The 97,160-nt window shown below is 51.5% G+C and carries 79 protein-coding genes and 1 pseudogene (1 of these 80 running past the window's edge); 30 read left to right on the plus strand and 50 right to left on the minus strand.

Going from position 1 to position 97,160, the window contains the following annotated elements:
* Together B3K78_RS14505 and B3K78_RS14510 are read right to left on the minus strand one after the other, a co-directional pair.
* A protein-coding gene (locus B3K78_RS14505; RefSeq protein ID WP_286695998.1) for a nuclear transport factor 2 family protein crosses the window boundary here: on the minus strand, positions 1–155 show its start. Its footprint begins 286 nt before the window's first position; 155 of the gene's 441 nt are visible here — the first part of the coding sequence; its start codon is at positions 153–155; its stop codon lies beyond the left edge, outside the window.
* Positions 156–249: 94 nt separating this feature from the next.
* The gene (locus B3K78_RS14510) at positions 250–1,263 is read right to left on the minus strand and encodes an AraC family transcriptional regulator (RefSeq protein ID WP_204996773.1); all 1,014 of its coding nucleotides are present in this window, start codon (positions 1,261–1,263) and stop codon (positions 250–252) included.
* A gap of 205 nt (positions 1,264–1,468) precedes the next feature.
* Between B3K78_RS14510 and B3K78_RS14515 the strand changes: the two genes are divergently transcribed.
* Together B3K78_RS14515 and B3K78_RS14520 are read left to right on the plus strand one after the other, a co-directional pair.
* Positions 1,469–2,527 (plus strand): helix-turn-helix domain-containing protein, encoded by a 1,059-nt coding sequence (locus B3K78_RS14515; protein WP_204996772.1) that lies wholly within the window; start codon positions 1,469–1,471, stop codon positions 2,525–2,527.
* A gap of 108 nt (positions 2,528–2,635) precedes the next feature.
* Positions 2,636–4,168: a TLP1 C-terminal extension domain-containing protein gene (locus B3K78_RS14520; RefSeq protein ID WP_286695999.1), complete on the plus strand. Its 1,533-nt coding sequence runs from the start codon at positions 2,636–2,638 to the stop codon at positions 4,166–4,168.
* 98 nt (positions 4,169–4,266) lie between these two features.
* On the opposite strand, the gene B3K78_RS14525 is transcribed toward B3K78_RS14520, so the two are convergent.
* The 6 genes from B3K78_RS14525 to B3K78_RS14550 form a co-directional block, all read right to left on the minus strand.
* On the minus strand, positions 4,267–5,499 hold the full coding sequence (locus tag B3K78_RS14525; protein ID WP_286696000.1) for an iron-containing alcohol dehydrogenase: 1,233 nt from the start codon (positions 5,497–5,499) through the stop codon (positions 4,267–4,269).
* An 82-nt stretch (positions 5,500–5,581) separates the two neighbouring features.
* Positions 5,582–7,135: a long-chain-fatty-acid--CoA ligase gene (locus B3K78_RS14530; protein WP_286696001.1), complete on the minus strand. Its 1,554-nt coding sequence runs from the start codon at positions 7,133–7,135 to the stop codon at positions 5,582–5,584.
* A 42-nt stretch (positions 7,136–7,177) separates the two neighbouring features.
* Positions 7,178–8,308: an acyl-CoA dehydrogenase family protein gene (locus B3K78_RS14535; protein WP_286696002.1), complete on the minus strand. Its 1,131-nt coding sequence runs from the start codon at positions 8,306–8,308 to the stop codon at positions 7,178–7,180.
* 9 nt (positions 8,309–8,317) lie between these two features.
* The gene (locus B3K78_RS14540) at positions 8,318–9,496 is read right to left on the minus strand and encodes an acyl-CoA dehydrogenase family protein (RefSeq protein WP_204996768.1); all 1,179 of its coding nucleotides are present in this window, start codon (positions 9,494–9,496) and stop codon (positions 8,318–8,320) included.
* 122 nt (positions 9,497–9,618) lie between these two features.
* Positions 9,619–10,392 carry a 3-hydroxyacyl-CoA dehydrogenase gene (locus tag B3K78_RS14545; protein WP_286696003.1) on the minus strand — a complete coding sequence of 258 codons (774 nt, stop codon included), beginning with the start codon at positions 10,390–10,392 and terminating at the stop codon, positions 9,619–9,621.
* 35 nt (positions 10,393–10,427) lie between these two features.
* Positions 10,428–11,600: an acyl-CoA dehydrogenase family protein gene (locus tag B3K78_RS14550; RefSeq protein WP_286696004.1), complete on the minus strand. Its 1,173-nt coding sequence runs from the start codon at positions 11,598–11,600 to the stop codon at positions 10,428–10,430.
* A gap of 288 nt (positions 11,601–11,888) precedes the next feature.
* Here B3K78_RS14550 and B3K78_RS14555 point away from each other — a divergent pair, with 288 nt between their 5' ends.
* Positions 11,889–13,247: a cytochrome P450 gene (locus B3K78_RS14555; RefSeq protein WP_286696005.1), complete on the plus strand. Its 1,359-nt coding sequence runs from the start codon at positions 11,889–11,891 to the stop codon at positions 13,245–13,247.
* A 206-nt stretch (positions 13,248–13,453) separates the two neighbouring features.
* Positions 13,454–13,891 (plus strand): PaaI family thioesterase, encoded by a 438-nt coding sequence (locus B3K78_RS14560; RefSeq protein WP_286696006.1) that lies wholly within the window; start codon positions 13,454–13,456, stop codon positions 13,889–13,891.
* Between the two features lie 55 nt (positions 13,892–13,946).
* On the opposite strand, the gene B3K78_RS14565 is transcribed toward B3K78_RS14560, so the two are convergent.
* Positions 13,947–14,192 carry a TIGR02450 family Trp-rich protein gene (locus tag B3K78_RS14565; protein ID WP_286696007.1) on the minus strand — a complete coding sequence of 82 codons (246 nt, stop codon included), beginning with the start codon at positions 14,190–14,192 and terminating at the stop codon, positions 13,947–13,949.
* Between the two features lie 212 nt (positions 14,193–14,404).
* Between B3K78_RS14565 and B3K78_RS14570 the strand changes: the two genes are divergently transcribed.
* Both B3K78_RS14570 and B3K78_RS14575 read left to right on the plus strand, forming a co-directional pair.
* On the plus strand, positions 14,405–14,647 hold the full coding sequence (locus B3K78_RS14570; RefSeq protein ID WP_286696008.1) for a type II toxin-antitoxin system CcdA family antitoxin: 243 nt from the start codon (positions 14,405–14,407) through the stop codon (positions 14,645–14,647).
* Positions 14,647–14,961, plus strand: a complete 315-nt coding sequence (locus tag B3K78_RS14575; RefSeq protein WP_286696009.1) for a CcdB family protein — start codon at positions 14,647–14,649, stop codon at positions 14,959–14,961. Before B3K78_RS14570 ends, B3K78_RS14575 begins: the two co-directional genes overlap by 1 nt.
* Positions 14,962–15,190: 229 nt before the next feature.
* Here B3K78_RS14575 and B3K78_RS14580 read toward each other — a convergent pair whose 3' ends face one another.
* The 8 genes from B3K78_RS14580 to B3K78_RS14615 all read right to left on the minus strand — a co-directional run bounded on the left by B3K78_RS14580 (position 15,191) and on the right by B3K78_RS14615 (position 28,288).
* On the minus strand, positions 15,191–15,397 hold the full coding sequence (locus B3K78_RS14580; RefSeq protein WP_286696010.1) for a hypothetical protein: 207 nt from the start codon (positions 15,395–15,397) through the stop codon (positions 15,191–15,193).
* A 77-nt stretch (positions 15,398–15,474) separates the two neighbouring features.
* The gene (locus B3K78_RS14585; RefSeq protein ID WP_286696011.1) at positions 15,475–18,330 is read right to left on the minus strand and encodes a TIR domain-containing protein; all 2,856 of its coding nucleotides are present in this window, start codon (positions 18,328–18,330) and stop codon (positions 15,475–15,477) included.
* Positions 18,331–18,472: 142 nt separating this feature from the next.
* Positions 18,473–18,976 (minus strand): type II toxin-antitoxin system VapC family toxin, encoded by a 504-nt coding sequence (locus B3K78_RS14590; protein WP_286696012.1) that lies wholly within the window; start codon positions 18,974–18,976, stop codon positions 18,473–18,475.
* A complete protein-coding gene (locus B3K78_RS14595; protein WP_286696013.1) occupies positions 18,976–19,749 on the minus strand; it encodes a hypothetical protein in 774 nt (257 codons plus the stop codon). Before B3K78_RS14595 ends, B3K78_RS14590 begins: the two co-directional genes overlap by 1 nt.
* Before the next feature lie 422 nt (positions 19,750–20,171).
* Complete coding sequence (locus B3K78_RS14600) at positions 20,172–22,535, minus strand: TonB-dependent receptor (protein WP_286696014.1); 2,364 nt, start codon at positions 22,533–22,535, stop codon at positions 20,172–20,174.
* Between the two features lie 181 nt (positions 22,536–22,716).
* Positions 22,717–25,089, minus strand: coding sequence for a TonB-dependent receptor (locus B3K78_RS14605; protein WP_286696015.1), 2,373 nt, complete (start codon positions 25,087–25,089; stop codon positions 22,717–22,719).
* 112 nt (positions 25,090–25,201) lie between these two features.
* Positions 25,202–27,091 (minus strand): CocE/NonD family hydrolase, encoded by a 1,890-nt coding sequence (locus B3K78_RS14610; RefSeq protein ID WP_286696016.1) that lies wholly within the window; start codon positions 27,089–27,091, stop codon positions 25,202–25,204.
* 321 nt (positions 27,092–27,412) lie between these two features.
* Entirely contained in the window at positions 27,413–28,288 is an 876-nt protein-coding gene (locus B3K78_RS14615; RefSeq protein ID WP_286696017.1) for a lysophospholipid acyltransferase family protein, read from the minus strand.
* Positions 28,289–28,748: 460 nt separating this feature from the next.
* On the opposite strand from B3K78_RS14615, the gene B3K78_RS14620 reads away from it, so the two are divergent.
* Together B3K78_RS14620 and B3K78_RS14625 are read left to right on the plus strand one after the other, a co-directional pair.
* Entirely contained in the window at positions 28,749–33,842 is a 5,094-nt protein-coding gene (locus B3K78_RS14620) for a hypothetical protein (RefSeq protein WP_286696018.1), read from the plus strand.
* Positions 33,843–34,047: 205 nt separating this feature from the next.
* The gene (locus tag B3K78_RS14625) at positions 34,048–34,839 is read left to right on the plus strand and encodes a hypothetical protein (protein WP_286696019.1); all 792 of its coding nucleotides are present in this window, start codon (positions 34,048–34,050) and stop codon (positions 34,837–34,839) included.
* Between the two features lie 868 nt (positions 34,840–35,707).
* On the opposite strand, the gene pta is transcribed toward B3K78_RS14625, so the two are convergent.
* The 3 genes from pta to B3K78_RS14640 form a co-directional block, all read right to left on the minus strand.
* Positions 35,708–36,670 carry a phosphate acetyltransferase gene (gene pta, locus B3K78_RS14630; RefSeq protein WP_286696020.1) on the minus strand — a complete coding sequence of 321 codons (963 nt, stop codon included), beginning with the start codon at positions 36,668–36,670 and terminating at the stop codon, positions 35,708–35,710.
* A gap of 133 nt (positions 36,671–36,803) precedes the next feature.
* Positions 36,804–37,226 (minus strand): hotdog fold thioesterase, encoded by a 423-nt coding sequence (locus B3K78_RS14635; protein WP_286696021.1) that lies wholly within the window; start codon positions 37,224–37,226, stop codon positions 36,804–36,806.
* Positions 37,227–37,296: 70 nt separating this feature from the next.
* Positions 37,297–38,409, minus strand: a complete 1,113-nt coding sequence (locus tag B3K78_RS14640; protein WP_286696022.1) for an alkane 1-monooxygenase — start codon at positions 38,407–38,409, stop codon at positions 37,297–37,299.
* Positions 38,410–38,614: 205 nt separating this feature from the next.
* On the opposite strand from B3K78_RS14640, the gene B3K78_RS14645 reads away from it, so the two are divergent.
* Positions 38,615–39,664: an AraC family transcriptional regulator gene (locus B3K78_RS14645; protein ID WP_286696023.1), complete on the plus strand. Its 1,050-nt coding sequence runs from the start codon at positions 38,615–38,617 to the stop codon at positions 39,662–39,664.
* Positions 39,665–39,688: 24 nt separating this feature from the next.
* On the opposite strand, the gene B3K78_RS14650 is transcribed toward B3K78_RS14645, so the two are convergent.
* Positions 39,689–40,540: a MaoC/PaaZ C-terminal domain-containing protein gene (locus B3K78_RS14650; RefSeq protein ID WP_286696024.1), complete on the minus strand. Its 852-nt coding sequence runs from the start codon at positions 40,538–40,540 to the stop codon at positions 39,689–39,691.
* Between the two features lie 283 nt (positions 40,541–40,823).
* On the opposite strand from B3K78_RS14650, the gene B3K78_RS14655 reads away from it, so the two are divergent.
* The 3 genes from B3K78_RS14655 (at position 40,824) to B3K78_RS14665 (ending at position 44,358) form a co-directional block, all read left to right on the plus strand.
* Complete coding sequence (locus B3K78_RS14655; protein ID WP_286696025.1) at positions 40,824–41,735, plus strand: SDR family oxidoreductase; 912 nt, start codon at positions 40,824–40,826, stop codon at positions 41,733–41,735.
* A gap of 202 nt (positions 41,736–41,937) precedes the next feature.
* Positions 41,938–43,185, plus strand: a complete 1,248-nt coding sequence (locus B3K78_RS14660) for an acetyl-CoA hydrolase/transferase family protein (RefSeq protein ID WP_286696026.1) — start codon at positions 41,938–41,940, stop codon at positions 43,183–43,185.
* 6 nt (positions 43,186–43,191) lie between these two features.
* A complete protein-coding gene (locus B3K78_RS14665) occupies positions 43,192–44,358 on the plus strand; it encodes an acyl-CoA dehydrogenase family protein (protein WP_286696027.1) in 1,167 nt (388 codons plus the stop codon).
* Positions 44,359–44,699: 341 nt separating this feature from the next.
* Here B3K78_RS14665 and B3K78_RS14670 read toward each other — a convergent pair whose 3' ends face one another.
* Both B3K78_RS14670 and B3K78_RS14675 read right to left on the minus strand, forming a co-directional pair.
* A complete protein-coding gene (locus B3K78_RS14670) occupies positions 44,700–45,884 on the minus strand; it encodes a thiolase family protein (RefSeq protein WP_286696028.1) in 1,185 nt (394 codons plus the stop codon).
* Between the two features lie 119 nt (positions 45,885–46,003).
* Complete coding sequence (locus B3K78_RS14675; protein ID WP_286696029.1) at positions 46,004–47,011, minus strand: NAD(P)H-dependent glycerol-3-phosphate dehydrogenase; 1,008 nt, start codon at positions 47,009–47,011, stop codon at positions 46,004–46,006.
* 247 nt (positions 47,012–47,258) lie between these two features.
* On the opposite strand from B3K78_RS14675, the gene B3K78_RS14680 reads away from it, so the two are divergent.
* Positions 47,259–47,975, plus strand: a complete 717-nt coding sequence (locus B3K78_RS14680) for a TonB-dependent receptor plug domain-containing protein (protein WP_286696030.1) — start codon at positions 47,259–47,261, stop codon at positions 47,973–47,975.
* A gap of 84 nt (positions 47,976–48,059) precedes the next feature.
* On the plus strand, positions 48,060–49,529 hold the full coding sequence (locus B3K78_RS14685; RefSeq protein WP_286696031.1) for a TonB-dependent receptor domain-containing protein: 1,470 nt from the start codon (positions 48,060–48,062) through the stop codon (positions 49,527–49,529).
* A gap of 188 nt (positions 49,530–49,717) precedes the next feature.
* Here the strand turns inward: B3K78_RS14685 and B3K78_RS14690 are convergent, their stop codons facing one another.
* The 3 genes from B3K78_RS14690 to B3K78_RS14700 are packed head-to-tail and all read right to left on the minus strand — an operon-like array spanning position 49,718 to position 52,265.
* Positions 49,718–50,050: an AtuA-related protein gene (locus tag B3K78_RS14690; protein WP_286696032.1), complete on the minus strand. Its 333-nt coding sequence runs from the start codon at positions 50,048–50,050 to the stop codon at positions 49,718–49,720.
* Position 50,051: 1 nt separating this feature from the next.
* Positions 50,052–51,422, minus strand: coding sequence for an acyclic terpene utilization AtuA family protein (locus B3K78_RS14695; RefSeq protein ID WP_286696033.1), 1,371 nt, complete (start codon positions 51,420–51,422; stop codon positions 50,052–50,054).
* Between the two features lie 54 nt (positions 51,423–51,476).
* A complete protein-coding gene (locus B3K78_RS14700; RefSeq protein WP_286696034.1) occupies positions 51,477–52,265 on the minus strand; it encodes an enoyl-CoA hydratase/isomerase family protein in 789 nt (262 codons plus the stop codon).
* A gap of 143 nt (positions 52,266–52,408) precedes the next feature.
* Here B3K78_RS14700 and B3K78_RS14705 point away from each other — a divergent pair, with 143 nt between their 5' ends.
* Positions 52,409–53,554 carry a phosphotransferase gene (locus B3K78_RS14705; RefSeq protein WP_286696035.1) on the plus strand — a complete coding sequence of 382 codons (1,146 nt, stop codon included), beginning with the start codon at positions 52,409–52,411 and terminating at the stop codon, positions 53,552–53,554.
* An 82-nt stretch (positions 53,555–53,636) separates the two neighbouring features.
* Here B3K78_RS14705 and B3K78_RS14710 read toward each other — a convergent pair whose 3' ends face one another.
* The 4 genes from B3K78_RS14710 to B3K78_RS14725 form a co-directional block, all read right to left on the minus strand.
* Positions 53,637–54,383, minus strand: a complete 747-nt coding sequence (locus B3K78_RS14710; protein ID WP_286696036.1) for a helix-turn-helix transcriptional regulator — start codon at positions 54,381–54,383, stop codon at positions 53,637–53,639.
* A gap of 54 nt (positions 54,384–54,437) precedes the next feature.
* The gene (locus B3K78_RS14715) at positions 54,438–56,558 is read right to left on the minus strand and encodes a TonB-dependent receptor (RefSeq protein ID WP_286696037.1); all 2,121 of its coding nucleotides are present in this window, start codon (positions 56,556–56,558) and stop codon (positions 54,438–54,440) included.
* A 216-nt stretch (positions 56,559–56,774) separates the two neighbouring features.
* Positions 56,775–57,566 (minus strand): enoyl-CoA hydratase-related protein, encoded by a 792-nt coding sequence (locus B3K78_RS14720; RefSeq protein ID WP_286696038.1) that lies wholly within the window; start codon positions 57,564–57,566, stop codon positions 56,775–56,777.
* Between the two features lie 32 nt (positions 57,567–57,598).
* Entirely contained in the window at positions 57,599–58,363 is a 765-nt protein-coding gene (locus B3K78_RS14725) for an SDR family NAD(P)-dependent oxidoreductase (protein WP_286696039.1), read from the minus strand.
* A gap of 203 nt (positions 58,364–58,566) precedes the next feature.
* Between B3K78_RS14725 and B3K78_RS14730 the strand changes: the two genes are divergently transcribed.
* From B3K78_RS14730 to B3K78_RS14750, 5 genes are read left to right on the plus strand one after another with little or no spacing between them, the layout of a single operon-like run.
* Entirely contained in the window at positions 58,567–60,063 is a 1,497-nt protein-coding gene (locus B3K78_RS14730; RefSeq protein ID WP_286696040.1) for an HAD-IB family hydrolase, read from the plus strand.
* Complete coding sequence (locus B3K78_RS14735; protein ID WP_286696041.1) at positions 60,060–61,457, plus strand: wax ester/triacylglycerol synthase family O-acyltransferase; 1,398 nt, start codon at positions 60,060–60,062, stop codon at positions 61,455–61,457. Before B3K78_RS14730 ends, B3K78_RS14735 begins: the two co-directional genes overlap by 4 nt.
* Positions 61,444–62,931 carry a DUF3336 domain-containing protein gene (locus B3K78_RS14740; RefSeq protein WP_286696042.1) on the plus strand — a complete coding sequence of 496 codons (1,488 nt, stop codon included), beginning with the start codon at positions 61,444–61,446 and terminating at the stop codon, positions 62,929–62,931. The genes B3K78_RS14735 and B3K78_RS14740 overlap by 14 nt, the downstream gene beginning before the upstream one ends.
* Positions 62,921–63,754, plus strand: coding sequence for an alpha/beta hydrolase (locus B3K78_RS14745; RefSeq protein ID WP_286696043.1), 834 nt, complete (start codon positions 62,921–62,923; stop codon positions 63,752–63,754). Before B3K78_RS14740 ends, B3K78_RS14745 begins: the two co-directional genes overlap by 11 nt.
* Positions 63,755–63,811: 57 nt before the next feature.
* On the plus strand, positions 63,812–66,166 hold the full coding sequence (locus tag B3K78_RS14750; protein WP_286696044.1) for a 1-acyl-sn-glycerol-3-phosphate acyltransferase: 2,355 nt from the start codon (positions 63,812–63,814) through the stop codon (positions 66,164–66,166).
* Positions 66,167–66,272: 106 nt separating this feature from the next.
* Here B3K78_RS14750 and B3K78_RS14755 read toward each other — a convergent pair whose 3' ends face one another.
* Together B3K78_RS14755 and B3K78_RS14760 are read right to left on the minus strand one after the other, a co-directional pair.
* Positions 66,273–67,424: an acyl-CoA dehydrogenase family protein gene (locus B3K78_RS14755; protein WP_286696045.1), complete on the minus strand. Its 1,152-nt coding sequence runs from the start codon at positions 67,422–67,424 to the stop codon at positions 66,273–66,275.
* Positions 67,425–67,516: 92 nt separating this feature from the next.
* Positions 67,517–69,247 carry an enoyl-CoA hydratase-related protein gene (locus B3K78_RS14760; RefSeq protein ID WP_286696046.1) on the minus strand — a complete coding sequence of 577 codons (1,731 nt, stop codon included), beginning with the start codon at positions 69,245–69,247 and terminating at the stop codon, positions 67,517–67,519.
* A 252-nt stretch (positions 69,248–69,499) separates the two neighbouring features.
* Here B3K78_RS14760 and B3K78_RS14765 point away from each other — a divergent pair, with 252 nt between their 5' ends.
* The 5 genes from B3K78_RS14765 (at position 69,500) to B3K78_RS14785 (ending at position 74,485) form a co-directional block, all read left to right on the plus strand.
* Positions 69,500–70,636, plus strand: coding sequence for an acyl-CoA dehydrogenase family protein (locus B3K78_RS14765; protein ID WP_286696047.1), 1,137 nt, complete (start codon positions 69,500–69,502; stop codon positions 70,634–70,636).
* Positions 70,637–70,680: 44 nt separating this feature from the next.
* On the plus strand, positions 70,681–71,583 hold the full coding sequence (locus B3K78_RS14770) for an SDR family oxidoreductase (RefSeq protein WP_286696048.1): 903 nt from the start codon (positions 70,681–70,683) through the stop codon (positions 71,581–71,583).
* A gap of 97 nt (positions 71,584–71,680) precedes the next feature.
* Positions 71,681–72,043 (plus strand): DUF2834 domain-containing protein, encoded by a 363-nt coding sequence (locus B3K78_RS14775; RefSeq protein WP_286696049.1) that lies wholly within the window; start codon positions 71,681–71,683, stop codon positions 72,041–72,043.
* 174 nt (positions 72,044–72,217) lie between these two features.
* Positions 72,218–73,624, plus strand: coding sequence for a phytoene desaturase family protein (locus B3K78_RS14780; protein WP_286696050.1), 1,407 nt, complete (start codon positions 72,218–72,220; stop codon positions 73,622–73,624).
* A gap of 117 nt (positions 73,625–73,741) precedes the next feature.
* The gene (locus tag B3K78_RS14785; RefSeq protein ID WP_286696051.1) at positions 73,742–74,485 is read left to right on the plus strand and encodes a GntR family transcriptional regulator; all 744 of its coding nucleotides are present in this window, start codon (positions 73,742–73,744) and stop codon (positions 74,483–74,485) included.
* 186 nt (positions 74,486–74,671) lie between these two features.
* Here the strand turns inward: B3K78_RS14785 and B3K78_RS14790 are convergent, their stop codons facing one another.
* From B3K78_RS14790 to B3K78_RS14810, 5 genes are all read right to left on the minus strand, one after another.
* Positions 74,672–75,064 (minus strand): hypothetical protein, encoded by a 393-nt coding sequence (locus B3K78_RS14790; protein ID WP_286696052.1) that lies wholly within the window; start codon positions 75,062–75,064, stop codon positions 74,672–74,674.
* A gap of 162 nt (positions 75,065–75,226) precedes the next feature.
* Complete coding sequence (locus B3K78_RS14795) at positions 75,227–77,674, minus strand: TonB-dependent receptor (protein WP_286696053.1); 2,448 nt, start codon at positions 77,672–77,674, stop codon at positions 75,227–75,229.
* 164 nt (positions 77,675–77,838) lie between these two features.
* Positions 77,839–78,945, minus strand: coding sequence for an NAD(P)-dependent alcohol dehydrogenase (locus B3K78_RS14800; RefSeq protein ID WP_286696054.1), 1,107 nt, complete (start codon positions 78,943–78,945; stop codon positions 77,839–77,841).
* A 63-nt stretch (positions 78,946–79,008) separates the two neighbouring features.
* On the minus strand, positions 79,009–80,481 hold the full coding sequence (locus tag B3K78_RS14805; protein WP_286696055.1) for an aldehyde dehydrogenase family protein: 1,473 nt from the start codon (positions 80,479–80,481) through the stop codon (positions 79,009–79,011).
* Positions 80,482–80,532: 51 nt separating this feature from the next.
* A complete protein-coding gene (locus B3K78_RS14810; RefSeq protein ID WP_286696056.1) occupies positions 80,533–81,603 on the minus strand; it encodes an NADH:ubiquinone reductase (Na(+)-transporting) subunit F in 1,071 nt (356 codons plus the stop codon).
* 418 nt (positions 81,604–82,021) lie between these two features.
* Between B3K78_RS14810 and B3K78_RS14815 the strand changes: the two genes are divergently transcribed.
* The 4 genes from B3K78_RS14815 to B3K78_RS14830 are packed head-to-tail and all read left to right on the plus strand — an operon-like array spanning position 82,022 to position 86,579.
* Positions 82,022–82,903, plus strand: a complete 882-nt coding sequence (locus B3K78_RS14815) for an SDR family oxidoreductase (RefSeq protein WP_286696057.1) — start codon at positions 82,022–82,024, stop codon at positions 82,901–82,903.
* 36 nt (positions 82,904–82,939) lie between these two features.
* Entirely contained in the window at positions 82,940–83,731 is a 792-nt protein-coding gene (locus tag B3K78_RS14820) for an enoyl-CoA hydratase/isomerase family protein (protein WP_286696058.1), read from the plus strand.
* Between the two features lie 17 nt (positions 83,732–83,748).
* Entirely contained in the window at positions 83,749–85,323 is a 1,575-nt protein-coding gene (locus tag B3K78_RS14825; protein ID WP_286696059.1) for a long-chain-fatty-acid--CoA ligase, read from the plus strand.
* Between the two features lie 23 nt (positions 85,324–85,346).
* The gene (locus B3K78_RS14830) at positions 85,347–86,579 is read left to right on the plus strand and encodes a thiolase family protein (RefSeq protein WP_286696060.1); all 1,233 of its coding nucleotides are present in this window, start codon (positions 85,347–85,349) and stop codon (positions 86,577–86,579) included.
* Positions 86,580–86,692: 113 nt separating this feature from the next.
* Here the strand turns inward: B3K78_RS14830 and B3K78_RS14835 are convergent, their stop codons facing one another.
* The 13 genes and pseudogenes from B3K78_RS14835 to B3K78_RS14895 all read right to left on the minus strand — a co-directional run bounded on the left by B3K78_RS14835 (position 86,693) and on the right by B3K78_RS14895 (position 96,596).
* Entirely contained in the window at positions 86,693–87,178 is a 486-nt protein-coding gene (locus B3K78_RS14835) for a hypothetical protein (protein WP_286696061.1), read from the minus strand.
* Positions 87,175–88,335, minus strand: a complete 1,161-nt coding sequence (locus B3K78_RS14840; protein WP_286696062.1) for a phosphotransferase family protein — start codon at positions 88,333–88,335, stop codon at positions 87,175–87,177. Before B3K78_RS14840 ends, B3K78_RS14835 begins: the two co-directional genes overlap by 4 nt.
* Positions 88,332–89,276, minus strand: a complete 945-nt coding sequence (locus B3K78_RS14845; protein WP_286696063.1) for a DUF7064 domain-containing protein — start codon at positions 89,274–89,276, stop codon at positions 88,332–88,334. The genes B3K78_RS14840 and B3K78_RS14845 overlap by 4 nt, the downstream gene beginning before the upstream one ends.
* Before the next feature lie 100 nt (positions 89,277–89,376).
* Positions 89,377–90,108, minus strand: a complete 732-nt coding sequence (locus B3K78_RS14850) for a helix-turn-helix transcriptional regulator (RefSeq protein ID WP_286696064.1) — start codon at positions 90,106–90,108, stop codon at positions 89,377–89,379.
* A 67-nt stretch (positions 90,109–90,175) separates the two neighbouring features.
* Positions 90,176–90,691 carry a MarR family winged helix-turn-helix transcriptional regulator gene (locus B3K78_RS14855; RefSeq protein ID WP_286696065.1) on the minus strand — a complete coding sequence of 172 codons (516 nt, stop codon included), beginning with the start codon at positions 90,689–90,691 and terminating at the stop codon, positions 90,176–90,178.
* A gap of 555 nt (positions 90,692–91,246) precedes the next feature.
* Complete coding sequence (locus tag B3K78_RS14860; protein WP_286696066.1) at positions 91,247–92,158, minus strand: 3'-5' exoribonuclease YhaM family protein; 912 nt, start codon at positions 92,156–92,158, stop codon at positions 91,247–91,249.
* Positions 92,155–92,523, minus strand: a pseudogene (locus B3K78_RS14865) (site-specific integrase); the annotation flags it as partial. The gene B3K78_RS14860 and the pseudogene B3K78_RS14865, both read right to left, overlap by 4 nt.
* A gap of 319 nt (positions 92,524–92,842) precedes the next feature.
* On the minus strand, positions 92,843–93,439 hold the full coding sequence (locus B3K78_RS14870) for a hypothetical protein (RefSeq protein WP_286696067.1): 597 nt from the start codon (positions 93,437–93,439) through the stop codon (positions 92,843–92,845).
* A gap of 42 nt (positions 93,440–93,481) precedes the next feature.
* Complete coding sequence (locus tag B3K78_RS14875; protein ID WP_286696068.1) at positions 93,482–94,069, minus strand: hypothetical protein; 588 nt, start codon at positions 94,067–94,069, stop codon at positions 93,482–93,484.
* Between the two features lie 17 nt (positions 94,070–94,086).
* A complete protein-coding gene (locus tag B3K78_RS14880; protein WP_286696069.1) occupies positions 94,087–94,596 on the minus strand; it encodes a 5' nucleotidase, NT5C type in 510 nt (169 codons plus the stop codon).
* On the minus strand, positions 94,589–94,981 hold the full coding sequence (locus B3K78_RS14885) for a hypothetical protein (RefSeq protein ID WP_286696070.1): 393 nt from the start codon (positions 94,979–94,981) through the stop codon (positions 94,589–94,591). The genes B3K78_RS14880 and B3K78_RS14885 overlap by 8 nt, the downstream gene beginning before the upstream one ends.
* A 72-nt stretch (positions 94,982–95,053) precedes the next feature.
* Positions 95,054–96,367, minus strand: coding sequence for an Arm DNA-binding domain-containing protein (locus B3K78_RS14890; RefSeq protein ID WP_286696071.1), 1,314 nt, complete (start codon positions 96,365–96,367; stop codon positions 95,054–95,056).
* Positions 96,360–96,596 carry a hypothetical protein gene (locus B3K78_RS14895; protein WP_286696072.1) on the minus strand — a complete coding sequence of 79 codons (237 nt, stop codon included), beginning with the start codon at positions 96,594–96,596 and terminating at the stop codon, positions 96,360–96,362. Before B3K78_RS14895 ends, B3K78_RS14890 begins: the two co-directional genes overlap by 8 nt.
* A gap of 148 nt (positions 96,597–96,744) precedes the next feature.
* On the opposite strand from B3K78_RS14895, the gene B3K78_RS16880 reads away from it, so the two are divergent.
* On the plus strand, positions 96,745–96,960 hold the full coding sequence (locus B3K78_RS16880) for a helix-turn-helix domain-containing protein (protein ID WP_414711289.1): 216 nt from the start codon (positions 96,745–96,747) through the stop codon (positions 96,958–96,960).
* Positions 96,961–97,160: the final 200 nt, after the last annotated feature.

The raw sequence follows: 97,160 nt of genomic DNA on the forward strand, positions 1-97,160 counted from the left end.
GCCAGCACGGCCTCCTCGCCACTCACCACGCCGTTGTGCGCTGGCGCGACAATATCGGCGTCGCGAAATAAGGCCGCGACGCCGGCAAAGTCACCGGCATCAATTTTTTCAGCGTAGAGATACAGTAAGTTTTCAATCTGGCGCGCGTCGTCCACGGCGACCTCACTCGAGCATTAGCGAGGGAATACTACACGCAATTTTGCTGCACCGGTCAAGCCGCCCACCACGGCGCAGCGATTGCGCCAGGCGTTACGCAGATTGCAGCATCATCCGATAGCGGCCGGGCGCCTGACCATACCAGCGCTTAAACGCTTTTTGGAAAGCACTTTGGTCGCTAAAGCCAAGCTCTGCCGAAATCTCCAACAAACCAAGTTCACGGCGCGATATCAGCCCCAATGAGCGCTCCTTGCGGGCATCGTCCACCAAGCTTTTGTAACTGGTTTCGGTGTTGTTTAACCGCCGCTGTAAGGTGCGCGGCGCAATGCCAAGCTGCGCTGAAATATCCTCCAACCGGGGCACACCGTCGGCCAGCTGACTCACGATGCAGTCGCGCACATCTTTGATCAAACGGTCTTCAAATTGCAGGTTCGACAACTCAATCAGCGCCGCCTGCTCCAGCGATTTGTGAATACCGGGATGAGGGTAAAGCGTTGGCTGGTCGAGCAGTTCACGACCGAAGTGCACCGCATTTAATTTTTTACCGAAGGACACCGGCGCTTCAAACAAGGCTTCCATTTCCGCCTCACGCCCCTGCGCACCATGAGCGAAATGAACTTCTCGGCGCGTGGCACCGCGGTCCAGCATCGGCTTGTTGACGCGATACCAATTGGCAAAGAAAAATTCGACAACGTGCACTGACGCCTGCTGCCGGGGCGGTTGTTGCCAGCTCAGGCAAGCCGTGCTGCTATTTACCTCGCTTAGCACCATATCGCCGTGGTCGATCAACAGGCGTGAAAAGCGCTGCATCGCATCCACCGCCTCGCGGGTATTGGAAGCGCTCATCCCCAGATAATTCACCATTCCCCAGGGCGTGCGTGAACAATGCGTGCCCGCTTTTGCGCCAAGGCAGGGGTCACCCAGCAAGTTCGCACCGGCGTCCAAGGTCATTTCAAACAAGCGCAGGGGAACGCGCCCTTGCTCACTAATGTGAGAAAGGGGATTCAAACGCAATACCGATTGCAGCTGCCGGCTGCTGAGCCCCTGGCCCTCAAGGTACTCTAGAAGGTTGTCGAGATATTCTTTGCAGACTGTTGGTGTTCGCATTTCACCCTCCCTACAAAACGCCCAGACAATGCACTGCGGGCGAATCTGTCACTGTTATTGTTGTGGGCGGCACGCCGCCGGTATGACCTAAACTGCGTAACAGACTAGCAATTTCGCAGCGAGACTTGTCCCCCTCCGCCACTAAAAGTATTATCATTAGTGACCGTCAATTTGTATCATTTATGGCCATAGTCGATTATTCATTGTGCAATTAATAGAAATGGAGCAGCTGGGTGCCCGTTTACTGCGGGTACTTTGGCGCCTACTGCAACAACACTATCCCGACATAGACTGCGCGGCGCTCGGTCGGCGCTGCGAGCTGGGCGAGACCTGGTGGCAGGCAACCGGCAACGATACGCTGGTAAATGTAATGGTGTTGTTAAACGCCCTGCGCGACGATGGCGCGCCTGCCATTGCACTTGAACTGGGCGACCTTGCGCAATTGAGCGACCTCGGCCTGCTCGGCTATGCCATGCTTACCGCCGCCAACTGTGAGCAAGCCACGAATATCAGTTGTCACGCCTTCAGCGAAGCGAGCTTTTTAGTGCGGGTACACCTTGAGCGCGGCGAGCAACACGCGCTCATTCGCTTTGAACTTACCGACAACGCCCTGCCCATCGAGCAGCTGTTAATGGAGCTGTGCAGCGTCGCTGCCTGGCGCTATGTGCAAGGGATACTGCCCGAGGGCCGCGCCGCCGTGCCCGACTATGTAGAACTGACCAGCAGTCCACCTGACCACGCCGAGCGCTACCGCGAATTGCTGGGCTGCGAGGTGGTGTTCGACGCCCCGCGCAACACCATCGCCCTGCCCCTGCACTGGCTGAGCCGACCTATCCCCAGCGGCAATGAACAGGCGCTGATCGCCTGCTCTCACCACGTGCAGCAAATCGTCAGCGAGAGCTATCGCACAGCCGGCATTGCCCCGCAGGTTAAACGCCTGTTGATGTCGCGCCCCCAAGACTGCGAATTCAATTTGGCAAAAACGGCAAAGCTACTGCGTTTAAGCCCGCGCAGCCTGCGCCGACATTTGGAACAGAGCGGTCACAGTTTTCGCCAAATTTGTCTGAGCGTGCGCATGGAATTAGCGCGGGAGTACCTGTTTAATACGCACATGAGTTTGAAGGAGGTGGCCTACCAACTCGGTTATAAACACCCGAGCAACTTCAACCGCGCCTTCAGCGATTACTATGGTCAGTCCCCGCAGACGATGCGACGGCAGCACTACCAAGCCTTTCAGCGCGCAGAGCCGCCTGGCGCAGGCTGACAACTCTGGCGTCGAAAACCCTACTGATGTAGAGCCACTGGCCCCACAATAGCGGGCTAGCTGGCAACCGCCATACTTTAACTTGCTAAGAAGAAAAAAGGTTTACCTATGATTGCAGCCGACAACACCCCGATTCTGGTCGGAGTCAGCCAGCAGACCTACCGCGACACCGGCAACCCCGAGCGCACCCCTACCGATGCGCTGCAGGAAGCCCTGCAAGGCGCCCTGGACAACACCGGCAAAGGCGATGCACTGCGCGGCGCCATTGACGCCCTGTGTACCGAGCCCAGCCTGTTGGAAGTCTCAGAAGAACTGGCCGCATTACTTAACCGCTTCCCCGGGCCGGAATTAGCCAAGCGTTTGGGCTTTGATAATGCCCAGTGCCTGAAAGCCCCCGACGGCGGCAACGGCCCGCAAATGTTGATCAACCACTTCGCCGATGAGCTCAACCGCGGCAAGCGTCGCGCCGTGGCGATCTGCGGCGGCGAACTGACCGCGAGCTTTCGCACTCTGCTCGGCGGTGGCGGTGATATCGGCCACTGGCAGCAAGGCGCCAGTGGCGACACCGAACAGCCTTGGGCAGAACGCGACGGCGCCCACGCCCAGGAACACAAACACAATTTGTGGTTGCCCACCCATATGTACGCGCTGTTTGAAAATGCGCTGCGCCACCGCTATGGCCACAGCCTTGAACAACACCAGCAGCATATCGGCAAGATCATGCAGGGTTTGAGCGACACCGCTGCCGCTAACCCCGACGCCTGGTCCTACCAACGGCCACGCAGCGCCGAGCAACTCACCGGCTTTAACGAGCGCAGCCCTTGCCTCGCGCTGCCCTATAACAAATACCTGTGCGCCCAGATGAATATCGACATGGCCGCCGCAGTGATTATGACCACCGTCGGTACCGCACGCGAACTCGGCATTGACGAAGACCGCTGGGTCTACCTCAATGGTTGCGCCGAAGTGAATGATGTGTGGTTTGTTGGCGAGCGCGCTGACCTTTCCCGCTCCAACGCCGTCGCCCTGGCTGGTAAAACGGCACTGGCGCGCGCCAATTGCGAGATTGACGACATCGCCCTGATGGATATTTACAGCTGCTTCCCCTGTGCGGTGGAACTGGCCTGCGATGCGCTGGGTATCGACCCCTTCGGTGAGCGGGCACTGAGCCTCACCGGCGGCCTGCCCTACTTCGGTGGCCCCGGCCACGGCTACAGCCTGCACGCTGTCGTCACTATGGCTGAGAAACTGCGCCAGCAACCCGGCGCCAATGGCATGATTACCGCCAACGGCTGGTATATGACCAAGCAGGCCATTGGTATTTACAGCACGCGCCCTGCTCACCAAGACTGGCAGCGCGGCGACGATGCGCCCCTGCAACAGCAGATCGACAGCCAAGACCACCCCCGCATTGACGACGCCCCGGAAGGCCCCGGTGTTGTGGACAGCTTCACCGTTGTCTGCGACGGCGACGGTCCGCAGCAGGGCATTATCGTTGGTAGCCTGGACAATGGTCGACGCTTCATCGCCCACACCGAAAAAGACGACGCCTTGCTCGCACAAATGATGCATGAGGATATGATCGGACGGCGCGGCGTGGTGTCCACCGGCGAGGAGCACAACCTGTTTAGGTTCGACTAAGCCCTTCCGCACGCGCGGCGGCTAAAAACGCCGCCCATAAAAAAACCGGCAAATGCCGGTTTTTTTATGGCTTATCACCAGTGTGTGGCACGTGTTACTTAGGCCATCGCGCGCGCATCACCGGTTTGCTTTAACAGAGTACGCAAAATCGCCTGACACTCTTTGCGGCTCATCAGCACCGGCACCGGATAGCCTGCCCCTTCCTTCACCGCATCCGCGGCAATGGCAGCAATATCCTCTTCACGCAGCGTATCCAACACATCAGGTACACCCAGGCGCGTATTCAAATCCGCCACCGCATCGATAAACTTCTCTGCCGCTTGGGCATCACCAGTGCTGGTATCGGCCACACCAATCAAGCGCCCCAACTCAGCCAGCGGTTTTTCGGATGCCTTGGCCATAAAGCGCAATACCTCTGGCATCACCAATGCGTTTGCCAAGCCGTGTGGCGTGCCGTAGTGGCGCCCTAACTGGTGAGCGATCGCGTGAACATTACCCACCCCGGCGTCGTTAATTGCCATGCCAGCGTAGTAGGCCGCTAACGCCATTTGCTCGCGCGCCTCGGCGTCGTTGCCGTCGCGGTAGGCGCGTGGCAGGTAGTCGAAAATCATTTTTACCGCCGCATAGCCGTAGCCATTGCTGCTTTCAGTGCCCCACAGGCTGATGTAGGTTTCCACCGCGTGGGTCAGCGCATCCATTCCCGTGGCGGCGGTAATCGGTGCGGGCATTCCCAGCAGCAGGTCAGCATCCAACGCCACCGCTTTGGGCAGCATTTTCGGGTCGGCCAAAAAGCACTTTTCATGACTCGCCGGGTCGGAAACCACCGCAGCAATCGTCGCCTCTGAACCGGTGCCCGAGGTGGTGGGCAATGCAAACAGGGGCAGCGGCATGGTCTTCACTTTGAAGTAGCCTTCCAGCTTGCGACCGTCGCGGCCATTGGTCGCCGCCGAGGCAATGGTCTTGGCGCAATCAATTGACGAGCCGCCACCAATCGCCAACACCGCATCGCATTTGTGCTGCTGTTGCAGTGCCAGGCCTTCATCAACCATTGCAAAAGTGGGGTCGGGAAGAATGCCATCATAAATTACGCACTCGACACCCTCTTCCTTCAATACATCAACGGCCTTACCGACAATGCCCAGCTCCACCAAAATTTTATCGCTGACAATTAACACGCGCTGCGCGCCTTGGCGGGCGATATGTCGACACAGCTGCGCCGTGCTTCCTTGACCATTGAAGGCCATATACGCGAGCGACGGCATCAACTTGAAGGGAATGGCGATCAACGCCAGATACGTGCGCTGTAGCAGGGTTCTAAAAAATTTACTCATCCTTAACTCCATAGCAGGACAGTGATTCTGTAATAGCCAGTTCGGTATACGTAGTGGCTACCGACCAGTGGATCATGCCTTATCAGGCAGTTTCGCCCTGATACTTAGGCACGATACTCGCGCGCAGTTCTTTTTTCAGTATTTTGCCGCTGGGGTTGCGTGGCAGCGCCGCCACATATTCGATCAGCTTCGGCGTTTTAAACCCGGCCAGTGAACTGCGACAGTGTTCAACCATCTCATCGACGGTGATCTCACCGTCTTCACCTGCCACCAGCACGGCCAGGGGAACCTCGCCCCATTTTTCGTCCGGCACACCAATCACCGCTGCATCGGCAATTTTCGGGTGAGACATCAATACATTTTCAACTTCCGCGGGGTAAATGTTTTCGCCCCCGGAAATAATCAAATCCTTCACACGGTCTTTAATAAACAGATAACCGTCTTCGTCCAGATACCCGGCGTCGCCGGTGTGCAGCCAGCCGTCCACCACGGTTTTTGCGGTGGCCTCTTCGCGCTTCCAATAGCCCTTCATCACCTGCGGGCCACGGCCGAGAATTTCGCCCACCTCGCCGGTAGGCAGCGTATTGCCCTTGTCATCGACAATACGCAACTCGGTGCCAAACACCGCGCGACCGCAGGAGCGCAGCAATTCAGGCTTGCCCTGCAGAGCACGCATGTGATCGTCGTTGGTGAGGAAGGTCAGTGCGGTGGTCGACTCCGTCTGGCCATAGCCCTGATAAAACTCGCAGTCGAAGACTTCCAAACAGCGCTTTAACAGATCCACCGAAATCGGCGACGCGCCGTAGTTAATCCAGCGCAGATTCGGGAATTCGTATTTCTCGATATCGGGAATGCAGGCCAAAGAGAACTGCAGCATCACCGGCACCACAGAAACATAGGTGATGTTCTCATTGGCCATGGTCTCGATCATGCCAATGGGGTCGTAGTCGCGGTGCAACACCAACTCGCAGCCGTAATACACCGCCATCAAGGCACCCACCAAACCCAGGGCATGGAAGGTAGGCGCGATAATTAAGGCGCGGTCACCGGCGCGCGGCGCGCGGCCAGTGGTCAGCGGCGCTTGAATGCTGTTACAGATCAAATTGCGGTGGGTCAGCAAAGTGCCCTTAGGTAAACCAGTGGTGCCGCTGGTGTACATTTGAAACAGCACATCATCGCCGCTCAGCGTCACCGCGTCCGGCGTCAGTGGTTCGCCCAGCCACTCGTTTAAGGGCACTGCGCCATCGACGTCACCCACAATAGAAACCTGCTCAACACCGGCCAGGTAGGAGCCGATCAATGGCGCAAATTCGCCGTCGACAAACAGCATGCGTACGTCGGCGTCTTCAGCAATAAAGCCAACCTCATCGGCGGTAAGGCGGTAGTTAATGCCAACCGGCACCACACCAGCTCGCGCGCAACCAAGAAAAACCAGGAAGTTGTCCAGGGAGTTTTTGCTGAGAATGGCCACTCGGTCACCCTTGGTGATGCCGCGCGCCTGCAAGCGCGCCGCGACGTGACCCATTTTCTGCCAGGCCTCGGCGTAGCTTAAATGGCTGTCCGCATCATTGCCGAAGGGCGCCTCGGGGCGCATTTTTGCCTGAAAAGCCAGGTACTCAACAAAACTATCAAACATGGATGTCTTCCTTATCGTTTTTATCAGAGGGCGCGCGCCCCGCTACGCAGCCTGCGGCCCGTAGCGCAGCGCCGCAAACCGCCGACGTTGCCAATCACTGTCACCGAACAGGGTGTCGATAACCATTAGTCGCTTTAAGTAGTCGCCAATGCTCAGCTCTTCCGTCACGCCCATACCGCCGTGAAGCTGCACCGCTTCCTCGGCGACTGCGCGGCCGTGTTTGCCGACCATGGCTTTCAGCGCCGCCGTATCACTGGCTGCCTGCGCTTCGCCACCACTGTGCGAACACAGCGCACGCACCAGTAGCGAACGGCATTGCTCAGTGGCCGTGTACATATCCACCATACGGTGTTGTAAAGCCTGGAATTTGCCGATGGGCTGGCCAAACTGCTTGCGGGTATTGCTGTATTCCACCGTTTCCTTCAGCAGCTTTTCCATCGCGCCAACCGCTTGAGCCGACACCGCGATAGTCGCTTCGGCAATCACCGTTTCGACCATCGCCAGGGCGGCATCGCCATCGCAGATCACGCTGTCGCTGGTGAGCTCCACCGCATCGAATTGAATATTTGCGACGCGCTGGCCGTCCATCAATTTGAAGGCATCGCGCTGTACGCCATTGCTTGTCGCGGGCACCGCAAACAGTGTGTAGGCGTCATCCAGCCACGCGGCCACAACCAGCACATCGGCGGCCGCGCCGTTGAGCACCAGCGTTTTACTGCCGCTCAGGCGATACCCGTCAGCACTGCGCTCAGCGCGGCAGTCCATGGCATCGAGCTGGTGGCGGCTACGACGCTCCTGATAGGCAAACGCGGCGTGGCAGCTGCCCGCCATAATTTCTTCCAGATAGCGGCCTTTTACTGCCGCGTTATTGCCGCGCGCAATCAACTGAGCGCCCAGCAGAATCGAACCCAGATAGGGCTCAACGGCAACGCTGCGGCCCATGGCTTCCATTAGCACAGAGGTATCCACCACCGAACCGCCAAAACCGCCTTCCGCTTCAGGCAGGGGCACGGTCAGCCAACCCAGCTCGGCGTAGTCCTGCCACACCTTGCCGGAAAAACCTGTCTCTTCAGCCAGGTACTGCCTGCGTTGGTCGGCGTCGTAACGCTCGGCCATGTATTTATCGATACTGTCTTTGAGCAGTTGCTGCTCAGCATTGAGTGAAAAATCCATAACGCCCTCCTACAGCCCCAGCCCAAATTTCGCGATGATATTTTTTTGTACTTCGTTACTGCCGCCGTAAATGGTGCAGGCCCGACCGTACATGTACTCCCGTCGCGCTTGGTCGCCGTAGTCATGGCCCAGCGATGACAAATCGGCATCGGCCGGCAGCACGCTGCCGTACAGCCCCGCCACATCAAAGAACAAATTCTGCACAGCCTGTTGCAGCTCCGTACCTTTGAGCTTGAGCAGGGACGACTCCATGCCCGGTGCGCCGCCATTGGCCACGGTGGCCAGCACGCGCAGTTCGGTGTATTCCAGCGCCATCAACTCCATTTCAATGTCGGCCATGCGCGCCTGAAACGTGGGGTTATTCAACAGCGGCTGGCCGTCGTCGTTCTCATCGGCCGCCAGCTTGCGCACGTTGTTCAGCACTTGTTTGCAGTAAGCGATACCAGACAGCGCGGTGCGCTCGTGGCTGAGCAGCGCCTTGGCATAGGTCCAGCCCTGATTCTCTTCACCGATGCGGTTTACCACTGGCACCCGCACGTTTTCAAAGCTGACTTCGTTTAAGTGATGCTCACCATCAATGGCAATAATCGGCGACACGGTGATGCCAGGCGTGCGCATATCAATCAGCAAGAAGCTGATGCCCTGCTGCGGCTTGCCGCTGTTGTCGGTGCGTACCAGCGCAAACATCCAATCGGCATACTGGGCGTAAGTGGTCCAGATTTTGGTGCCGTTGATCACATAGTCGTCGCCATCGCGTTCGGCGCGGGTTTGCAAACCGGCCAGGTCACTGCCCGCGCCCGGCTCGGAGTAGCCCTGACACCACCAGGTGTCGCCGTTGAGAATGCCGGGCAAGAATTGCTGCTTTTGCTCCTCGGTGCCAAAGGTGTAAATCACCGGCCCGACCATCTTCAAACCGAAGGGCGGCACATCCGGCGCGCCGGCTTCAGCCAGGGCGCTGTCGAAAATATATTTCTGGGTGTCGCTCCAACCACAGCCGCCGTGCTCAACCGGCCAGCCCGGCGCCACCCAACCCTTGTCGAAACGCTTTTTCTGCCACTCAATGGTCGCGGCTTTAAAGGTTTTGGGGTCGCGAATTCGCGCGGCCATATCGTCGTTAAAGTTGTCGCGCAAAAACGCCCGAACTTCCTCTTGGAAGGCGAGCTCTTCTGCAGAAAATGTCGCGTGCATAGCTTTCTCTCTATTATTGGCAGGCCACGCTGCATCCTGAATCTAGGCTATCAGCAGCGTACAGAAAGGGGTTAGTCCCCGGGCGCCGTTTGTTGGCAGCGGCCGACCCGGGGCAATCAGACTTACCGCGGCTGCATGCGAATGCCGCCGTCCATACGGATCACTTCAGCATTGAGGTAGTCGTTGTCGATAATGTGCATCGCTAAGCTGGCAATTTCCTCGGGCTGACCGAGGCGCTTGGGGTTAAGTACCGACTGCGCCAACGACTGGCGCGCTTCTTCAGGCAAAGACGCCAACAGCGGTGTGTCGATCAAGCCCGGAGCAATGGTGTTAACACGAATGCCATAGCTCGCCAGGTCGCGAGCGATCGGCAGGGTCATGCCAACAACACCGCCTTTACTGGCGCTGTAGGCAGCCTGACCAATTTGGCCGTCGAAGGCGGCAACCGATGCGGTGTTGATAATCACACCGCGGCCACCAAATTCATCAATGGGGTCTTGCTTGGCCATGGCCTCAGCCGCCAAACGCAGCACATTGAACGAGCCCACCAGGTTAATGTCGATCACACGCTTAAACTGATCCAGCGGGAAGGCGCCCTGCTTGCCCACTGTTTTAATGGCGTTGCCAATACCGGCGAAATTGCAGCAGATGTGAATCGCGCCGAAGGCCTCCAAACAGGCCTTCACCGCCGCTTCCACAGAGGCTTCGTCCGCCACATTGGTGGCAACAAACAGCGCTTTGTCACTACCCAGCTGCTCAGCCAGGGCCTGACCGAGGGCTTCGTTCATATCCAGAATGGCGACCTTGCCGCCCGCTGCCACAATCGACTCTACCGTTGCTTTACCCAAACCCGATGCACCGCCGGTGACCAGGGCAACTTTTCCGTTTACATCCATCTTTCTACTCCTAAACGTTATGAGTGAAACCGCGCCTAGGCGCGGTCAACAAAGGGAACGAAGCTGTCGGCGAATACATCGCGGGCAATAATCAGCTTCATAATTTCTGAGGTACCGGCAAAAATGCGGGTAATACGCGCGTCGCAGTACATACGGGAGATCGGATACTCGTCCATGTAACCCGCACCACCATGCAGCTGCACGCCCTCATCAACCATGCGGCACAGCAACTCACTGGTATACAGCTTGGCTTTGGCGGCATCTTCTGCGGTTAACCGGCCACGGTTATGTACGGCAACACACTGGTCGACATAGGCCTGAGCCACGTCCAACTCGGTGCGCAGTTCGGCCATTTTGAACTGGGTGTTCTGCATTTTTGACAGCGGCTTACCAAACACCTTGCGCTGCTCACAGAATTCACGCGTCACTTCAAACGCCTTCTGCGCTGAAGACAAAAAGCCGCAGGCGCCAATCAAACGCTCTTCAGCCAGACCTTCCATCAGGTAAATAAAGCCCATGGTTGGGTCGCCCAGTACGTTCTCTTTGGGAATACGCACTTCATTGAAGAACAGTTCGGCAGTGTCCTGCGCCTTCATGCCCATCTTCTTCAAATTGCGGCCGCGCTCGAAGCCTTCCATGCCGCGCTCCACCAAAAACAGGCCCATCGCGTGGGGGTTGTTTTCCGGATCGGTCTTGGCCGCTACGATCACCACGTCGGAATTAATCCCGTTAGTGATATACGTTTTGTTACCACTCAGCAGCCAGTGGTCGCCCATGTCTTTAGCCACGGCGCGCATACCCGCAAGGTCGGAACCGGCGTCGGGCTCGGTCATCGCCACTGCCAGAATCAATTCGCCACTCACACAGCGCGGCAAAAAGCGCGCCTTTTGTTCTTCACTGCCAAAGCGGTCGATATAGGGGCCAACCAAACGGCTGTGTAGGGTATTCGCCCAGTCACCGGCGTAAACGTTGGCGGTTTCTTCAATAATGATCTGCTCAAAACGGAAGTCGCGGTCGCCCATGCCGCCGTACTGCTCGTCGGGCCAAACCATCAAAAAGCCCTGTTCACCGGCCTTTTTAAATACCTCCCGGTCAACAATGCCCTGCTCGCGCCAGGCATCCACATTCGGGGCCACTTCCTGTTCCAGGAATTTGCGGTAGGCCGAACGAAACATTTGCTGCTCTTCTGTAAAATCTCTGGGAAGCATGGTTCTTCTCTCGTTATTCAAACGGCGCGCTCGCGCCGAGGTTTGTTTTTCCTGCCAGAGCCGAGGCTCGGCACTGCGTGTCGACGCACAGCATCGCCTCGCCGCCCCCAAAGCGGCAATGATTGACCGTGACAACCACTTGACATTTTCTTACAAAAAACGGGAATCCCCCGCCCACTGGCGCGCATCGACCACCGCCGTCGCCTGCCGACTAGACCCTAAAAAACGCCTGCCCTACTGTGTCTGCCAAGATGTGCCGCACTGCGGCTAGCCACAACGAGGAACACCATGAACAGCACCAGCGTTGACTACCAAGACTACCCGCGCCAACCCAATCGCAAGCTGACGCATATTCCCGGTGACAGCGGCCTGCCCCTGTTCGGCCAGACCTTCAGTTTTTTGAAGAACTACAAAGCGCTCACCGAAATGCGCTACCGCAAATACGGCAAAATTTCGCGCGGCAATACCCTGTTCCAACACAGCCTGACCCTGCTCGGCCCGGAAGCGAACGAACTGGTACTGAAAAACAGCGACGGCCAGTTCTCCAGCATGCTGGCCTGGAACCCATTACTGGACAGACTCTTCCCCAACGGGCTGATGCTGAAAGACGCCGAGGCCCACCGCTACGACCGTAAAATTTTGCAAGGTGCTTTTAAGAAGGCATCGATCGAAGGCTATTTGCACACCATGAGCCCGCACCTGGAGCGCGGCCTGAAAGAATGGCCCAACGGCAAAGAGTTCCACTTTCAACACGCCGTAAAACAGCTGCTGCTGGAAGTGGCTGCCGAGGTGTTTTTAGGTGTGGAAATGGGCGAAGAAGCCAGCGGTGTGAATACCGCCTTCGTGGACACCATGCTTGCCTCAATGGCGGTATTAAAGCTCCCCATCCCCGGCACGCTTTGGCACCGCGGCCTGACCGGCCGCAAGCATTTAGAAGACTTTGTGATGGCGCATATCGGCGATAAGCGCAAACACGAAGGCCGGGATATTTTCTCGCAGATCTGCCACGCCACCGATGAAGACGGCAACTACTTCTCCGACGAGGCGGTGCGCGACCATATTATTTTCCTGCTATTTGCTGCCCACGACACCACAACCAGCACCCTGTGCTCCATTGTTTACGCACTGGCAAAGAACCCCGAGTGGCAGCAGCGACTACGCGAGGAATACGCAGCTATCGGCAAAGACCAGCTCGACTACGACGACCTGAATAAACTCGACGACAGTAAGCTGGTGTTTAAAGAAGCCCTGCGCATGTACCCACCCGTGCCGGCCATTCCGCGCCGCACCCTGAAAGACATGGACATTTTTGGCTACCACGTGCCCAAAAACACCGCGGTGGCCATCTCGCCGCTACTCACCCATTACATGGAAGAGTATTGGAGCAACCCCAACGACTTCGACCCCGAACGCTTTTCCAAAGAACGCGCCGAAGACAAAAAGCACTTCTTCCAATGGGTACCCTTTGGCGGCGGCGCTCACAAATGCCTGGGCCTGAACTTTGCCGAAGTACAAACCAAACTGTTCCTGTTCCACCTGCTGCGCCGCTATAACATTAAGGTGAAAGACGGCTATGAAATGCCCCGCAGCTGGGTGCCGCTAATCTTCCCTGCCGACGGCTTGCCCGTGAGTTTTGAGCCAATCTAAAACTGCTAGAAAAACCGTCGAACGGCGGCCCACGTAAATGGGCCGTCGTTTTTATTTTCAGTGGATACTTATGTCTGAAAATATACCGCTCTCGCGATGCGCGAACGTCCTGCGTGCCTTCAGGCCCAGCACCGCCGTGGGCCGTTAAACAGCACAACGATGAGTAAGTAGGCCACCACACAACATAACTGCACGAGAAAACCACCATGCCCGCTCCTTACTTCCCCGAATGCGAAAGCTCAGACTGGCAAACCATGCCAATGGTAGAAGGCACCTCCTTCGACAGTCACCTCGGCGCATTTGAATTTCGTAAACTCGGCGACAACAGCGCCCAGGCGCGCTTTGGCTGCGACGACAGCAGCCAGAACATTCAGCACGGAATACACGGTGGCTACCTCGCCGCCCGCGCCGAACAAGTGTTTTATCTGCCTCTCTATACAGAGCGCTGCGTAGCACTGGGCCGTGTTGTCACCATCGATTTCAGTATGCAGTTTTTACAGGGCGGCAAGCTCGGGCAAGACATAGTCGCCGATGTAGAGCTACTTCAGGAAACCGGCCGCATGGGCTTTACGCGCGGCACGCTCAGCCAGGCAGGAAAGATACTGTGCAGCTTTAGCGCCACACTACGAAAGTTGCCGGCTTAAGGGTTAATCGGCAAGAAAGCGGTAGTGGAACGAAATGGTGTAAGCGGAGCAAACGCTACTTCCACCCCTGCCGCCAGTTATCCGTATTCTTCAACACCGTCCAGTCAATCGACTCGGTGCGCTTGGACATCACCGCTTCGATCACACAGTCCACCACCACGCCCGCTTCGATCACACAGTCCACCACCACGCCCTCTTCATCAAACTCCACCTCCGTCACCATAAAGTGCTTTTCTTTGTTAACCGGCTGTACCGCCGTCCACTTGCTGTGGAGGAGTTTTTTGGGATGGATGGGGTTCATGGTGAAACTTGCTCCTTTGCGGCTCATAGTACGAAGGCCACGAGATTGTAAGGCTGTAGGAACTTAGCAGATATACGCACCCTCGGCGGTTCCCGGCGCTCTCCGGCGTCGGCTTGCCTTGCCTTGCCTTGCCTTGTTAAATACCTCACTGCTACCATACGCATAATCTATACGCATAATCTATACGCATAATGCATGCAGGAGGTTCTGTAATGCGCGAGATATTTGATAAGAAGGCCCCTAAAAAGGCCACAAACCTTAGTATAAACAGTAGCTTACTTGCCGAAGCAAGGAGCTTAAAGGTAAACCTTTCTGCTACCCTTGAGCGAGCACTGGAAGAGGAAGTCAGAGCAAGCAAACGCAGAAAATGGCACGAAGACAACAAACAGGCCATCGAGAACTGCAATCGCCTTGCGGAAAGCGGGCTCTTTGCTGACAAACATCGGGGCTTCTAATGAAGCAATTCGACCTGTACGAGAATCCAGATTCTGACAGCCACGCAACCTACCCTTTTTTCGTGGATGTACAAACCGACCTACTCGACGATCTCAATAGCCGCGTCGTTATACCGATTTCCCCGGTACAGGATGCAAAAACATTTCCCAAAAACCTGTGCCCAGTTGTAGAGATTGGGAACGAACAATACGCCCTTCTTACCCATCAAATTACGACGGTGTCTGCCTCATTTCTCACTCGAAAAGAGGGCTCGTTGCTACTTAATCGAGCAGACATTATTTCAGCGCTCGATTTCCTCCTGACGGGCATTTAACGCCAGCAATAACCGGCGCCCTGACATGGGCGTCCGACGGCCGCTAAGCGCTTACATAATTATCTAACGCCTAACGCATCCCGATGCGTTTCTATGAATCGGAATCGGCCTGCTTTTGATCCTTCAGATACTGTTCCCACTTTTAAGGAAGTCGTTCTCCTTCTTCAGAGCCGCTACCTCCTTCCTCAACCTGGCCAGCTCTTCACCGCGGGTCTCGTCGGGCCTAGGCTCAGCTTCGGATGGGTCTCTTTGGGGTGGCTACAAACTTGCCTTCACGGTACTCCTGCAGCCAACAATAAACCATCACCGGGTGCAGGCCCGATATCTCCGCGATCTGTATCGCATCTGCATCGAGCCTTTCATTTAACTCCACTACTTTGATTTTAAAATCAACCGCGTATTCAATAACGCGTTCTTTGCTATGAATCTTTGCCATACTTGCCTACCTCCAGGTTGAGATAGGCGTCTACTAATTAGGGGGAGGTTCCGCGTCCGTTTGAGTAACTTATTATCTCACTGCTCTATAAACTCAATCACTTTTTCTATTCGTCTATCAATTTTATTATTCGATAAAAAACCGTATACGCTATCTTCATAATGAGGAGCGATTACATAGTAAGTCTCACTTGATTTTTCAACTTTAACTTGAATAATATCTTCCTTAACAAGTCGCTGAAAAAAAGCACGATTGATAGATTTAATCCGAGTAGACATCTTTATGTAATCAAGTTTTTTATCAGTAAAGGCACCTCGATGAAAAAAGCTATTTAGGAAGTTCCTCAATTCATTTTCAATTAGAGCGCGATCTTTTTCAGATCTTTCTTCTGCTCCCGCAATTACAAGCTCTAAATCGCCAAGGCGACAGGAGTTAAACTCCCCATTAGTAAAGCTTTTTGAGGGATTCTCGTTATAACATGATTCAAAAAAGCAATTACTAATTTTCGTTGACTCAAATTTTGATTTAGAAAAACTTTTATACCCAACAAATCTAGAATCAACAATGTTGATTCCAACTAAATCAAGTGGTGTGCTGTCTCCGTAGATGGCCAAATTTTTGAAAACAGAACTACTTTCAAAAATGTGTGTTAACAAACTTGTAAACTGTTCTTTTGAGTTATTACATTTGCTGCTTATCGAACACAGTTTGACTAGAAAAGCTATAGCTCTATATTTACTGTCATTGTTTGACATTACATCTGATGCAGATATTTCAGACTTTAAATCTGAAATTATACACCTAGCACCCTCTAGCAAACTTTCTTGTCTCTCTGAATAGTACTGAGCTGTACTAGACATAACCTCATTCTCACCATAAGCATTTTTTGCTATAAGTTTAATAAAGTCATCATTTGATGACTTAGCATTTATTGAATTTATTATGTACAGAGATTTAAAGTAGTCAGCTATAAAATCGTACTTGAAACGGCATAAATCCCCATCGATAGCTAGTAATGGATTGCGTAGCATTTTAGTGAAAAGCTCATCGTTATTATCACCGCCAAAAATACTTACTATATCCTCAAAGTCAGATTTTAAAAAATGATCTTTGTGTGTTGATGATATTTCTAGAAAGATTTCTAGTACATCTTCAACTGGAATTTCAATTTTCTGCCTTTGCCATTCTCTTCTTAAAACTGAATATACTAAATAGTCAGTAATATCTTCATTACTTTCATAATTCTTACCATCAAAAGATAACTCTATATTCACTTCATCATCTGAAGAGTCTTCAGCTAACGAAGATAGCAAATCTACTACAAATGGCAAAATTCTCTGTTTTTCATCTGATTTTAGTAGAGGTTTAATATTCGAAAGGACTTTTTGTTTCAAAGCCTCTGGCTGAGGTAAATTTCTAAACCTACGCGCTAAATAACTTTCACATGCAGATTCATCAAATCCTAATAATTGGTATTTATCAAGATGTTCGTATTTCTCCATTAACTCAAAATCGAATACATCATTTCGTGACGTAATTACAATTTTACAAGAAGCTAATTGGCGATTTAGGTCTTCAATTGACTTCAAGAAGGCATCAAGATCAAGAGTCTCAGGAAATAAAGATATAATTTCATCCATTCCATCAATAACAAGCACTAATCGCCCCGTTATCAAAGCAACTTCAAAAGTAGCCTTATCATATATTAATTGAGCACTACCTTGGGCTGAAATAACTTGGGAATATAACTCATACAAATCATATACTGATTCAATTTTACTTTTATCGACCCCATCTACTTGAGAACTTTCACGTAATTCCTCAGACTGGATAAATACTGAAATAGCATTTTCCGGGTTCTGATACTCGCTTGCTATATATTGACACAGCGTTGTCTTTCCCGTCCCCCCTGGAGCAATAATAACTTTGGCAGAAGTTTGAATATCTTTGTTAAGCTCCTCTTTTAAGAAATCAAAAGCTGGCCCCTTGGAAATAGATTCTTCATCTAACGTAAGCAAGGGCTGGTCAATGAAGAATTTTTGTTTATATATTCTCGATGGAACTTTAGCATCATCCTCTATGCAATAGTCCCAAATATAATCTGAAAATGTAATTTCATCTATTGCAAATCTACAATCATTTTCAGCTAGAAGTTTACCTATATAGCCTTTATCGCCCTTTTTAGAACGTAATATTGTCAAACGGCTTATATATATTTTTTTATCCTTAATAAGGTTACATAGCCTTTCAATAGTCGGCTTTAAAACAATATTATCAAATAGAAATAAATAGTGATTTACCGCTGGAGACTTGGTTTCCCACAATTCGAACTTAATTCGATTACCAGCTGAAAAATCAGTCGTTTCGTTGCGATCAAAAACCAAGCTTCTTTTCTTATGATTAATTTTCAAGAAATCATCTATTTTTGTAAGATCTTTGTGTATTGGTTTTTGGGTTATAGAACGTTTTTTTGTGGGTCTAGCCGCTTTAGAATTGCCACTTATATGATTTATCAAATCCATGAATGAAGCTTCATAATTGGATTCATTCCTGAAATCTATATGAAATTTTTCTTTCAAATAATTAGGTAATTCACTCCCCTTACGTAAGACCGGGATTATATTACTTTTGCCTTGAGATAGTGATTCTTCCCAGTGGCGAGCTGATGACATTTTTGTTTCTATCCCAACCCCTCCAAGTCGCTCATTCGCTTTTTTTACGTACTGTGGAGTGACCAGCATGATTATAATATCATTATCAAAAACACCTTTTTCCATGAAGTGGTTTTTGTCTTCAAATGAGTCTAAATCATACTGATCGAGAGTAATATGTAATTCAAAGTACTCTTCTAATTCATTTGCTAATTTTAATACCCATTCTTTATGACTTTCAGAGTCCCAGCTATAGCTGATAAATATTTTTTTTATTTCCATTCTTACACTCTATATAGAGTACTCCGTTTAATTGAGATAACGACCACAAGAGGGACCAAACGTAGTGTAGCCAATTTGCGGTAAAGTTTGCGCAGCAAACCGCAAATTGGCGGAGCGTAGCTTGGTCCCTTGCTTGTGCTTGTTAGCTGACGGGTTCAAGTTTAAGCGCTTCTTGATATTGAAGTTCTGGTATTTCCTTTACTGCGATATTGCCATTTGCAAACTTCTTTAACTTAGCGTCGTGGCTATATAATACTTCAGCATTACGTGTAATAGCTGTTGCAACAATCATGCAATCTGCTTTTAATTCCTGTCTTGTTGCTTGCATTTCTTTTTGCAACTTCGCAACAAGACCGGATTCGTGTTTTTCTCGCCACAGGCGAGCAAACAATGCTGCAGCCTTCGCATCATATGATGGCAAATCGAAGCCACTCTCTAACAAGTTAACCACCATAGCGTGATGCATAGGTTCAATTGCTGTGAGCAGTTCCCCAACTACAATTGATGGCACCATTATTGTGGTTTTATTAGACTTACACCATTCAATAAATGCTTTGGTTCGATGAATCATAACTTCTTGACCATCTTCGGCACGCTCCCTAATGCCCCATATGAGTATATGAGTATCAACACAAACCAACTTCATTACTCATCACCCCCGCCATTACGGAGATCGGCTACGAAGGCAGAAACATCCTTTATGCCAGAAAATGCATCTCCAATCATGCCCGAAAGCTCACCTAGAACTTGTGTTGGGTCAATGTTTGGAAACTCTTTTACGGTATGAATTTTGAATTCATCAAGCTCTAACGTTTTTGACTCCCATTTTGCAGTGCCTTCAAATTTTGCCAATGAATAGAGCTTGTGCCCCAATTCTTTAGCAATATCTTCTGGCACTTCACAATACAGCGTACTGCCATCCATTAGCTCTATCATCGCTTTTGGTGTTTTACCACCAACTCGAATTACCTTACCCAAAATTTCGGTTTGCCCATAAATATACGTAGGGCTAGGTATTACCGTGTTTGGTGAAATTATCGTGATTTCTTTGTTACTACCCGAGCCAATAATTGCATCGCACGAATGGCGCTTAGAGAATGATGAAACAACCTTCAGGGAGTTCATGCTTTGGTGGGTGAGTGATTCGAAATCACCACGCTCGACTGCCTCCGCTGCTGTCACGAAAGCTGATACAACCGCAGCCGCAAATGTAGTTTTGAATTTTAGACCAATACTTTCATCTTCAATGGCATAGAAACCGACGATGATATCTTCCTTTGAAAGATCAGGGTTATGTTTTAACGCTTCAGCCATCGCCATCTCCTCGACAGACTCGAGGATCTCAGCAATTTCTCTTGACCGTATGAGGCCAGGCTTTATGCCTTCACCCCTTAATCTTATTTTTAATTCTTCATCCATAATGAATCTCGATGATAGTATTCAGCTAACAGTTGTATATCGCGCACGCTCGGTTTGCCCGAGCACCACTCGGCCGTCCAATGGCACAAGGCATTGAATCTATTAATAAACCAACGCATTCGCGCAAATTCGGGGGCTGGAATAACGCGCATGCGCGTTTATCTTGAAGGCGGGGTGTCATAGCTCTTGCCCGTATTTCCTTATATGGCTGTTTTGCCGCGCGTTTTTGAAAATCGCTCAGGATTAACGCGCATTCCTTGCTGGAAATACGAGCATAAAGGCTTGGCGCACAAAAAACTATAGGCGGTGTGAATAGGTGGTTTGCCAGCAGACAACGGCGCAAGCGCTGCGCTTTATTGCCAATGCTGGAAACAGAAAGGCCCTCGAAAGAGGGCCTGTTAGATGGTTTACACGCGGGAGGTTTAGAAGCGCAGTACGCCTTCCACGGCGACGCTGCGTGGCGCGTCGGTAGAGGCAAAGTGAGCGCCTACAAACAGCGGAACGTCGTTACCGTGTGAGGTGGTAATTTCGTTGGTGAGGTTTTTACCCAGCAGGGCCAGCTCCCAACCCTGGGCGAAGCTCATCAGCGACAGGCGACTGTTGATTTTATAGAAGGCGTCTTGCTTGTCGGCTTCGTCGCGGTCCTGGGTGGTGTAGTACTCCTCGGTGTAGTTCAGGTCCAGCTGGAAGCGCATTTCCATGCTGTCGCCAATAGGCCGAACATATTGCCCGGTAAGGCTTGCGGTGACTTCCGGCGCGTAGTCAGTGCCCTCGCCAGAGAGGTCCTGGCGGCAGTCGGGGTTCCCAGCGCGAAAGGCGGCATCGGTTTGCACGGCGGTACAGGGGCCGTCTTCGAAGGAGGTGAAATAGGAGTCCAGCCACGCTGCCGACGCGCCAATGGTCAGCCGCTCGCTCAGGGCCATGCGGAAGTCCGCCTCTACCCCTTGGGTGATCGACTCAGCGGCGTTGCCCACCACATAGCCGGTCAGGGTAAAGTTACTTACCTGGCGATTTGCAAACTCGGTGTAGAACGCCGCGGCGTTGAAGGTAGCGGCACCGTCAAACAAGGTGGTTTTTACCCCTAGCTCGAAGGTGTCGGCTTCTTCGTCTTCATAGGTGAAGGCGTCCTGACTGGAGGTGGTGTCGCTGGCGTTAAAGCCGCCGTCTTTAAAGCCTTTGGCGTAGCGGAAGTAGCTCATAACATCTTCAGTGGCGTACCACTGCAGGTTAAAGGCCGGTGAGACGTTTTCCACGCTGCGCTCGTTTTCGATATCGTGGTTTTCGGAGTTGTTCAGTGCGCCAGCGATCACCGCGTAAAGTGGATTGATGGCCCGCTCTTTGGACCGGAAGCGCGCAACATCCAGGTACTTAGTGGCTTCTTTTTGGTCTTCACCCCAGCGCAGGCCCAGTGTGGCACTTAGCGTGTCGGTGATGTTCCAGGTGGCCTGACCAAATACCGCCAGGCTGTCGGTGGTTTGTTCAAACTCGGTAAAGGTCGCTAACTGGGTGGGCAGCGATAGGCCCAGTAGCGAGCTGGGAATCCCCACGGCGTCGAAGTCCAGGTTCAGCCACAGCGTGCTGGTCAGGTCTTGGGTGTGGGCGTAAATACCGCCGATGTAGTCGATGCGCTCACCCACAGTACCCGCGATGCGAAACTCCTGACTGATTTGGGTGAAGTCTTCGGTGTTTTCGGTGCCGATAAATTCCAGGTCGGTAAAGTCGGCGTCCAAATTAAAGAAGAAATCGAAGTGGGAGTAACCGGTGATGCTGGTTAGGGTCACGGTGTCAGTGAGTGCATACTCCAGCGTAAACACAGCGGCTTCGCTGTTATTCTGGGTGAAGGCCGGTTGCCAGTCGAACTGCTTGTCGGACTTGCGGCGGTCAAACTTGCCATCTTCGCGCGGGTCGATTTCATCTTCCAGGTTGAAGGACAACAGGGGCAGTGGCAGGTTTATCGGCAAGTTGATGGGCAGTGAAATATTCGACTGGTACAGGTTAAAGGTACCGGTGTTGTCGGTGAGCTGGAAGGTGGTGCCCTGAATACCGAAGTCGGATTTTTCCAGCTTGAGGTTTACATCCAGCTTGTCGGTGGCATCCCAGCGCAGGGCCAGGCGCAGCGAGTCTTCGGCGCGCTGGGCTTCGTCGCGGTCGAGAATAAAGTTGTCGACATAGCCGTCTTCTTCCAGGCGTTTGTAGGCCGCACGCGCTGAGAAGTTACCCCCTAGCGGCGTATTCAGAATGGCGGTCACTTCCCGCGCGCCGATCTCGGGGTTGTATTGGTAGGCAATTTCGCCGCCCAACTCGTCGTTGGGGCGGCTGGTGCTGATGTTCACCGCACCGGCGATGGTGTTCTTACCAAACAGGGTGCCCTGCGGGCCCTTGAGCACTTCAACCAGTGCAATATCGAGGAAAGGCGCTTGGAACTGCTGGCCGCGACCGGCGTAGATGCCGTCGATAAACATCCCTACCGACTGTTCAAAGCCGCGGTTGTCACCCGAGCCAACCCCGCGAATATAGATGGCGTTACCCTGACCGGTAACTGCCATTTTAAAATTGGGTACATAGGCCGTGAGCTCTTCGATACGCTGCAAGCCGGCATCACGAATTTTGGCGCCATCTACTGCGGCAACGGCAATGGGAACATCTTGCAGGCTCTGCTGTTGTTTCTGGGCGGTGACAATCACTTCTTCGAGCTGGGCGCGAGGTTTACCTTCAGCCGCGAACCCGGCGGCTGGCAGCACGGCCAAGGCCAACGCGGTAGTGCACCATCGTCTGGGGTGTACCATAGCAATTCCTTATTAGTGTTATTCGCCAGCATAGTGACGCAAACAGGCACAAGGAAGATTGTTCAACGGTGCCGGATGTGTCGCGGCGCGACACATCCGTTATCCGCTGGCGGTATCAAGAAAACCCCATCGGAATTGCGCAGCGCCCCATTGCAGGTGCGCTGAGGCGATGCCTACCCTGCTAGAAGCGCACAACGCCTTCCAGGGCCAGGCTGCGCGGGGGATCGGTGGCGGCAAAGTGGGCGCCAACAAACAGGGGAACATCGTTGCCCGCCGGGCGCGTCATTTCGTTGGTGAGGTTTTTGCCGACCAACGCCAGCTCCCAGCCCTGATTGAAGTGTGCCAACGACAAGCGGCTGTTTATTTTGTAGTAGGCCTCCTGCATATCGGCGGCGTCGCGGTCTTGGGTGTAGAAGAATTCATCGCTGAAATTCACATCCACCTGCAGGCGCAGCTCCATGCTGTCACCAATTGGTTGCAGATACTGACTGGTGAGGCTGCCGGTGTATTCCGGCGCGTAATCGGTGCCCTGGCCACTGAGGTCCTGGCGGCAATCCTTATTGCCCTGCTCCGACGCCGTGCGAGTTTGCTCGGCGGTACAGGGGCCGTCGGGGAAGGCGGTGAAATACGAGTCCAGCCATGCCACAGAGGCGCCAACAAGCAGCCGCTCGGTAAGCGCCCAGCGCATATCCGCTTCAAAGCCCTGGGTAATGGACTCGGCGGCATTGCCCACCACGTAGCCTGTCAGCGTAAAGTTACTGACCTGGCGTTCCATAAACTCGGTATAAAACAGCGCCGCGTTCACGGTCATGGCGCCGTCGAGCAAGGTGGTTTTGATGCCCAGCTCGTAGGTGTCGGCCTCTTCGTCCTCGTAGGCAAAGGCGTCCTGACTGGCGGTAGTGTCGTTGGCGTTAAAGCCGCCATCTTTAAAGCCTTTGGCGTAGCGGAAATAGCTCATCACATCTTCATTGGCATACCACTGCAGATTGAAGGCCGGTGAAACATTGTCGACTTTGCGGGCGTTTTTTATGTCGTGGTTCTCCGAGTTATTGAGCGCACCAGCCAACACCGCATAAACGGGATTGGGGGTACGCTCCTTGCTGCGGAACTCGGCAATATCCAAATACTTGTGGGCCTGCTTCTCATCCTGCCCCCAGCGCAAGCCCAAGGTCGCACTCAGCGACTCGGTAATCGCCCAGGTGGCCTGACCAAATACCGCCACGCTGTCGGTGTCTTGCTGGTATTCGGTAAACGTGGCGAGTTGGCTGGGTAGGGAAATGGTGGTGCCCGGCAGCGAAATGGAACTGGGTACCCCCAGTGCCTGGAAGTCCAGGTTTAGCCAAAGCGTGCTGGTAAGCTGCTGCTTGTGGGCGTACACGCCGCCGATAAAGTCGATGTTGTCGCCGATACTGCCCGCCAGACGAAACTCCTGGCTGAGCTGGCTGAAGTCTTCGGTGTTTTCGGTGCCGATGAACTGCAGGTCGGTGAAGTCGGCGTCGAGGTTAAATCGAAAATCAAACTGGGAATAGCCGCTGACGCTGGTAAGCGTGAGGGTTTCACTCAGGGCGTATTCCACCGTGAATACGGCGGATTCACTGTTATTTTGGGTAACTGCCGGTTGCCAGTCGAACTGACGGTCTGACTTGCGGCGGTCCAGGCGGCCGTCTTCGCGCGGGTCAATTTCGTCTTCAAGGTTTACCGAGTACAGCGGCACGGGCAGTGACACAGGCGGCGTGACGGGCAAGCCGAAATTCGACTGGTACAGCGAAAAGGTGCCGGTGTTATCCACCAACTGGTGGGTGGTGCCCACTTGGCCAAAATCCGACTGCTCCAGTTTGAGGTTGATGTCGAGATCTTCGCTGGCGCGCCAGCGCAGGCCCAGGCGCAGCACATCTTCGGCGCGCTCGGTTTCATCCTGGTCGAGAATAAAATTATTCACATAGCCGTCTTCGGTTAAACGCTTATACGCTGCCCGCACGGCAAAGGCATCGCCCAGCGGCACATTAACGGTGGCAGTGACTTCTTCTGCGCCAATTTCCGGATTGTGCTGGGCGCTGAATTCGCCGGAGAAGGCATCACTGGGTTTGGCGGTACTGATGTTGACCGCCCCGGCGATGGTGTTTTTGCCAAACAAGGTGCCCTGCGGTCCTTTTAGTACTTCCACTAAGGCAATATCGAGGAACGGCGACTGGAACTGCTGACCGCGCCCGGCGTAGATGCCGTCGATAAACATGCCCACCGATTGCTCAAAGCCGCGATTGTCGCCCGAGCCCACACCGCGAATGTACACCGCATTGCCCTGCCCGGTGACCGCCATTTTAAAATTGGGCACATAGGCGGTGAGCTCTTCAATGCGCTGAATACCGGCATCGCGAATTTTAGCGCCATCGACGGCGGCCACGGCTATTGGCACATCCTGCAAACTTTGCTGCTGCTTCTGAGCGGTGACCATCACCTCTTCCAACTGCGGCCGCGATTTGCTGTCCTCAGCCAGCGCCGCAGCGGGTAATACGGCCAGCGCCAGCGCACCGATACAGCATTTGCGAACTCCCATAGTCACTCCTTATTTGTATTATTTTGGTATGGAGGATCAGTGGCCTTAATGAGTAAGGCCGTAAATTGCGTTACAACTTTTCGTTATCAGTTATTTATTTGCCAGCCACCGCCTATTCACCACTGGCGACGGGAGGTAAGGCCTCGATAGGTATCACCGGCAGCACCACACTGGAGGGCCGGTCGGCGTCGCTGTATACAGTCATCACTCCCGCTAGCTGGTCGACAAGGTCTAGCACTGGCGGGATGCCGCGCGGGAAGTCACTGGCACCGACGGAGATGCGCAGCGCGTGCCCGCGTTTAATCACCGCGCTGGTTGAAAATATCTCCACATTGATGGCCACCACCTCGTTCATTGCTAGGGGCTGACGGCTCTCGGCGGTATATAGGTGCCAGGGCTGAATCATATTGCCGGCAACATAGCGCGACTGGTTAGGGTCCACCGCCCGCGCCGACGCCGTAAGCAAACCACTGGTCAGTTGCCGCGATACGCCGTCGGGGGAGACATCGCTCACCCTCACCACTACGCCGGCATCCAGTGCGGTGGTCGAGATCCACAAATCGGCCTGAATGGGGCCGTTAATAAAATAGTCCTCCTCCATCGGCGCACTGGTGTAGGTGACTTCCAGGACCTCATTGATTCGGTTGTCGTCGTAGCAGGAAGAGGGAAGCAAACCGAGAATACCCGCCGACCACTGGGCCGTGCTATCTGAGCAGATACCGGCAAAGGGTTGCTGTAAGACAACCTTGCTCCCCTCATCAGCGGCAGCGCCCTGCTGGCTTAGGCTGCCATCGCCACGCAAATACCAGCGCTCACTTTGCAACTGTGGGTGTGGCCAGTCTGGCAACGTTACATAGCGCTCTTCGCCATAGAGATATTGGGTGACGGCGGGCATGTCTTCTGCCCCGTTGTTCATGCCCTTCAGGTAGTGGTCGAACCAGGCCAGCGCAATATCGTCACCGTGGGGAATGCCATCGACCGGCAGCCCCTCTAACTGTGAGCCCTGCAAATGATCCCAGGGGCCGATAAGCAGTTTGGCATTGGTGTTGTCCTTTAGCCCTTCATAGGCCATTGGTTCGCTGCGCTGAAAAATATCACGCAAGCCGCCGACCACGAAGGTGGGCACTTTCACCTTGTCGATATGAGTCAGGGGCGAGCGCACGCGCCAAAATTCGCTGTCGTAAGCGGTTTCATCACTGCCGGTAAGGCCACCGATCAAGGTTGTTGCCTGAAATTCCGTCACCGCGTTGGCGGTGTGTTCGGCAAACACGCTGAGCAGTTGCTCGGGGTCCTGGAAACTTTCCTGCGCGGGAATTAATGACAAACCGGTTACCAGACCCAGCCATGCGGGCACAAAGGCACCGTTGATCTGACCACCGGCAAAGGTGATATCGCGATAAACATCCCCCGGCGGCACGATTGCAAACAAGGCTTTGTGTGCCGGGTGGTTGTGCTGCGCAGTAAGCAGCTGCGTGATGGCCATAAACGATGGCCCCCAGGTACCCACGTTGCCGTCTGACCAGGGTTGCTTGGCTACCCAGTCCATTACTTCCAGGTAGTCGGCCTGCTCAACCGGCCCCCAGGCTTCCCACACGCCTTCAGAATTTCCGGTGCCGCGCACGTCAACATACACCTGCGCGTAGCCGCGTTGAACAAAATACGGGTTGGCAGCCGTTACACCACCGGTACTGCTGTTGTATCCGGTCTGTGTGAGAATCACCGGCAGCGGTATCTCGACAGGATTCCCCGCCTCATCGGCCGGTAAGGTGATATGGGCCGACAGACGAACGCCGTCGCGCATTTCGATAAATTCGCGGGGTAGGGTCACCATCGCGCTGAATTCCTGCGGACGCTCGTAGGGCTGCCACGCTCGTGTTTCTGCCGAACCGGTGTCATTGGCCGTGGTGGTTTGGCCGCTGCTTGAAGAGCCGCCGCAAGCCGTTAACATTGCACCGAGACAGATCAATAGCCCGGCCACTACTTGGTCACGCAAGCCCATCATGATGATTCTCCGCGTTGAGAGCGCGCCGGCCGATAATTGCCGGGCGGACTCTTATCTTGTTTATTATTGTTATTGATTCGCTGCGAGCGGGAGCTGTGCCTGAGTATCAATGCTAAAGCGAGCCGCTACACAGCGAGACAAGCCAGGCGCCTCGCCAGCATTATTATGATTATGTTGATCAATACTGACCCAAAACCCTGGCTGTGGATTGTCTGCCAATGACACGCAGTGTCCCACACCGCCAAATACACTATACGGCATATTTGTTACCTAGAAATCGGCAAACAAAAAAAATGCCGGGCTTAGCCGGCATATTTTGTATTAAGCGCTGAGCACTCGTCGCCAGAATTTATCTTTGAAGCGTTCCTGCGCGCGCTTGAGAAACAGCGAGGAGATCATGCCTTCAATCGTTTCAGCAACATCGCTGCGAATCGCCATTTGCTGCGCTTTGCTGGGCACTTTGCCTTTGTATTCGCTGAGGTCAACGGGGTCACCAAACTGAATAAAACAGCGCTGGGGTTTGGGCAACAGCGTACCGAACAAGCCAACCGGAATCGGCCCCATCAGATCGGTGCGGGAGTTTTCGTTTAACAAGCCAAATCGGGTGAGCAATTTACCCAACAGCGAGTTTGGCAGGTCGCGGCCTTCCATTAAGTGGCGATAAAACTCCTCCGGGCCCACTGCCGCCGTGGGAATAATGGTGTAGCCATGCTTAGCGGCCATGCGCACAAAGCCGGTGCGCTCTTTCCACTGCAGGGTGTATTTTTGGTCGGCGGGTTTGGTGGCCTCGTGGGCACCGCCGGGAAATACCAAAATATCCTGGCCGCCTTCCATCAGCGCACTGCACACCTCTGGGTGGCCGATGACCGCGCCCTGATTGAGCAAGAACTGCTCATTGACGCTGTTCCACATCCATTTGTCGCTTAAGGCGCGCAAAAAGCGGCCATGCTCTGCCAGCATCGGCAGGCCGAGAATCGGACCATCGACCGCGTAAATGGAATGGTTAGCGACAAACAGGCAGGGCTTGTCTGGCAGTTTGTCGGCATCGAGAAACGTCGGGGAAAACAGGTATTTGAGCAGTTTATATACCCAGTCCCGCGCGGGGTGGGTGGGCGGTTCAACCGCCATTACGCGCTCGATGTAGCGCTGCATATCTTCGCCCTCGTAGGGCACATAATCCTTGTCGTTGATACTCATAACGCTATGTCATGCCTTTTTCGGTTGTAGTTCGCCCCGCCCTCGTGACGGGTCGTACGCTTACGCAATAACTCCATGTATCGTTGCGCAACGCACCAAGAATACCGAGACACCGCAGCAACATCGACGTTTTATTCGTCAACAAATACGCACTTGGCGAAATTCGTGTCGGAAAAGTGGGCGGCAAAAAAAAAGCACTGCAAATGCAGTGCTTTCTTCGGAATTTGATGGTGGGCCCCAATTGGTTAAAAGCCAAATAAGACATACTGAAAACACTATATTTATCCATAAACCAACCAATATAAATCCACTTATCCCTACAAACCCACATTTTATGAGATTTTATAATATTTAAATTACTACTAATTTTAAGAATATACCTCAATCTCACTGCCCATCTCTAGATATTTTTGTAGTTTCTGAATTATTATAAACTTGACCGGTTAGTTCAGAGATACCAATGATCCAGCCTGACTCGTGCCTAGATTACGCCCCTACTCTCGACAAGCGGCGATACACGCCGGGCGCAAGACCTTATCTGCCCTACGGCAGTCATGTAGCCGATTCAATAGAGCGCTGCCTGTTGTTTTTTAGCCCCCCAGGACTTCTTCAAGAAACCGATATCAACCGTCTGCGGCAAGAGGCATTGCATGCCAGAACATTTGGCAAGGACATACCAGACACCAATCGGAGCGACATTCACCCCATAAGAGCCGAGATTGCCAAGCAGTCACCCATCTATTCCTGCCTGGCAGAGTACGCAGTAACCCCAGATCACATTGAAGTTGAAGAGTCATTACCCCCTGGCAAAACTGTCGGGGATATTGCACGTATAGCGGCACTCATTACCTACTTAGACCTGAAAACGCCTACTCGACTTGATCCGCACGAATTTGCAAATTTCTCCCGCAAGATCAGCCGAACTGCACCAGAGGTAAAAGTTCTTTTATTTAACGCTTGTGGCGACATTTTCTCAGAATTTTTTGACGTCAAAAACGCTATTCACCACCTGAATACCACTTTTGCAAACACTCACACCGAAACAGCTCAGCGAGCAGATATCGTAAGACTTTCCCAAAAGCTGATAGATATCCTGCACTTTTTAGAACCCATGATTGAGTTACGCCGTGAGCTCATCAAAAGCCACGAACCCGCCGATGAAACCCTCGCAGAAATAAAAGATCGGCTGGCCTCACAATCAAAGGCAGGCAAGGCTCACCCAGATTCTGAGCTCGATGATGAAGAGACTGGCACAGCCTTGTTTCACTTTGATAGTGAAAATGAGGAAGGCGCGAGTTTTACCGCAGTGATCGATGAAGAGCCGCAATCTAAATCCTCAGCCTCTCTAGCCGAATATGGCCAGTGGGTGCATTTCACCGACATTCTCAGTGGCTCAGGAAGACAGCGGGCCACGGATCTTGAGGCTCAGGCCACTTACCGATACCTGAAAAACATGACGCTGGACTCAGAGCATATGGAAGCCGCCAGGTGGCTAACGATGGTCGGAATCTGCAATATGTGCGGATATGAGCAACTCGCGAACATCATCAAATCCCCGGAGAAACAGGTAGGAAACGGACAAATTCAAGAGCTAAAAATACTGAATAATGACGTAACTCTCCTGATTAAACACCCTGTCGCAAGCAAATTAGCCAAGTCAGAATCCAGCACCGTAGATGAGAATCTTAATACCAATTTTGAGCTATTTACCCACATCCCCAGCCACATCAATAGCAAAAAGGCACTCGAAATTGTCAAAAAAACCGATGTTGAGAGCCTGAAAAACGCCAAAAAGGCCTTACGCAAGCTCATCAGAGAAAACGCTTACCGCGAATTTACAGAAAACCGCCTTAAAGGCGCACTCATCCACAAAATTTTCCAAGAAAATCATGACGTTCAAATCGCTCAACTACTGAGTAATGAACGACTTGGATTGAACTATGCCGCTCTTCACTATATTGCCAAAACCAATACAGAGCTTCAGGAAAAATTAGCCCGAGCGAGACTTTTGGTATTTGGGGGCCGCCTCTCCTCAAGCTCCAGCTATGAGCCACCACGACACATAGTAGGCTCCAATAAGGCCATTGAAAATGGGAACGCCCTTATTGCTTGCAGCGAATGGTTTTGCAAGAAGCGCCAAGAGGTGAATTCGCGCGGTAAACAGGCTTGGCATACCCGGCACAACAATATCGCACTCACTACCCAGCACATTCTCTTTGTCAGCACCGCCCATCGAGGAAACAAAGATTTCGAGCAGCTCAGGCTCACAGACTTATCCCTCTCTGCAGGGCTTATCCTCTATTCTGACAAACCATCTGACGTGTCCATATTACGTAGGCTCACCACATTATCCCCGATGGTGGTGAATTACCTTTGCCACTATCTTGAGCATCTAATCTCCCTAACCAAGATTCGGAATATTCCTATTCCCCGTCACATACAACTCACTGCCATGCGCGCACTATCCTCAGAGGGGCCGCTGTTTTTTCATGTAGATGCCGACAATGAGTTCGCAACTGACGTGATAGATCCGCTTGAAACTATTAGGACCTTGGCGCCCAGTGTAAGTCGAGATTTTTGCCGGCACTTACAAAGCACCGAAATGCGAGCTCTCAATCCCCCTCCTTCCGCCCTGATGCTGGAAACGCACTTAGGGCATAACCTCCAACTAACCCTAACAAACAGGAACGGATTACTCGCGCCGCAGGATTTGAGTGTCGAAATGGGACCGTATATCGATCAATGGCTCAGCAACCACAACTACCCACCCAGCAAGCCGTGCAAAATTCCAAATTTGACTGATTTCTTACCCAAAAAGCCAGATTTATTAGCCAAACAGGTTTATGACAAAGACACGACCCAAGCGCGCAATTTATTGAAAACAGAGTTTAAGGACAGTACACAGAAATTGTCGCTAAGAAGACAGATCGATCTCCTAGCTCTTGGCTATGAACATCAGATGAAAAATGCAGCGGATAAAACACTGTCTACCGAAAAAATAACCAAATTGCGGGCCGAGCTTATAAATCAACTACCTCACGATGTTTTTGCCTGGGCATCCGCTTGCCGATTACTTGCCAAAAAAGTCCGACTCATACATCGACAGAATAACTGGCCCCTACCCAAATCAGTTAGCTTGGATTTTATCTTTTCCCCACCCACAAAAATCACCCAAGGGCATTTCGCGGCCTTTGAACACTTCAAAATCTTGCGAGATCAATTCATCAAAATTGTCGACCAACCCATCGAAAAATCCTCTCTTTTCACTCTCTCGGCGGCAGCATTGGTGCTTTTTCATCACTGCAACTCCTTTGCCGAAGCCAAACAATGGCTATCAATACTCAGCAAGGGGAACCCGCAAGAAACAGAAAAAAACGGAAATGGATTTCTTTTATTTAATCTGAGCGAGGCCGAGGGAAGCCGAACCATCACAGGCATCCCTCTTATTATTATCACCTCGTGGCTGAGATCCAGAAGAGGGAAAAATAGAATTAACCTAAAAAAAATTGGGCTCCCATCTGAAAAACGTATTGAATCCCTGACACACCTTGCTCGAGAAATCGAGCTACCAACGGCATTTACAAAAGTTATCAACGGGACATTGGTCACTCGGGAGCTACACGCATCCAGACTAAAAGCATTCTTGCATGGAAGTTGCTCACCAAATGCCGATGTTGTAACCCATTCAACACAAGAAGGACGTCGACGACGTGAGATCGACCCCGCACCAGACAACCCACTAAGCAGATCCCACTTTATTCACCTCCGACGCCTAATCCAATCAGGAACAAAAACCCACACCACTGAGGTGAATTGCAAATCTCGAATTTCAATGATCAATGATTGGATCTATAGAGAGAAACTTGATGGGCTTCCTCTACTCTATGCCCAGTGGGCCATTTCCCTCTTAAGCCCTGGCGCTAATCGCAAAACCACCTACGACTTGGTAGAAAAAACTGTACTTGATCACTTGCGTCATGCACTTACAGTGCTTGTTGATCTCAAAAACGACTATTTAGACCCCGAATTCAATGAAGAGCTTAGTGATTTACTAAACGCCAGAATCGAAAAAATACACACAAGCCCTGATCTCTGCGCAGCCAGCACATATCGTTTTTTTGTCGACATGGGCAAAAAATACCTGCTACCCCAGGTCTCGATCCAGACAGTGAGAGACTCTCAAAAGAACATTGATGCGAGCGTGATTACAAACGCCGAGATAAGTGTTGCTCAAAACCATTTACAGAAATGGTCTGAACTCGATGAAATTCCACCCGCATACCAAGAGGCTCTTTTCCAAGCTTCTGAGGCACTAACCCTAAACTGCCGAAATACAGGTTTACGCCGCAGCGAACTTCTCGGAATGCCACCAATCAATTCGGGCAACATAAAAGTTCGTCTCAATTCTGTAACGAAGTTGAAAACAGACAACGCATATCGAAACTGGACAGTGTCTGAAAACCTCCCACTGCCGAGTGGCGATCCACATTTTCAATTTCCAGGGCTGGCCAAATCTGCAACCAGCCCATTCGCAATGAAGGCCGTCAAAAACGCCCTTCAACTCGCCACAGCCAACCCGAACAGTCAGCTTCACCACTCCAGGCACACTGTAGGCAGTATGGGTGCGCTGGCAGTTTGCCGAATACAAACAGGCTCAGAACGTCTTATCTCTGGCGCCAAATTGGCCGCCCAACTCGGGCATGCCGGTTTCGAAATAACCCTGCATTACTACAGCCACCTAACCCGCCACGCTCTGGCAATGAGAGTCGCAGATAATGTTTTTTTACTGAGCGACAGGGCAATCTCAAATTTGCTTGGAGGAAGAAAGCAAAGCGTCAACCAGAGACGCCGTAGATATAAAGACGCTCCAGGCCATTTTATAGCTGTTTGTATAAATGAAAGTAATTCATACGTTAAAGAAAATATAGAAGTGAATGCGCCGACTAAAATCTTCCTGGAAAAACCCAACTATCTTCCGACAGAAGTCAGCGATTTAACGCCAGCAACCTGTGCTCGGTGGATTTATGACCGAATGATTGGAACCCCAATCAACTCACCAAAATCACTTGTTCATTTCCCCGACCATATCAATCACGAACTGTTAGTGGCTGCAAAGAATTTCGAACTGCAATCACACTCCAGACTAATTAATCTGCTGAATTTGGAATCCGACATCTCTACCATAGAGGACCCCCAAACACACTCAAAACTTCGGAGAAGGCGAGCTCGCATACCAAATAGAGACATTCTGGCCAGAGTATTAAATCTGAAAAATAGCAAGCCTATTTCCCCCTCGCTGCTACCCCAGCTGTCACACATACCCTGGGTAGGAAACAACATAATCACTATTCGATTGAGCCTTGAAGATGCAGAGGAGCTGGAGGCCTTCTTGTCAGAGGTTAAGGCAGACTTAGCGGTTAACCAAACTCAACCTGAAAGCTATCAGATACATACAAAAAATTGGGAAAGCCGCCAAATCACGAACAAGATATTTCGGATACTAATCCTTGCCAGTATTTTGCTAAATCATGTGACTAGAGACACTCTACAATAGAAAAATTTTTCTCTATGATTTTCAAGTAGTTAACTATAATTTCAAATCAGGCCAAGAGAAAATTTGCCAAATGCAAAAAAATATCACAAGTTTTCTTGAAAGCTCCGCAAAGACCATGCTATAGTAATATTATAGAATTTTATTGTTTACATGGCGAAATATATTGCTATCCTGATTCGTATCTAATACGGATCAGGATACAAATATGCAACCTCCCACCGTCAGCCTTACCTTATTGTGCAGATCTGAGGTAAGCCCAAATTGGCTGACAGAAACACTAAGCAGCTGCCTGGGTGGCATAAATATCTATACCAGTCTGATAGATGTGGAGCCGGGCCACATTATCATTGGGATTCAGGAAGCGCCGCCATACGCCAACCAGCAATTTTCTCTGCAGTTTGACAATAACCTGGCAGAATCCGTGGATGGACTCTTAACATTTCTGGCTACTAAAACCCCTCCCAACTCCCAACAACGTCAAGCCATTAGCAATTTATCGCGCGCTGTCACACACATTGGAAAACGGCCGAACGATCTCATCCCAATCGCCAGCCCACAGAACAGAAAAAAAGAGGCTGAACGAGAAAAGCCCATAGACCACCAATCTGATGACAAAGCTATGGGTAGAAACGCCCCTAGTAATACATTTGACCCTACCGATAGCTCAACCCTAGACAACGGAAACGACCCGCAAATAGATTTTGCAATAGTGGACACGCCAGATAGAGCTCAATGGAAGGGGAATGTTCTGGAAATTCTTCTCAGCAAAGGAAAAATCATTGTTAATGTCAGCGGTATTGGCAAAAAAACGATTATTTTTGACCAAAATATGAAAAATTTTTCGCGCCCAATAGAAGTTGACATCGACGTACTCCTAACGCACGCAACCGATGGAAAAATGACTGCAATCGGCTCAGCTGATTTCCTGATACTCATCTTAGAAAAGCTGATTGAGTCTTGGAAATCAGGGTTAAAAAAGCCAATTAACAAACTCTAAAATCACGGAGAACCAGGGGCGATTCAGAGAGTAAAAATAGGGGGAAAATGAAAACACAGAGTCTAATAGTCCCATCCATTTCTCCGTCCAGCTCCGTTCTTCGATGTGTGCATTATTTGACATTTATGCGACATGTATCGATTGTATACATACACATGTAGCATTTTCAGGCAGACTGGGTAGCGTGCAATGAATAAACCCGATTGGCCCATACGGTGGGATTTACTACTGCGCTATCGATTGATCGAAATCGTGGCGCTATGGGAAGAACGGTTAATTACCAATTTTATTGAATGAGGTAAGCGGGCTTTGTTTCTGAAGAATGCTAGAGCAGCTTTGGGCATACCGAATGGATAAGTTCATTTTATATGTCCATATCGCGGCACATTTCATCTATTTGTCATTTTGTTTTTACCTAATTGGGTCAGCTCTTTTTAGTGGCACACCGTTGGGTGCTCTCTTTGCGTGTATCGGCGCAGGATATTTTAACCCAGTAATTCAAGGCATTTTCCCCCTAAACAGCGCCAAATATGCAGCTGAAGTGTTGAATAGCACATTCCACTCATCTCCCCACATATCAACCACTCCCCAGCAATCGCTCCCGGCTGTCGTTAGATACATTATTTGATATTGCCCGCTACATGTATAAATTGTATACATACATCTACCATTTTTAAGCAGTCTCTCAGGAGTTAAGGGACTACTTCAAAGGGCAAAGCATGACGCATACACGAGGTGTGACCCAGATTAACCTATGCCGCCACCCTTATCTTTTCTCTCCTTTACAGCCAGGCCTTATTTTCCGATCCATCACAGAAGTCCAAAACAACTGGTCATACTTACTCTCTAACGCTCTAGCAATCCCTGACTACCCCGACATCACCGACGCAATAATCGCCATATCTCTAATGTCATCAATCGAGCAGCCCCGAGACAAATCCATCCATGGATTCTCCAAACCTTGGAGAATCGGGCCCAAAGCCTTCGCACCACCAATACGCTCGGCTATCTTGTATCCGATATTCCCTGCATCCAGATCAGGAAAGATAAAGACATTGGCCTGCCCACTCACAGGTGAATCTGGCGCCTTACGCCTGCCTATCTCGGGAACAAAGGCGGAATCAAACTGCAGTTCACCGTCGACTAACAGTGAGGGGTCTATATTTTTTGCTGCCTGAAGTGCCGCACGGACTTTCTCCACCCGAGCGTGTTCTGCCGACCCCCTGCTGGAAAAGGATAGCAACGCCACTCGGGGAGTATCACCCGTCAAGCGCTGGTGATTTTTCGCGCTCGTAACGGCAATTTCGGCTAAGACACTGGCGTCTGGCTCAGGGTTTACCGCGCAATCTCCAAATGAACAGACTCGCCCATCGGGGAGTTCCATAAGAAATATACTGGATACCAGCTTGGAACCCGCCGCCATGCCAACGCCCTGAATACCTGCCCTCAGCACATCGGCAGTTGTCGCAATTGAGCCAGAGACTGCGCCATCCACATACCCTAGTCTGAGCAATACTGCAGAGAACAGGAGCGGGGATTTCATTGCCAGTACAGCGTCGCGTTCTGTGATTCCTTTCTTGGCTCGTAACTGAATAAATATTTCAACGGCCCGTTGGCGCCAGCTTGCTTGATCTGAGCATTCTTCGAATATCTCAACACCTTCATGGAGCTCAACAGCATCGGGGCGCTTAAGAAGAACCGGTTTCACATATCCGTTTTCAGCCAGAGAGTTAACGGCTGAAATAACTCGTGCATCATCCTGCTCAGGGAAAATAATTTTCTTTTGATTTTTAAGCGCGTATTGCCTGAGACTTTCAAGAATACCTGTCATACAGCCTGCTTCACCACAATAATTAGACTATTATCAATACTCGTTTCACTTCGATTAATCAGATGACCCGAAGTGATTTCTATATAAGAGGACATGCAAATACATCGAAACACCCAAAACAATCGATTCAAAATTATTTTTTTAGAATCGCTGTCGTCAGCCTTGCAGCACATATTGGCAAGCCGTCTTCAGATTCAATATTGATACTCCACACATGCAAACGCGAGCCAATTTTTAACGGCGTCGCAATGCCAATCACCGCTCCACTTTTTATGCCATTCATATGCGTTGCATTGATATCAACACCCACTGGGTAATGATCCTCGTCGCATGCCAACAATGAGCCGACAGAACCCAGTGTCTCAGCCAATACACACGAAACACCACCATGCAAGATTCCGTATCCCTGATGCACCCTCGACTCGATGGCCATCTCTCCACGCACACTATTGTTCTCTACGGCTGTAATTCTGACACCTAACACGCCGTTCGCTCGCCCCTCGCCGGCGGCATTAATTTCGTCCAGGTTAATATGTCGTTTCCACAAGCTTTTCATTTTTATTCCTTATAACGAAAAAAGCGGCCACGAGGACCGCAAATGTTGAGGGCATTTTTTACTTCAGAAGTTAAGCGGCAACCTTACCACCGGCAACTTCAGCACCTTCAAACCAATTCGGCCAACCTGCCTTTTCATTTTGAACCTTCGCCAGTTCACGTTCTTCACTACTAGCAAACTCCAGGTCCCAACGCTTCAGAGCAGGCTTGATAATAACGTTATTCCAAATCGGGGGCACCAGCGCACTCAAGAAGCAGATAAATACATTTGGCATAACGATAGCTGTCGTGTCGGGTTTCAATTTGTAGTACGGTGTATAGGCATTAAGGTGGTGATCTGCATGGTTTGTGATCTCAAAGGCCACTACACGGGTGATTGGACCGAGGTGGTTCCACACATGGCGACGACCAATTGGCTTGCCGGGGACTCTCACTTGGCCGTAATGCTGAAAGTAGTTGAAGGTTTCCACCCACAAACGTGAAAGTAATACAGCACCAACAGTACACAGAAGAGCGGGAAGGCCACCGATCAAGAAAATAATTGCTTGAAAGATTAGCTGAGCGAAGATGGCTGGCCACATGCGGTGCTTAATCGAAAGACGACTCATGCCCCGCTTCTCAAGCGCATCGCTCTCCAGACGGAACGCGCAAATAGTGCTGTGATATACCGCTGGCAATGCGAAGTTATATAGCGTTGCACCCCGAGCCGCTGTATCACTATCAAGAGCGGTACCTACATCAAGGTGGTGGCCAGACATGTGTGCAATATTGCGCGTACAATCCAGGTAAACCACCTGGCAATAAGTACCGATTAATTGCCGCATCGCGCCACGCTGATGGTAAAGTTCATGGGCAGCCGGTACGACTACGATGACTGATAGCCAGGCAACAGAAATGGTCGCACCAAACATCTCAAAGCCACTCAGTGAGCCTGTGCCTATTTTCCAAGCCAGAATAAAGAACAGGCAGGGACCGGCAACCGAGCTGATCCAAATCGGAATATTGGCAAGGCTGCGATTGTTAATTTTACGTTCCTTCAAGTCGACCGGGAGTAATGAATCTAGTATCGCCATAGCTGGCAACGACGCTATGCCCACCCAGACGTAAGGACCACCAACAATAATTCCCGCCGCAGCGACTAACTGCAGAAGCGGTGACAGGTAATAACGCAAGTAGTCAAACATTTCGCAACCTCTTATTACTATAGTTCAGCCGATGAAACGGCAAATTGAATAACATTGGGATGGCCACATGCTTTTCAGGCCATGTTGCAAGTATGAGTTTGTCACAGATAAAATACAGGTCATTAATGGCCACTAGGGAGTCATATTGAGCCATTAGTGCTCAATATTTCTACAAAGACGGACGCAGCCGAGACCCGACCCAAACATGGATTCCTTTGATACCGACCTGAAAACGCCTTCCATCCCTATAACTTATTCACGTATTGCCGCGAGGGTACTTAAGCTCTCAGAGAAAAATCTGGAGCAGCTTCTATTTAGAACCGGTTTGACAACTGAGCAATTTTTACAGGACGAGTTTCTGCTAAACTCAAAACAACAACTAGCGATTTACAGTAATGCCCTAGACATTTCAGGGGATGAAGCTTTTGGCCTGCACTATGGCCAACAGCTCACGCCAGCCACACATGGCCCGCTCGGCTTTCTTGTCTATAGTAGCCCGAACTTATTCGCGGCCCTTGAAGCCTTTCAAGACTATTTACCACTGCGCATGCATCTCACTCAATTGGACATCCAAACTACAGACAAGTGGATTGAATGCAGATTACTAATCAGTCCAGCGGTAACGGAAAAGGTTTACAGAATCTACTTTGAGGCCTTGAGTCTCGCGGCGCTCTCAATCATTGAATCGATTTTGGGCAGGCCGCTGCATGAAGGCTCACTCAGCGCATCATTTTCGGCGCCGAGTTACCAGAACCGATACAAAGTGTTTTATCCCTGCAGTATTAAGTTCTCTGAGCCTGAAAACATACTTCGTATACCCAAATCGCTTATCTATACGTCGAATGCGACCGCGAATCACGAGAACTATGAACACGCCTTGCTGCAATGCCGCGAACTCATTGACAAACTGAGCTCCTCACCCAACACAACCCATACCCAGGTGAGACGTATCCTGCTGTCAAACACAAATCACCAATTGTCAGAAAATGAGGTGGCAAAGGCGCTATTCATAAGTCGTCGAACCCTGGCACGGAGGCTAGAGGAGGAAAACACCTCTTTTAGACAAGTCCGAGATACCGTATTGATCGCGCTCTCGGAAAGCTATCTGTCTAACACTACAATGTCGGTAGAAGCCGTCGCGCAGCTTTTGAACTATCACGATGCATCCAACTTCAGGAGAGCATTCAAGCGCTGGAAAGCAATCACCCCAGAGACCTTCCGGGCGCAGCTAAATGATCAGAGCGACGTAAGCTGATACGACGCTATTCACTTGGTACGTTCAACAAGTCCCAACGAAGCCATTATCAACTACGATCTTATCCCTCTCTGACGCTCTGACCCTAAAGGCAATCCCGCCATCTGTCTGCCACCCGGAAAACTCCAGGGGCTCACCGGGAAACACCACCGAACTGAATCGAAGCGAGTGTGATGCCATACGTTTCACATCGTAATTTAGGGCTTTACGCAGAACAGACAGACCGCAAACGCCGTAAGTCAATAGGCCATGGGCGATTGGCTTTGGAAAGCCTGCCTTGCGCGCAAGTTCGGGATCAATATGAATAGGATTGCGGTCACCGTTAAGTCGGTAAAACATCGGCGCCCTGTGATCGAGATGAATGAGATCGACAAAGTCGGGCTCGCGCTCAGGCACTGCGCCGAGCACTGGGGGCTGAGAACCGAAACTTCCGCAACCACCGTCACCGCGTAAAAAGTACATCGACGTTACCGTGCAGAGAAGCTCATCATTCACTGCGTCGTAGAGCGTTTTGTCGAAATACATCAACGCTCCCTTGCCTTCACCTTTGTCGACTACGGCCGATACGGCATACTCCGCTCTGACCTTCCCCGCAGGCGGCAAAGGCCTGTGAATGGTCATTCGCTGCTCGCCGTGCAAGAGTTTCAAAACATCGACATCGAGGCCAGGACGCGTCATCCACATTCCCGGATGCGCCAAAACAACCGCAAAACTTGGCAGACAAACAAGGTCCTTCTCGTAGGCAAAGCCCAGTTCGCCCAAATCATCAGGATTTGCGCAGGCGCCAATACTCAGGGCGTAGAGCATTGAGTCTTTGTCGCTATATTCGATTTCAACCGAATCCAGCTTACAAGCTTGTAGTGCGTCTAAATTCATTACCCTTCCTATACCTAGGCTTCCCAAGAAGCCGTACCTGAATCCGCCCGCAAAACAAATAGCATAACCATATTAAGCAAACGAACTATACCAAGAACTTTCGGATAAAATCACCTAGTTTCCGAAGGCAACCGCAAAATATAGCGCTATTCGCATAACATACAGCGACAAATCGGCATTTTTCATCGTAAATCTAGACAAACCAACCAAGCACAATGTAAGCTACCATTATAGTTCGCATGTTAACGATTATTTATAACCATTTTCCCAAGAGAAGCCAGCGATGCCCAATCTCCTAAAGGACAAAGTCATTATTGTTACCGGCGCGGGCCGGGGCGTAGGCCTTTGTATTGCTGAATACTGCGCTCAACAGGGTGCCAAGGTCGTGGTCAACGACCTAGCTCGAGACGAATCAGGCAAGCCAACAGCCGAATACGTTGTTCAGAGTATCGAAGCTGCCGGGGGCACCGCACTCCCCTCCACTGACAATATCGCAATCCCCGCTGAAGCCGAGCACCTGATCAACATCGCGATAGACAACTGGGGCCGGATCGACGGGCTGGTTAATAACGCAGGTATCCTGCGGGACAAAATCTTTCACAAGATGTCGTCCGAAGAGTGGGAGCAATCGATTCAAGTGAACCTGAGTGGCTGCTTTAACACTGCAAGAGCAGCCGCTCCGTTTATGAAAGAGCAAGCATCTGGCTCTATGGTTCACATGACCTCCACCTCTGGACTGGTAGGCAATTTTGGTCAAGCCAACTATGCCGCCAGCAAAATGGGGCTGGTTGGACTGTCCAAGTCTATCGCCCTGGATATGCAACGGTTTAATGTGCGCTCCAACTGCATCGCCCCCTTCGCCATGACGCCCATGGTGATGGCCGGCATTCCGCGGGAGTCGGAAGAGGACGAAGCGCGCTGGAAAATCATTGAGCGAATGGAGCCGGAAAAAGTAGCGCCTATGGTTTGCGCCCTACTCTCCGATGATGCCAGCCATATCACCGGTCAAATATTCGGTGCCCGCGCCAATGAGGTCTATTTCTTTAGTCAACCCAGGCCCATTCGTACGGCCCACATTGGCGATGAAGAGGGAATCACCGCAGAAGCGATAATTGATCGTGTTTTCCCAATGTTTAAGGATGATTTTTATCCACTCGATCGCTCGATGGACGTGTTCACTTGGGATCCGGTTTAAGGTCTGTTTATTGAAAACACTGAGAGTATCGGCAATGACTAAAGGCAGCGCGAAAAGAAAGAACAGCGCGATAGGCACACGATCTTTTGGCGCCTACGCTTCTCTACGCAGCCTGGGACTCAGCCATAATCTCGGCAGTGTGCCCTACTATCGCGTATGTTCAATCAGCATTGTGGGACTGGACGGAGCGTAAGCGATTACTATGACCCATCTGAATATCGACACGCTGATCGCCAGTCTACCACCCGGAGAAAACGTGTTCCTTTCCGGCAGCGCTGGCGAACCTTCAACGTTGTCTGAATACCTGGCAACACACCCTGAGGCAGCACCGGGAGTAAACTTCCACTGCAGCTTTATTCCCGGCGTAAACAGCCACAATCTTGCCGTGCCGGGACACCGGACAATGGCGGTGAGCTTCATGCAAGGCGGCTATTACAAAGACTATATCAATGGCGATGTGCGTTTCCACCCCGGCGCTTATTCCACCACCCAGCTGCGTCTCGCCCGACCCGGCCAGATAGACACCCTGCTGCTGCAGGTCTCACCACCGGATGAAAACGGTCAATGCAGCCTTGGACCTCACAGTGAATTTATTCCGGGCATTCTCGGTAACAAGCCCAAAATCCTTGCCGTGATCAACTCCAACACACCGGCTCTGCCCGGTGCGTCGTCTATCCCTTTCGCGGCGATATCCGCCTACTTCGAAGACGATAGCGAACTGCCCACCTACGATGCGGGCAAGCTCAACACCGTATCGGAAAAAATCGCCAACAATATCGCCGGCCTGATTCCCGATGGCGCCGCCCTGCAATGCGGTCTGGGCAAAATACCCAACCAACTCATGCTTGCGCTTTCCTCCCATAAAGGACTGAGAATTCACAGCGGTATGATCAGCGACAGTATCGCCGTTTTGCTGGAAAATCAGGCGCTGGCAGAAGATGCTCCAATTACCACCATCGCCGCACTGGGCAGTCGGGAGTTTTATCGCTTGCTGCCCGATATCCCCCGGCTGGAGATCGTCGGCGTGGAGCATTGCCACTCGCCAAACATCCTCGCGAGCATACCGAAATTATTTGCGGTGAACTCCGCATTGGAAGTGGATCTGAGTGGACAGGTCAATGCCGAAACCATCAACGGCAAGCCTGTCAGTGGCCCAGGCGGATTGCCTGACTTTGCCGCTGCAGCCAGCCGGGACCCCGAAGGCCTGTCCATTATTGCTCTGCCAGCCACTGACCCCAGCGGTGAAATTTCCAGAATCGTAGCGCAATTACCACAAGGCAGCCGGGTCACCGTTCCCCAATACCATGTCGATGTCGTTGTTACTGAATATGGCAGCGCTCTGCTGAGGGAAGCAGACCTGAAAACCCGTGCAAAACGACTTATTGATATCGCCGCCCCGGAACACCGCGAGCAATTACAACAACAGTTCGAACACCACCTAAAGAGGTAACAAACCGTGGATTTCAACCTGACCGACCTGCAAAGAGAAATCGACGAAAGCGTACGCAAAGTCTGCTCTGAATTCACCGATGACTACTGGATGGAATGCGACGAAGCCGCACGTTTTCCCGAAGAGTTTTACCAGGCTATGGCCAACTCTGGATGGCTTGGCATTACCATGCCTGAAGAGCTCGGCGGTGCTGGCCTCGGCGTGACCGAAGCGGCAATTATGATGCACGCGGTTGCGGCCAGCGGTGGCGGCCAATCTGCCGCTTCGTCGATTCACATCAACCTGTTTGGCCCCCACGCTGTCGTGGTACACGGCAGTGACGAACAGAAAAAACGCTGGTTGGAGCCACTGATCAAGGGTGAACAGAAAACCTGCTTCGGCGTAACCGAACCCGATGCCGGGCTGGATACCACCAGCATCAAGACCTTCGCCAAAAAAGTCGATGGCGGATATATCGTCAATGGCCGCAAAATGTGGACCTCGACCGGGCAGGAAGCACACAAAATTGTGTTGCTGACCCGCACTACCCCCAAGGAAGAGTGCAAGCGCCCCACCGACGGCATGACCCTGTTTTACGCCGATCTGGATCGCACAAAGATTGAAGTCCGCCGTATCAAGAAGCTGGGCCGCAACGCCGTGGATTCCAACGCCACCTATATCGACGATTACTTTATCCCCGACTGCGATGTGATTGGCGAGGTCGGCAAGGGCTTTTACTATCTGCTAGACAGCCTGAATCCCGAACGCGTACTGGTCGGCATAGAAGCCATTGGCATCGGTAGGGCCGCTCTGGATAAAGCGGCTCAATACGCCAACGAGCGCGTGGTATTTGGCCGCCCAATTGGACAGAATCAGGGCATTCAGCACCCACTGGCTGAAGCCTGGACCTATCTGGAATCGGCTTACTGGATGTGTTTGCGTGCCGGGTCTATGTATGACCAGGGCCTAAACTGCGGTGCCGAGGCCAACGCGGCGAAGTTTCTCAGCGCCCGCGCAGCCTTTGACGCCTGTACCAAAGCGGTACTGACTCACGGCGGAATGGGCTATGCGCAGGAATATCACGTTGAACGTTTGTTCCGCGAGTCCATTCTGCCTCGCATTGCTCCCGTGACTGAGCAAATGATTCTGTCGTTTATTGGCGAGAAAGTATTGGGAATGCCCAAATCCTACTAGGGCGTGCTAACGAATTAACGCGTTAGTAATAAGCACCCACGCGACTGAACAAGACTGGCGGCACAGGTCTGGGCACCAAAAAATGCCGGTGCACCGGAGAAGAATGACCATTCGGTCTTGGCAGTCGCGGTAGAATCACCACAAGTCCACGATTTTGTGCCCCGCGTACGGGGCCTCAACATCACCGCCGGCTACGCCGTTGTATCTATACCTTGCTTACTGAAATCTCAAACAGGACGAGAGGCTCTGCGCTTCCGTGAGGCGGGTTTTACTCCTGCCAGGAAATAAAAACCGGCGCGATGGCCGGGTTTCCGAGCGGTAAATAGCGCAGAGTATGGCGACTAGATAGCCTCAAACAAACCGGCTGCGCCCATGCCTTTACCAACACACATGGACACAATGCCGTACTTTTTGTTGCGGCGCTTGAGTTCACGCAGCAGCACGCCAGTCATCCGTGAGCCGGTCATGCCGTAAGGATGACCGATAGCAATGGCGCCACCGTTGACGTTGTAAATGTCGTTGTCGATTTCCAGGGCGTCGCGGCAATACAGCACTTGGGAAGCAAAGGCTTCGTTCAACTCAACCAGGTCGATATCGTTCATGCTTAGGCCGTTGAACTTGAGCAGCTTGGGAATGGCAAATACCGGGCCGATACCCATTTCATCAGGCTCGCAGCCCGCCACGGCAAAGCCGCGGAAGTAGGCGATGGGGGTCAGACCCAACTTAATTGCTTTGGCTTCAGACATCAGCAGGGTCATGGAGGCGCCGTCAGACAACTGAGAGGCGTTACCCGCGGTCACGGTGCCGGTTTCCTCATTGAATACCGGTTTCAGGCCCGCCAGACCTTCCAGAGTGGTTGTGGGGCGATTGCATTCGTCTTTGCTCACGATGCCTTCCAGCACTTCGCTGGTGCCTGCCTTACGATCCTCTTTGAGCCACTTGACGGTCATGGGGGCAATTTCGTCTGCCACAAGGCCGGCTTCCGCAGCAACGGCGTAGCGCTGCTGGCTTTGCAGGGCGTATTCATCCTGCTGCTCGCGGGTCACGTTGTAGCGCTCGGCCACGATTTCAGCAGTTAGCCCCATTGGCATCAGGTATTGGGGCAGATCTTTAACCAGACGAGGGTTTTCCTCGAACTCAGACTTGCCACGCTCTAGGCCAGTGATGGATTCCACGCCACCGGCGATGCACACATCGCCGGCGCCGCTGGCAATGTGCTGAGCGGCGATAGCGATGGCGTTCAGCCCAGAAGAACAGGCGCGGCTGATGGTCAGGCCAGAAGTGGTAACCGGCAGCTTGGACAGGGCCACCGCGTAGCGGGCGATATTGGCAGACTGTTCACCGGTTTGGCGGGCAGAACCGACAACGACGTCGTCAACCAGAGCGGGGTCCAAAGTGGGGTTTCTTGCCAACAAGGCATCAATACAGTGGGCGACCAAGTCGTCGGCACGGGTCAGGTTAAAGGTGCCACGGAAGGACTTGGCCAGTCCTGTTCTAATATTGTCGACAATAACCACACGGTTCATGAAAGCGCTCTCCGGCCTGGAATGTTTATTACCATGCTAATGGTACGCTTACTAACATAATAAGGCAAACCAAGATACCTTAGGTTGCCCTGGTTAAGGCTGCCATCCAAGTATGCTCATCATCCAGGCTGACACTCTTGACCAACATTTGCTCGAAGCAATCCCCGAAATGCATCTTTAGCCGTAGCTTTTCCTGTCACAACTTTATACACTTCCTCGGAAATCGGCATAGGCACACCGTTGTCCCGGGCTAGGCCAATCACGCTTGGAGCACTTTTTACGCCCTCAGCGACCATAAACATTTCAGCAATAATCTCGTCTATAGATCGGCCTTTACCAAGTTCGAAGCCCACCGTTCGATTGCGGCTCTTAACGCTGGTGCACGTGGCAATCAAATCACCCATACCGGCTAGCCCATAAAAGGTTTCGGCCTGCCCACCGAGTGCCACACCAAGACGGGAAACTTCAGCAAGACCCCGGGTTATTAGAGCGGAGCGGGTATTTTCACCCGCCCCCTGCCCATCGCCCATCCCCGCCGCAATCGCAATGATGTTTTTTAGTACGCCTCCGAGTTCACATCCAACCACATCGTTATTGGTATAAACCCGAAACAAACCGCTATGAAAAAGTTTCTGCACGCGCCCGACAATGCGTGGGTCATCCATGGCAATCACGCTGGCAGCAGCAAAACCTTGCATGATCTCTGTAGCGAGATTAGGACCACTCAGCACGCCCACCGGATGTCCGGGTAATTCCTGCTGAATAATTTCAGTCATTCTCAGCTGAGTATCTTGCTCAAGACCTTTACTGAGACTGATTACTGGAACCCAAGGCCGGAGAAAGCTCCTAACTTCAACGAGCATGCGGCGAAAGGACTGGGCAGGTATCGCCATCACTAGAACATCGCATGCTCGCACCACATATTCCAGATCATCCGACGCCCGCAGACGTCTATGGAGACGGGCATTGGGAAGATACTTGCTGTTCTGGCCTTGGCTGTTGATTTCTGCAACAACTTCGGCACTCCTCGCCCATAGCGTGGTATTGGCATTGGCGGACACCAGGGATGCCACGGTGGTGCCCCAGCTACCTGCACCTAATACGGCGACATTAAGAGCGTCATTCATACAGCAATTCTCCTCATCTCAGATAGTTCACTATCAGCAAATTTGCCAACGCCCTTCTGGGGACAGTTGTTCGCATGCATACTTTATTAAAAACTGTATTTTTCGCTTATTTTTAATTTAACTATCGAAATATATTACTGCACCTAATCAATTGCTTGCACATTAATTTTCGAGGGACTACATTGAAATTAATGGCGTGACCACCGCCATTGCTGCTTCTCCATAATCAGACTAACGAGGGATTGGCATGAATGTCCGCAGGGCTTTAGCCTTGGTATGTGCAATACATTATCTACCAGCGCATGCAAGCGACATCGCTAGAGGCGACGAAGCCAGCAGCGACCCTCGCAGCAACCTAGGAAAACCCAGATCCCATTTACTCGAGGAAGTCCTCGTTACGGCCACCAAGCGGGAGGCTGATCTTCGCGATATTCCGCTGAGCATTGAAGCATTCAGCGGCAATAACCTGAAGGAAATTGGCGCCTTAGACGTCGAATCAATCTCCCGCTTTTCCTCGGGGGTGTCCGTTAGCCCCGGACTGGATCCAGAAGCCGCACAAATTATTATTCGAGGCGTTTCCACCGACACATTTTTTACGTTTTTCACCCGTACCTTCGGTATGTTTTACGAAGATGTCTCGATGGTGAACCCCTCCATACTCGGCCCGCAGCCCAATATTGACCCGTTTGATTTAAAGACCGTTGAAATTCTTAAGGGCCCCCAGGGAACCCTATTTGGCGGGTCAGCCCTTTCCGGTGCCGTTCGCTATGTACTCAATAAGCCGGACTTTGAAGAAGCCTACGGCCGTGTCTCGGCCGCGATTGGGCAGCACGCCATGAGCAGTAACTACTCTCACCGTTATGAGCTGATGTGGAACCAACCCCTTAACGATGAATTGGCATTGCGTGTCGCTGCCAGCCACAGCGACCGGCCCGGGTATATCAAAGATGTCCGCAGCGGCTAGGACGACATCAACTCGTCTGATGCCCAGCAGTACCGGGCGATACTTGCCTGGCAGCCCTCGGACAAACTCTCTCTCGAACTCAATATGATTCGCAGGGAAACCCACCAGGACGATGGCGCCTTCGCCAATTCCGATAGCAGAGCGGAACATTCAGAGCGCTACTTCCCCGACGTACTGGATTCCCGCACTGACATTCTGGTATTCAGCGCCGACTGGAGCTTCGAGGCAGCCGAACTCAAATTGATTCTCAGCAATATGGAAAAGGACTACCCGCAACGCTTGGACTACTCGCAATTTATCGGCACATCGACTGTCGGCGTTGGCCTTTACGGGGATACGGTAATAGAAAGCTCTCAGCCCACCGCCGAAGTGCGTCTGGTGTCGACACAGCCCACAGAATCCACTTGGTGGCTATTGGATGAATGGAGCTATGTAGCAGGATATTTTTATGTGTACAGCGATCAATACCTCCAGCTCTCGCTCGGCACCGAGTCAACCGGTGACGTACTCACCCTTACCGGCGACGTCGATGCCGAGGAAAACGCCGTCTTTTTTGATCTTAACAAACCACTTGGCCAAAACTGGGAACTCGGCATTGGCGCTCGGATATTCCGGCAAAGTACCGACGCAGATATTCGCACTGATGTCGTGTTAGTCGACAATCTGCTTGGCATTCTCCCGCTGCCTTCGGAATTGCTTTTACCGGTGGATATAGGGCCTATATCTCCGGGAGGCGCTATCCAACTGGGCAGAGAAAAGGGGCGTATTGCGGAAACGGTATTCAATCCCAAGCTGACCCTGCTGTGGCGAGCCTCCGATAGTATTTCCTTGTTTACCTCTGCGGTGAAGGGCTTTCGCTATGCAGGCGCCAACCAGAATCCCACACTCGATCCCGGCGTCCCACTTTTCTTCGACTCAGACAGCATCTGGAACTATGAACTGGGAATACGAACGACCTGGCTAGAAGGTGCGCTGCAAGTCGACCTTACGGCTTTTTATCTAGAATGGACTGATATGCAAGTGCAGCAGCGCGAATATACCGGTGCCTTTGCCTATACGGATAATGTTGGCGGCGCAGAAAACAAGGGGCTCGAATTTTCGATGAATGCGCTACTCCCCTGGGGATTTTCTACCAAGCTGAACCTGTCCTATGTCGACGCCAAAACAACTGAATTCTTCGACGACTTTCAAGGGCCGGCACCAGCTGGCACTGAACTTCCCGGTAGTCCACCTTATTCTGGCTCGTTCATCTTACTCTGGCTCGGCAGACTGAGTTCGGCCGAACTCACTTCAACGCTGTCATACACCTGGCAGAACCGGAACTACAACAACCTTCCACAAACCTACGAACATCCCGCAATTTCTCTGCTCGGCGCCAGCCTGAATGCCCGATTTTTGTCCCTTCCCGGCAAGCCCTTTGTTAGCCTCACTGGCAGCAATCTCACCAATGAATTCAAACCCGGCGTGGTATTCGACACACCGAATACAGGTGGCATACTCACCATTTACAACCCACCCCGGTCAGTAAAACTAGGCATCGAATTCAGCTTATAACGAGAGACGTGCCATAAGACGTGATGTAAGAAAGCAGCATGCTAGCAACATACCGGGTATTATTTTTGGGGATAGAACAAACCTTGAATTAGTGCCGGATGCCGCACAATACTGATGAAGAGAAGAGAAGCGAAGGCCAGCCAGGGGAAGGCTATTTCACCTCCCCCAAGCCGCCATCAAGAAATTAACTACGCCAACAGCTCGTCGGGTACGTCCATTTCCATGTACAGCATAGCCAGGCTGTGAACCTTGCCCTGGGCATCCATGATCAGGGTCTCGGTGCCGCCACCGCCCAGGGAATCTTCAAGGATAAAGTTCAGCACGTTGAGGTTATCCAGCTCATAGCGGGTCACGTCGCCAAAGCAGATTTCCTTGAAGTGCTCTTTGACCACCGCAGTGGTCAGGTTTTCCTTCAGGAAGGCATAGATAGCCGGAGTCTTGGCCTTCACGCCCACGTTACTGCCGTCGCCTTTGTCGCCGCTGCGGGCAATGGCGATGTCCATCAATTTCACTTTAGCCATCTTAAACTTCCTCCACAGTGACGGTGGTGTGTACTTTGGTTTTGTCCATCAGTGCCGGCCAGTAGCCGACAATCTCGGTGGGACGGGGACGGCCAGCAGCAAAGCCGGTCACGCCCACCGGGCCGCTGGTAATCAGCGGAGCCAGTTCGCGTCCGAGGATGTTGAGCAGGTCCTTGTCGTTGCTCTTGGCGCCGACCCGCAGCATGACTTCGCCGGGCTCCTGCTCCTGCTTGTAGATGCCCTTGTAGCAGACATTGGTGCCAAACAGTTCAACAAAGCGATCCTCTTTGGGGATCTCCTTGCCGTACATACCGACCCGCTCGAACAGGATCTCGGCGGCAAGTTGGGCTTTCTCTACCGCGTCGGGCGCGGTGTAGGTCAGCTGGCCCACGATTTTGTAGCCGTTTTCATAGGCCATCGACACCTTGTAAGTCGGAGTGGGCTCGCTGCCCTTGATGCCCCACACTTTAACGCGGTTGTCGCCGTCCTGTTCCATCTGGATAGAAGTGAAGTCAGATTTGCAGTCGGGGCCAAGATAGTTTTTCGGGTCGCCCAGTTCGTACATGATTTGGGATACCACGGTGTCCACAGTGACCAGGCCGCCGGTACCTTCGTGTTTGGTGACGGTGAAAGTGCCATCGGCTTTCGCTTCCACAATGGGGTAGCCGATGCGGGCAAAGTCGGGCACGTCGCGCCAGCCGCAGTAGTTACCGCCGGTACACTGGGCGCCGCACTCAAGAATGTGGCCCATCACGGTACCGGCAGCCAGCTTGTCGTAGTCTTCCATCGACCAGCCGAATTCGTGGATCAGGGGCGCCAATACCACAGAGGGGTCGGTGGCGCGACCGGTGACCACAATATCCGCGCCCTGATCCAGGGCGTCGGCAATGGGCTTGGCGCCGATGTAGACGTTGGCGCTGGAGATGCGGTCCAGGACGTCCTGAATCGGGGCGCCGTTGTCTAGGTTTTTGAACTCCTCGCCGGATTTGATCAGTTCGGGAAGTTGGTCGAGGATGTCGTCACCCTCAACAATGCCGATCTTGATGCCGGTCATGCCCAGATCCTTGACCACTTGCTTGATGGCATTAAGACAACCCCTGGGGTTGACGCCGCCCGCATTGGCGATGACCTTGATACCTTTTTCCTGACAGGTGGGCAGGATTTCCCGCAGCATTTCTACAAAGTCAGTGGCGTAGCCCGCTTCGGGGTTACGCAGGCGCTGCTTCTGCATGATGCTCATGGTGACCTCGGCCAGGTAGTCCAAAGTCAGGTAGTCCAAGGGGCCTTCGCTAACCAGGCGCTTGGGGCCCAGCAGGCTGTCTCCCCAGAAGCCCTGGCCGTTGGCAATCAATACCGTTTTGTCGTCGCTCATATTCGTTACCTAAACGTCTTGGTGAATCGGTGAATGGAGTCCCGTCGAAGGGGATTATTGAATCCAGTTAGGCTTGCGCTTTTCCAGGAAAGCAGTCAGTCCTTCCTGCCCTTCGTCGCTGCCTCGGATTTCGGCGATGCGCTTACTGCTGTCGGCAATCAACTCAGGGGTGATGGCCTGGTTGGCGTAATCCAATACCAGACGCTTCGCATTACCCACGCCACGGGGGCCGTTGCGCAGCAAGCCCTTGAGTATGCCGTTGATGGTGTCGTCCAGTTGTTCCGCATCCACCACCTCAGACACCAGACCCAGGGTGTATGCCTTTTCAGCGGTGATCAATTCCGCGGTGGTGAAGTAGCGCCGGGAGGCCCGCTCACCCAGGGCGTTGATCACATAAGGGCTGATAGTCGCCGGAATCATGCCGACTTTAACTTCGCTCAAGCAAAATGCGGCTTCGGGCGCAGCAATGGCCATATCACAGCAGGCCACCAGGCCGACGCCGCCGCCAAAGGCGGGGCCCTGGACCCGGGCAATAGTCAGCTTGGGCAGGCTGTTGAGGCGTCGCAGCATCTCGGCCAGCAGGGTGGAGTCCCGCAGGTTCTCTTCATAGCCGTAGCTGGCCATCCGCCGCATCCAATTCAGGTCACCGCCGGCGCAGAAGCTCTTGCCGGTTGACGCCAAGACCAAAGCCCGCACGCTGCTATCATTTGCGGCTTGCTCAAATGTCTCGCTGAGGGCGGCAACCACGCTGTCATCAAAAGCATTGTGAATATCGGGACGCTCCAGCGTCACCGTGGCCACGCCTCTACCGTCGACCTCATAACTAACTGGCCTGTCGGACATATCGCTCTCCCTTGACATAAATTCGGCCCAATACTACTACACTAGCGTATATTTCGCTAGCGTATATTATTGACTGAATTCCGTCATACCAGCCTTTGTATTCATCTTGTTAGAGTGAACACAACAGCCATCAGGAGATAAAAATGAAACTGAGTATTGATGAGATAAAAGCTGCATACGACAAAGAATATACCGGCATTGGCCTCGTCACCCACCGCCATCAAATCCCAATGGCGTTTGAATACATCACCGAAGCGTGGTTGACCGATGTGCTCTGCCCACACATTGACGATGCTAGTGTAACTGGCTTTAAACTCGGCGCAGAGGATGAAGGCACTTCAAGTCGTCGTAGAATCACCCTGACCTATAACCGCGAGCACCCGGAACTACCGAAATCTGTGTTTTGCAAATCAACCTTTACGCTTGCCAGCCGCTGCCTTCTTGGTATGAATGGCGCAATCGAGGGGGAAGTGAAGTTTTTCAATCAAATCCGACCGGATCTCGATATAGAGGCACCGAGAGCCTACTTTTCGACATTCAACCCCGACACACTGAATTCAATTATCATCCTCGAAGACCAAACCGACCACTGGACCTTTTGCGACCATCGAACTGTCATGACAGAAAGTATGGCAAAGGAACAGCTGGACATTCTGGCAACGCTACATAGTCGCTATTACGAAAGCACCGCGCTGGATACGTCCCTCTCTTACCTGAACAGCTGGTACGACTTCTTCACCATCACCACAAACGAGGCGGGCTTTGGCCCTCAAGCCGACGTTGGATTTCGACATGCCAAGGATGTTATCCCCGCCACGTTATTCAGCAAAGCCGATCAAATCTGGCCTGCCACTCTGGCCAGCGTCGCCAAAACCCGAAACCAACCACGCACCGTCATCCACTCTGACGTTCACCTGAAAAACTGGTATACCACCGCAGAAGGCAAAATGGGACTGTGTGACTGGCAGTGTATGTGTATTGGCCCCTGGGGTAGAGACCTTGCCTATGCAATAAGCACCGGCTTGAGCATTGACGACCGGCGCGCCTGGGAGAAAGATCTGATCAATTACTACCTTGGGGCATTAAAACAACGCGGAGGCCCGGAGATCCCCTTCGAACAAGCCTGGAATGACTATCGCCAGAATATGTTCGGCGCACTCGCCTGGTGGACGCCCGTACTGTGCCCTAATCCTGATGTACCGGATATGCAACCGCCAGAAACCTGCCTGGCGTTTATAGGCCGCATTACCAATGCGATTAACGACACCAATGCGCTTGATGCGCTCTAAGCAAAGCTGTTACCTGTCACTTTCTCGCAACACCATTGCGGGAGAGTCGCAGCGCAAGCTACCTAAGCCACCTGGACAAAAATCAGTTTATTGCCAGCCCAGCTCCCAGCTTCGCCATCAATGCAGTGCGATTATGCACATCAAATTTTTGGTATATTCGCCGCAGATGATTCTCAACCGTATACCGTGACAATGAGAGCCTGTCTGCGATCTGCTTATTGCCAAGCCCTTTTTGCAACTCCGCCACGACCTGCTCTTCGCGACGAGTCAAACCTGGCATTTCATCGCAATTCGCTGGCCCACTCTCCTCCTTCGGAAAATAAACATTGCGAACAGCAGATTCCCTGATATCACCCGTAACAAGAATCAACCAATCTTCGAGGCTGGGCAAGGCCACATCAATAAGAATTCCTGAGCGGCGCCCCTGACTCCGGTTTAGCAATAGGCCAACAACGGCATAGATATGCCGTGATACCTGGTAACTGCACGCTGCCGTTTCGACATAACCGGCCGTTTCGAGCATTCGATGGTAATGCAAATCAGGCACAGGCTGAGAGAAATCGGACTTTGGCTTCGCCCCCACCCTGGTACTAAGAAGCATCGCTTTTTCAGAGGAGCTGGCATGAGGTAAAAGTGGATCGCTGCGGCATATACCATCAACATAGCGCGCAGATATCGAGCCAGGGATACCCCATGTCTTAATCATCTGTATTGGATGATTTGAGCTGCGCTGGTCGAAAAGCATTAATGCGATCGCATCGACCCCACTTTTCCTCATTACTTCCTCAGCGCGCAGTTCGTAATCACTGTTGTTGGTATGCACTGTCATAATAATTAGGCACTCCCAAATTTCAGACTACGACACTCGCACTTAGGCAGGCACCTAGAACCGATACTGCACAGCTACACCATAAGTCGCTGGCGGCGCCGCAGAGACAAAATCGCCATATGTACTTTGTTGCGAGTAATAGGAGTATTCGCCATCGAGAATATTCCTGCCATATACCCGAAACTTCCAAGCTTCGTCGTTAGTAGTATAGGACAACTCCGCATTAAGCACGTCATAACTGTCCTGCTCAGTGCGATTATCCGGCTCCCAGTAAAACCCGCTGTTATAGTAGTAAGAGAGATTGTAGTTCAACTCACCACCTGATAATGCCTGCAAGTAATTCACACTCAAATTACTGGTAAACTTCGGCGCCCGGGTCATTTCTTTACCCGCCAGATCAGCGAAGGTTTGCACATTGCCCATAACATCAGTGGTATCTGGCGAAATAACCGGGCCGTCATCAAATTCCGAGTATTCGGTATCCAGTACGGCAAGGTTAAGATTAATATCGAAATTGTCTGTAACGAAGTAATTCGTCTCAAATTCCGCGCCATACATCTCGGAGTTACCGACGTTAAACAGGAATACCGCCCCTCCAAGAATTTGTTGCATCTGCAAATCCTGGAAATCATAGTAAAACGCCGACACATTCAAACGCATACGTTTATCAAACAGATCACCCTTATATCCGATCTCGTAGGCATCGAGCACTTCGGGATCGACTGGGTCAGGGGCCGTACCCGTCACCACGAGGGTGTTATAGACACCACTTTTGAATCCGCGGGAATAGCTGCCGTATAACAAGACATTCTCGCTAAGCTGATGATCAATTGCCAAACGCCAACTCGGTGACGACCAGCTTTCATCAGTTGCGAAGGTCGCAGGCGCCCCACCATTAACTGTCGTTGAGCCAGACAAATCGCGCTCATCCTTGGTATGGCGCGCGCCCACTGTCAGTTTTGTGGCGTCACTCAGGTCGTAACTACCCTGGGCATAAACCGCGTAAGAACGCGTGTCCTGCACAGAATCAACCACAAACAGAAGGCTGCTCGGTGGGACTTCGACCTCGGTATTGTCGTATGACGCCTTTGAATCAAAATAATACAATCCGGCCGTCCAGCTAAGCGGCCCGGAACTGGTTGAATTGATTTGTAACTCTTGACTGAACTGCTCAGTACTTTGCGCAATATAAAAGTTTGTAACATCGGCAGGGCCAGAATCCTGATCCAACAGATATTGTAACTCGGTATCTGTAAATGCCGTTGTCGAGATCAACTCAAAGCCATCAAACTCTCTGCTGTATTTCGCTGACACAGAGTCGGTCTCGGAGTCTGCCAATGGCTCCTTGTTGGTATTGATATCCTGAAAGTCTCCGGTGAAGCCACCGCCGCCTGTGGCAATCGTTCCTTTCGCGGCCTGCCTGGCCACCCCAACATCACTGCGCCGATTAGCGTGCAAAACACTCAGAACCAGTTCGCTCACATCGTCAATAGCAAAGAGCACCTTGCTTCGCAAGGATGTAGATTCCTCCCCCGGACGCTCCTCGCCTCGGGTTCGATTATCGCCATAGCCCTCGTCACGATTCTGATAAAACAGAGATAGGTCAACCGCGACAGACTCCGTTAACCCCGTCGTCACATAGCCATCTACTCTCGCCTCACCATAACTGCCATAACCGAGCCCAACCATACCAGCGGTCTCGAAGTCTGGATCTTTAGTGATAACGTGTATCAAGCCCCCCGTCGCATTGCGACCAAATAGCGTGCCTTGCGGCCCCCGTAATACCTCAACACGTTCAATATTATTGAAGTCCATGACTGAGCCAGCCATAGAAGAGTAATACACACCATCAACATAAGTAGAGACGCTACTCTCGTCACCAACAGACGAGTTTTTGGTACCCACCCCACGAATAAATGGGGTCGCTGACCCAACCTGACGACTGAACTGAAGATTTGGAACGACCTGCGTTAACTCGTCAGAAGACGAGATACCGGTCTTCTCAAGCAACCCCGCTGTCGCCGCTGTTATCGCTATTGGGACGTCTTGAACATTCTCCGCTCGCTTCTGGGCTGTGACAATAACTTCTTCTATTTGTGCATACGAAATACTTGTCAATAACGACGAGGATAAAGTCAAACACATAGGAAATGCGGAACGACAGACCTTCTTCATCAACCACCTCTACTTCTCGTTGGCGTTTGAAATCGGATATCCACGAAGGAAATCCGTTCACTTTTTATAATTAGAAAACCAGTTTTTGTATTACTTTCTTTTTGTTTCTAAGTAGGCAAAAACGCATCTATCTTTATATCGCCACAATTATGACTTCATTATTTTTTTAATTGGTAAAAAAAAACCTCGCACCTAAATCGGTGCGAGGTTTGAAATTTAGATAAACTTTCTAAATTCGGGCTTACGCTTCTCGTTGAATGCGTTAACCCCTTCACGGGATTCTTCTGAGTCGTAATACATCTTCACGGCATTCAGCGACATCATACTGAGTCCGCGAATAGACTCGCTGTCCGCATTGAAAGAACGCTTGGCAAGGGCCATTGCAGTCGGGCTGTGCTGCAAAATCGTGTTACACCATTCGGTAACTTCAGCTTCCAGCTCGGCGGCAGGAACCACCTTGTTCACCAAGCCCATTTCCATCATTTCCTGAGCGGAATAACGCTTGCACATATACCAGATTTCTCTGGCCTTTTTCTCACCGACGATACGCGCCAGGTAGGCAGTGCCCCAACCAGCGTCGACCGAACCCACTTTTGGACCAACCTGGCCCATCTGCGCGGTGTCGGCAGCAATGGTCATATCGCACAAGGTAGCCAGTACATTACCACCACCAATCGCGAAACCATTCACGGCAGCGATAACGGGCTTGGGGATATCGCGAATCGCGGACTGCAATTCATCAATGGGCAGACCGACAACACCGCGGCCATCATAGTCGCCATCGTGGTTAGACTGATCGCCGCCCGTACAGAAAGCCTTGTCTCCCGCACCAGTGAGCACAACTACGCCGACACTTTTGTCGCTAGCAGCCGTCAAAAAGGCGTGAATCAGCTCTTCGATCGTTTTACCGCGAAAGGCGTTGTAGACTTTGGGCCGGTTAATGGTAATCCAGGCTGCGCCTTCGCGATTTTCGTAGATAATGTCTTCGTAGGGAGTTGTCGCAAACATAATATTGTCCTCTATATCTGTTAGGTGGTGGCTTACACCATGCTAAGGCCACCAGATACTGAAATTGTCTGGCCAGTCATATACGCGGCGTCGTCACTACCCAAAAAGGCAATAATGCCCGGGTAGTCAGTAGGTTGCGCCATTCTGCGCAGTGGAATGCCGCGCGCCATTGAATCCTTCCATTTTTGAGCTTCCTCTCCTGTACCCACCACCGCCGCCATGGCCGGTGTATCGGTAGGCCCGGGGCAAACGGTGTTGACCAGTACATTATTACGCGCCAATTCCCGCGCCATAGATTTGCTGAACGCGATGGTGCCGCCTTTACACGCAGAATAGACCGCTTCGTTACTGGTACCCACTCTACCCGCGTCAGAGGCAACGTTTATCACACGGCCTTCGCTACGCTCAGCCATACGCTTGCAGACGGCAGCGTGCAGATTGATGGGGCCGTACAGGTTCAGATTAATGATCTTAGTCCACAAATCCGGCCCCGTAGTCAAAAATGGCGCAGGCTTATCCCAACCCGCGTTGTTGACCAACATCCATATTGGGCCGAGCTCGGCCTCAACCTTTTCAACCGAGGTTTCGACCGCGTCGAGACTGGTGATATCGGTCATGTAGGGAGTTACTGAGCCTGCGGAGTTACTCGCTGCTTTCGCCACAGCATTAGCTGCATCCAGATTAATATCGAAAAGTGCAACCTTGCAGCCCTCTTCCGCCAAGCGCAAAACAATTGCCTCACCGATGCCACTGCCGCCGCCTGTAACAATTGCTACTTTTCCAGATAAGCCTTTCAAAATACACCTCTCTTGCTGTTGCTCGCTTTTTGATCACTTGACGCCCACCGGCATCATATATAACTCAGCTCATGCTTGCTCAATTATAGCCATAGTCTTATCATGCGTACAATACGCATACGATTAATTAGTATAGCGAACTATATATCAATGATGTGACTAAACATTGACACAGTCATTTCTAATAGCGGACGGATCGGCCCATGAGCTCCATAAACGCGTTTTTGCAGTCCATACAGCCCGCTCAGAATCCCGATTCCATCGCATTTTTCGACTTTGATGGCACCTTGATCGCGGGCTACTCCGCCTTCGCCATCATGCAGGAGCAGTATCGCACTGGGGTGATTTCCCGCCAGGATCTCGCCGCAGCACTGCTGGGAATAGTGAACCACCAGTGCGGCCTCATTGACGACCAGACTCTGATGGAAATTGCCAGCTCACATCTGGCCGGCAGCGCCATAGAGGACTTCGAATCCCTGTGCAGCACGGTGTATGAGAAGCAGCTGTTCAAACGCATTTACCCCGAAGCCAGGAGTATTATTAAGCGGCACCGAGAACAGGGCTATCAAATTGCTATCGTGTCATCAGCACCACGTCAGGCCATCGCCCGAGCGGCCGAGGAACTCGGGATCGACAAGATTCTTAGCACTGAGTACCGGAACGAGAACGGGATATTTACTGGCGAGGTCGCGATGCCGATCTGTTGGGGGTTCGGTAAACGCCTTGCCGTCGAAAAGCTGATCGGCGGCAGCGCCACCAAGCTGGATGACTGCTATTTCTACAGTGATGGCTATGAAGACCTCCCGCTACTCGAAAAAATTGGGCATCCGGTCTGTGTGAATGCAGGTTCTCGTCTCCAGGCGCATGCAGCAGAGCAAAACTGGCCGAGCCTAGAGTTTCGCAGCCGCAAGCGAGGCCTGTCTGAGATCGTCCGCACGGTGAGCGTCTATGGGTCATTAATCGGCAGCTATGTCGGAGGACTGGGCGTCCTTGGAAAAACCGGCGATCAGTCGACCGCACGGCGCTACATGTTGACCCGTTTTACTGACTGGGTATTCGGGTCGCTTGGGATGGAGATCGAGCTGATCAATGGCCATTATCTTGACGAAGCCCCACCGTGCGTTGTCATCTTTAACCATCAAAGCCAGGCCGACGGCTTCATTATGCTTAAGCTGCTTAAGCAGAATTTTGCCGCCATCGGCAAACGGGCTTTCGGAAATATTCCGCTATTGTCACAGGCCTATACTTTCGCCGGCGTCATTCCCATAGACAGGGATAACAGTGCGGATGCCATTCAACGTATGCAACCGCTTATCAACGCTATTTGCGAGGAGGGACGTAGCGTAGCCATCGCGCCGGAAGGTACCCGCAGCAATTCGATAAAGCCCGGCCCGTTCAAGAAAGGCGCATTCCACCTCGCACTAGACGCTGGCGCAAATATTCTACCTATTGTCATTCACAATAGCGTTGACGCCCAGGCCAAGGGGGACCCTCTATTCCATCCGGCTCGGATCAAGGTCGAAATCCTGCCCCTTATTGATACCAGTCGATGGCAACGGAAGAACCTGAACGATCATATCGCGCAAGTTCGCAATACCTATCTCAGAGCCCTTGGCTTTGACGAGGAGCCATTGCCCGGCATCAAATCCAACGCGGATGCGTCCGTAACCAAGAAAGATGCGAGGTCTGTGTCGCCATGAAACAACTCAAACCGCAGGACGCGCAATTTCTGTATATGGAAACCGAGAACAACTTGTCGAACACGGCCACCCTTTGTTTGTACAAGTATCCAGTGGGCGCCAGCAAATCCGCCCCTTACAAAACCGTCAAGGAACGCTTAGAACGAAGCTTAGACGCCAGTCCGATATTCACCCACAAGATTCACCGTCTCCCCGGAGAGCTGGATTTCCCCTACTGGAAGCGAGATGCGCACTTCGCACTGACTCATCACCTCTTCCAGCATAAGCTACCCCGACCGGCAAATCGTGAAGCCCTTTACGCCCTGTTTGCCAACATTCAATCCAGTCCACTGGATATGCGTCGCCCCCCCTGGGAAATTCATGTCATTTCTGGGCTGAATCAGCTAAATGGGTATGACAAAGACAGCTTCGCTCTCGTAATCAAGCTGCACCATGCCGCAATCGACGGCACGTCTGCCATGAAACTTTTGCAGGCGGTTCACGATGCAGCTTCAAGCCCGGCATCCAGCAGCGCGGAAAATCACTCGTTTCCGGAAGCTGGTCAACTATTGCAAAGTGCTGGGCGAAACTTGCTGGCGTCCCCCTTACAGAGCGCCAAGGGCTTGTACCGCCAGTGGCAGCAATTGAAATCAAGTGGTCGCGCGGCGACACCACAGCCACCTGTACCCAAGAGCCTGTTTAACGCCCCCGTAGGGCCAGAAAAGTCCTTCACCGGATGTCGGCTGCCGTTACACGACATAAGAGACATCAAATCACTGGTGGAAGGTGCGACCGTCAACGACGCCCTGCTCGCCATTTGCGGCGGCGGACTCCACCGCTATCTCTCGTCAAAAGGTCGGCTGCCCAATATTCCCTTGGTCGCTTGGGTTCCCATCAACGCCAGAACGGAATCAAGTCAGAACCAAGACGGCAATAATATAACCGCCACAGCAATTCGCATCGGCACCCAGCTGAGTGACCCATTAGAACGCCTGGCCGTTATCCGACAGCACACTCTCGACGCGAAATTAGCGCGCACTGGACGCAGCGCTAGAGTTATGACTGAGCTAACCCAGCATCTGCCTGGGCCTGTTTTGGCACCCTTTACAAAATTGCTCATGGCCAGTGGCGCCACATCAAAAATGTGCAATCTGGCCATATCCAATATGCCCGGGCCACAGCAGTCATTATACCTTTCCTCAGCGGAGTGCTTGGAATATTACGGCATGGTTCCCCTAGGCGACGAGATGGGTCTTTTTATTGTCGCCATGAGCTATAACGGCATCATCAGTCTCAGTATTACCAGTACGGCTGAAATACTGCCCGATCCGGAATTCTTCGTAGATTGCCTCCTCGAGGAATTCCACGCCTACAAGACCGTCCTTTCGGATCAGCATTGCCATGCCCCAAAATAAACTTAACCTCAACGGCCTGTATAAGCAGCTGCGCAAGGCCAGTAATTACGAGGAGTGGCGGGAATTGGCCCAGGCCTTGGATAAATTGCAGGGCCTCGACACCTGGCGCCAAGTGGAACAAACCCGCTTGTATGACTACCGCTCAACGCGTAATCGCTTACTTTTATTGCGCGAAAAGCGAACGATAAACGATGACCGTGGCCTGCTGTTCGCACTGAACGAAGGGGTTCACGGCAATATGGGAGGCATGGGTGCGCCAGTGCTGTATCAGCGCGCTTTGTTTGGCACCAAACAATTGATTGAAGACTACATCAACGAAATCGCAGATAGTCTGAACTATCTCGCGTCGAATCAGACCTCAGACATCACCAGCGAGCAAAAGCAGGAATTTTTCCAAAGAGCGCACCAATGCTTTGGCAAAACCGCGTTGATGCTGAGCGGCTCCGGAACATTGCTGTACTTTCACCTGGGTGTCGTAAAGGCCTTATGGGAGCAAAATCTGCTACCGAAAATCCTCTGCGGGGCCAGCGGTGGCGGGTTAATAAGTGCCCTGGTCGGCACCCACTCCCAAGAGGAGCTGGCGAAGATATTTGACCCTGACTACATCCGCTTTGAGGTCGAGCACGGTAGTAGCATTCTTGGCAAACTGGCCCTACTCGGACCACCGACAATATCTCCAGACGCCGTCCGCAAACTGTACTCCAGACTGATTCCCGAACTGTCATTTGCGGAGGCCAAGTCGCTAACCGGATACGACATCAATATCTCGGTCGCACCCGCCGAGAAGCATCAAACTTCGCGGCTTCTCAATGCCCTCGCTTCACCCAATGTTCTCATTACCGACTCGGTACTGGCATCCTGTGCATTTCCAGGCTTCTTTCCCCCGGTCAGCCTCAGAGCCAAAGACGAACAGGGTAATATTCAGCCCTACCTGAAGGATCGGGTATGGATTGATGGCTCGATTAGCGACGATATGCCCATCAAACGCATCACCCGACTTTTTGGCGTCAACCATTTTATTGTTAGTCAAACGAATCCGGCGGCCCTGCCCTTCCTCAACCAGAAAACGGATAGCGGACCTAGCGGAATAATTCGGCAAGCCCTGAAAAACACCTCACGGGAATGGCTGCTCGCGGGAAACAAGCTGCTTAACCATCCTATTAATAAGCGCTCTACGATAAATCGCGTGAGCACCATGCTCGGACAGGCTATGTCCCAAACGTACACAGGCCATATCAATATCCTGCCGCCTAACCGCTTTCACAATCCATTGAAACTGCTGTCCGGCAGAAACACCGAAGAGATCATGTCCTTGATAAAAGCAGGTGAACAGGCAACCTGGCCCTATATCGAACAAATTCGTATTCAAACGAAAATTAGCCGAGTACTGAGTGACATCATGAAGAAACGTGACTTCACTACCGCCCCTTCATCGCCGTCGCTTGAAGAGAGGATTAACATCCATGCAAACTGAAAATAGCGCCTTCACTAACCGCTCAGGTCAGAAAATTTTTCAATCATCCTGGCTACCCGCGTCTGCGCCTCAAGCGGTGGTATGCATTATTCATGGCCTAGGCGAACACAGCGGGCGCTACGCCGCATTAGCAGAAAGTCTCGCTGCAGCCGGATTCGCCTGCTTCGCGCTGGATCATCCCGCCCATGGCAAGTCAGATGGCCAACAATGCTTTATTCCCGATTTTAGTCTGCTGGTTGAAACAGCCCGGCAATTCATCGACGACAGCAAACAACGCTACCCTGATCTTCCAAGCTTCGTCATCGGTCACAGTATGGGCGGTGTGATAACTACCACTCTGCTTACCGAAACGCCGCAACTGGTTAACGGCGCGATCCTTTCCGGACCGGCATTGGCTACCGACGAAGCGGTTGGACCAATACAGCGTATAGTGCTTAACGCCATCTCCCGACTTTTCCCTGAAGCACCCACCTTTCAACTGGACCCGTCCCTGGTTTGCAGTGATGTAAGTGTGGTCGATAACTACCTGAACGATCCGCTGGTCTTTTCCGGGAAAATTCCCGCAAGAACAATCAGTGAAATCATAAGAGGCGCCGATAGCGCATTAAAAAAAGCCTCAAAAATCACTACTCCGCTACTTCTCCTACATGGCGAGAATGACAAGCTCGCCTCCCCGGAAGGGTCCAAACAGCTTTATAGGAGTTGTAGCTCTGAAGACAAAGAGCTGATCATTTATCCCGCCTTGTTCCACGAGATTTTCCAGGAACCCAGACGGCATGAAATCTTCTCTCGTATCGCCGATTGGATTGGCGAACGCCGCTAGGCGAGAGAAGGGGCGGCCCATACTGCTTGTAATTATGGATATAAATGGAACTGGCATATGAATGAATTCAAGTCGTCGCAACAAGTAGATTTTCCGGGCAATATCGTATTTATCGCAGATTGTTCCAACCGTCGAGAAATCGCGCTGGTTAGGCGCCATGCTGGCAGTCTTCTACCTGCCAACAAAAGCTTTCAGTTAGTCGTTCGCCCCTTTAGAAAGCCCTCGCGACGCAGCCTGCATCAAGGTTCCCTGAAAGCCATCATAAAGGCCAACGAGGAAACTTTTTTCGTTCCGCTGCGATGGATCTTGTTTTCCGGAAACAGCCAGGAAACTGCGCGTATTTCTACCTCAGATCTACTGCGTGGCAAAATATCCAGCCCCGGTAGCGTTTTGCAGCTCCTGTCAGCCCTGCGTGGCTCAGAAGAGAATCAATTCATTCAAGGGCCTGGCGCGACCCTGGCCGAATTGAAGGGAAATTTTGAAAAATATGTTTCCCTAAACCAGGAAAATCTCGACTTTGAAGAATTTATCTTGCGCTCTGCCCTACTTGCTCTCGAAAAGACCGAGCGCGACATTCGTGGCGCACGTTATCGCATTCCGAGACTAATAGAACGCGAAGTGCTAAACCGCCCTGCCATGACCTCGGCATTACAAAAGGTCAGCGAGTCCAGTGGCAAAAGTATTGAACGCTTGAATCGCTATGCGAAAGCTTGTCTAAAGGAGATGGCCGCAACCCCCAGCCCCCTGGGAAATGATCTCGCTGCCGCCCTGGGTCACTTTATGTATACCCGTGGATTCGACCCACACATTGATATTGACGAGGGGGACATTGAACGCATTCGCCAACTGCTAAAGGATCAACCAGTTGCTTTTCTGTTCACCCACAAATCCCATATCGATGGCTTTTTGCTACTGTGGCTGTTCCATCGCTACAACCTCCCACCGGCACATGTCTTCGGCGGTATTAATATGAGCTTGCCTGGACTTGGCAAGCTACTCAGAAGCTCAGGGGCGATATTTATTCGCCGAAGCTTCAAAAATGACGACGTTTACAAAGCGGTTTTCAAAAACTACATCGACTATCTCGGCGACAAACGCTTCCCCGTAATGTGGGCCATGGAAGGAACCCGATCCCGTACTGGCAAGCTGATGCCTCCGCGCTACGGCCTGATTAACTACGTTGCCAATGCCTATGCCCGGGACGGCGCACAGGATCTCGTGCTGATGCCCATTTCCATCTGCTACGACCAGGTACCCGAAGTCGCGGACTACGATGCACTGCAGGCAGGCGCGACAAAGCGTCCAGAGTCTGCCTCCTGGTTTATGGAATACATTAGTGGCTTGAAACTGCCTCACGGCAAAATTCATGTCCGCTTTGGACAAGGCGTTCCTCTGAGTCGCCATCTCGACCAACAAAACTATATTGTCGATTACCGCACCGTGCAAAAACTGGCGTTTGACCTCGCGGTAGACGTTAATAGGGCAACACCAATTACCCTGACCTCATTGATCTGCTACGTCATGCTGGAAAACGGACATCGCGCCGTCAATTTCAAGGAACTCAGTGGAGACATTATCAAGCTATGGCAACTTGGCAATGAACTCAAAAGCCTCTTCAGTCAGGAGTTGCTGAGCATCGACGAAAACAAAATACGTCAGGCCCTCACACAGCTCTGCCAGACTCAGGTGCTCGACGTCATCGATGACGGTATCGAATCGGTCTATATGATTCCCCATAACGGCGCAAGAAAGCCGGCTTACTATCGCAATGGCATGCTCCATTTCTTTACCACCTGTGCCATCGCCGAACTTGCACTGCTTGGCGTTCGAAGTCAGGGAGACGAGACAGAAACGGAGTTTGAAGCCGAAGTACTGCGCATCCGGGATTTACTTAAATACGAGTTTTTCTTCGAAGGGACCGAGGAATTTCTGATCACCACCGATAGGGAGATGACGATTCGCGCCCCTGAATGGAAGACCTTGCTGCGGCGCGGCCCAGACGGTGTTAAAGAACTTCTGGCGACCCTTAGCCCACTGCTTGGCCCCGGCACTTTGCGTCCGTTTATTGAAGCCTACCTGGTACTTGCCCGCGCCCTGCGCATGGAAAACCTGGTTGAACCTGCAGACTCCAAGGTCCTGACTAACCGTGCACTGAACCTGGGCAAGCAGCGGGTTCTACAACAGCGTATTCATTGTGAAGAGTCCGTTTCAGCCAACTACTTTGAAAACGCGATAAAAATTGCAGAGAACCACAGGCTACTACAAATATCTCCAGACATAGCAGAACGACGCCAGGCATGGTTGGACGATTTGCGAGAGCTGACCAGCAATATCCGCTTACTAGCATCGTTAAGCGAGTCCAGACGTCTATCTGAGCGACGGAAAATGGAAGGCGAGTTGGTCTATTTTTGAATCGAAGGAAATAAAAAAAATGCGGCCTAAGGCCGCATTCTTATCGCTGAATTGCGAGCGAGGAAAACATGCTCAAGCCCGTAAATCTCTCCTCCAATAGCGTTCGCTATTTCAGGTTTTTGAAGATTTCCTTCGCGATAATCGTCTTCATAATCTCGATGGAACCACCGGCAATTTTGACGATACGCGCATCGGCATAGGCCCGACAAATTGGGTATTCCCACATATAACCCCAGCCGCCGAACAATTGCAGACACTCGTCTACAGCCTTACAGTGAAGATTGCTAAGCTGCATTTTAGCTATAGCAGCCGTTGTCGAATCGAGTTTGCCTTCCATAAACAGTTTAATGCATTTGTCAGTAAATACCCGACCGACAACCGCTTCGGCATGGAGTTCTGCCAGTTTAAACTGCGTGTTCTGGAAGTCGGCGATTGTCTTGCCGAAGGCCTCCCGCTGCGAAACATATTCTTTTGTCCACTCGATAACAGTCTCAGTCACTGTCGCACTGCGGATAGCCTGAGCCAGGCGCTCCTGAGCGAGCTTCTGCATCATTATCTTGAAGCCCTTGCCTTCTTCACCAAGCATATTGGTGGCCGGCACGCGGACATTCTCAAAGAACAGCTCCGAAGTATCCTGGGCCTTCATCCCTAACTTATCTAGGTTTTGTCCACGCACAAAACCTTCCATGCTGCCTTCAACAATGAACAGCGTAACGCCACTAGCGCCGGCGGCAGAATCCGTTTTGGTCGCACAAACCAGAATATCGCAGTTCTGGCCGTTGGAAATAAAGACCTTCTGACCATTGATAATATAGTCATCGCCATCCCGAACAGCCTTGGTACGAATCGCCTTAAGGTCACTACCCGCGTGTGGTTCAGTCATACCCAGCGAGCCAATCCATTCACCAGACACCATTTTCGGAAGGATGCGCTTTTTCTGCTCTTCAGTGCCGAAGGAGTTGATATATGTCGCCACCAGATCGGTGTGGATCAGGAAACCCGGACCGGAGAATCCAGAGCGAAACATTTCCTCAAAAACAATGACGTCATAGAGGTAATCGGCGCCAACACCGCCGTATTCCTCAGCAATGGTACAGCACAGCAGACCTTGCTCACCCGCCTTCAACCACAGCTCACGGGGCACAATCCCGTCTTTTTCCCACTGTTCATGATAGGGCGCGATTTCCTTTTCAATAAAGCGCCGTACCGAACTACGGAAAATTTCGTGCTCTTCGCTAAACAGGTCTCGTTCTATCATGGGTAAAACACCTCAAATACTTATCTATCGTAATTTACGCTTGGTAACTAAATAACTACACTCTTCCCAGACGGGAAAGGCTTTGACCGGGTTCAGAGTGCTTTCGGGAAATACCCCAGTTCATTTTTGAAGGTGTATGCCAGCGGACTCAATTTTTCCGCAGCGCCTTCGGTTTTCAGTTCCAAACGCTGAAACATTGTCAGGCAGGAAAGGGGGCCTCCCGTCCAACTGGGAAAATCTCCGCCGTACACAGCCAATAAATCCATCCCCGCTAGGGTCACTTTGTCTTTGTCGGTATCACCGCTAAGTTGCTCTACAACCAAGCGGTATACCGCTAGGCTTAGGTCCAGCAGCAGGGACAAGCCCGCTTCATGGTAAGCGGGGTCATATTGATAAGACGTGCTAGACGTGCGGGCACCGTCTAGCGCCATGTTAACCAGCCCGGATAAACCGACTGCACTTGCAGATAACTCAAAGGCCTCTCGGGTCTTGCCCGTTTCAGCAAACGTGTCGCGACAGGCTTGAAGCAGTACCTCATTAACACTGGTGCTACCAGAAGACGATAACACCACGGGTTTAGCGCTCGTCTGCAACAATGCAAATGCGCGGGCGGTCTGCTTTTCATCTGCACCTGACGCCAACTCCAGCACTTGATTCTTCGCCAGATCGCCAACATACCGCAGCTCCGGTAGCTCGCTGGCTAGCGGTTGATCTGCGAGCAAATCCCGAACCGTCAAGCCCGCTTCCGCAATAGGATGGCCAGCAGACTGCAAGACAATATCGGCGTCTTCAATTGAGCGCAGCGGAACCTTGCGAAATGCTGAATCCCCCAAAGACAATCCGGGGCCCACTGCGTAAGAGCCAGGAGTCTCAGTCTGAGGTAATTTTGCTAAGGAATGCTTACTCGCAGCAGTTTTTTCGAGGAAACAGGTGGTCACCATATTAGAGGATATGGGGTGTGACATCAGGTCAACAAAGATATCCCACTCGACGTCCATCGCGGTGTCGATATCCTGACCATATCCCCCTGCCACGCAGCCTACAATGGCTTTGTATGCTGGATACAGCGCCATGTCCTGCGCCGAGACCCCGCTAACAGAGGCCGCCCAGGTTTCAAAGTCATTACTCAATTGGGCGACATCGCTCTCGCTCACCTGATAATCATCACGATCCCAACGAGCACACGCCTCCAATTCCAACACACAGGCAGTGGCGGCTTCGTGGAGCGCGGCAGGTTCAGACAAGGAATCAACGAGACCGAGTTCGTAGGCTTGTTCAGGGGACACCGGCGCACCGCTCAACAGCATTTGCACGCCCTTTTCCAGGCCCACATAACGCGGCAGTCGCTGCGTACCACCGGCACCAGGCAACAAACCCAGCACCGCCTCAGGTAACCCCAACTGAACGTGCCTTCCCACCGCGCAGACCCTCGCGTGGCAGGACATCGCCAGCTCCAGCCCCCCACCCAGCGCCAAACCATTTATGGCTGCGACTACAGGTATCGGCAGCTTCTCCAAACGGCGGAATAGCCTGCCGAGGCGGCTGTAACGGTCTCTCATTTGCGACCAGTTAGCGGAGAAGCGCATCGCGCCAAAATCCTGAATCATGGCCAGATCAGCGCCGGCCAGAAAACTGGTTTTCCCAGAGCCTATCACGAGTCCTTTAGGTGATTTACCTGCCGCAGTATCGGCAAGCACAGACTCGATGAGTGATTCGAGGTCATCCATCATATCTTCAGAAAAAACATTAAAGGGCCGCCCGGGCATATCCATTGTGGCGTGCCAAACCCCGTGGGAGTCGATGTTTACTGAGATATTCTTCATCTTTATATTTCGCTTGCTAACTAAATTAATTGTAGGCCACCACAGAACACCAAAAGCGAGGCCGCCGCACTAAAACCAGATTGACGACCAGTATATCAACTGACACCGATTTGTAAACGTTCGCTAGCTATCTTTTAGCAATATTATGTATATTACCAAAAAGCGTTAAAGAAGTATAAACGAGCAATTTCAATAGACAGAATAACGAATTATTGTCAATCTTCGCCCACCGGAATTAACATAGGTGACGTAATGTTAGCACGCTCAGCATTTAATGAAGATCATGCACTTTTCCGCGACAGCGTAAAAAAGATGTATGCCAAACACCTGATTCCCCACGTAGACCAATGGGAAGAGGATGGCATCGTCAGCAGAGATTTCTGGCGGGCCTGCGGTGAGAACGGCATGTTGTTGCCAGATATTCCGCAAGAGTATGGCGGCAGCGGGCTCGACTTTAAATTCAATGCCATCATCCTGGAAGAGACCGCCATGGCGGGCACCACTGGGCCGGCATTTGGGGTGCACAATGACATTGTCGCGCACTATCTATTTAACTACGGCAGCGAATCGGCAAAGCGGCAATGGCTGCCTAAAATGGCATCAGGCGAAGCCATTGGAGCGATCTGCATGAGCGAGCCCAGCACAGGCAGTGACCTCAAAGCAATTCGCACCACCGCCACTCCGGTGGAGGGTGGGTTTCGCATTAATGGCGCAAAGACCTTTATCACCAACGGGATTAACGCCGACGTCGCAGTGATTGCCGCGCGCGTTGGGAACGACAGTGGCTCCAAATCCATCTCGTTGTTTGTCAGTGGTAGCGATGAGCCTGGCTTTTTCAAAAGTCGTAAATTAGACAAGGTCGGCAACCGCTCTTCAGATACCGCTGAACTCTTTTTTGATGACTTGTTTATTCCCACCGAAAACCTGCTGGGCCAACAGGGTGAAGGCTTTAGTTATATGATGAAGGAGCTGCCTCAAGAGCGACTTTCTATTGCCATTTCGTGCCAGGCCGCGGCACAACATGCCTACGATGTAGCGGTTGCCTACGTCAAAGAACGCCGGGCGTTCGGCAAGGCTGTTTTTGATTTTCAGAATACCCGTTTTGTATTAGCTAACCTGAAAGCCCAGCTGCAAGTTGGCTGGACGCATCTCGACGCTTGTATTCAAGCGCTTGTCGACAAGCAACTGACCACTGACGAGGCCGCCGCCGCCAAGCTATGGCATAGCGAATTACGCTGCAATGTGGTTGATGACTGCCTGCAATTGTTTGGCGGTTACGGTTATGTCGAGGAGTACGAAATTGCCAGATTGTGGCGTGACGCCAGAGTAATGCGCCTTTATGGCGGCACCTCAGAAATCATGAAAGACCTCATAAGTCGCTCAATCTAACTCCCAATACGCCATTAACGATAACAAACACTTCGGAGAAAATTATGGGCTATAAATCTATTTTCCGCGCCGATTTATTTGACCAACAGGTGATTATTATTACCGGCGGAGGCAGCGGCATCGGGCGATGCACCGCACACGAACTCGCCGCACTAGGGGCCACGGTGTGCATTGTCGGCCGAGATCTCGGCAAGTTAGAGAAAGTCCGCGGGGAAATTTTGGAGGACGGGGGAAAGTGTGCAACCTACACATGCGATATTCGCGAGGAACTGCAAGTCATCGACATGATCGAGGCCGTTCTGTGCGATCACCAGCGTATTGATGGTCTGGTTAACAATGCGGGAGGCCAGTATCGCCAAGCGCTGAAGGATATCAGCAGCAAGGGGTTTGAATCCGTCGTGCGACTGAATCTATTTGGCGGCTTTATGGTCATGCGGGAAGTCTATAATCGCTGGATGGCCGAAAACGGCGGCAATATCGTCAACATCATCGCCGACATCTGGAATGGCTGGCCAAACTATGCCCACTCAGGCGCTTCCCGCGGTGGCATGCTGACACTCACTGAAAGTGCTGCATCGGAGTGGGCCCCGGACGGCGTCAGAGTCAATAGCGTTGCCCCTGGCGGGGTTGCCAGCAGCGGCTTTGACACCTACGAACCAGCCGCACAGAAAGTTATTCTGGAGTTTCCAAAGGCCATCCCCCTGCATCGGTACGGCAACGTTGCCGAGGTCTCAGCGGCCATCGTCTACCTGCTTTCTCCGGCAGCCGCCTTTACTACTGGAAGCTGCATTCGCGTTGATGGCGGAGCACCCAACGCTCGCCTGTGCTGGAACCCTCCTCGCCCTCATCACAACTCTGAAGCCTTTGATGGCTTTCACAGGGACGAACCACCCAAACTCCTGACAGAGGGTGTTAAGAAGGAATCCACTCGCAATCGAGCGCCTTGAGACTTCCTCAGACACTCAACCCATACGATGGGCGGAAAGTCCGGCAAATAACCTGAACCTGAAGCTCAAGCTCAACCACGTAATGCAAGGAATAAAAATGAATACTCAAACAATCAAACACACACTCTTTCTGATACTTGGCATTATCGCCTTGTTAACAACCTGGCCCCACGCCATCGACTGGATGGCGAATGGCGGCAATATTCTCGATCCCATCTCATTTTTTGCAGACGCGATAAATGCCGGCGAAACCGCAGCCTTTCTGAGCATCGACATGGCCATTGCCTGGACCGTGTTTATGATCTGGGTCGTGTTTGACGCTGAACGCATTGGCATGGGGAAGAAGTGGGGCTTTTTCTTCGTGGCCCTATCTTACGTCGGCGTATCCTTTACCTTCCCGGTGTATTTAATCGTGCGGGAACGTTATATCGATAAGCACTCTTCCACCACGAAAGCCTAACAAAACCGGGCTAGAAGCGCGTTATACACACCGCGCTGCTAGCAGAGTAGCTATTTTTAACGCCTGCTCAGTTCCTGCATTTAGGCTTGGCATGGGTCAACTAAACTGCTAGCATGCTAGCACGTCAAACAAACATTCAGTGCAATTTACAGACATTGAAAGGATCGAAAAGTCATGAACAATCAGTACGACGCCATTGTGATTGGCAGTGGAATTGGTGGCGGCGCAATTGGTGCGCTGCTCGCTCACCAGGGCTGGAATGTTTTGCTCCTGGAGCGTAATAAGCATATAGGCGGTCGCTGTATATCCTACGAACGCAATGGCTGCATGATGGATCTGGGCTGGCACTTTTACTGCTTGGGCAAAGTAGGCCCCCTGCAGGAAATCTCGAACCGCGTCGAACTGCCCGGCGGCATTCCCTGGAATGACTTGAATGGCACATCATTCATTCAAGTGGGAGAGATTCAACGCAAATACACCAAAAACTCCATGTATGAAGTGGTTGCTGAAAGTGAAAGGGACAACTTCAAACGCCTGTTCAGCGACGTGTTCACACTGAGCGACGAGGAGTTAGATAAACTCTGGTACGTTCCCGTAAAGGACTGGGTACTGAGCTATACCGACGACCCGATGGGCTATACCCTGATCGAAAGCTTTGTCTCGCAATACTTTTGCGTACCTTCAGATGTTGCTAGCTGCGCAGAATTCATTCTGGCCTTCCGGGGTGTTATGTCTAATCGCGCAACCGCCTATCCCTCTGGTGGTAACTTCTCCGTTGCTAAAGCATATATAGATGCCATAAAGCACTATAACGGTACCGTACTTACAGAAACCCCAGTCGAAAAGATTCTGGTAGAGGACGGCGCCGCAGTAGGCGTACGCACTGAAGACGGCGACGAATACCGAGCGCCAGTCATTATCAGTAATGCCGACATTCAGCTAACCGTGCAAAAACTCGTTGGCCAAGAGCACTTCCCCAAAACTTACGTAAACCGCATCAATGAACTCACCTACTCGGCTCACGGCGTTATGCTCCGCGTGCTCCTATCTGAGAAAGTGACCGACAAACAAGTCGTTATCTATATTCCCGACGAAAAGTCACCACCGTGCAAAGTGACCGACGAAATGAAGGAAGGCAAAGTACCGCACCTCATTGGTGGATGTTTCGGTTCACCCAGTAATTTTGACCCCAACCTGGCCCCACCTGGTAAGCAGATGATTACTTCGCTGCATGCCTGTCCAGAAGATATCCGTGCGAACATGGATCAATGGCGCGAGTCGCTTATGCGCTCATTCTACGAAGTCTACCCCGAAGCCAAAGGTAAGGTTGAAAAGATCTGGATCGACCCACCTTCGCTTGTGCGCGGAATGGCTGGCGAAAACGGAGTCATTATTGGCGTAGGTCAGACCATCGACCAGGTACATGAGAAGCGCCCATCTCAGGTCAGCCCCCTTAAAGGCCTGTATTTCAGCTCATCCGAGGCAGGTGGACACGGTATTGGTACAGAGTTGGCAGCAACTAGCGCACTCGAACTATTCGATATACTGCTTCCAGAAGCAAATGTGAAACAGGCAAGTTAATCAAGTATGCCCAATGGGCCTATTGCCCATAGGCACCACCAGCGCTAGACTCTGCGCTGGTGGTGCTAGCCTTCCAATACCAACGCCTCTCTCGAAACTAAGCCTACCTCGGTTCCCATGACAAAGCTCGACACATCAACCCCTGCAAAACTGAGCAGCCACTCAAGCTCTGCCTGGAGCCGCGCTATCGTTCGTGGCGTTCGCGCAAACGACCTGTCAGGCAAAGCTGGTGAGATCGCATCAGAGCTTGAAGACCGGCTAGTAAGAGGCGCGTATAAGTTTGGAGAGAATCTGTCCATTTACAATCTTGCAAAGGAGTTCGGCGCCAGTCGCCAACCTGTATCTGCGGCGGTTTTATATCTTGGCACAGTTGGCTATCTGGAAATAATACCCCAAGTGGGGTGTCGAGTCGTATCTCCCAGTCCTCAAGATGTCGAAGACTTTTACATGCTTTTCGCCCGAACCGAAGCGCTTATAGCCAGATTCGCGAGCGAACGATACCAGGAAGACGAAGCAATTCAGCTAAAAGAAATAGCCAACGCGTTGTTACTCAACTCCTTTCAAAATGTAAATGATCGCCGCAATATGGCAGATGATATATCAATTTTTCACGACCATATGAGCGCGATGGCACGTTCAAAAATACTCGTTGACCGCATAAGTAATTTAAGACGAATTTTTCGATTCTACCTCAGCCAAAATCACGAGGAAGCTAAGGCGCAATCTCCATCATTAAGCTCACTAAACCAAGGCCGAGTAAATCTTGCAGAGAAAATAATCGCAAGAGACGCACTAGGCGCAGAAAGGCATATGGAGAGCTATATTCTTGATTATTTACAAGAGTGGGCTCGAGTCGTTTAATCCAAGCTACCACTACTTTGCGGCGGACATTTTTGCGCGGCCTTAATCACTCTCTCAATTCTCGCACCAGTTTAAATTTCGCTGTTAACCCGTCCGCAATAAAAAAAAGGCCGCCCATATGAGCGGCCCTGCTGAAAAAGACAGACTAAAACGCAGCCAGTTTTTTCTCAAACCTCTAAACCACTATCATTGACCTGGCACAGCCCGAATAAGCCCCAGCGAATTCTGCTCAAGAATCACCGCACCAAGGTCAAGAACAGCCGCGTCTGCTGAGTCCATCTCTAGACCCGGCAAGGTTAAATTATCCAGAGCAGAAACCCCATTCACAAGCTCACTGGCAATGCCTCCGCCTTGAACTACGAGATCATTTATTAGCGGGGAAATGCCCGACGCCAGCTGCAAATATCCCTGCTGAAACGCGTCGTTACTAGAGAGTGGTGCAGTAAGCGGTGTTAGAACACCATTGAGCACAGGCCTACCGCTATCGACTAAATCAGAAACAAAATTCACCTGCGCATTCACAAGCCCTGCTGATCCACTAAAAATAATCGAGAGCAATGTCATCTTGAAACTTTTCATTTAAAACTCCATTTCGTTATTACCGGGTGGGACGCTTCGATTGATCCATGATCAAATTGAATCTTGGCACCTCAAAATTATTCATAACGTTACAATTCACGCCCTAAAAAAAGACCGCCCACTACGGGCGGCAAGTCCTGGGACAGGTAATACTCATTCTGATTAATTTACGAAGACATCGAAGTCCCATTTGAGCTTCAAGCCATAGAGACGTGGCGGCGCCAGAGTAGCCGTCCGACCAAAGTCTTGCTGCAAGATACCGGAGTAGTAGTCTTTGTCTTTTGCATTATCAACAAATGCGGTAACCTGAATTCCCCATGGATCGTAGAACCAGCTAGCTCGAACTGACCACAACTCATACTGATCCTGTACATAGAAGGGGGAATTCTGCGCCGTTGTGAAGTACTCACTCTTAAAGGAGTAATCAACTCCAAACTCAACTGCGCCATACTTATCAAAATTGTAAAACTGATTCAGGGAAAGCGTAGAGGTAAAGTTGGGCGAGCGAGGTACATCGTTACCGCTAAAGTCCCTGGGGCCATTGATCACGGCAGTGGAACTCACCGGCAGAATGCCGCCGAGACCAAGGAGTTCTAAGGCAATGTCTTCTGGCGCACCAGGACCGAAATAAAGCCCTGTAGTATCGTCAAAGCCCTCACCCTGCTCATATTCAGTGAAGATTGATTCAACGTAAGTCGCGCCGCCGGTCAGAACCAGGCCAGGATTCCAGTTCGGCATGGGCTGCCACTGGAAGTCTACTTCAGCGCCCTCTACCTCCGCCTCGTCCGCATTGCCATACCGCACAATTGCACCTGAGGTGAAAGACACCAGGCCAGTCAGCTGATTTTTGGTACGGGAGGCAAAGAGGGCCCCGTTTAATTTCAGCGTACCATCCAGCCATTCAGACTTTATCCCCAGCTCGGCAGCTATCGTTTCTTCCCCTTTTACCGCATCCGGGTTACCAAAGAAGTTAACGATATTGTAGGTCGGACTTTTATAGCCACGCTGCAGAGAGGTATAGACCTGCATAACTTCCGTAGGAAACCACTGCAAGGAAATTTTCGGGGAGAGTGTCGTTTCTTCCAGTGGCGGTGCCTCAAAGGTAGAAATTCGGGTATTACGCGAATAATCGTTACCGCTGAAGTACTCGCGCTCATTGTAATCACCCCCTAGCGTATTGACGAAATCAAGATAGGTACTGCCGATTCCTCGCGTTTCTTCCTGATAGCGGGCACCCAAAGTTAAGGCCCATTCGTCGTTAAACGTCCAAGTTCCTTGCGCATACAATGCGTCAGAGTCAGTCGTCAGAATCCCTGCTGACTCGAGTGTGATGCGTGGAGAATCTGCAATAACGTTACCTAGGTTAAGACCTAGCAGTGGATCAGTCACACTACTAACCAAACCTGTGGGTATTAACCCAGAAACAAGACCTGTATTCAAAAAGAAGGCCAATCGGCCAAAACCGCCCTCTGCTTTAAGACCGTAGTAACCGGCAACCCACTCTAATTTATCGGAAAGCGGCGTCTCTGCATTCGAGGTAATTTGCAGCTCTATCGTTTCCTGCTCGTTGTACTGATTGTAGACAAAGAAGCCAGCGCGATCTTCATCTGTTGAGTCGTAATCGTATTGGCCCCAATCCACATCGGCCAATTGATCAGAGTAGGTCAATTTGATATCAACCGGGCCCGGGCGCCACTCAAAGATCGCGCCGTACATGGTATTGATCGTACCGTTACCGCCTTCATAGTTGGTGTGGGTGTCACGATCCGGCTCATCGGTTTCCGCGCCCGCGCCAAATACCAACGAAGGCCGAGTATTTTCCTGGGTCAGAGAGTTACCGTTAAACTGGTTAACATAGGATCCAATCAGGGTCAGGCTATAATCTTCAAGAAAATCCCATTTAATTTTGGCGCGCCCACCTTCAGAAAAATCCTCGCGCCAGGTGCGCTTCTCGCCATTACTAAAGTTTTGGCCGTAGTTTTCGTGGGTATCTTTAAAGCCCGAAAGGGTAAAGCCCAAACCCTCGACACCTGGCACATCTACGCCAACAAAGGCCTGGTACTCTGCAGTGTCGTAGTTCCCCTGAACATATTTAAGATTACCAATAAACTCGTCAACCGGGGGATCTTCAGTAGTAATGTTTATTGCACCGGCGGTTGCATTACGCCCAAACAACGTACCCTGTGGCCCCTTCAATACCTCGACACGCTTTACAGGCCCCAGCGAATCCTGCTTACCCTGGCTGGCTGGAATATTAATGCCATCAATATAGGTCGCAACACTGGGGTCAGCGTTTGGCAGGAAGGCTTCACTACCAACACCACGTAGATAGATCAGGGTATAGCCATACGTGTAGGTAAATGTCAGCCCCGGGGTGATTTTTTGCAGATCCGCAGTATCTTCGATATTAAACGCATCAAGCTTTTCTCCAGAAAAAGCCTGAATGGTGATCGGAATATCCTGAGCATCTTCTTCACGCTTCTGAGCAGTAACCATTACCTCTTCGAGAAGACGGTTCGACGCTCGTGGCTTGCCAGCCTCTTGCGAGTAAACCGGACCCACCGCAATAGGCAAGGACGCTAACGCAGTTGCCATGATTTTCTTATTCATAAATCTCCACCTTCGTAAATTTAATTTTATTCAAGGAAAATGTAGTTTTAATGCTAATTTTGCGCATGCTAACCAATTTCAGATAACAATGCCAATTACAAACTTGGACTCAAAAATTTACTAAACTTGTGTAGTTTTAATTATGGGAAAAACGGGTTTTGAACTTATAATTTCAATATTGCTTTAACGCACTCGCCTCGGTGCTGGGCCTCAACGGCTTCATTGATGTTTTCGAAGTCGTAGAACTGGCACAGCTTGTCGAACGGGAATTTTCCATCCATAAAGAGGTCCACCATCACCGGAATGAATTCCGCTGGATTGGCGTCTCCCTCACAAATCCCCTTCACTTTGATTCCACACAGCAGCATATTCAGCACGTCAATCTTCAGAACTGCGTCGTCCGGATTGCTAGGCACACCCACAAAGCCAATCTCACCGCCCGCCCCCATCGACGCCACCAGACTACTGATTACAGCTGCCTTACCTGTGGTGTCTAGCGCATAATTCAGGCCATTAGGCGCAATCGCACGAAGCTGCTCTACAAGATCACCCGCCATCGGATCGATCGCATGGGTCGCACCAAGACTTAACGCCATTTCACGGCGATTAGCGTGGGGCTCCACAACAATAATGGGATTACATCCCTGCACCACCGCGCCCAGAACGGCCGATAACCCGACCGCACCACCACCTGTAACGGCGACAGCAGCGCCCGACTCACAACCGAAGGCCCGCATAAAGGTGCCCGCCCCGGTCTGAATTCCACAACCAAGGGGGCCGAGCAACTCCAGCGGCGCATCGTCACGGACTTTAACCACATTATTTTCCTGGGCCAGTGCGTAACTACCAAAAGATGACTGACCGAAGAAATGACTGCCTACCGCATTGCCATTTGCATCTATAAATGCCTTGCTGCCATCACCGCGCATACCCACAAAGTTTAAAGGAGCAAACTGTTGGCAGTAATTATGGTGGTCATGCTCACAAGGCTCGCAAGCACCGCATGATGTAAACGACATCACGACATGATCACCTGGTTTGACTGCGGTTACCCCGGCACCCACCTGTTCGACAATACCGGCGCCCTCGTGCCCAAGAACAACAGGTAATTCAGACGGCAGAAGCTGGTCTCGCGCGGCAATATCGGTGTGGCATACCCCTACAGCCACCACTCGCACAAGCACTTCGTGATCTCTAGGCTCTTCCAGCTTGAGCTGCTCCAACTGAAATTCTGCCCCCGCGTTACGACTTACTGCGGCTGTTACTTGCATATTGTTCACCTGTGATTATTTTGCTTTAGCTGTATATCGCCTTATTGGCCTCTGACCAGGGATTCAATCTTCGAGCAAGGCACAGACTGACTTGCTCTCGGTGTACATCAGCACGCCCTCATCACCGACTTCCCGACCGATACCGGATTCTTTAAAGCCACCAAAGGGCATGGCTGCATCAACAACAAAGTAGGTGTTGATCCACACCGTACCCGCCTGCAGCGTAGCCGCCATCCGGTGACTGGTTTTCATATCCTTGCAGTAGAGGTTGGCTCCCAGGCCATAGCAGCTGCTGTTGGCTAGCCTGATGGCTTCTTCCTCGGTGCTGAATTTGGTGGCCGCCAGTACCGGGCCAAAGATTTCTTCATTGAACACCCGGCTCTCGGAGGTCGCGCCGGAGAGAATAGTGGGACGAACGAAGTAACCCTGTTCAGGCAACGGTACATCAGGGGATATCGCCTCAGCGCCCTCCTGCTGACCAATATCAATATAGCTTTGAATACGGTCACGCTGCTTCTTATTAACCACCGGGCCTATCATCGTCGCCGGATCTTGACCTGGGCCGATAGGCAGGTTTTTGGCGACTTCATTAATGCCCGCCACAACGGTGTCATAAATGGATTCGTGGCACAGTAGGCGAGATCCCGCAAAGCAGGTTTGACCAGAATTGAAGAAAATAGCCATGGCCGCATCAGGAATGGCTTTTTCCAGATCCGCATCCGGCATGATGATAGTGGGTGATTTTCCGCCAAGTTCAAGACTGACTCGGCGCAGGTCATTGGCCGAGCTACGCAAGATATGCTTGCCGACATTCGTTGAACCAGTAAAGGCAATTTTGTCGATACCTGGATGGGTAATCAGCGCCTCTCCCGCTTTCTCACCGAAACCGGTAACGATATTTACCACCCCCGGTGGCACACCGGCCTCGAGGATTAGCTCGGCCATACGCAAAGTACTCAGCGAGGTCACTTCTGACGGCTTCAGAACTACCGTACAGCCCGCGGCCAGAGCAGATGCAATTTTCCAGGCCGCCATAGGAAGGGGATAATTCCAGGGCACAATCTGCCCGATCACGCCCACCGGCTGACGCAGAGTGTAGGCATGATACTGCCGACCATCACCGGACACCGGCAAGGTCTTGCCATAAATCTTAGTGCACCAACCTGCCATATAACGGAACACTTCGACCGCGGATGGCACGTCGACCATCATGGCGAGATGCTTGGGCTTGCCGTTATCAAAGCTATCAATCAAAGCGAGCTCTTCAGCATGGGCTTCAAGCTTGAGTGCGACCTGCTCCAGCAAACGGCTGCGATCAATGGGACGCATCTTTGCCCAAACGGGAGATTCAAAGGCCGCTCTAGCCACTTTCACAGCGCGATCAATATCTTCGGCACCACCAGCGGCTACCTGCGCAAAAACCTCACCGGTAGCTGGATTTTCGACGGGCAAAGTTTCACCACTGAGCGAATCAAGCCAATCTTCACCAATGAGCATTTTACCCGAGGGCAGCTGGATATCGCTTAAGCTATTCATCACTTTAATCCTTATTGTCTATGTTCGGGACGGGGCCAGGAAAGTTAGCGCTTAGTCTTGTCGGGAAATCCCGTGACTGGCATCAAGGAATTTGTCGGCATGGACGTTTTTCGGGTCTATCCCCAGAGGTACTACAGTGTCCGTAACGGCGTCGATCATAGGTGGCGGCCCACAGAGGTATACCTGGGTATCGGCGGACAGATATTGCCCTGCCGCGCCTTCGATCGCTGTGTTCACAAAGCCGCGAAGCCCCGTCCAGCCACTGTCTTCAGGCTCGTCTGAAAGCACGGGGACAAACTGGAAAGCACCATCCCAGGCCTCTCCAATTTTGGCAATGCGATCCAGGCAATAAAGATCCGCCTGAGAACGCGCGCCGAAAAACATGACACAGGGGCGCCCGTGGGGAGTTTTAGCCGCCTGCTCAAGCAGGCTGATAATTGGCGCCAGACCACTACCCCCGCCAACACAAATGATCGGACCTCGCCCGTCGCGCAACCAAAAGTTGCCAGAGGGGCCGTGAACCTTGATCTTTGCCTGATCTAGCTTTCCATCAAACAGCAGGCCAGTGAATTCCCCACCGGGCACATGACGAATAAAGAAATCAATCTCCCGGAGGCCGTCTTCCGATGGCGGCAGGGCGTAGGAATAGGAACGCCCTCCAAACACCTCATCGATATGAAGCTGGACGTACTGACCAGCATCAAACCACATTGGACGATCAAGACGCAGCGTAACCTTTTTAACATCGTGAGTGAGGTCTTCGGTAACAACCACCTCGCCATCATAGTCTTCCGGAGGGTGCAGCTGCTTGAGCTCAAAGTTAGGAATACTAATCGTAACATCTGACTTCAAGGCTGATTGGCAGGTCAGTATCATGTTTTCTTGAAGCTCCTCGGCCTCAAGTACATAGGCAAAATTCGTCAACTCACGCACCTTACCCCCCGAGGTCAGCTTACACTTGCAGCTGCCACAGGTTCCCACTGTACAGCTGTGCGGCATCGCGTAGCCGTGAGATAAACCCGCTTCCAAAATTGACTGACCAGGCTTAACGTCAAAACTTATTCCTGCAGGCTCAATCGTAACCCGCTTCGGAGAAGGCTTTAAAAACGAAAATAATGACACACTAGACCTCTTTTCATTATTTAACGGGCCAAGCCCTTAGTTAGATGACATTAAATTAAGCATGCGAACTATATTTGTCAAGCCCTAGATACACCCTAACAAACCCCGGCTGAAAAATTGGCCTAAACCGCTAGCTAACAAACAGCTCACGCACACTACCTTTTGCATTAAAATCAGACATAAACCCGCCACATCCTAGAAAAACCGCGGGGAAATTTGAACAAACACCCAAATCTCAACACGTTTTCACCCCAAAATGACAGCGCGCCCTCTCACTGCCGAAGCGGCGGACAAATAGGTTACATTTCAACATTTACAAATTCATTTCGCACGCGTACTATTATTGCTTAGCATACGGTAACCCCAGTTCATCCAACAAACCGTGAACCGGACAAATAATTTCGGCAGGTAGCTCACTATGTTTAACAAGACAACTCTAGAAACAAAGCGAATCCTAGTAACCGGCGCAGGAACCGGCCTCGGGAAAGAAATCAGCCTAGGCTTTCTACGATCTGGCGCCGAAGTCTATATTTGCGGGAGAAGAGAAAGCGTATTGAAAGCCACCTGCGAAGAACTTAACGAAGTCGCTCCAGGGAAAATTCACTACCGCGTCTGCGATATTCGCTCGCCGGATTCAATCGAAGAAATGATCGAATCCATTTTTGCAGAAGGCCCATTAACGGGCTTGATCAATAACGCCGCAGCTAATTTTATTGCACCCACGAAGGATCTCTCCCCTAGAGGCTACGAAGCCATTCGTTCCACGGTAATGGACGGCTCCTTTTACACCGTGCTCGCCATTGGCAAGCGCTGGATAAAACTGGGCATGACCGGCAGCATCGTAAGCAACCTGGTGACTTGGGTTTTCACTGGTTCGGCTTATGTCGTGCCTTCGGCAATGTCGAAAACGGCAATCGACGCCATGACAAAGTCACTAGCAGTAGAGTGGGGGCAATATGGCATCCGGGTGAATGCTGTCGCCCCCGGCCCCTTCCCCACCGAAGGTGCATGGGACAAGCTAAACCCCACCGGTAAATCCACAGGCGCAACCGACTCCTCCAGCGTTCCAATGCGGCGCTACGGCAAAATGGACGAACTCCGCAACCTGATGATTTTTCTGCAGGCTGATGGCTGCGAATACCTCACCGGACAAACCATCGCCATCGACGGCGGCCACCACCTGGCAGCGCCCAGCACCTTCGCCAGTCTTTGCGACCTAAGCGACGATGACTGGAAGTCGATCAAGGATTCTATAAAGGCATCTGCCGAAAAAGAAAAAGCCGAGCGCAGCATCGGCTAAGCTGCCCCCAACCCAAAATAAGTAGGAGAAGCCAGCGTGGAACTGACCGCATTTAAATTCAGCATAGAAAACCATGTCGCTCGCATTACCCTCGCGCAGGGCGAACGAGGAAACCCGTTCGACCTCGCATTTTGTAGCGACTTCAACAAGATCGCCACTGAATGCGACAACAATCGCGATGTGCGGGCGGTAATCATCGACGCTGAAGGCAAGTATTTCAGTGTTGGCGGAGATCTTAAATCCCTGGCGACGGGCACCCAGGAGGCCTCTTCGCATTTTGTTAAGGCTGCCACATCTACCCTGCATATGGGCATATCGCGCCTTGCACGTATGGATGCGCCAGTGATTTTCAAAACTGATGCACTGGTGGCGGGCGGAGCAGTCGCGCTGGCCTCCGGAGCAGATTTTGTTCTGGCCGGACCAAATGCAAAGTTCTATGCCGCCTTCGCCGGCATCGGATTTTCATGCGACAGCGGCTCGTCATACTATCTTCCGCGGCGAGTTGGCCTGCGCCGTGCCTTTAGCTTTTTCAGTCGAAATGAGATGTGGTCAGCGGAACAGGCTCTGGACTATGGGCTGGTGAGTGAAATTCATTCGTCCGAAGAGCTGGAAGATAAATCAGCGGCATTAGCCAATGAGCTCGCTTCAGGGCCCACCTATACCTTTGGAAAACTAAAAAACCTGTTCCTGGAGACCTTTCAAACTCCGCTCGAAACTCAACTGGAAATGGAAGCCAGGGCACTAACTGACTGTACGCGAACCCAGGACACATGGAGTGCCGTTCAAGCCGTCGCAAATAAAAAGAAAGCCGTATTTGAATACAAATAATACTAAAGGAGTCGATCATGTGGGCCTACCCGGAAATTAAAAACGTCGCTGATATTGTTCGCTACAATGAAAAACATTACGGTGAACAGACCGCCACCCGCTTTAACAAGCACTCGCTAAGCTGGAAGGACGTCAATCGGATGTCCAGCCAATTTGCCAATAAGCTTTCCGAATCAGGCATAAAGGCGGGTGACAGGGTTCTTTACTACTCCGGCAATTCCCATGACTATTTTTTGACGATCTTCGCCTGCGCTAAAATTAATGCTGTTTTTATTCCAATGAACTGGCGCCTCGCCCCCGAAGAAGTTAGCGCCATCGTCAAGGATGCGGAGCCGAGTATCGTTTTGATCGAGGACAGCTTTAAAGCGGTTTGGGAAGAGGCCGCCAAGAAACTGAACTCGCCGATCCAGGCCGTTGACCTGCAACCAGGAATTCACGCTGAAAACCCACTCTGGAAGTGGTTTGCAGATGCAAGCAGCGACGATCCAAAGGCATGCTGCGCCCTCGACAGTACCGCTTGGCAGATTTACACCTCAGGCACAACTGGCGCTCCCAAAGGGGTTGAGATGACGCACGGCAGCATAATGAATATGCGCCTGTGCGAGCATCTCGAACCTGCCTATACTTGGGGCCCGGCAGACCGCTACTTATTCTGTGTTCCAAGCTTTCACCTTTTGGGATTGGGGCTATCTATGCAGGCTATGTACAACGGTGCAACCATCATCATCGCCCCACAATTTGAGCCCGGTGGAGTACTGGACATAATCAACAACGAAAAGCCGACACTGGCCGGTGTGGCTCCAGTAATGATTCAGATGCTATTGGATCACCCCGAGACAGAAAAAACCGACTTCAGTAGTATTAGAGAAATCATGTATGCCGGCTCACCTATTTCCATGGGTGTGCTCAAACGCGGTATGGAAAAAATCCCCTGCCGGTTCATGCAATTTTATGGTTCAACCGAATCTGGCGGCGCAATTACTTTGCTTCGTCCCGACGATCATGATCTCAACAATGAAAAGCGGCTCACCTCCTGTGGCAAACCCCTACCCCTTATAGAAATACAAATCATCGATTCCAACAATCAAGCATTAGGGCCGAATGAAGCCGGTGAGATGCTGATTCGCTTGCCCTCCATCGCAAAGTCCTACTGGAGAAAACCGGAAGCTTGGAACGAGGTCTATGAAGACGGCTGGTATCGTTCTGGAGACGTCGGATATTTCGACGAAGAGGGCTACTACTATATTGTTGATAGATCCAAGGACATGATTGTCTCTGGCGGTGAAAATATTTATTCAACCGAAGTAGAAAACTGCCTCTCCATCCATCCGGAGATAGCCGCGGCCGCAGTGATCGGAGTCCCCAGCGAAAAATGGGGTGAAGAAGTAAAGGCTTTTATTATCCCTCGCCCGGCATGCCAACCCGACAGCACCGAAATCATCGAGTTCTGCAAATCTCGACTGGCAGCATACAAATGTCCGAAATCCATCGAGATCGTGGAAGACTTCCCCCGCACTGGCGCTGGTAAGGTTTCCAAAAAAGACTTACGTGCACCTTATTGGGACAAAAATCAGGGGCGTGCAGTAAGTTAAACCCACCTAAAGGAAAAGAAAATATGGCTACTAACTACGACGACGCCTGGCTTTATAACGGCTGTCGTACCGGTTTTGGCGAACTGAACGGCACGATATCCACTCTGTCCGCGACAGACCTAGGCATTGCTGTACTCAAAGCGCTGCTCACCCAAGGACAAGTTGCGGCAGAGGACGTGGACTGCCTGTTCGCAGCCAACCTGGCGCCATCGGACTTCGATGCAGGCTACTTGCCGCGTCATATCGGTCTGTATGCCGGGCTGCCAAAACACGCTCCAGCATTAATGCTGCAACGCCTGTGCGGATCCGGCTTTGAGTTAATTGCCCATGCCGCTGACTATCGGCAATTGAAGAAGGCCGAAGTGATGGCCTGCGTCGGCAGTGAATCCATGTCTCGCATGCCAGTATGCAGCTTTACCAGTCGAAACGGCTTTAAGCTTGGCCAGGTTGATTTCCGCGACTACCTGATGGAGCTGCTATACGACGCTGCAGCGGACATCCCCATGGGTTGCACCGCCGAAAATCTTGCCAAGCAATACAATCTGAGCAGGGAAGAAGTCGACGAATTTGCCTACCTGAGCTTCGAGCGGGCGCTGGCGGCACAGAAATCTGGTGTACTGGGTGATGAAATCATTACCCTCACCAATCAGACCTTTGAGTGCGAAACGCTCAAAACCAAACGATTGAAGCTGCCCCGCGGTGTTGAAAGCTTCAACACCGACGAGCACGTTCGTCCCACTAGCCGCGAAACTCTGGCCAAGCTCCGTCCCTCCTTCCAAAAAGACGGTGTACAGACAGGCGGAAACAGCTCCGGCATCGTCGATGGCGCCGCAGCGGCATTTGTGGGCAGCATGGCCTATGCCGAGCGCCGGGGTATTAAACCTCTGGCCAAGATTCGCTCCTCCGCCGCCGCGGCGGTTGACCCGCATGTGATGGGCATCGGACCGGTGCCAGCCATTCTCGATATGCTAAATAGTAATGGCTTAAGCATTGCCGATATCGGCCTGTTCGAAATCAACGAAGCCTTCTCAGCCCAATGCCTCGCCGTAGCAAAAGAGCTTGATATCAGCCTCGAGAAACTAAACGTGAATGGCGGCGCTACGGCCTACGGCCACCCGCTAGCGGCAACAGGCGTACGCTGCACAACAACATTGGCGAAGGAAATGAAACGCCGAGGTATTAAGTACGGTATCGCCTCAGCCTGTGTGGGAGGTGGTCAAGGTAGTGCCCTGTTGCTTGAGAATCCGGAAGTATAGCTCTCACCCAGGTATACTTACGTTCGCTTGGCGGCCCATTGGGCCGCCTTTTTTATGTGCGGGGGTGCAGAGAATAGATAGAATACTGTTCGGATAGCGCCCAGAAACAAACTCTAGCTGCCGACGGCTAAAAGAGACTCGACAGACGACAAGCTCTGCGGAGAACTGTCAAAGCCAGTGCCCTGAAACCAGCTACGACCAAGTTGGTTTTGCTTTCGAGTGTACTTCAACGCTTCGAGCATCGAACGTTGCTTAAATTCGAAACTACCTGCTGGCGATGCGAGAAGGCGTTCGGTAGCAAAAGAAAGCGTTGCATAATCCCCACCCAATGCGGAAGCCAGTGCCTCGCGCTCACGTTCCAAGGCGATTTCACCACTCGAGAGATTCAGCAATTCCCCAGCTAGCGCCTTGAGTGCCGCCGAATTAAACAAATCTACTTCCTGCTCTCGATTACCCTGCTCCAGCAATACATTTAAATGGGCGACAAGCAAACCAGCTTGCTCCATCGCAAGAGGCGCATCATCGCGGATAGCCGGTATAATCGTTTCCGATACTGTTCGAATTAGTGTTCGGAGCCTCAACTCCTGAGATGGGTTCATGAATACACCTCCTCCATAAGATCTAGCAATTCAGCAGAGAATGCATGCCCGGCTGACGCCAACCAACTGAGCAATATATCCTGATGGCTGTGCCCACGACGCGCCGTTTGCACCGATGTGGCGAAACAGATAGCAACGCATTTATACACACTGAGAATTCGATAAAACATAAGCGCCTCAGGATCGATTACACGACCAGTTAACTCGCTGTACTGTCGACATAACGCCTCAGGGCTCATAAGCCCGGAGGCCATCACTTCACCTTGAGCTGTGACGCCTTTATGGCAAATGATCCAGGCCAGATCCTCATGATAATCGCCGATGTGAGCTAATTCCCAATCAAGAATTGCGGAAATCTCAAAGCTGTCTTCATCAAACAGATAATTTCCTGTACGAAAGTCGGCATGAACAACAACCAACTCTCTCGCCTTCGGAAGATTCTCTTCCATCCATCGTTCTGCCAGGCCCATTATCGGCGAGCCTTCGATCGCGTCGTCTCGCCAGACGCTTCGCCACCAGTTTAATTGCCAGCGGACGGCCTGATAGTCATCTTGCGATGGCACATCAAAAATGCCGTCCGGGGCAAAGCTCACTGGAACGGCGTGCATCTTGACTAGGTAATCCATGAACTTTGGAGACAGAGCGTCACGATAGTGATCAGGTAACAAGGACCCAAGGCCAGATACATTGCCGCCGCCATCAGATGGTTTAGTCACGCCTCTCACAGAGCTCGTGATCAGAGCAGGCCGTCCAAGAATTGCTCCGACAGGGTCAGACCAAAGCACCTGCGGTACTGGAAGCACCGAGGCCATTATTTCCATTATCCGCTGCTCTTTACGACGATCGGAGACTACTGCGCTCTCAAGCGGGTCCAGTCGTAAAACACATTTCTGGCGCGTGCTGGCATCGACTTGTAAATCGAATACAAAGTGCTCCTTTGACGCGCCGCCTCCCATCCTTTTGAGATTTTCGATCCGGGGAGAAGCCAGCCCCTTATAGTTAAAAAATGTCATTAAGGACTGTTGCAGTTCCGCCTCAGTAGCCCATTGGTAAGCACCCAACTCCCGATGCTGAATGGCGCCCTGCAACATGCGCACAATGGATGGCTCAATATCTTTACCAGCCTCGTAGTGGGCGGCATGACTATTCCTGCTCATTGGCCGCACTCCCCCTTACTGCGCACATATTCGATTAAGCTGTTCGACCACAGCACCTCACAGCAGCCAACCGCAGGTTTACCATCGATATGTGCCGTGATCGGCGATTCAAACAAGGTAATCATTGGATCTGGACCGAGCTCAAAGGTGGTATAAGGCACACCCTGGAATAGCGTTATTCGACCTGCACTATCCTCGATACGGGCATTTAAAACACGTGAAGTGAGGTCGTCATTTATCTGAAGGTCGATATCAACATCGACAAGCTGCGCAATATGCCCCTGCTTTTGGACATACCCACGCATCAGGGTCTGGCCCAATGACTCAAGTTTCCAAAAATGGACGGACAGGCCATTTCCTGCGTTGGAGTGAACCCACTTCCAGTGCTGATTCACTCCCCAATCACGGGTGCCCGAGGAATGATCACGCTGACCATCACAATCTAGGTTCACCACCCTTCCCTGAAAAGCAATTTTTCCGGTGACACGCCCTTGCTGTTCAAAGCGGTCAGATGCGATCCACTGCGGACATCCCTCGCGATGCGAGCTATAGGGGTAAATCGGCTGGCTAGCAACAAAATTGTAGTCCAGGTCAAACAACTCGCTTTTGTAGCTAATATAGGCAGTCTGCAAGGGTTCACCCAAGCGCAAATGCATATTGCCCACTTGCCAGTCATTGAAATCCGCTGCCGCCGGAACCGGGATCCCATCGCATTTTTTGAGCAGGGGTTCAGGCCCGATGCCAGGGCCAAAAAGGGTTACGAGGCTACCGGCCAGCCCACTGCCACTAACCCAGGTGTAAACAATGCCTGCGATGCCGTCTTCGGGTATCTGAAACAGAAAGGCTAGGGACTCTCTCGCATAGGGGCCGTCACCGAGCTGGTGACGATTGTCGTGAACCGGATCAAGTCCACGAATATCAGTGGTATCGCTAAAAATCATGGTGTTGTTATCCTGCTTTAAAATTCGACTCGTTTATACCGAGAAACTTTTAGCAGGCTAACAAAACCGTGTTTTTGAACAATAGACCAATTTCAGCTAATCAGTGTCGGGTCAACAGCCCCACGGACTGAAGTTTCGCCAAAAGCGCTGTGCGATTATTCACCTTAAACTTTCTAAACAGTCGCTTGAAATGCTTTTCCACGGCGAATTCCGATAAGGTCAGAGCCGCGGCAATCTGCTTGTTGCTACGCCCGGTCTGGAGGGCTTGAACAACTTCCATCTCTCGCGGAGTAAGATGCAGATTGGAGAGTTGATTGGATGCATTATTGTTGTTTTCAAAAAAACCAGCCGTCAGCGATTCCATAAAATCGCTTGCCACGCCATTTACCAGCATTTCCAAGGAACCCAGCACCGACCCGCTACTGAGCGCGGAAGGATTGGCCTTCTGCCGCTGCTCCATCAAGCCTCCGACCAAATACATGCCGGGTGAAAACGGATGGCTGGCGGCAACAATATCGCGATACCCGGCCTGATCGATAAACTTCCAATAAGGTTGGGCTCGCCCACTGTCTTCCTCCAATTGAGCACGTTCAAGTACCATCGGAGCCGGATAGTCTTGCGAGCCACCGACTGCAGAAAGAAACGGATCATACGCCCATAAATTTTCTATATAGCTCGAATGGACACGTTCGCTCATGCCATAGCGGCAAAGAAAACTCAACGCTTGCTTCTTCGAATAACTATTGAATAAAAACAAGCAAAGATTGTCTGCACCAGACCTTGCCATGATATCCAGTACTTCGGCTTGTCTATTAAGAGAAAGATAAAACATACGAACTCCATATTTTTGTTATTTATGGAGGGCTCGCCTGCGCGAGCCGAATGTGCTGTGCTAACGGCTAGCCTTTAATTGACATTTTTCCGCGCATTTTTATAAGATTTTCATTTAACTTACGTAGCGTCTTAACCGTTAAGAGCACTTCGTTAATGTCGATCCCCTCCAACATTTCCTTGTTGGCTGACAACGTTAAAACTCGCATTTCCTTTATGACTCGGCGACCATCTTTTGTGATAAAAATTCGGTTTATCCGCCTATCGTTGGGGTCAGGGCGACGCTCTACCATGTCAACGTCTTCTAGACGGTCTATCAAGCCACTGAGGGTAACTTTACCGATACTCATATCGTCGGCGAGATCGGACTGGGTCAAGCCATCCCGGCGAGAGAGATAGGCCAATGCCCATGCCTGCGAGCGGGTCACCTTGAGGGGCTTGAATATTTCATCAATCACGGTGCGCCGCAAACGAGCGGAATCGTGGATATCAAATCCCAATCGTAATTTGAGGTCTTCCTCGGAGATCTGGGAATCATTTGAGAGAGCCGCATCAAAACCGCGAGTAGCAGGAACCTTAGCCATAAGTTATTCCACCCAAAAATACGTAAAAATATTAATAGTTAATATGTTAACAGTATTGATACGAATAATGCTATAGGCAGCCTCAATAAAGTAAAAACATACCCAATCAAATACTAAAGCAAACAGATTTACCTCCACGAATTTATGCGAAAACACACCGAATTATTGATTCACATCATGTTCGCATGCGTACTTTTAGCAAACAATCATACTTCTATAATTAATTATCGCAAATAGTGCGCGCAGGAGACCCCCGATATGTCGTTTACCAACAACCCTACTGCTAGGGCCGTTCTAAACCAAGTTGTCCATGACCCACGTTACCCAAATGTCATGCATGTACCGACGATATCCTGGCCCCAAATCTCACTCGTCACCCTAGCTCTTGCAGGGTTTGGCCTTTCTTCCTTCGCGTATTTAACAGGGACGATACCGCTAGGAATGGCCATGTTCATCAACCTGATAACGGTTTATATCTCTTTTACCCCACTACACTTTGACCTTCGGCCAAAGCATTTAGGAGTTGTCGATCCTGATATTGCTCACCCTCACTCATTAGCACGCTCGTTCAGGAAGCTCGTAATTGGCACTATAGCGGTCAATAGCAGACACGGCCCGATAAACCCTGCAACAGTTACGGGGATACCAATGCCTTGGCTTAAAGAAACCACGAATCTGATTAGCGATACTGGAATCCGTCATTTGTAACTGAGCCAGCGGCAACGCCAGCAATTCCAATGCAGCCAATTCGTGGGGCTGGTGAGTACCTCTCTCAGAAGCCCCCTGCCCGACTAGAGTCACGGTCTTGCCGATGTCATGAAGGACAACTAGAAACACAGCGATCTCCCGCTCGATGGGTCGCCAGTTATGCCAAGCGCTGACCTCCAGCTGATGCAACATATCGGCTGTGTGTTCCAGTAGCCCGCCTTGGTATGGGTGATGAAATCGCTGACTGGCTGGAGCATTGAGAAATCCCAAGGCATTATTGGCATCCATTAAAAACCCGGTCATCAACCGTTGCAGGCCAGGATGAGCTAAAGCGACCCAATGCCGTATCACCGTTCTGAGTTGCGGCAGAAAAGCTGGCAAAACCCATTCTTTTGGAAGCAACGCGGTAGGCCGGACTCGTTCAATTCGTGGCCGGTAGAGGTCTTCAATTTGAACCACCAACCGATCCGCCACGTCCTGTAACTCACCATTCACCATCACAATATCGCCGTGCCCGATATTGCGCTGACAGGGCAGAACAGCAGCGTGATCAATCACTGCGGAGGCCGTGCCTGCCAGATTACCCAGAACCAACCGGGAACAGGGAAGACCCGCACGATTCAATTTGTCGTACCGACCCAGCACACGAAACTGTGCGCGATCCAATCGGCGAGAATCGTTGATAGGATGACTGGATTGACGAAATTGGCGACCAGTGACGACAACCTCTTCTGAACTTATAACAACGGGATGCTTCACTGCGTACCTCCAAGGCGTTGTTGAAGTAGGTTTTCAAAGGCTGGCCCATCCCGGCGCGTCAAGTTAGGCACGTAGCGGGAATAGACAGTGAACAACATTTGCGTGCTGGAATACCCCATTTGATATGCGATCCATTCCGGCGATTCACCGGAAGCCAACCACAAAGTGGCAGCAGTATGGCGGGTCTGATACAACCTTCGGTCTTTTAGGCCAAGAAGTTTGAGAGTGGGTTTCCATACCCGCCGATTTACATTCATCGGGTCCAGAGCTGTCCCGGCCCGGGAGCAGAACACAAAATCGCTGATAGCACCTGACGCTTTGTACTGTGATTCCAATGCCTGACGTACTGGTCCCGAAATTTTGAGTTCACGCTGTGATCCATCGTTCTGGACTTACCCCTGTATGACTGACCACTTCGGGCTATTCGCACACAATCGCCACGTTTGACCAATCGCAACACAACGGACAATATCTGGCCAGCATTGTTACGAATAAGGCGAGGGCTCACCTTAAACCTGACTGCCTCACTCATATCTCCAGACACCGTGATACTCACGTCACAATGCCCTCCATGCCGGTTTCGAAATAAAACGTGGCTTCGCCAAACAAAAGTCTGTTTCACCGAAGTCTCCTTATTCCTTATGGAATCGTTGTTGATAAAGGCCGACGCATTGAATCTTTGGACTACTGCGCTACTGCACCGCGCAGCATCCAGGGCACAATGGATTTCTGGTAGAACTGGTTAACCAGCGTGGGGAACAATTCAGACGGTGTTTGATAGAAGCGGCGCTCACAGCTGAGCAGCTTTGACAGGCAGTAGTTGTAAGCGACGGTTCTGTCCCAGGTGGCTAGATGGGTCAGGATGGCCATGCCATCGGCCTGACCGATATAGCGCACCTTTTGGCGTTGGATTTCCCACTCCACAAGAAACACCATCGTCATGGCGAGTGCTTTACACTCATCGGGTGACAAGCAGCCGTAGGGTCTTTCTTCGCTGAAGGAAGGCTTTGTTTGCTTCAGATTCACCAGACGCATGCAATGCAGCATAGTGTTGAACTGATTGCGCATCAGCGCCAGAAGGCGTTCACGCGTGGCGACAGTGCGGCCGTCCAGCTCGTTGATGAACTGGTTTAAGGCCTCCCAGTTATCCAGTGCTTCTCCGCTACCGAAGATAAAGACCAGGTCATTACCCGTCAGTGATACACCGAGTGTCTCAGCAAACTCTTCGATCACATCGCAGAGCAGGTTTAGGTTAAGTTGCAGGGGTTCACGTGTTTTCATATCCACATCCTCATTGGGTTGTCAGGGGTGATGTTCTAGTGATTACCGGTGTGCCTGAAAGTCGGGATACAGCACTCGGAGCAGATCATGGGCTAATGGCATGGTCAGCTCAGAGGGATGGTGGGTATAGCAAGCCTGCTGACTGACAATCCAGTTGCGGAGCTTGCGGACTCCATCGCCGGTACCGGGCAGGATTTTCCAGCAGTGGTCAATGACTTCATGAATAGGCTGGTACGTCGCCAGCATTTCCAGATGGGCATGCGCCATTAACTTGACGTGGTCAGCCGTGAGTTCAAGCTGCGCCATGTGTGGCACTGGTTTTGGGTAGGAATAGCAGGAGCCTTCCCAAAGCTGCTCGGACTGCGTTCGAAGGAACATTCTCAACGACCCGAGCTCCTGCTTCAGCATTTGGTCAACCCCAACCTCAACCAGATATTCCAAGGGGGTATACCAGGTAGCCGGTGATTCCTGCGGGTGACACGCACGGAGCCAGGCATCAATGGCCTTCGGATTATCGAACTCCCAACCGGTGCCGACGCGCATGACCAGCCCATCGGGATACACGGTCTTCAGTTGGAGATGAATGGCGCGAGCCAACATAACGATCACGGAGTGTTTGATTTCAACCATGGTGAGCACCTCGTTGTTTATTCTGAAAAAAGACCAAAGTCGCGATGAAAGAGCACACTGCTCCAGTCGGGGTACTCCGGTGACCCGAAGAGCACCAGCTCCCCATTGAAATGTTCCTGCCCCTTGCCGGCAGGCCTGTCGTCAATCAGGTAGTCGCCCTGAATCAATCCTTTGTTGGGACAGATGATGAGCCGATACGCCGCATCTATTCCCAAATGACTGGCCACCCATTGACGCTTCTCGGTGTAGCTGTGAGGGTTCATCACCGAGGGCGCCGTAAGGATGTACACCTCGGTATTAGGCAATCGGCTCAGATGGTGGAAAGCCTCAATCGCTCCTAGCAGGGGAGGCAGATCGATAAAGAAGCCCGGCAGACTTTGTGGATACATGAGATCCGGGCGCTGCGCCTGCACCGCACGGTAATGACCGGCGAAGTCACAGAGCGTATCGTCCATATCAACAAAGATGCGGCGGTGCTTGGGGTTAAAGTGGCGGGTATCGCTACGCTGCGCAGGTACCTTAGGCATCGTCGCCTCCTTTCATTAACTGAAAGGCATTGAGATGGGGCGACCACGGGCCAAATACACGATCCATGAGATATTCGAAGACGGTAGCGGCGTTCCCCATCTTGATTTGCGACCACGGAGTCGTACTGTTGAAGTGGAGATTGTTTGCGTGCAACCATTCCAAGGTATTCACGGAATTCTGCATGACAAGAAGCAGCTGCGACATCTGGATTGCGTGTTTGACGTCAACAATGTTTGCCAAAGGCTTAAACGCGTCGATTTCCTCTTCAGGAATTTCCCATGCAGTAAGCACACGATAAAATGCCTGATCCGAATGCCAGTAAGGCAACAAGAGCGTGCAGTCACCCGCGTGACAGTAAAGCTCTTCAGGGATTTGCATATTCATGAGGCGCATTTCCCCCAAAGTGAAAAAGGGCACTTCGCCGATGGGGAGCCTTCAATGGTTTGAAATTCAAAATCAATCATTGCTGTTGTTCTCGTTGCTAATCGATTTTTCACTGAGAAGTTCGTTGTCTTGATGCCCATTCTGCCGCGGTGAGTTCGGCGCGGTAGGAAGTCGGGAAGACAACATGCGCTCAAACGCCGATCCATCCTGACGAGTCAAATTCGGGATATAGCGAGAGTAGGTTTGAAACAGCATTTGGGTGTTGGTATGGCCCATTTGACGAGCGATCCACTCAGGAGCCTCGCCAGAAGCAAGCCACAACGTTGCCGCCGTATGTCGCGTCTGATAGAGGCGCCTTTCCTTTAAGCCAAGCAATCGCAAAGTTGGCTTCCAGATGCGCGCGTTTACATTTTTGGTATCAAGGGGTTTTGCGTTTGAAGTACAGAAGACATAAGCACTCACCTCCCCTGTTGCGGCTTTTTGCCGACTCAAAGCATCCAACACCGGCTGAGACATATGGATTTCACGCTGGGAGCCATCATTTTTGGTGTATTCGGTTCGCCCATTGGTGATTGACTCACGAACCAAAATCTCACGCCGGCCGAAATCCACGTTCTCCCACTTCAGCCCGTGGATTTCTCCACTACGCAACCCGGTATAAAAGCGAACAAGAAAGTAGTTGTAGTAATCCTGCCGGATGGACTCCAGAAAAAGCGTCACTTCATCCAAAGACAAGGGGTCGACGTGGTTTTTCTGTACCTTAAGGCGCTTGATCGTTTCCCCAGGATTTTTAAACTCATAGCGAAACGCTGCTTCCTTGAGGATAGCCAGCAAGGTACCCATGATTTCATTGACCGTTTTCGCCGTGAGGGTACGCTCACCCTCCCCTGTCTTTTCTTTAGAAAGCTCCGCTCGAAAACCTAGTAAGTCGCTTTTTTGGATGCTATGAACTTGGAGGTTTCCAAACTTCGAACTCAGGTGACGATTGAGATGGCTACGTGCTGCCTTTTGGGTATTTACACGCCATGCCGCTTCATTTTCGGTAAACCAAACCTCGGCAAACTCTGAAAACTTAGGTGTATTTTTTATGAAGGTTTCAGGCAATCGCGCGGCAAGCTGCGACCGGCTACCTGAATCTTGAACAGAGCCAGAATGATTTCTAACATCACGCTTAAAGCCAGCAGCTCGCGAGCTTCCAGGAAAGAATTTTTCGTACTCAAAGGTACCCAGCACAATCGCCTGCTCAATCTTCTCGAGCATTTTTTCCATTCGGCGGCGATTGGCTTTGGTGTCTTTAAGTGCTGTTTGCTCTCGACATCTCACCCCAAGATAGTTGAAGTCAAAGAGCAAAGTGCCAGTTTCTTTTCTGACACTAACTTTAGCCACGGCACAGCTCTCCGCTTGCCATTGGAATTGCCATTTCATCAGTAGCAGAAGAGCTCAACATATCCCGTTCAATGTTCTCCCAGAGATACAAGATCTTCCGACCACCAAAAGGACGAATGTAGTGAACACCCTCGAAAAGAACCGAATCCTTAAGGCAGTTACGGATTGTGGTGGGTTCGTAATGAATACGCTCAGCAAGAGCTTCTGTGGTCAGGTACGTATAAGTCATGTATAGTCCCTCTGACTATGTATATGGGTTCACAAATTAGCATATTGGCTAATCCATAAGCCGATAATAGCATCGTGAATTAGCCCGTCAAGTTATTTATTAGTTTTAAGGCTAATTAATTATCATGATTAGAGTGCGACTAAAGGAAATGCTCTCTGAAAAGGAGTTTCGCGAAGGGACTTCTGTGACGATGAAAGATGTTGCTGAAGCGACTGGAATTCACCCTGTGACCTTATCGAAGATTGGTAAAAACAGGGGCTACAATCCATCGTTAGATATCGTAGATCGACTTTGTGAGTATTTTGATTGCGAGGTAAATGACCTATTGGTTCGTGTTCGTAATGACGTGACAAACTCGAACTAATTGGTCTTTTTTACTGAAAATTTGGGCGTGCCAAAATGCTTTTTTGGCACGGATCCGTCACAGATTTGTCACAGATCCGTCACAGCGACTTTTTGAGGACGAAAAAAAAGCGCTGCCCGATTGCAACGCTTTGATCTTCTTGGGGAAAAATGGTGGGCCGTGATGGATTCGAACCATCGACCAATTGGTTAAAAGCCAAC

The sequence above is a fragment of the Spongiibacter sp. UBA1325 genome, assembly GCF_002306875.1.
GTDB lineage: Bacteria > Pseudomonadota > Gammaproteobacteria > Pseudomonadales > Spongiibacteraceae > Spongiibacter > Spongiibacter marinus.

Coding starts and splice junctions, on each gene's coding strand:
- B3K78_RS14510 (WP_204996773.1), bottom strand. CDS start 1,263: ATGCGAACACCAACAGTCTGCAAAGAATATCTCGACAACCTTCTAGAG.
- B3K78_RS14520 (WP_286695999.1), top strand. CDS start 2,636: ATGATTGCAGCCGACAACACCCCGATTCTGGTCGGAGTCAGCCAGCAG.
- B3K78_RS14525 (WP_286696000.1), bottom strand. CDS start 5,499: ATGAGTAAATTTTTTAGAACCCTGCTACAGCGCACGTATCTGGCGTTG.
- B3K78_RS14530 (WP_286696001.1), bottom strand. CDS start 7,135: ATGTTTGATAGTTTTGTTGAGTACCTGGCTTTTCAGGCAAAAATGCGC.
- B3K78_RS14535 (WP_286696002.1), bottom strand. CDS start 8,308: ATGGATTTTTCACTCAATGCTGAGCAGCAACTGCTCAAAGACAGTATC.
- B3K78_RS14540 (WP_204996768.1), bottom strand. CDS start 9,496: ATGCACGCGACATTTTCTGCAGAAGAGCTCGCCTTCCAAGAGGAAGTT.
- B3K78_RS14545 (WP_286696003.1), bottom strand. CDS start 10,392: ATGGATGTAAACGGAAAAGTTGCCCTGGTCACCGGCGGTGCATCGGGT.
- B3K78_RS14550 (WP_286696004.1), bottom strand. CDS start 11,600: ATGCTTCCCAGAGATTTTACAGAAGAGCAGCAAATGTTTCGTTCGGCC.
- B3K78_RS14555 (WP_286696005.1), top strand. CDS start 11,889: ATGAACAGCACCAGCGTTGACTACCAAGACTACCCGCGCCAACCCAAT.
- B3K78_RS14560 (WP_286696006.1), top strand. CDS start 13,454: ATGCCCGCTCCTTACTTCCCCGAATGCGAAAGCTCAGACTGGCAAACC.
- B3K78_RS14565 (WP_286696007.1), bottom strand. CDS start 14,192: ATGAACCCCATCCATCCCAAAAAACTCCTCCACAGCAAGTGGACGGCG.
- B3K78_RS14570 (WP_286696008.1), top strand. CDS start 14,405: ATGCGCGAGATATTTGATAAGAAGGCCCCTAAAAAGGCCACAAACCTT.
- B3K78_RS14575 (WP_286696009.1), top strand. CDS start 14,647: ATGAAGCAATTCGACCTGTACGAGAATCCAGATTCTGACAGCCACGCA.
- B3K78_RS14580 (WP_286696010.1), bottom strand. CDS start 15,397: ATGGCAAAGATTCATAGCAAAGAACGCGTTATTGAATACGCGGTTGAT.
- B3K78_RS14585 (WP_286696011.1), bottom strand. CDS start 18,330: ATGGAAATAAAAAAAATATTTATCAGCTATAGCTGGGACTCTGAAAGT.
- B3K78_RS14590 (WP_286696012.1), bottom strand. CDS start 18,976: ATGAAGTTGGTTTGTGTTGATACTCATATACTCATATGGGGCATTAGG.
- B3K78_RS14595 (WP_286696013.1), bottom strand. CDS start 19,749: ATGGATGAAGAATTAAAAATAAGATTAAGGGGTGAAGGCATAAAGCCT.
- B3K78_RS14600 (WP_286696014.1), bottom strand. CDS start 22,535: ATGGTACACCCCAGACGATGGTGCACTACCGCGTTGGCCTTGGCCGTG.
- B3K78_RS14605 (WP_286696015.1), bottom strand. CDS start 25,089: ATGGGAGTTCGCAAATGCTGTATCGGTGCGCTGGCGCTGGCCGTATTA.
- B3K78_RS14610 (WP_286696016.1), bottom strand. CDS start 27,091: ATGATGGGCTTGCGTGACCAAGTAGTGGCCGGGCTATTGATCTGTCTC.
- B3K78_RS14615 (WP_286696017.1), bottom strand. CDS start 28,288: ATGAGTATCAACGACAAGGATTATGTGCCCTACGAGGGCGAAGATATG.
- B3K78_RS14620 (WP_286696018.1), top strand. CDS start 28,749: ATGATCCAGCCTGACTCGTGCCTAGATTACGCCCCTACTCTCGACAAG.
- B3K78_RS14625 (WP_286696019.1), top strand. CDS start 34,048: ATGCAACCTCCCACCGTCAGCCTTACCTTATTGTGCAGATCTGAGGTA.
- pta (WP_286696020.1), bottom strand. CDS start 36,670: ATGACAGGTATTCTTGAAAGTCTCAGGCAATACGCGCTTAAAAATCAA.
- B3K78_RS14635 (WP_286696021.1), bottom strand. CDS start 37,226: ATGAAAAGCTTGTGGAAACGACATATTAACCTGGACGAAATTAATGCC.
- B3K78_RS14640 (WP_286696022.1), bottom strand. CDS start 38,409: ATGTTTGACTACTTGCGTTATTACCTGTCACCGCTTCTGCAGTTAGTC.
- B3K78_RS14645 (WP_286696023.1), top strand. CDS start 38,615: ATGGATTCCTTTGATACCGACCTGAAAACGCCTTCCATCCCTATAACT.
- B3K78_RS14650 (WP_286696024.1), bottom strand. CDS start 40,540: ATGAATTTAGACGCACTACAAGCTTGTAAGCTGGATTCGGTTGAAATC.
- B3K78_RS14655 (WP_286696025.1), top strand. CDS start 40,824: ATGCCCAATCTCCTAAAGGACAAAGTCATTATTGTTACCGGCGCGGGC.
- B3K78_RS14660 (WP_286696026.1), top strand. CDS start 41,938: ATGACCCATCTGAATATCGACACGCTGATCGCCAGTCTACCACCCGGA.
- B3K78_RS14670 (WP_286696028.1), bottom strand. CDS start 45,884: ATGAACCGTGTGGTTATTGTCGACAATATTAGAACAGGACTGGCCAAG.
- B3K78_RS14675 (WP_286696029.1), bottom strand. CDS start 47,011: ATGAATGACGCTCTTAATGTCGCCGTATTAGGTGCAGGTAGCTGGGGC.
- B3K78_RS14680 (WP_286696030.1), top strand. CDS start 47,259: ATGAATGTCCGCAGGGCTTTAGCCTTGGTATGTGCAATACATTATCTA.
- B3K78_RS14685 (WP_286696031.1), top strand. CDS start 48,060: ATGATTCGCAGGGAAACCCACCAGGACGATGGCGCCTTCGCCAATTCC.
- B3K78_RS14690 (WP_286696032.1), bottom strand. CDS start 50,050: ATGGCTAAAGTGAAATTGATGGACATCGCCATTGCCCGCAGCGGCGAC.
- B3K78_RS14695 (WP_286696033.1), bottom strand. CDS start 51,422: ATGAGCGACGACAAAACGGTATTGATTGCCAACGGCCAGGGCTTCTGG.
- B3K78_RS14700 (WP_286696034.1), bottom strand. CDS start 52,265: ATGTCCGACAGGCCAGTTAGTTATGAGGTCGACGGTAGAGGCGTGGCC.
- B3K78_RS14705 (WP_286696035.1), top strand. CDS start 52,409: ATGAAACTGAGTATTGATGAGATAAAAGCTGCATACGACAAAGAATAT.
- B3K78_RS14710 (WP_286696036.1), bottom strand. CDS start 54,383: ATGACAGTGCATACCAACAACAGTGATTACGAACTGCGCGCTGAGGAA.
- B3K78_RS14715 (WP_286696037.1), bottom strand. CDS start 56,558: ATGAAGAAGGTCTGTCGTTCCGCATTTCCTATGTGTTTGACTTTATCC.
- B3K78_RS14720 (WP_286696038.1), bottom strand. CDS start 57,566: ATGTTTGCGACAACTCCCTACGAAGACATTATCTACGAAAATCGCGAA.
- B3K78_RS14730 (WP_286696040.1), top strand. CDS start 58,567: ATGAGCTCCATAAACGCGTTTTTGCAGTCCATACAGCCCGCTCAGAAT.
- B3K78_RS14735 (WP_286696041.1), top strand. CDS start 60,060: ATGAAACAACTCAAACCGCAGGACGCGCAATTTCTGTATATGGAAACC.
- B3K78_RS14740 (WP_286696042.1), top strand. CDS start 61,444: ATGCCCCAAAATAAACTTAACCTCAACGGCCTGTATAAGCAGCTGCGC.
- B3K78_RS14745 (WP_286696043.1), top strand. CDS start 62,921: ATGCAAACTGAAAATAGCGCCTTCACTAACCGCTCAGGTCAGAAAATT.
- B3K78_RS14750 (WP_286696044.1), top strand. CDS start 63,812: ATGAATGAATTCAAGTCGTCGCAACAAGTAGATTTTCCGGGCAATATC.
- B3K78_RS14755 (WP_286696045.1), bottom strand. CDS start 67,424: ATGATAGAACGAGACCTGTTTAGCGAAGAGCACGAAATTTTCCGTAGT.
- B3K78_RS14760 (WP_286696046.1), bottom strand. CDS start 69,247: ATGAAGAATATCTCAGTAAACATCGACTCCCACGGGGTTTGGCACGCC.
- B3K78_RS14765 (WP_286696047.1), top strand. CDS start 69,500: ATGTTAGCACGCTCAGCATTTAATGAAGATCATGCACTTTTCCGCGAC.
- B3K78_RS14770 (WP_286696048.1), top strand. CDS start 70,681: ATGGGCTATAAATCTATTTTCCGCGCCGATTTATTTGACCAACAGGTG.
- B3K78_RS14775 (WP_286696049.1), top strand. CDS start 71,681: ATGAATACTCAAACAATCAAACACACACTCTTTCTGATACTTGGCATT.
- B3K78_RS14780 (WP_286696050.1), top strand. CDS start 72,218: ATGAACAATCAGTACGACGCCATTGTGATTGGCAGTGGAATTGGTGGC.
- B3K78_RS14785 (WP_286696051.1), top strand. CDS start 73,742: ATGACAAAGCTCGACACATCAACCCCTGCAAAACTGAGCAGCCACTCA.
- B3K78_RS14790 (WP_286696052.1), bottom strand. CDS start 75,064: ATGAAAAGTTTCAAGATGACATTGCTCTCGATTATTTTTAGTGGATCA.
- B3K78_RS14795 (WP_286696053.1), bottom strand. CDS start 77,674: ATGAATAAGAAAATCATGGCAACTGCGTTAGCGTCCTTGCCTATTGCG.
- B3K78_RS14800 (WP_286696054.1), bottom strand. CDS start 78,945: ATGCAAGTAACAGCCGCAGTAAGTCGTAACGCGGGGGCAGAATTTCAG.
- B3K78_RS14805 (WP_286696055.1), bottom strand. CDS start 80,481: ATGAATAGCTTAAGCGATATCCAGCTGCCCTCGGGTAAAATGCTCATT.
- B3K78_RS14815 (WP_286696057.1), top strand. CDS start 82,022: ATGTTTAACAAGACAACTCTAGAAACAAAGCGAATCCTAGTAACCGGC.
- B3K78_RS14825 (WP_286696059.1), top strand. CDS start 83,749: ATGTGGGCCTACCCGGAAATTAAAAACGTCGCTGATATTGTTCGCTAC.
- B3K78_RS14830 (WP_286696060.1), top strand. CDS start 85,347: ATGGCTACTAACTACGACGACGCCTGGCTTTATAACGGCTGTCGTACC.
- B3K78_RS14835 (WP_286696061.1), bottom strand. CDS start 87,178: ATGAACCCATCTCAGGAGTTGAGGCTCCGAACACTAATTCGAACAGTA.
- B3K78_RS14840 (WP_286696062.1), bottom strand. CDS start 88,335: ATGAGCAGGAATAGTCATGCCGCCCACTACGAGGCTGGTAAAGATATT.
- B3K78_RS14845 (WP_286696063.1), bottom strand. CDS start 89,276: ATGATTTTTAGCGATACCACTGATATTCGTGGACTTGATCCGGTTCAC.
- B3K78_RS14850 (WP_286696064.1), bottom strand. CDS start 90,108: ATGTTTTATCTTTCTCTTAATAGACAAGCCGAAGTACTGGATATCATG.
- B3K78_RS14855 (WP_286696065.1), bottom strand. CDS start 90,691: ATGGCTAAGGTTCCTGCTACTCGCGGTTTTGATGCGGCTCTCTCAAAT.
- B3K78_RS14870 (WP_286696067.1), bottom strand. CDS start 93,439: ATGAAAACACGTGAACCCCTGCAACTTAACCTAAACCTGCTCTGCGAT.
- B3K78_RS14875 (WP_286696068.1), bottom strand. CDS start 94,069: ATGGTTGAAATCAAACACTCCGTGATCGTTATGTTGGCTCGCGCCATT.
- B3K78_RS14880 (WP_286696069.1), bottom strand. CDS start 94,596: ATGCCTAAGGTACCTGCGCAGCGTAGCGATACCCGCCACTTTAACCCC.
- B3K78_RS14885 (WP_286696070.1), bottom strand. CDS start 94,981: ATGAATATGCAAATCCCTGAAGAGCTTTACTGTCACGCGGGTGACTGC.
- B3K78_RS14895 (WP_286696072.1), bottom strand. CDS start 96,596: ATGACTTATACGTACCTGACCACAGAAGCTCTTGCTGAGCGTATTCAT.
- B3K78_RS16880 (WP_414711289.1), top strand. CDS start 96,745: ATGCTCTCTGAAAAGGAGTTTCGCGAAGGGACTTCTGTGACGATGAAA.